We start from the raw sequence: 100,652 nt of genomic DNA on the forward strand, positions 1-100,652 counted from the left end.
CAATCTTCAAGAAAGATGGCTACGACTATCAAGTCAACAAAAGTCAATTATTGTCCAGTAAATAACCTATTAGGAGGTAGCAGTAGCTTGGTAAAAGATTCCGGTGGTGGCGCGATCGCTTCGATAGGTTCGCTAGTTTCGGGATGTTGTAGTTTCAGAACCCAAGCATGTAACGCCTGACCGGTAAGGTTAACACCAACAGGTTTTCTGCGGCTGTATACCGGGTCGCCAACCAAAGGATGCCCCACGTGGGAACAATGAACGCGGATTTGGTGGGTACGTCCGGTTTTTAAGTGAAATCGCAGCAAGGTATAGTTCCCCAACCGTTCTAACACTTCCCATTCGGTAATGGCTTCCCGACCGCCACGTTCGTAGGGAACAACCGCCATTTTTTTGCGGTGAACGGGATGGCGACCCACGGGAAACACAAAAGTACCTTGGTTTTGGCTAAAACTGCCATGGACGATGCCTAAATAGTCTCGCTGTGCGGTTTTGGCTTGAATTTGTGCTTGCAAGTTTTGTAAAGCGCGATCGCTTTTGGCAACCACCAAAGCACCGCTGGTATCCTTATCCAAACGATGGACAATTCCCGGTCTTTGTTCGCCGGCAATTCCTGCCAAAAAGTCACAATGCGCCAGCAACGCATTCACCAAGGTATCTTGTTCGTGACCGGGTGCGGGATGAACCACCAAACCGGCGGGTTTGTTAATAATAATAATGGCATCATCTTCGTAGAGAATATCCAGAGGAATGTTAGCTGGTTGCAGTTCTACCGGTTGTGAGGGAGGAACGGTCACTTGTATGCGATCGCCTGCTTGTAGGGTATTTTTTTTGCAGGTACAAACGCGACCGTTGACACTCACGTGAGATTGGGCAATTAGTTGCTGGAGGCGCGATCGCGATAAATCGGGAATTTGCTTGGCCAACCAGCGGTCCAACCGCACGCCATTGGTATCAACTTTTAATTGAAAAGATTCTACCAAGTTCCTACGCAAATAGAATACCAGTTTGGGAGGGGAAGAGACCGACCAGACCGAACAGGGGGGAAGAAAGTATTTTCTAGAATTGTGCCATGCGCCCATGCTCCCACATTCGATATGCTTCTATGGTAACTTAAAAGTTCCCCGTACCGGGCGATGGTCGCTTTTTTGTTCGTCGTCGGGGCAGTAACTCGGTTGAGGATATAATATTTTAGCAGATGGGGACCAGTTTTTCACTTCCTGGGAGATAAAGACAAAATCTAGAATACTCTGGAACTTTTGGCTGCATTGGGTGGGAAGCAATTTTTGAGGTTTCACCCAGGAAAAAACGCCGTTTTGGGTAAGATAGTCAAATCCCAAATCCCGACGCAAACCATCGCTGCGAATGTCCCAATCAAAGTTATAATCACCTACAGCGACGATGGGTAAATCTTGCTTTTGCGCCCATTGATTGAGCATGCGCGCTTGTTGGTGGCGTCGTTGGCGATCGCTGCGAAATAGGTGATTGACCACAAATAAAAATTCTTCCCCTGTAGCCTGAAAGCGAAAATGTGCTACCAGAGGTGCCCGTACGTTGCCTCCTAGGTTCATATCTTGCAGTTCAAAATGGCGGAGTTCTCGGAAGCGATCGCGGTTGTATACAATTAACAACCGATAGTCGCCACCAGTTGTTCCCAAAATCCCGCCAAAATCAGCATTTTCTCCTTTTTCGGCAGCCTGTTCCAAAATTTGCGCCCACTGTCCATCTCGTACCTCGGAAAATCCCCAAATATCGATATTTTCTAAAGGAGCAACATATTCTTGGGCAATGGTTTGTGGATCGGCATCCCTAGATTCTACATTAAAACCAACGGTTTGCCATTGCTGGTTGTTGCTACCGCAGCCGCCAATCCCCAAAGCCAGGCAGATGGTGAAAGCAATTAAATATCTCATAGCCAAATGGTACGATTGTGGTCATTTGAAATTTTTTAGATAATTTTTCTCGATCTACGATGATGGGAATTGCTTATGTCAGAAGATTCTCTTCCGCTTTATGAAAACAAGAAAGAGAAAATCAAAATAACCACCGAATGGCTGGAAATTCGCGATCGCAAATATCAGGTTCGCTATATCGAATTTTTAGAAAGAGACGACAAAGACCCGCCATTTTCCCTGGTGACTATTTTAATGTCCTTGATTCTCTGTCTTGTGTTCTGGTTCATCATACCAAATATTTTAAATTTAAACGAAAACGAAGCTCGAATCTCTACCAGCATCGGAATTATTTTCGGTGGAATAGCAGCCTGGAAATTTTTCAATCCCGGTGAAGGGAATTATAAACTTTCCATAAGGACCGTTGGTGGCAAAGAAATCGAACCAGAGTTAGACGACAAGCAGGAGATGGATAAGTTACAAGCGGCATTGGAGCAAGCGATCGCCCAAAAAAGGCGTGAGGATGATGGAGAATAGAAGGAAACAGGGGAAATGGGGAAGAAAGACGTTCTTGAATTGCTTTTCCCACACTTCCAGAGTTATTTATATCGTTTATTGGATCACAGCCGTACGAATTTGGTCCGCATCCAAGCTTTCGCCAATGAAAACCAATTGCGTTTGACGGGGTTCGTCGGGTTGCCAAGGACGGTCGTAGAAATGGGTAAATCGTTTGCCTACCCCTTGCATAACCAAGCGCATTTTCTTGTTGGGGACGGACACAAAGCCTTTCACGCGATAAATTTCCCAATTTTGGACTAAATTTTGCAAGCGTTGGACCAAATCTTTGGGGTCGAAGGCGCGGTCGAATGTCAGGTGGACGGCGTTGATATCTTCGTCGTGTTCGTGTTCTTCTTCCGTATCGTGATGGCTGGGACGAGAATCTAAATGCTCTTCAACAGCGGCGTTAAAGCCTAGCAAAACGTCGGTTGCCACTTGTCCGCTTTCGCAAGGAACGATTTTGACGTGAGAGGGAAGTTGCTGCTGCAACCAATTTTCCACGCGGTTGCGGGTGGTTTTATCCACCAAATCCACTTTGGTCAGTAAGACCATATCGGCGCAGTTTAGCTGGTCTTCAAACAGTTCTTCAATCGGCGTTTCGTGGTCCAAACTGTCATCTGCTTGACGTTGCGCCTCTAAGGCATCTAAATCGCCTACCAGTTGGTCGTGCGCGATCGCTTGGCAATCGACCACAGTCACCACACCATCTACAGTAGCACCCGTACGAATTTCCGGCCAGCGAAAAGCTTGGACCAAAGGTTTGGGAAGCGCCAATCCCGAGGTTTCGATGACAATGGCATCGAGGCTATCCCGGCGTTTCAGCAATTCTTGCATGGTTGGCAAAAATTCTTCCTGAACCGTACAACACAGACAACCATTTGCCAATTCCAAAATGTTGCCATTGCCGTTGCCATTGCTGGTTTCTTTAGTTTCTTCTTCATCGCAAACTTGGCAGGAACGCAATACTTCGCCGTCGATGCCAACTTCGCCAAATTCATTGACCAAGACGGCGACGCGACGACCTTCGCTGTTTTGCAAGAGGTGGCGAATGGTGGTGGTTTTGCCGGAACCGAGAAATCCGGTAATGACAGTAACTGGCAGTTTGTGCATTGTTTTCATAAAAAATCGATCGAAATGGGTACCTTTAGTTGGTAGACTTGATTATTTTAATACTGCTACCATATTTTCTCTTTTATGACCCAAGCTATTGCAATTGCTGGAACCCACAGCGGTGTTGGCAAAACCTCTATTTCTATCGGTTTGATGCGCGCTTTATCCCGACGGGGATTGACCGTACAATCATTTAAAGTTGGACCCGATTTTATCGACCCCAGCCACCACTGGCAAGCCACTGGCAGAATGGGTCACAATCTCGACGGTTGGATGCTATCGGCGCAAACCAATCTTTCCCTGTTTCAAAAATATACCGCCAACAGCGATATTGCTGTGGTCGAAGGCGTAATGGGATTGTACGACGGTTTTGGACCCACCACCGAAGCTGGCAGTACCGCAGAAATGGCAAAATGGCTGGGAATTCCAGTGGTTTTGGTGGTGGATGCGCGTTCGATGGTTCGCAGTGCGGCAGCCATGGTACAAGGATACGCCAATTTCGATCCAGAAGTAAACCTGGTTGGGGTGATTTGCAATTGTGTGGGAAGTGTGGGTCACGGTTCGCTTTTGCGAGAAGCGTTGGAACGTCTTCCCCATGTGGCTTTTCTCGGCGCAATTCCCCGTAGCGATTCGGTGGCGATTCCGGAACGCCATTTAGGTTTGTGGATGGCAACTGAAGACGATTTGGGAGATATGTATATTGATGCTTTGGCGGATTTGCTGGAGGAACATCTCGATCTAGACCAGCTTTTATCGCTTTCGGCAATGACTTCTATGCCACCGCCATCGCCAGACGATTGGATGTCTTCCAAGCTATCTCATTCGCAGGTACGCATTGGCGTTGCTAGGGATAATGCTTTTTGTTTTTACTATCAAGAAAATTTAGAATTGTTGGAAAATTATGGTGCCGAGTTAATAGAATTTTCGCCACTAACAGATCCTTTGCCAAAAAATCTTCAGGGATTGTATATTGGTGGCGGTTATCCAGAATTATATGCCGAACAATTAGCAGCCAATCGATCGCTCGTCAAAAGTGTCCGGGATTTTTGTTATGCTGGCTATCCTGTATATGGAGAATGTGGGGGGTTAATGTATCTTTCCCAAGGCATTGAATCCCTACAAGGCGATCGCTATTCTTTGGTGGGGATATTTCCATTTTGGACGCGCATGAGTCGCAAAGTTAAATTAGGATACGCACAGGTTCATACTGACAGTAACAATAGCCAATTTGGATTTCCCCTAGATAATTGTACGATTCGCGGCCATCGCTTTCACTATTCCGAAATTCTCGATGGTGGTGGGGAAGTTTCAACTTGCTATCAAGTTTCTGGACGCGGAAAATCATCGGTACGTGAAGGATATAAAATGAAAAATACCTTGGCAAGCTACGTGCATTTACATTTTGCCAACAATCCCGAGTTTGCGCATTCTTTTGTGGAGAGTTGTCGCCAGGTTGCCAATCAACAATAACGAACAAAAGAGAATAAGAGAATTTTTGGCGATCGCAATGCTTGAAAAATTTGGCAAAAAATGGTAACGGGCAAATTATTTTATAAAAAATTTCTTCGACCTCTGGCGGTACCTATGCTACAGTAGGTAAATTGCGAACAATCAACGTAAAAAATTGGGAAAGTCCGGTGCGATTCCGGCGCTGTGCCGCAGCTGTAATGGGTCTTCCACAAGCGAACGTGGCAACAACCCAAGCCAGAATGCCAATTTTTTACAGTACATCGATGGTAACTCCCTGCGTCGCACGGGGAAAGGATGTGGATACATGAGTCAAACAACACCTTTACTTCTTTTAGGACACGGAACCAGAGATAAAGACGGCAGACAGACATTTCTCGACTTTGCCGAAGCATTTCAAGAGCGCGATCGCTCCCGACCAGTGATTCCTTGCTTTTTGGAACTGACAGAACCTTCAATCCAAGAAGGGGTCGATCGCTGCATAGAGATGGGATACCAAGAAATTACCGCACTGCCAGTTTTGTTATTTGCGGCGCGCCATAATAAATTTGACGTGACCAACGAACTCGACAAAGCTAAATCCCGCCATCCGGGATTGACCTTCCACTACGGCAGGCATTTCGGAGTAAGTCCCAAATTATTAGACTTGTGGCGGCAGCGATTGGCACAAGTAGACGAAACTTCCCAAGTAGAGCGATCGGAAACTGTTATCTTATTTGTGGGACGTGGCGCTTCCGACCCCGATGCCAACGGTGATGTTTACAAGCTGGCACGTTTGTTGTGGGAAGGCAGCGGTTACAAAGGTATCGAGGTTTGTTTCAGCGGCATTACCCATCCCCGCATCGACCAAGGTTTTGAACGCGCCTGGACTTGGAATCCCAAGCGCATCGTGGTGATTCCTCATTTTCTATTTACGGGAGTTTTGGTCAAACGCATTCAAGATGCCGCCAAAGCGCAACAAGAGCAAAATCCAGATGTTCAAATTCAGACCATTTCCGAAATTGGTTTGGACCCAATTTTATTCGACCTGATTCGCGAACGGGAACAAGAGGCGCGCGAGGGTCAAGTAGTGATGAACTGCGAAATGTGCAAGTTCCGCCGCGCTGTTAGCGAACAGGTAGGCGCTATCGGTCACCACCACGACCACCACCACGACCACCACCACGACCACCATCACGACCATCACCACGACCACCACCATCATGGCGCGGAAGACCCCTACGCGCATCCGCAGGATTATCACGAACGCGCCTGGCAGGTTCCCTAAAAGTTAGCGTTGGCGTTCCCATGGCAAAACCCCAAATTCATGTCATCGGTATGGGATTGGATGGCGTCGCTGGATTGTCAGCAACGGCGCGATCGCAGTTAGAAGCGGCTACTTGCATTGCTGGTAGCGATCGCTATTTGCAACTGTGTAGCGAACATATCGACCTCAGCCAGGTTCAAACCATCCCCATTGCCGGGGATATGGAAGCTTGGTTGCAGAAGGTAGAAGCCTGTAGTGGCGATTCGCGAATCGCCAGCGATTCGCGAATCGCCAGCAACTCCGAATCGCTGGTGATTCTTGCCAGTGGCGACCCGTTGTTTTTTGGCATCGGTCGTCTGTTGCAGGAACGTTTTGACCCCGAGACACTGGTATTCCATCCCCATGTTAGTTCGGTACAACTGGCATTTAGCCGCTTGCGCCTCCCCTGGCAATCCGCTACCGTCATCAGCGTTCATGGCAGGATGGCGGAGAATTTGGATAAACCGCTGCAACAGGGAAAATCGCCAATTGCTATTTTAACCGATGGTACCTATACACCTAGCGCGATCGCCAAAACCATTTTAGATTTGCGTCCTCCCGTACAATATAAAATTTGGGTATGCAGCGAACTGGGGTCGCCGTCGGAACAGGTGGCGGGGATGTTTCCGGAAGCGGCAGTGGAAGCAACATTTCCCCAGCCGAATGTGGTGGTTTTGGAAGCCATTGCTACTCCCAACCAGCGTTGGGGAACCCCCCTTTTGGGAATTCCCGATGGCGACTTGCATACCTTTACCGATAGACCTAGTTTGATGACCAAACAGGAAGTTCGGGTTTTGTCGCTGGCGATGCTGCGTTTGCAACCGTCGCAAGTGGTGTGGGATATCGGTTCGGGTAGCGGTTCCATTGCGGTGGAAATTGCGCGTTTGCTGCCGGATGCGCGGGTTTATGCTATTGAAAAGACTACCGCTGGTGTGGATACCATCGCCAAAAATCGCGATCGCTTTCATATCACTAACTTAGAAATTGTACGCGGTTGCGCGCCAGAAGTTCTTGCCAATTTGCCAGTTCCCCATCGGATTATGGTGGGTGGTGGCGGTCGTCAATTACCTGCTATTTTAGAAGCTGCTACAAATGCGATCGCGCCAGGCGGGGTTTTGGTTGGTAACTTTGCCACCATCGAAGCCTACAGCAGCGCGCAAACCTACCTTACTGAGAAAAATTGGCAAGTACAATCCATTCAGGCGAATATTTCCCGTTCGGTGGCTTTAAAAGAATCGACGCGATTTGTTCCTTTAAATCCGGTGATGATTTTGCAGGGAATTTGTCCGGAATCATAATATGAAATCCGACTATAGACTTAATTTGCTTCGACCGGTATAACCCCCTGTAGTCCCCCTTGCCAAGGGGGACGGCGACAGCCGGGGGTCTGAGAACAATCAACTTCTATTCAAGAGGATTTCATATAACTTTTTGCACCACAAAAACACAAAGAACACAAAGGTTTTTGGGAAGGAGAATTCAACTTGAATTTGGGAACTTTATGGGGAATTGGCGTTGGTCCTGGGGATGGGGAATGGTTAACCTTAAAAGGATTGCGAATTATCCAGTCCGTGGATATAATTGCCGTTCCTCAAAACAATCAAGGTCAGCCAGGAATGGCTTATAAAATTGTGCGGGATTTTTTATCGGCAGAACAAACCATTTTGCCGCTATATTTGCCTTTCGTTCGAGATAAAGACCATTTGGAACAGGCTTGGCAAAAAGCTACCAGTCAATTGGTTCCCTATTTAAAAGCCGGTCGGGATGTGGCTTTTCTCTCGGAAGGGGATATTAGTTTTTACAGTACCTTTACCTATATTTTCCAAACCCTGAAATCCCAATTGCCAGATGCCAAAATTGATTCGGTTCCCGGGATTTGTTCGCCGCTGGCAGCAGCATCGGTTTTGCAGGAACCGCTGGCGATTGGTAGCGAAAAAATTGCTATTCTGCCGGCGGTTTATAGTTTACAAGAACTGGAAAATGCCTTGCAATGGGCAGAAGTTGTGGTGCTGATGAAGGTGGGTTCTGTTTTTACCGATGTTTGGTATTTTTTGCAGGAAAAAGGTTTATTGGAACGCGCCCAACTGGTAGAATGGATAGGTTGGGATAAACAGAAAATTTATGCCACTTTAAAAGAAATCGAACCCACAGCCAAACCCCATTATTTTTCTATTTTAATTTTAAGAAAGCAGGATTCGGCATGACCCTATCGATTGCTATTATTGCACCTACTCCCAATAGCGTTCGCCTGGCATCGCGGTTGCAGACGGTTTTGCCTGCAGCACAAATTTGGACCAAAATTACCGATCGTAGTTACGAAGAATTCCCAGAAAATTTCTATACCTATCGCGGGTCGCTGTCTTCGCTGTTGCCGCAACTTTGGCAAACATGCGATCGCTTAATTTTTATTTTAGCGGTGGGTGCGGTGGTACGTGCGATCGCGCCTTTTCTAAACCATAAAGAAGAGGATCCAGGAGTCGTTGCTGTTGACGAAAGCGGTCAATTCGCAGTTAGCGTCAGCGGCGGTCATATCGGTGGCGCGGATGCTTTGGCGCGTCAGATTGCGGCGGCTTTGGAAGGAACGCCAGTCATTACGTCGGCTTCGGAAGGTTACCAACTTCCGGCGGTGGATTTGCTGGGAAATGCCTACGGCTGGCAACGGGGAAGTGGGGATTGGCTGGGGGTTTCTTCGGCAATTGCTAGGAGAAATCCGGTTCTGGTGGTTCAGCAGGCGGGTTGGGATTTTTGGCGGGGTTCTCTGCCACCCAACCATCCGTTTCAGTTTGCGACGGAAATGGATAATATGGATGATGCGGAGGCGACGGCTGCCATTTGGATTGGCGATAGATTGCCGCCAGAGGCGATTCGCGAATCGCCTACGAACATGCCACTTGTTTGCTGGCATCCCCGAACTTTGTGGGTGGGGGTAGGTTGCGAACGGGGAACGGAAGTCGATTTGCTGGAAGCATCTTTGCGGCAGTTGCTGGCGGAGAATGGATTGGCGGTGGAGGCTGTTGCTGGTTTGGCTTCTATCGATATCAAAGCAGATGAACCTGGTTTGCTGGAACTTGCCAACCGTCTGAACGTTCCTTTGCAGTTTTATCCCAGGGAAACCTTGGCGAAGGTCGATGTTCCCCATCCGTCGGCGGCGGTGGAACAAGCGGTGGGTACTCCCTCTGTTTCGGAAGCGGCGGCTTTGATGGCTGCAGGTAGTTCGGAATTGGCGGAAATTGCTATTGGCAAACGAGTTTATCGCGATGCGAGGGGTGCTTGTACCCTCAGTATTGCTCGCAGTACGGTAGAATACAATCCGAATATAGGACAATTGTATTTGATTGGGTCGGGTCCGGGAAGTCTCGACCAAATTACGCCGGCTGCCAAAAGTGCGATCGCGCAGGCTGATGTTGTTATCGGTTACAAGCTATATTTGGATTTAATCGAACCCCTGCTGCATCCGTTGCAATGTCGGGAAGATAGCCAAATCACCCAGGAGGTGGAACGCGCGGAACGTGCCATTTTTCTCGCCAAACGGGGATTGACTGTGGCGGTGATTTCTTCTGGCGATTGCGGGATTTACGGCATGGCGGGTTTGGTGATGGAAGCGTTGGCAAGCCAAGATTGGGATGGGGAAAATCCACAAGTGCAGGTGTTTCCCGGCATTACGGCGTTGCAGGGGGTGGCAGCCAAGGTTGGCGCGCCGTTGATGCACGATTTTTGCGCAATTTCCCTTTCTAATTTGCTAACGCCAACGGATGTTATCGAACGGCGGGTGGAAGCGGCGGCGATGGCTGATTTTGTGGTGGCTTTGTACAATCCTCGTTCTAAAAATCGTACTGAGGTGTTGACGAAGGCTTTGCAAATTTTCCGCCGCTATCGTTCGCCAAAAACACCGGTTGCGATCGCGCGTTCGATTTATCGCCAAGATGAATGTATCTATCTTACCACGCTGGATGATATCGAAGAAGGTCAGGTGGATATGCTAACGGTGATTTTAATTGGCAATGAAAGTACGTTTCGTTATCGCGATCGCTTCATCACTCCCAGAGGCTATACCGGTAAATATGATTTCTAAAATTTAGAGGACTGTCTATGTTTGATGCTAACAATACATCTAATAATAACCATTCTAAAGGCAAAGTTGCGATCGTGGGGGCTGGTCCCGGCGCGCTGGATTTAATTACCGTTCGCGGTCAAAACTATTTAAAAACCGCCGATACCATTGTTTATACTGGGTCGCTGGTTCCCGAAAATATGCTATCGGTTGCCAAAGCCGATGCGGAAATTGTCGATACGCGATCGCAAGTTTTGGAAGACTGGTTGCCTTTGGTAGCCGAACGCGCCAAAGCCGGCAAAACCGTGGTTCGCTTGCAAGACGGCGACCCGAGTTTGTACGGTGCTTTGCACGAACTAACTGTCTATTTGCTAGAACGAGACATTCCCTTTGAAGTGGTTCCTGGGGTCAGTGCCTTTCAAGGAGCAGCCGCGCGCTTGCAAGTAGAACTCACCGTTCCGGAACTGGTGCAAACCATTATCCTCACCCGCATGCAAGGGCAAACCAACGTTCCCACCGACGAAGATTTGTCCAGCCTCGCTTCCCACCGCGCCTCTCTCTGCCTGTATTTAAGCGCACACCACTGCAAACAGGCACAAGAAAAATTGCTAGAACACTATCCCCCGGATACGCCAATGGCTCTTTTATATCGTGTCGGTTGGGATGATGAATATGTCAAATTGGCACGTTTGGATGAGATGGTATCGCTAACCCACGAACAAAAACTCAAACGTACGGTTCTTTACATCATCAGTCCTGCCCTAGCTGGCAGTCCGGAATCTCGTTCTCGTCTGTATCATGAAGAACACCAGCATATTTTTCGACCCAAGAAGTAGGGTGGGCAATGCCCAGCCTACCATTTAAACAAGAATTATGGCACTATGGCTCATCGGTGGTACAAGTGAAAGTCGAGATGTGGCTGGCGTTTTGAGCGAACTTGGTTGTCATTGGGTGGTGACGGTGACGACGCCAAGTGCTGCCAAATTGTATCAAAATCTGACTGGGGAGGTTCGCGTGGGCAAAATGACTCCTGAGAAAATTTCGCAATTAATCGCCGAATATCCCATTCAAGGGATTGTCGATGCTTCCCACCCCTTTGCCACGGAAATCTCCCAATCCGCCATCGCCACCCAACTGCCTTATTTACGCTTTGAACGACCGCAAATCCCCATGCGATCGCCACCAACCACAGTTTTTGCTAATGTGGAAGAAATCGTTCAATGGATGGACAAGCGAAATTTTCAAAATCGGCGAATCTTGCTAACTTTGGGAGTAAAAGCTTTACCCTATTTTATCCCTTGGCAACCGTACTGTCAAATTTGGGCGCGAATTTTGCCCAGCGAATCTTCTCGCGAACAAGCGATCGCTGCTGGTTTCCACCCAGAAAAACTCATTCTCCAACGCACCCCAGCCGCCAAAGAACCGGAACGCCAACTTTGGCAAAAATTAAACATCGATACAGTTATTACCAAAGCCAGCGGTCAAGCGGGTGGTTTTGATGTCAAACAAGCCGTTGCCCTGGAAATGGGCATCGATTTATGGGCAATTCAAAGACCAAACATCAACTATCCCCAGCAAACATCTAATTTATCGCAACTGCGATCGTTTTGCCAGTCATTTTGTCGTTCAACGGAATAAATTCACATCCCTATGGTTCAAACTGGCTACACCCTTCCCGTTTTTGCCGTTGCTGCCGCCAAAGCAGCCATTCTCTGCTGTCAAAATCCCGCTACGGCAGAACCTCCCGCATCTGTTTCTACCAACATCCTGCCAGATACCGCCGAAATTCCCATCGAACAGGTAGCCAAACTCGATGCCGACACCGCTTTAGCCATTACCCGCAGCGACCCAGGAGATAATTTAGATTTAACGAGAAATACTCCCATTTGGGCTTGGGTACAATTGCAACCTAGAAGCAACAAACCTATGATTTTAGAAGGTGGGGAAGGGATTGGCAAAACCAGCACTGGCAAAGCCGCTATTTATCGCTACGCCAGGGATATCTTCGATGCCAATATTCTGCCTTTGATTCCCGACGACAAAACCGCCGTTATACGAATTATTTTACCGGAAGGACGACAACTGGCAACGCGAACTTCCAACGAGGCGTTTGGTATTTTAGAAGGATTGTCGTTGTTGGGAACCAGTGGCATTTCCCAACCCCTTTCCGCAGAAGACCGTTTGCAAGATTTTCGCCAGCATTTGCAAGAAACGATTCAAAAGACTCGCCATTTGGCTTTTTGTATTGGTAGCAATGGTATGCAAGTGAGTGCTAATTTGGGGATTTCCCAGGCAGCGATGGTGCAAACTGGCAACTGGTTGGGTGCTTTGTTGGTGGAAGCGGGGTTGCGGCAGGCGGAATCTGTGCTGTTAATTGGCTATCACGGAAAGTTAGCCAAACTCGGCGGCGGTATTTTTAATACGTCTAGCCACGTGGCAGATGGGAAGTTGGAAGTTTTGGCGGCTACGGTGGTGGAAGTAGGTGGCGATTTGGATGCGGTGAAGGCGGTGTTGCAGTCGCAGACGGCAGCGGCAGCTTACAAGGAACTGGCAAAACGTCATGTAGCCGATGCTGTTATGGCACAGCTGGCGGCAAAAATTACTGCCAAGTCGCTGGCATACGTACAAAAATATGCCGATACTTCTGTTGAAGTTGGTACGATTTTGTTCGATCGCACGGGGAATATTTTAGCAAAAGATGACAATGCGGAGAAGATTTTACAAAACCACAAAGACACAAAGGACACAAAGTCCAATGAGACTAATTAAAATAGAGAAAAGATGCTCCTAATGAGTGGTTTTGGGAAAAGAGGAGCGAGGAAGTTTCCTGGCTGTTGGGATTGTTTTTTCCAGGAAATACATAATATGCAAGTGGCATGAGAAAGGCTAGTACGATGCCACCCAATACGAGAAATTCTACGACGCGCAAGGCAGGATTGGGCTGCCATTTTTTGATTTTTTGTTTGAATTGATGGATGTTCATGGGCGATATAGGAATTTTATCGTCGCAATTGCGATCGCAACCAACGCAGCCACAACGAAGGAGAATCGCTAGCACGATAGCGCCAGTTTAGCATAGAACGCAGTAGGGAAATGCCTCCTACCCGCAAACTCATGGAAATATGAGCTATTAGCGAAAACAAAAGAATGACCCATGCAATCAGATGAAGATTGTACCAAACATGATGCAGTTCCCCTGCCGGTAGCCAGGCTTCTTTCATCATTCTGCCAGAGATGACAGACAAGGTAGCAGCTAGCAAGATTAAGGTATTGGTGATTCGCTGCCAGTTAACCCACCAGACTGGTTGACCGATATTTTGGGTGATTTTTTTCGCAAAGTCGGCAGATAGAAGTTTCTTGGACCCCCAATGAAAGCTATAAATAGCCAAAAAGGGAAAGACCAGTAGAAAAAATAATCCCAAGCTACCGTGGATTCCTTGGATATCGTCGATTTTCGGGAAAGGAATGCCACCAAATCGGCGATCGTAGGTATTGTACACCAAAAAACCGGTTAGCAAAGCCCCGATCGCCAGCAAGCCACTGGCATTATGGAGGATACGCAGCAGTAGGGGTTGGTATGGTGTGCGGAAAGACATGGATATCTGTTTGTGTTTTTCTAGCAATTATAATAGCAAACTTTTCGGTTATGCTAGTGAAAAAGTAAACTAAATTCGTTCGCTGTTCCTATACATGATGGCAGAAAACCTGGTTTTTCAAAAAATGAAAGCAATTTGAATACAGTATGAAATCAAAATGAAAATAAAGTGTTAATTGCGATCGCGAAAAATGAAATAAATTTCAAAATAATATGACACAAAAATGAATGAGAAAGTACGGGAAACGACTTGATTTTCCAGTTATAAAAATTGTAATATACGAACAATATATCGAGTATTTTTGGGCAGTGCTTCTATCTAGCGATTGCGTTGCCAAAAGTTTATGTTTCCGTTCGTGAATTTAATTTGGTTGATAAGTTTTTGTATTTATCGTTATGTTAAATGGCTTGACTGCTGGATTGCTGCTCATTGCACTATCGGAACTGGGAGATAAATCATTTTTTATTAGTATGATTTTGGCTACGCGACACCCACGCCGTTGGATTTTTATCGGCGTTACTGTAGCTTTGTCTTTGATGACAGTTCTGTCGGTTCTGTTGGGTCAGGTGACAGTATTTTTCCCGCAACACTACGTTCGCTGGTTGGCGATCGCTTTATTTTTGGGGTTCGGTTTCAAAATGCTGTACGATGGGGTCAAGATGGCTCGTTCGGCAAGCTGGTTGGCAGAACAAAAGGAAGCTGCAGAAGCGGTTCAAAGCCACGAAAAAAAGGCAACTTCCTTTTCTACGATGTCTATTTTGCTAGAAGCCTTTTTGTTAACTTTCTTTGCAGAATGGGGCGATCGCACGCAAATTGCTACCATAACCCTAGCCGCTGCCAAGCATCCTTTGGGCGTTGCGTTAGGTGCTACTCTAGGACATGGTATGGCTACTGCCATTGCTGTTATTAGCGGCAACCTCATCAGCGGTCGTCTCTCGGAACGCTGGTTAACTATAGCAGGTGGCTGTTTGTTTTTGGTTTTCGGTGCTTTGGTGGCTTGGGAAATGCGGTAATCTCATCCATAAAAAAACAACCCCTAAAACTAGAGGTTGCTATTGGGGATTTTGAGCAAAAAATCGGAGCGGCGGGATTTGAACCCACGACCCCCACTACCCCAAAGTGGTGCGCTACCAAACTGCGCTACGCCCCGTTTTTTTTGTTTTTACTTCCTTGCGAAGCATTTACAATCGTAGCACACTCAATTTCTATGTCAACAGCTTGACAGATTTTTTGCGTGCATTTTCTTAAAATACAGAAAGCGATCGCGCTGCTGCCAGCAAATGGGCGATCGCTTCCGCTTCCCAATATCCCTCGCAACGCCTGCCTGTTGTCAAAATTACTTGCAAACTGTAAGCGTGGGGAAATCCTTCTACCTGCATCCACATACGATCGCTTTGGGCTTCGCAGGCAATTCTTTCCTCATCCATTAGTTCCTCAGCCATCTGTTCCATGGTAGTTGCCAGCTTCTCCAACAACTGGCAAAAATCCTCTAACTCAGCGGCTGTCAGTTCCATAGCCCAGGTATCGTTGCCTAGCAAACCGGTAAATTCCCCGGCATCGGGATCCCATCCCAACCGCCACCCGTTGCCACTTTTGAGAATTTTACGATCGCCCATCATCCCACGCAGACAATCTGAAATTAAAAGTTAAGGCTTCAACAAATCGGCATTTCCCCGTTGCGGTAGCGGTGAGGGGGAGTTGGTCGGTTCGGGGTCGCTGGCTTCGGAATTAGCAGCAGTCGCAGCTTCCCGTTCGGCTTGCTGGCGGACCAGCTCTTCGTATTGGGGATAAAATAACCTTACCAAGGTATTCACCAAGGCATGGCGCTGTTCGCGGGATAAACTGGCAATCGCCTCGCGATCGCCTTCTAAGGGATTGGTCTCAAAAGTGAGTGCTGCTACCGGGATAGTTGGTGGCAAATATGGGTTCGTTGGCTTGCAGGTAATCGGCGATGGTCAGCTTCCAATCCAAGCGATAGCGCACTGGGCGCTGCTTGACATATCGATGGTAACGAATCAAACGCCCCACCAGCGTATTGTCGGTCAGCACCTCTCCCGTTTTGCGGCTAACGTAATCGTTTTCCCGAGGCAAATCGGGCAATTGCTCGTAGACTTTTTGCCAAACTTGATTGGTGCGATCGCGACTGCCGGTAGAACGAATTTGCTGGGCAACCATCTCCGACCCGGAAACATCCAGAGAACTTGCTGGCTGCGCCTTCGCGGCAGGTGCTATCTCCAACAGCCACCCCCCCACTAGCAAGCAACCAGCGCCAAATGCATACCATATTTTGGTTAATTTGTCAAGCCCCCGGTCTGCCATTTTCCGATCTCTGCTACTTCCTCAATCACCAATAATTTCTGGTTGGGTTAATTCATCAGACATTTCAATAATCGCTCGAATCACCGGTTTCATCATCGGGTCGTCCAAGCTGTCGATGTCTTCGCTGCGGCGACGTTTGGCGCGGGTGGCTACTTGAACGGTAATGCGATAGCGGTTGGATGCGGCTTCAATTAACTCCTCGCCCCGATGCATGAGGTGCGTCGGTTCGATGGAGGTTCGTTTGGGCATCCGTCTTCTTCTAGGGAGCATAAAGAATCTTCCTAACACGCACTGAAGTGGATCAAAAAGGGAGCAGCGAGAAAATTTTTGGTTACGCTTTCCTACTGATACTATATCGTGTATCTTTGTGGAGATAAATGAAGATTTACAAAATATTGCTAAAAATGCGAAAGCACCCCTAAGTCAATCGGTCCCAGCAGATACGCACGTAACGTTTGACCTGATTCTGGAAGTTCCTTATGCAAACGCTTTCTGTCGATTCTAACAGAGACCGTCTTCCCCGTTCCCATCCCTTGCGCGTCGTGGCTTTGGGAGATAGTTTGATTTACGGCTTTGGCGATCCCGAAGGAGGCGGTTGGGTAGAAAGGCTGCGACGGCAGTGGATGCTCGATGGCAGTCCCGGTCATGTGGTGTACAATTTGGGCGTACGGGGCGATCGCGTGGAACAGGTAACCCAGCGTTTGGAAGATGAATTCCGCAACCGCGGCGAACTGCGCAATCGCGTCCCCGATATCATTATTTTATCTGTCGGTGTCAACGACTCTGCCCGATTGCAATCCCCACAAGGGCGTAATTTTACCGAATTTTCCCAGTTTCAAAAGCAAATAAGCGAGCTGCTGGTACGCGCGCAAAAACTGTGCCCAGTTTTGTTTGTGGGGATGCCCCCCACCGACGAAACGAAAATGCCTTTTCTCAACTGTTTGTACTACAACCACCAAGACCAATACCGCTACAAAGAAGCAACGCGCCAAGCCTGTGCTGCCCACAACCTTCCCTACCTCGATTTGTACGACCTGTGGCAGCAACGGGGAACAGCTTGGTGGCGACCCCTCATCGGTCGAGATGGTTTACATCCCAATCCCCAGGGGTATCGAGCCATTTTAACCGATTTACGGCATTGGGAACCTTTCCAGCAGCTACAACATCGCGATCGCAGCAGAGAAGCATAGGGCAGCATGAGTAGGATTTTAAGCGGCCGGGGTCGCCGCTAACAACACCCACAACCAAGCCAAAGAGACAATTAAAACCGCTTGTAATAGCCGCAGACAAAGATTTTTCCAAAAGGTTATTGTTTTTGGTGCCATTGGTTTCATTATAGACAAAGGGGTAGGCTAGATTCTCCTGGCACAACCCAAAAATTTCATCTGCGCCTTTAGGTATCGCAATGCAATCACGAGTTCAAGCGCTGTATCGCCTGGCAATTTGGGGCGTTCTCGGTATGGCGATCGCATTTTTGACTTCTACTTTACCAGTAGCGGCCAAAAATGCTTTTCCTACATTCAGCCAAATTCCACCCCTTGCTGGCTTGGAGGGGATCTCGCAAATCCTCTCCCCAGTAGAACAAGAAAAGCTCGATATCCGTGCAGTTTGGCTAGATGGATACAAGCTCTTTCACGTTGCTACCCCTGCCCCCAACTCCGACAGCGCCAAATCATCCCAATCAGTCTCCATATCTAGCCAAAGGCGCGTACGAGACATCCAACGCCAACTGTACAGTATCGTGCGTAGCGATTTCGACCCCGAGACACTCCACGTTACCTACAAGTTCCTCAACGACCTGCCCGTCATCTACGCCCAATATGGTGATAAGCTGCGGGAAATCGATATCATGACCGTTACCCACCTAGATGCCAAACTATCTAGGGGAGACATTACCACCAGAGCGACGGAATTAAGCAATATTATCGAGAAAGCCCTGGTACGGGCGAAAGAGCAACGCCAGCCTGAATTTCTGGCTCGACAAAGTGCCCTAGCGTTGGGCATTATCGGCGGTACGCTATTTCTAAGTTGGGGGGTTGCCAAGTGGCAGCGCTCCCTGAAAAAACGCCGCCAGCGTACCATTGAAGCCATTGAAGCAGAAATGGAAGCAGAAGCCGCCGCCGCTGCGGAACAAGCCGAGACCGACCCCACACAATCTTTAGAAGGAGAAGCCGGGGATGCGGCTGTCTTTCCCACAACCAGTCTGGATTCGGTTCGGCAGCAACTGAGCCGCCAACAGTGGTTTACGTTTAACGAGATCCAACGCCGCTTGCTACAAATTGTGCAGTTGGTGCTCTGGGGTGCCAACGTCGCTACCATTTTAAGACTTTTTCCCTATACCCGTTGGTTGCAACCGCTACTGTTTGCCCTCCCTTTGCGCATTGCCATTGCGATCTTGGCCACTTATTTAATTATTCGGTTGCTGGAAGCGATTATCGATCGCTTGTTTTCGGCGTTGGAACCGCAGGAACTGGTTGACGAGCGCACTTCCCAACGCATTGCGTTACGTATCTCCACCTTTTCCCAGGTATTCAAAAGTGTTACGGCATTAATTGGTGTCGGCGTTGCGGTTTTGGTGACCCTCTCCATTATTGGCATCAATCTGACCCCGTTGCTGGCTGGGGCTGGTATTGCCGGTTTGGCTCTTTCTTTAGGAGCGCAAAATGCCATTAAAGATACGATTAACGGATTTTTTATTCTCCTGGAAGACCAATATGCTGTGGGCGATGTGGTGATTATCCAACAAATGTGCGGTTTTGTGGAGCGCATGAATTTGCGCATCACCCAGCTGCGAGGCATGGATGGCAGCGTGATTACCATCCCCAATGGCACGATTACCATGGTGGAAAATTTATCCAAAGAGTGGTCGCGGGTGGATTTGTCGGTGGAGGTGGATTTTTATACCAATGTCGATCGTGCTTTGGCGGTGGTCAACCAAGTTTGCGAGTATCTTTACTATGACCGCAAATGGCGACCTCTGATGTTGGAAGCTCCCCAGGTTTTAGGTGTTGACCAAATCTCCCACAGCGGCATGGTGATTCGTATTTGGATTAAAACCCAGCCCATGCAGCAGTGGAGCGTTGCCCGGGAACTGCGCCGCCGCCTGAAAAACCGTTTCGACCGCGAAGGGATTCACATTGGTATTCCCCAGCAAGCGCTTTGGTTTGAAAATGGATTGGACTTGACAAGAATCAAGCCAAATGGTAAAGGAAAAAGCGATCGCTTGACACCACCTAGTTCTTCGCCGCAGGAATAGTTGCTATCGAAGTAAAGGTGGAGAGTTTGGGAGTATAGAAGAAACAAAAACTGCTCAAGCCATGTTCCTGGGTGGCTGTTGCCCAAACGCATGCTTGAGCTGAACTTGAATTAAATTTTGAAAGTCTTCCTGACCCACTTCCACACCGGAGGATAAATTTCCTGGTGTTTCAAAAAAAATCAAACTGTCAATGGTTTTTAAAGCCAGCAATTGGAACAAAATATGGGTCACCGGCATAGAAATGGCTACTGCCTGGGAAGTGGGGGAGGTGGTGAGGTTTTGGGTAGCGTCTTTGACAGAGGGAAAGGCGTAAATCACCCGTTTTTGCTTTTCTGGTTGGGCGCGGTTGCTCAAGGTGTGGACCACCCAGCGTTCGTCTAGATTTTGCAGGATATAGTAGTGTTGGTGCTGGAGTTTGCCCGCGAAATATTTTAAAGCTGGTGCGATCGCTTTAACGATCTGTGGTGTTTGCCCATCTGGCGGTGCTTCCGCCACCAATTGTTCGATTTGCTGGTCTAAACTCATGTCTGTGCGTACAAAATTCTATTGAAGATTATTTACCCCAATCTTAATACTAGAGACGGTGCCTTAGCGAATATGCTAGGGTTTGGAAAGAAATCTAAAAAGTCGGGCTTGAGAAATATCCCAAAGTGGACGCGATCGCCGAAACCATCTTCCAACAACTGCAAACCCATACGCGGGCTACAAGCAAAAACTGCCGCCAAGTAGCCGGGCGTATTGCTGATGAAGCCAGTCGCATCTGTGCGGAAAGCCAACGGATTCAACAATCGGGTGACATCCAAGCTTGGGAACTCCATCTCGCCAAACACCGCCTGCAGCAGTGCCTGCGTTACTATCGGTTGGGGTCAGAACCGGGGCGTGCCGAATTGCACAGCACCCTCAGTGCCATTGTTTATCGCTACATTGCCCCTTCTCCCAGCTATGCCAGCTACCAAACGCGGTTGATGTTAATTGAAGACTTTTTACAGGGATTTTATCTGGAATCTCTCAATGCCTTTCGTCGGGAAGCGCAACTGAGCGATCGCTATTCCCCCCGTTCCCTGCTAGAGTTGGCGGAATACATGGCCTTTACCGAACGCTACGCCAAACGCCGCATCCGTATTGCCCACAAGCGATCGCAGCAACTGATTGTTCTGCGCGCGCAAACCTTTTCCCAACAACACCCGCCAGAAACCTCCGTTGACATCGACCGTGCCTGCGACGGCGTTTCCTCCGAAAATGGCGACGCCACCGCCGATGCCTCCCTGCAGCAGCTGCGCGACGCGCTCATGAACCAAGAGCCAGAACTCTCCGACGACAGCCTGCGTCAAAAAGTGATTGCCGAACTGCTGCAATACCTGGAAGAAAAACAACAACACAGTTGCGTCGATTATTTTTGTTTGCGATTGCAAGACCTATCCGCGGCGGAAATCGAAGCAATTCTGGGACTTACCCCACGCCAGCGGGATTACCTGCAGCAACGATTTAAATATCACTTAATTCGCTTTGCCCTCATGCACCGCTGGGAATTGGTACACCAGTGGCTCGGTGCTGATTTGGACCGCAATTTGGGCTTAACCCCCTCCCAACAACAAGAATTCCACGCCCACTGCACCCCAGAAGAGGAAAAACTGTTGCAATTCAAAAAGCAAAACTACAACGACGCGGAAATCGCCAAAGAACTCGGTTGCACCACCAACCAACTGCAAAAAAAATGGTTTAAATTGTTAGAGCGAGCTTGGGATCTTCGCAATCATGAAGTCATAACCAAATAATATGCTAGGGTTTGAGGAAAAATTGCTGCCCACTTCCCCAGGCAACTCAACAAAAATAAAAACAGCGCCATCAGCTTAACACCCTCAACTCCCCCATAGGTATGGAAACAAATTTCCGGAGCAGGGGCATCTCACCATGAATAACCACATAGATCGCAATTCAAAAGAGGCTTTCCGGTATCAGTTATTAACTTGGCTGTTTCCCAATATTTCCCCATCCGAACTAGACTCGGATGCCAGCAATTCGCCTGCGGCGAGCGCCGACCCCCCCTCTGAGGTCCATAGCGAACCGTCGGTCAATGCTTCTGCCCAAGTACCAACCGAGCCGCCGCACTTCGACATCAGCGATGATGCGGTGGATGTAGATGCGGAGCTGGATTTTACCGCAGCGACACCTGCTTTGGATGGCAGGGAATTGGATATGGGGGATGAAGGGCAACCGGAAAGTTGCTCTCAAAATTTAGGAGAGGAACCCATGAAACTGGGCGATATGAGCGCCGTGAAAAATCGATTTCACCAACTCTTAAAAAGCAAATTCAAAAACGAGCTGTCCGAAAACCTGCCCCTGTTTCCTTGGGAAACGCAGGTATTAGATTATCCAGACCAATTAGAAACCGAAACAGTTCCCAATTTTTGGGCCAATTTTCACTTTCCGGTTTTGCTACCGCAATCGGTGTTTGAGGAGTTGCGACACCAGTGTACCGCTGCCATTCTTTCGGAATATCGGCGCGGTGCGAAGTTGGTGGCTACCCTAAAATCCCTATTCCCCGATTGTAGCGAAAGTTTAAACGATCTGGTGGGGCGCTTGTTGGTGTTGGAGTCGGGATTGCGCGATGGAGAAGGCAGCGAAGCGATCGCGCCTCGGCAGCTTGCCCAACAGTTGGGGGTTGAGGGCATTGTCTACGAAGAAGCCACCCAATCCCAGCAAATTTTGCTTTCCCTGCTGGCAGCTAGAGAAATGGTAGATACGCTAATGGTGCGTTTGTCTACCCAACATACCCACCAACAGAGACACTGGCAAACCCCCGCCGGTTCCATTACCATTGATGTGACCTACCAAGCGCAAATTGGTGCTGTGCGCGTACAAGCTTATCTCCCCAGTGGCGGTCGCTTGCAGCTACAAGGAGAAAGCGAACAAGTAGAAGCCAGCCGTTCCCATCCCGGAACCGTCAGCGGGGAACTCTTGGATTGTCAGCCCCACCAAATTTATTCGCTACAGGTACAATGGCCGGAGCAACAAGAAGCCAAAGAACAGCAACCTATCTTTGCAATTTTCATAAGCGATTAGTTCTCAGATGGTGGCACTGAAAACCTGGTGGGCGTCTTGGCAGCAACAGTGGCGACAGCGTGCGGCGATGGAAGTCGTAGAAGACTCGGTGGCATTGCGCGTTGCCGTACAAATGTTGGTGGTGGTGGGGATTGTAGCGACGGATGTGGCATCGCGACAGCAGGAATCCCTGCCTATGAGCGTTTGGGCGGTGCCTTTGAGTATTGTAGGGGCATCGTGGAGTTGGCGTCAGCGCCACCAGCGTAATGTTGCCATTAAATTTTTACTAGCGATCGCCATGTTGGTGTGTTTGGGGGATTTTTTCCGCGACTTGCTGCGCAGTCTCAACGACACCCGCTTGGTGTTGGCAGAACTGTTGGTACAGTTGCAGGTTTTGCACAGTTTTGACCTGCCCCGCCGCCGGGATTTGGGATACTCTATTGTTATCGGTTTGATTCTCATTGCCGTAGGTGGGACCCTCAGCCAAACGTGGGTTTACGGCGTCTTTTTGCTTTTGTTTCTGGCGGTTGCCTTTCCCACCATGGTGCTCGACTACCGTTCCCGTCTGGGCATCTACCAGGCACCGTTCCGCCAATCCGCCCATTCCCCGCCGGCTGCACGACCATCGTTAAAGATGCCGAGGGTTTGGTCGCCACGGCTGGCAGCTTTGCTGACCCCCAAACGCTTGTTCGTCATTTTCGGGGCAACAGTGGCTTTAGGATTGGCCATTTTTGCCGTCACGCCTCGGTTTCCCGGCTATCAATTCCAAACTTTACCAGTAAGCAATCCCATTGATATTCCCGCCAATTTTGATGCCAGCCGCATTGTCAATCCCGCCTACGAAGACAATCGCCGACAGCAGGAAGAGGGAAACGCTGGTGGTAGTGGTCCTGGGGGATTCGGCAGGGGAACTTTATCCGAACCTGGGCAGGTGGATGAAGAGTTTTACTACGGGTTTAACGAACGCATCAACCAAAACCTGCGGGGGAATATGGAACCGAAAGTAGTGATGCGGGTGCGATCGCAGATGGAAGGATTTTGGCGGGTTTTGGGCTTCGACCGTTACACGGGGGCTGGTTGGGAAATTTCCCGCAACGAGCAGACCGTCAAACTCAACCGCTCCTCTTTTTCCTACAAGTTTGATATTCCCCAAATGGGATCGTCGGCAAGAACCAAAGAAATTATCCAGACTTATACGATTTTGGCGCGGTTGCCCAATTTGATTCCGGCGATGGCACAGCCAGAATCGATTTATTTTCCTACTCGCAAGCTGAATGTAGGGCCGGAGGGAGGATTGCGAGCGCCGGTGAATTTGGTGGATGGCATTACCTACAGTGTGGTGTCGGAGGTTTCCTACCGCGATCGCGAACGCCTGCAAAACGCTCCCACCACCTACAACGAAGAGATTCAAAAACACTACCTACAAATTCCCGATGCTATTCGCGAACCGGTTGGCAAAAAAGCGGAAAGCCTGCTTAACCAAGCCAAAACACCCATTACCGCACCTTATGAAAAAGCTTTCTTTTTAGCGCAAGCTTTAAAACAAACCTACACGGTTAAAGAAGTTCCTTTCCTCGATCGAAACCAAGACCTGGTAGAAGCCTTTCTGTTTGATTGGGAAGGCGGTTACCCCGACCATTTTTCTACTACCCTCACGGTAATGTTGCGGTCTATCGGCATTCCAGCGCGTTTGGTGGTGGGCTTCGCTGCTGGAGAGTTCAACCCGTTCACCGGCATGTACGTGGTGCGCAATACCGATGCCTATGCGATGACAGAAGTGTATATTCCCCAATACGGCTGGTATAGCTTCGACCCCATTCCCGGTCACGAAACCATTCCCCCTTCTCTGGAAGATGAATACGCCTGGAGTACCCTACGGACGTTTTGGCAGTGGGTGGCGGGTTGGTTGCCAACGCCGGTTCGCTCGGCTTTGCAGGCGGTTTTGGTCGCGATCGCCCAAGGAATTGCTAGCAGCATCCGTTGGTTTATCAATTTGTTTTTCCAAGGCTGGCAGGGATGGTTCCAAGGGATTATCGTCGCGATCGCAGTAGCTTTTGTGGGTTGGTCGGGATGGCAAGGCTGGCGACAATGGCGCTATCGCCGGTGGTTGCGCCGACTGCCACCAACCGAACGTATCTACCGAGAAACCCTCGCCACCCTGAGCGCACAAGGCTATCCCCGCTATCCAGCCCAAACCCCCCTAGAGTACGCCCGCCAATATCGAATGGGGGCAGCTACCCCAGCCGGCAGCATCGTGGAAGAAATTTCGCAAGCCTACGTCCGCTGGCGTTACGGCAACGAGGCGGTGGATGTTGCGTATCTCAACCGCCGGTTGCAGCAACTCCAGAAAATGCTCGCCAGCCACAAGCCGTCTTGGTGGCGGTGGTTGGTACGCTGGTGGCGTTCTTAAAGGCGTTTAGAGATGGGATTGCAGGCTGGAGATTAACTGGGGGGCTTGCATAGCTCCTTCAAATCGCTGTACGGGTTTCCCTTGCTTGAACAAAACCAAGGTGGGCAAAGCTTGAATTTGATATTGGGAAGCCAATTGTGGGTAGTTGTCGGTATTGATTTTGACCACTTTGAGTTTTCCTTGCATTTGTTGGTTTACTTGGTCCAAAACCGGTCCCATCATTTGACAGGGGCCGCACCAAGGGGCGTAAAAATCAACCAGAAGTGGCGTTTCAGAAGCTTTCAGCATTTCTTCAAAGCTGGCAAATTGTTTTTTGACGCTCATAAACTCACCTGGACAGACCAACGCTCATTCTATTTTATCGATTTATTTTCCCGGGGGGCTAAAAAATGTTGCTGGCTGCTTCTGGAAAGGCTAATCCGTACAAACCCAGGCCGAGTACGATTAGCAAGACAATTCCCACCACGCCAGCGAGGGGTTGTTGGGCGATGCCAGTGACCCAGGAGGGAACTTTACCGGTATACGCGATCGCTTCGCCACTTTGCAACGCAGCGAGACCCCAAACCCAACCGGCGTGCAATCCCCAAGCCAAGCCCAAACTACCACCATCAGCGAGTCTTGCCAGTACCAACACCATGCCCAACAGCCACAATCCCGGCAGCTGCGGTAAGACCTGGCGGCGTTCCCACACCCCGTGCAACAGGGCAAAAATGGCACTGGTCGCGATCGCGGCTCCCCAAAGTCCCCAATCTTGCCGCCACCAATTCAGTAAAATCCCCCGGAAAATCAATTCTTCCGTCGCAGCCACCCACAAAGCCAACCCACCGGCAGGCAGCCACACTTGGACTGGGGGAAACTGCACCCAACGAATCCATCCCCCCATCCACTGTATGCCAAAGGAAACCAACAGGCTTGCCAGCGCCACCACCACCCCCATCCCCAAAGAAACGAAAAGAGCAACATCCCCGCGAACGCCGTAGTCGGAAAAGGGATGTTGCTCGATGTGTATGGTTCCCCAAACGATCGGTACGGCCACCAGATACAAAGAGGCAAGTAAAGGAATTTTGCGATCTGGAGGGGGCGCAGCAAGAAACGGCCAGCCTATATACTTACTTACAGGCCAGGCCACGGGTAGCCAAAAGAGAATCCAGATACCGAAAAAGATGGCGGTTTTTACCACGGAGGGTACCGCCTCTAAAAATGTCAAGACCGGGAGAAAAACAAACATGACCGCTAACCGGTAAGGGATCGTTTCCCGCTATCGGCAATGACTATTCTTCTTCCCCCGCGGAACCATTTTGCTCGGCGTCTTTGGTATCTTCATCAATTTGAATCAAATGGATATGCTTGTAGCCAAGCTTAATGATAAATTCATCTCCTGGTTTTAAACCCATTTCCTCGGTGTAGGTAGAACCAATGACAATTTGTCCGTTTCTATGGACGCTCACCCGATAGGTGGGTTCTCTGCCCCGACCATCTTTACTTTTTTCCGGACTTAAGGGAATACCGCGCGCTGCTAGAACGGCATCGTAAAACTCTGTTAGGTTGACCCGTATTTCACCATTTTTTGTAGGCGTATAGTATCCGCAGAGTTTGGCCGTTTCTCGTCGGGGCATGGAGGAAAGTTCTTTTACTTTTTGAAGCAGTGCTTTTCCTGTAAGTTTTGTACTGGGAAGGTCGCTCATCGCTAGCAAAATGTCCTTTCGGTATCTACGCCAATCAAGATTTTTCGTGCCAAAATATTGGCTCTATTAAAAATATATCCTTAGATCGCTCCTTTGTAACCAAAAAATTTCCAAAATTTTATTATTGATTTTTTTGGGTGCTTTTGCTTGGCAGTCCCCACCCGTGTCAAAAGCGGGAATACCTAGGGAAATCTTTGTATAGAAAAACGGGGCTGTCAAGGGGGAAAAGGGAAATCGACCTTTTCGGGAAGTGTCCAGATAAACTCTAAAAATTTTGGGCAATTGGCTATTAACTTGCTAGAGGGGGCAGAAGGGGAGCGATTTTCTCTGGTTGAACCGAACGCCTAATTAATGCCATCACAGCGGCAGATAGCATTGCCCGGGTCAATTTCCCAGGTGGAAATCGAGGGGGAGAAATCAGTTCAAATAACAGATTTATTCCTTTTTCGAGGATGATGGCGAGGAGACAATCGCCTCAAGCTGGCGTTTGATTTTTCGCAGGGTTTGATAAAGTTCTGGCAGGCGTTTGTAGATTGCAGAGGCTTTCAACCACAATTGGTTTTCAATGGCGGGATAGCCAGATACCACTTGATGGGGAGCAATATTTTGATGGATGCCGGTTTTGGCAGAAGCGATCGCGCCATCGCCAATTTTTACCCGATTGGCCACACCCACTTGACCGGCTAAAGTCACGTCATTTCCCACGGTCACGCCTCCTGCCAAGCCTACTTGAGAAACCAAAATACAATTGGCACCTAACTGACAGCCGTGGCCAACTTGCACCAAGTTATCGATTTTTGTATTTTGACCAACGCGCGTTTCTCCAACTGCCGGCCTGTCTATTGTACTACCGGCACCCACTTCCACACCATCTTCCAAAACCACATATCCTGACTGTTCCATTTTCCACCACCCGGACTCCGTACGCACGAAGCCAAATCCTTCCGAACCGATGACGCTGTTGCTATGAATGGTACAGTTGTTACCAATTTGGGTGCGTTCGTGAATGGTGCAATTGGCATGGAGGATGGTACCGTCGCCAATGGTCACCCCAGGATAAATCACCACGTTGGGATAAACACACACATTATCCCCAATGAGGGTATCTTCCAAAATGACTGCATTGGCCCCCACATAAACTTGCTGCCCCAGTTGAGCTTGGGAGGAAATGGTGGCGGTGGCGTGAATGCCCAATTGTGGCTGGTAGGGCTGATAAAAAATCGCGATCGCCCGGGCAAACAGCAACCGCGGTTGTGAAGTCGCCACCCACGCCAATCCCCGTTGGGTCGCCCTTTGCTGCAGGACTTCGTTTTCCGGCAAAATGGCGGCACTGGCAGTAGTTAGTTCCAAAAATTCGGCGAATGCCTCTCCTTCCACGTAACTCAGGGTTTGGGGTGGGGCACTGTCAATGGGGGCCACCCCTACAATCTCTGGATTGTCGGCGATATGGATCGGGCAGTTGCCATCGCTAATTTGCGCTACCAATTCTTGAAATTTCATAAAGCTTCCTTGCTGGTTCCCTTGCTCGCCACATGCGGACAATGATACAACCTTACTCGATAACTGCTCAGTTCCGGCCAGCGTTGTTCGTCTTCCACGCAGCCCCGTTCTTCTAGCACCACCGGCGCGTGAAAGTCAATTGCCCAGACATCCAGAGGTGGGCTCAATTGGGCGACGGTTTCTTGCAGCACCACCGCCGGGTCGTTGCCTGCTTCTAGGGGTTGGGCTTTGTGGGCGAGGAGAAATTGCGGCGATCGCTGCTGGAAAATTGGAGAAGATGAAAACGGCTGCTGGCGAAACGTCCACGCCAGTCCCATCAGCCTGCCCGTCTGACCGTGGTGCTTGTGGGTACTGGCAATCAGGATAGGGGCTTGGGAATGCTGTTGGATGGCTTGTGCTAGTAATCGGGTGCGGTGGTGTTGCAGGTAGCCCCAATCGCCTACTGTGGTTGCACTGCCTAGGCATCCTGCGATTAAGAAAGCCAGAGCGATGCTATACTTTCCCTTGTGCCACCAAGCAGCTAAACTCATGCCGATCGCAGCGATCGCAGCAGGGAAAAAGATAAAGGCAAACCGCGGTGCCAAGGTCACATCTTTTTGAAATCCATAGGTGAGGATAGCAAAGCAAATCGCCGCCGCCAGCAGGTAAGCAAGCAACCAGCGCACTGGCTGCCATTGCTGGTTGGAGGCGTGTAACAGCAACCGAATGCCCCGATACAGCTGCCAAAGTGCCCACAAGAAAAAGACCAACAGAACAATTCCGGCAACGACCACCACAGGAATTGGGAGCGTGGCTGGGTCTACAGGCAAAAGGGCGAACATGGTTACCAGCCATAGCAACAACCGCAACACTGGTTCCAAACTTAAGGAATATCCGTGGGAAACCCAACCGGTGAGGCGGCTGCCAGCAAAGGATTGCCATAGGGGCAACCAAGCCAAGGTGGTGGCAAGGCTACCGGCGGCGGCAGCATAGATGGGATACCAGACGCTTTGGGTGAGGGGAGGCAGTTCCGATGGGGAAGGGGAAGTTCGCTGCTGTTGCCAGCTACGAAGGCTGAGAAGACCCAAAGCGATCGCTTGCGCAGCCAAAACCAGGGTAAAGAAATAGTGAACGGCAACCCCAAGACCGTTGGTGGCGACCCATGCCAGTACGTAGAGCAGGGGTAGGCGTTGTCGTTGGTGGAGGTGGCGGAGGGCAACCAGAAAAATCCCCACCGAAGCGATCGCTACGAGAATCGCCAACGTATAGTGACGGGCTTCTCTAGAAAGAAAAATCCCAAAAGGCGAAACCGCCATCACCGCCGCTGCCAAATGAGCCCCCACGGTGGATCGAAACATCGAGCGTACCAAAAAAAAGATAGCCGCGATCGCGACCACCCCAAACCCAGCAGCCAGCGATCGAGCCGCCGTTACCGACACCAACTCCCCCTGGGAAGAAAACCAACCCAACCACCAGTGCGACAGCATAAAATACACCGGTGGATGGGTACTTTCTGCCAACAAATGGGCTACCACATCCCCAATTCCCGTTTTACTGGCAACCCGTACAGGCTGCAGCAGCATTTCCCCCGAAATCGCCCGATCCAGAGGTACCTCTAAAAAACTATTGCCCAGACTATAAACCAGCGTGGCAAACTCATCCGTCCATGGTGGTTCCATACCCAGGCGCAACCAGCGAAACCCACTTCCCAAAATCAACCACCCCAGCAACAACAAGGGATGAAACCAGCGAGAGCGACCGATCGATCCGTCCATGCCTGCTTTCCTTTAAAGCGTCTTTAAAATTGTGCGGCTACCGTTCTTTGGTATGAAACCACAAAATCTACCCCGGAATCTACCAACCGATGAATTCGTCCTGAAAGCTTGCATGGCAAGCCATCCAGGCAAATACCAGCCCAGCTACCTACATTGGTACGGAGAAAATAACCGCTGGCAATGGGTACTTACGTCACGCCACGTAGGTATAAATCCATGCTCGTTTTTTTGTTCGTTTTATAAAGATTGTGCAAAGCCATTTTGTGAGCGTTTACACTCCCTGTAATGTCCCGTATAATTATGGTCAGATACAGCAAAAAAACGTACATAACTTCAGTAAATTCACTGAGCAACTGTATCCTATTTGGCAAACCACCAACGACATAGGAAGACTTTTTTGTCTGTGTCAGAGGATTGGTAAAGCTGGGGGGAACCCCCCTGCAAAGATAAGGGGCATCTAAAATAAAGGCGTTCGTAGGGGAAACTGAAATATTTCTTTCTATTGTTGGTTTCCCTGAAAAAGAACACCATGGTTTATTTATCCGAACAAATAGAAAAACTAGGGGAAAACACGTACCAACTGAAATAGAGTTGGCGAGCATGGATTTGCAGTAGGGGATCGAAGCAACAAACAAAGGGGTTTACCTATTTGAGATACACCGCACATCACACATCAACCTTTGAGGAGATCCAGACCATGAACGCAACCCGCAATTTCTTCAACCCCACGAACAACATGCTTGTAGCGACCGGTATCGCCACCGCTCTAGCTGGCGGTATGTTGGTTGGCGCACAACCTGCCTCTGCAGCCACAGTGACTTTCGGTGAATCCGCAGATAAGCCCAGCGATGAAAATTCCTTGCAACAACGTCTGGACGATTTGACTGTATTCGGTGGTATCGATACCGACAACGATCAAACGGGCATTGAGAAATTCACTAATCCCGACATTGGTGACGACGATAGCGCCCTCCTCATGCTAGAAGTTGCTGGCTGGGCTGATGGCAATAAATTTGGGATTTACGACGCTAAAGACAAGAACAACCGGCAAGTCATTTTTGAAGGTAACGACCAGCCAAAAGCCATTGCCTCTGTTGATTACAGTAGTTTCAGCAAGTTCGGTTTCTTCCTTGAATCTAAGAAAGATGGCACCTTCTACACCCAATCCTCCCTCAATCCTGATAAATCGCAACAAGCTGTTGTCTATGAAGGGGATGGCGAAACCAAGTTTCAAGATGAATTTGGCGGTATTTTTGAAGAAGATGAATTCATCATCGCTTTTGAGGATGTTTTGCGCACAGGCGATCGCCCCTACAACGACAGCGACTTTAACGACATGGTGGTGAAAGTTGGTTCTGTAGCAGCAGTTCCCGAACCCTCTGCCGTAGCAGGTTTGGGCGTCGTTGGTGGTCTGATGGCTTTTGCCCGTCGTCGCCGTCAGTAAATTCACGGTTAGCCCAGCTACGCTACCAACAACAGCGACAAAATTAGCATTAAAGAAAGCCAGGAGGCGGTTTTTGTTACCGTACTTCCTGGATTTTTTTTTGGCGATGGACAAAATTGACTACTCCCCGCACTAAAGCAACGGGGATTCCCCGGAGGGATTTGGCGAACTGCCGCAAGACGGACTCTTAGGCGAAGTCAAAGACGCCTCTCTGGGTGGCCTGAAGGTTTCCCTTTACTTTTTGTCGCCGTTCGCAGCTTCCATCACCATGCCAGTTAGGTACGCTCATCACCCTCCCATTGCTGCAACTCGGCACCGCCATGCGATATCGCGCTTTCGGTTGCCGGGGTCTCTCCGTGCTAAGGCGAATCGTCACGTAGATGGATCGACTCTACTAAGTCACCTCAATTATATCACTGCGGCTAAAGCCGCCGAGTGGCTTTTGGACCCCATGCTAAAGCAGCGGGGCTACCAAGCTCCCGATCTTTTTACGTGTCGAGAAGATATAGCAGAAAACAGGCAAATCGATCGAACCAGGGTGGATCTGGAAAGGTTCTTTTTTAAAGCATCTTTAAATTTTACTAGCCGCACTTTATTAGATACGCAATCGAAACACCGATATAGGAGCAAACCCCCCTGACAATTGGGCATTTCGGTCTTGAAAAAATTTATTTTTGTATAACAATATATCATTTTACCCTGGTAGCTTTTCAAACTTCAAATTTCCCAACAGCTCTGTTTTTAATCATTTTCTATATTTATCTTCGCGAAAATCTTATGCAAGCCTATACAGATCCAGTCAAAGTAGATGCCAACCCATAGGATATAAAGATCGTACAAAGCGACCCGCTACGTGTTTACACTCCCTCTAGGTCTCCGTACAATTAACGACTAGATGCACGGAAGAGGTGCATGCTTCCAGGAAAGTTACTGAAACATAGATTGGTTGAACTTTCCACAAAGACAGCAACCTTTAAAAGTTTTTTCTGATTTTTGCCTGGCTCTTGCAGGTAAAGAACCGTCAAAGTATGGTCATATTTCATGAATCTTTTTCCCGCACACACGATCCAGGGCTTCTCTACTTTGTCCAGCCGTATAGGGAACTTAAAGAAGCATGAAACCACAGAAAAACTAGCAATTTAAAGTATAAAGTAGGGGCTCAAGGATCGAAAATCAGGAGTTTGCCGGTTGCATGCAAACTTTGAACGAACTTTATTGATTGGTAAAAACTATGACTACAATGCGCAACTCTTTCAAAATCGCGAATAAAATGCTTCTAACCATGGGGGCTACCGTTATCGCTGGCGGTATGTTGGCTGGAACTCAGCCTGCTTCTGCAGCTACTATAAAACCTGGACCTCCTGTTTCTGGGAACGAGTCTTTGCAAGAAGAGCTTGACAATTTGGCCGGCGACGGTAACATTGATGCAGTGGACGACCAAACTGGATATGAGGTATTTACTACGACCTCCACAGGTGCCTCAGCAGTTCTAGCGTTTGAAAATTCGGCTTTGGCCAATGATGAAGAGTTTGGTATTTACAAACCGGGAAGTACTGACCCAGACGATCGGGTAACCTTGATAGATAACACTTTAGGTCCTACGAGTGATATTGTTCCCGGCGATGGCTTACAGGGCTTTCACTTGGCACCTGATGGTAACGGGAATATTGATGTAGTTGATGATGATGGCAATCTGGTCAATGGCGATCCAGATGCTGAGAATTTCAACAGCACTGACTTTGGTTTCTTCCTTAATCAAACTGGTACTTACTTCGATAATACATTCTATTCAGAAGCTAGCCTCAATCCAGGTGGCAAGCAGCAGTCGCTAATCTATCAAGGAAACGAACATGGTAACACCGAGCTCGATGTGCCTGGTTTACTAAACAATAGGACTTTTGAAGATACTGATATGATTGTTTCTTTTGAGGATAGTGAATTTATTGACGACAATTTCAACGACATGGGAGTTGTGGTTAGCGACGTGGAACCAGTTCCCGAACCCTCTGCCATGGCAGCTTTAGGCTTAGTTGGTAGTGTCATAGCATTGGCTCGTCGCCGCCGTCAATAAAGGCAAAACTGCCTGCTGAACTCATATATATGGCTATTTAAGTAAAGAAGCCAGGAAGGTATAGAAAGAGTACCAATTCCTGGCTTTTTTTAGGATTTTTGGGCTAGGATGGCGATCGCGATTCGCGCTATAATACGATCGCTGTTTGACCGCATCCCATAGCGGCCACCAACCTGCAATCGATGAGCAACGCACGACAAATTGCTTTCCTCGCTTTACGGGATACTTATAAAAAAAGCTTGTACGCCGACGTGGCTTTGCATCGATGGTTGGAAAAGCAAGGGCAAAATTTATCAACCGCCGATCGCCGTTTGGCTACAGAATTGGTATACGGATGCGTGCGATCGCAACGAACCCTTGATGCCCTCATCGACGCTTTTGCCACCAAACCCGCCAGCCAACAACCCCTCAACCAACGCCTCATTTTGCACTTGGGATTGTACCAAATTCAATATCTTTCCCGCATTCCCCCCTCCGCTGCTGTTAATACCACTGTGGAACTAGCGAAAAAGAACGGTTTGGGCGGTTTAAAAGGATTTATCAATGGTTTGCTGCGGCAGTATCTCCGTCAAGCCGATACCGGTACGCTACCCGCTTTTTGCTATCTCCAAAAGGGCGAACTTGATACCGTTGCCTATCTCGGTACCGCCTATAGCTTCCCCGATTGGATCGTCAACAACTGGGTGGAACAACTGGGTGCAGCAGAAGCAGAAAAACTCTGTGCTTGGATGAACCAGTCTCCGAGCATAGATTTGCGCGTTAATCCTCAGAAAGCTACCCTCGAACAAGTACAGCAAGCCCTACAAACCAAAGAAATTCCCGCACAGCGCGTTACTATAGCTAGCGGCGATCGCCAATTTTTCCTCCCCCAAGCCTTGCGCTTGCAAGGAAGTATTGGAGCAATTCAAGCACTGCCGGGCTATTCAGAAGGTTGGTGGAGTGTACAAGACAGTAGCGCCCAGTTGGTAACGCATTTGCTAAACCCGCAACCTGGGGAAACTGTTGTGGATGCCTGTGCACCTCCTGGGGGCAAAACCGGTCATATTGCCGAGTTAATAGGCGATCGCGGTACGGTTTGGGCAATTGTAAAACCAGAAACCAAACACCGGCAACCGGGATACGGCAGCCAACGGAGCAAACGCTTGCAAGAGAACTTAGAACGCTTACAAGTGCGATCGGTAAAAATTGAATTGGGGGATAGCCGCAACTTGCCTCAGTTCCAAAACCAAGCCCATCGGGTTTTGGTGGATGCGCCTTGTTCTGGATTGGGAACCTTACACCGACGCGTAGATGCCCGTTGGCGGCAGCAACCGGGAAATATTCCCGAACTCGCACAACTACAATCAGAAATTTTAACCCATGCAGCTACTTGGGTGAAACCAGGGGGGGTTTTGGTGTACGCCACCTGTACGGTTCATCCCTTGGAAAATGAAAGTGTTCTCGAAACTTTTCTTGCCCATCATCCCCAATGGGAAATTTTGCCGCCGGATGCCAGTTCGCCATTGTTTCCTTTGTTGGTTGATGGTAAATGGATGAAGGTATTTCCCCACCGCCATCACATGGATGGATTTTTTATGGCGAGATTGCAAAAAAAAGCTTCCGGTTACAATAAATTTCGATCGGAAGCGATCGCTCATTTCGACTTTTTGGGGAATTCTAACCGTAAGCCAAAATAGGGGAATATTCATGTTGTTTGCTAGAACGCTCGTGGCAGTTGGTTTGCTACTGAGTACCCATTCCCTTGCTGCCACAGCTATACCTACTCAACCTGCCGCTAGCGAAGCCACCTCTACCGTTATAGAAGGGATCTATTTGCCCAATAACGCTGCTATTCGGGAAAATGTCTGTCGCCACATTCCGGTGGGGTATGGCATTCCCGGCTTTCAACCTGGTACTCACAGAAAACTGGTACGGAAAATGTTTGGTGTCCCCGCGATTGTTGCCCCAGGATACTGGCAAAATACAACAGCTTGGGTTTACCATCTAATGCCCGATCGTGTGAGCGTTGGATTTCTCTTCGACCGTCATTCTCACTTACTGCAGCAAACCGAAGCTTCTTTTACCACCGAACAAGTTGAGCCTCGCTTGGCTTTGGAAACCCTCAATAGCATGTTAGGTTGTCAGTTAAACGCAGAAATCACACAGGGCTTCTATCAAGTTTGGCAAGGGAAGCAACAACAGTATTCTTTTACATTAAATAGCTATCAAGGGATTATACAGTGGGAAAGTAGCGATCGCGTTTATATTGGTATTTGGCAGCAAGGATTGCATTAGGGATGGGGAGCTGGCAAAATTGGCTGTCAAACGTAAAATCCAACTGAAAACCAACCACTGCGATCGCGGTTCCCTACCTGAGGATTCTATCTAATTAAAACAAAAATTTGGCAGACGAGATCTGCACGATTGCGAGCCAAAACTTAACTTGTAGAAACCCCCTCCGTAATTTCCCTTATTAAACAGGACAGTTCAAGTTTTATTGGTGGTTCATCTATTTGGGAGTTAGTCTAGCAGCCCTGTGCCATTTTTGAGAAAGATTTTCAATCGCAACCGGGATTCGGTCATTTCGAGCCAGCTTGATAGATACCAGTTGGGGTTGGGAAATACAAAGTGAGGAGTTTGCGGCTGTTTGCTTGCCGTCGAAGGCTAGAGACAGACCAGCAGATTCTGCAAAAAGATTCCATCGAAGCGCCACCCAAGACCGCTATTGCCAAAGTAGGAATCAACTTTTCCTTTTCTTTTCTCGCTTTTCGAGGGATAGCCGTTTGGCAAAACCGACAAATCGGCTTCCTATTTCGATGGAAAATTCAATATCCTTTCATTGAAAAGGAAACAAACGTACGCATAAAAATCTTGTGAAGCGTCGCTATATTTTTATTAAAACATTACAAACTAACCTGTCTCCTTTGGAAAAGTCATATTATAATTTTATTCAAACTTTCATCGTGCCAATATACCGCTCAATCCATCGAATTCAGGGATCCACATCTAGCCATGACACAATATCAAGCGCAATCTACCACTGCTTTGCCAGAAGCGATCGCGCGCTACACGCAAGCCCTAGAAGCTCTAGAAGCAGACACTTCCAAGCCATCGCCACCCACAGTTTTAGAAGTCTTGCTTGCCCGCGACGAAGTGAAAAATGCCTTAGAAGATACGGACAAAGCAGATCCTCAAGACGTAAATACCATTATTCAACTGGACCAACGCCTGCAAAAACAAGCCAAAGTCATTTCCCGTCGCGGCGACCTACCCAACTGGCGCAACTCCCTCAAACCCGACGAATCGTCCTGGTGGTGGTTTTTCCAAACAGTCAAAAAAGTCAACCAATGGGATCGGTTGGACTGGTTGTGGAACCTCCTAACAGCGGGCAGTTTAGCCGTTACCGCCAGTTTATTCATTACCATTTTCCAAGCACTCTCCGTAGGAGGTGGGGTCACTTGGCAGCAATCCTTTGCCGGTATCGCCCAAGGTACGGGATTGTTGGTGATCGCCCAAAGCAGTTTAACCTCGAAAGGACAAGAGCGCGTCAAAGCATTTTTGCGCAACACCGGCATTCCCGACTATTTGTACAGCGAGGTATTGTTTGGTGCTTCGGCGTTGCTTTTGTTGGTTTCCTACGTAGTGTACGATCAACTGCCAGAGCGACTCCTCAAACAAGGTAAGGAATACCAGAATAACGGCAACCTCTCCCAAGCCGAAACGCGGTACTTGCAAGCTCTCAACTTAGACCCAGAAAACTCCGATATCAATTTATCTTTGGGAGAAGTATACGAATCGCTGGGTTCTTTAGATCAAGCATTAAGCCAATATCGAGTTGCCGCTTTAGAAGGCACGCCAAAAGCCCTCAACAATATGGGGCACGTTTATCTGCATCGCTACAACCCCGTCAAACGTCGCAACACGCCTATTGTCGCCGAGACTTTCTTACGTTTGGGATTGCAACGGGCATCCCTGGAAGTAGAAAACCAAGAAGACAGTCAAAAGCAAGAAAACAAAGCAGAAAAATTGCAAACCAAATATCTACTCCAGCAAAACTTGGGTTGGTCGCTGTTGATGCAAAAAGAGTACGACGAAGCCGAAAAATACCTGGAAGCGTCTAGGGATACCTACGACGAAATCTTGGATAGCGAACCAAATAGCCCAGGCAAAGAAGTTAAAGAAGAAGAAAAAATTGCCATGGCTTCCGAGTGCTTGCTAACGCAGGTCTATCAGATTCAACAACGTTCTACTGACGAAATTAACAGCATGTATCAAGCTTGCCTCGATCGCAGTTTGCCCCAATCTGTAGACCAGTATAAATGGTTGATGAGCGTGGGCGAGCGCCGTCTGGCCGATTGCATCAACACGAGCAAAGTAGTGAAGTTTCCAGGTTTGGATGAGTCCGAGCAAGGTGCTGGTGGGTTCAAGCCAGCAGAAAGCTGTAGCAGCGAATTTATTACCACACCGCCAAAAATCACCAATACAGAAGATGTGGAGAAATTACGGGTGCAGCTGTACGACAAGATCCACCGAGAGTGGACCGAACGACCCAATTTCACGCAACAACTTGACTATCAAGTAACCGTAAACTCCGACGGAACGCTGGTTGGCTACAAACCCCTGGGTGCGCTGGAACGGAAATTTTTGCTGCAAACGCCGTTGCCGAAAATAGCCAAACTAGGCAGTAACGATCGAGCCGTCACCCAATTTCAAGTGTCTTTTAAACCCAACTGGACCCACAACGTGTCTGCCATAGCAACATCAGCCCAATAATCGGGAATCGCTGCTGGACATAGATACAATGAGAAAGGATTGGTACTTTTTGGTATCGGTCCTAACTGTTCGCGATCGCTAAAATTTTGCATGAGTGTAACGCTGCATACTTCCAAAACCGCACCACAGCTGAACTTTCCCACAGTTCGCCGGCTAGACAATGGCTTGACGGTAGTTGCCGAACAGCTGCCGGTAGAAGCGGTCAACCTTAGCCTGTGGCTGCAGGTGGGATCGGCGGTAGAACCCGACTCGATCAATGGTATGGCCCATTTTCTCGAACACATGATTTTCAAGGGAACGCCGCGCCTTGCTGGGGGTGAATTCGAGCGTTTGGTGGAAGAGCGCGGTGCCATCACCAACGCCGCCACCAGCCAAGACTACACCCACTATTACATTACAACTGCCCCCGCCGACTTTCGCGATTTGGGGCCGTTGCAAACTGAAGTCATCTTAAATGCCAGCATTCCCGATGCGGCTTTTGAACCGGAACGCAATGTAGTTCTCGAAGAAATTCGCCGCTCTCAAGATAACCCGCAACGGCGTCTCTACCAGCAAATGGCACAAATGGCGTTTCCCAGCCTCCCCTACCGACGTCCTATCCTCGGACCTGCGGAAGTGGTCGCCAATTTGACCCCCCAGCAAATGCGCGATTTCCACCGACAGTGGTACCATCCCCAAGCGATAACTGCAGTGGCGGTGGGCAATTTACCAGTGGAAAAACTCATTGATACCGTTCTTGCAGGATTTTCCCAGGTGGAACCACCGACAACCGCTCCGCCAAATAATCCCGATTGCCCCTCAGAAGCACCATTTACGCAAATCGAGCGTCAAGAACTTACTGACAGCAGCTTGCAGCAGGCGCGTATGGTGATGCTTTGGCGAGTTCCAGGATTAAATCGGATTTCCCAAACCTATGCTTTGGACGTGCTGGCGTCGATTTTAGGGCAAGGAAGGACTTCCAGGCTGGTGCAAAGTTTGCGCGAACAACAAGGGTTGGTTTCGCGGGTGGTGGCAGGCAATCTCAGCCATCGCCATCAGGGGATGTTTTATATTTCTGCCCAGTTGCCTCCGGAAAACTTGGCGGCGGCGGAAGCGGAAATCGACCGGCATTTGCGGCAGTTGCAGCAAGAGTTGGTTTCCCCCTCAGAAATGGCGCGGGTGCGTACCCAGGTGGCTAACCGCTATATTTTTGGGAACGAAACGCCCAGCGATCGCGCTAATATGTACGGGTACTATCAGTCGCAGTTAGAGGATTTGTCTCTGGCTTTTGACTATCCCAGCTGCATTCAGTCTTTACAAGCGGAAGATTTGCAAAAGGCTGCCCAACAGTATCTTTCCCCGCAAGCTTATGGTATGGTAATTTTGCGTCCAGCTTAAAACGGCGGCAATGGGCGATCGCGATGGTGGCTACAACTGCAACTGGTTATGGCTGTGCGATCGTCCGTTGTTGTTATTTTTTTTGCTTTGTTGGTTGTTTTGTTTGATTGTTAGCGATTGAGCGTGCGGTACATGGTATTAGCTGAGTCCATCAAGCCGTTAAATATTTTGGTGGTTTCTGTGGCGGTTTTGTTTCTCGTTTGGATGGGAATCGATTTGATTTATTGGTTTTACCGCCGCTGGCGACGCCCCAATTCTGCCAAGCCAACCCCAGACTTGTCCCAACCACTGATTCGCGAGTCCGCACAACTTTGCGAACGATTGGCGAATTTAGACCAACAAATGTTTCAAGAATCTTTACATGTTAAAGACCCCAAATCTTGGGAACAATTTAACGCACAAAGGAGCCGCATTCGCGAAGTTTACCGCAAAGCCTACCAGCGTTTTCAACGCCGTTGCCGTCAAAGTAGCCGTTAATTTCTGTGGAGAAAAAAAGTTTTTAATGGCACCTACCTGGCAAGATCGAAAAATATGGTGGCTCGCGCGTATAAAAAATACAAAACCTTCAATATGTAGCAGATTTTCAAAAGCGATCGCTTCTGCCAGGCATTCAACCACCAAAGGCCCTGCCAGCCAGGAAACCAACGAAACCGCTGCTGTTTTCGGTGTGGCTAACCCACCCAAAATGCCCAGATATATACAGGGCATAGACGTTAAAATTGATGACTGGCTGTGATTTCCATCAAAGCAACGCTAAAGATCCTTTGGTACACTGAGGGGTGTTCCCCAACAAAGGATAAAAAGCAATCGTTAACGTTATGACTCAAATTTTAGACTCTCTTTCCGTTGCACCGGAACGAAAAATCCTTTGCGGTTATAAAAACCAAACCAATAGCGTTCAAATTGTTCGGATTGCCAACGTTCCGGAATGGTATTTTGAGCGAGTTGTGTTTCCGGGAGAATTTCTCATGTTTCATGCCCTACCGGAAGCTAGTTTAGAAGTTCACAGCAATTCTACCGCTAGTGCTGTTCTCAGCGATCGCATTCCTTGCGAAAAACTAGAAATTGCTGAGGAAGATAGCCAACAGCAGGCTTCGAACTTCAACTAAACCATTGGTAACCAGAAAACAAAACAGTTTTTCTTAGTAGGCTTGATGGAGCGACCAAGATTGTCGGTAGTATAGTAGCAGGGATTGAGTTATGTATGTCCCCGGTAAACCAAACGTAAAGTCCTAACCAGACAATTTTTACGACTTGATGGGCATACATAATTCAGCTACCGCGATCGCATTTTTCCATGAAGCCTACTTTACCTAAAAATTGCTATCTACGTCGGGCCCATGCTGGCGATCTGGCCAGCATTTTCAAATTGGTATTGTTTGCCAAACTAGACCCAACGCAAATTCGCTGGCAGCAATTTTGGGTCATCGAACATCAAAACACCGTTATCGCCTGCGGCCAGCTGCGAAACTTTACCAACGCACAGGAATTGGGAAGTGTGGTTGTGGACCCCCAATGGCGCCATTGCGGTTTGGGAACCTATCTTTGCCGGCATTTAATCCAACAAGCCACCCAACCTCTCTATTTAGAATGTTTGGGCAAACAGCTAGCTACATTTTATAAAAATTTAGGATTTCTCCCGGTTACCTGGTGGGAGTTGCCGCCATCTTTGAAACCCAAATTTGGTTTGTCCGTTTTGGGACGACAACTGCTAGGCATTCCGGTAGAAATTATGAAATATTCCCCGCCTCGTTCCTAATCGAGAAACCACGCCAACCGTTCGAGCGTCTCCTACAATAGAACTTCGAGCAAGATGGGCTTGGATATCGATAGCAGCCGATTATAGATGGTTATTGAGGGAAAATCAACTATGTGGGGTAGGTGGGTTTTAGGAATTGGTAGCATCACCGCTATTTCGGTGGTTCCTGCTTTGGTGGAACCGCCAATCGCGATCGCCGAACGTCAAACCGATTATACACCAGGAGAATTTCGGTCAGCTTTGTACGGCTTGGGATACAATATCCCGCAAGTGGGGGGAACCTTAAGCGACCCCATGACCGAACAGGCCATTCGCAGTTTTCAACGCCAGCAACAACTTCCCGTTGACGGTAAAGCCAATCCACGAACCCAAAATGCTTTAGCCGAAATTATTATCAACCTGCAAAAAGATTTAAACGCCGTTTTGCAACCAGAACAGCGGTTGCCGGAAAATCAATTTTACGGACCTTTGACCGAAGAATTGGTACGAGAATTTCAACGGCGGTACAATCTACCCGTTACGGGAATGGCCACGCCAGAAGTGCGTATTTTGTTAGAAGGGAAAGCCACCCCCAGCGGCAATCGCGATCGCGTACGTTCGATTGGGGCCAGTATTCCCGGCGACAGACAAGCCATTGCATCCCGGGGAGTTTTGTATGCCAACGTAGAGCAATTTCGCCAGGTTTTGATTGGTTTGGGATACGACATTCCCGAACGCGGATCCTTGAATGACGACGCCACCCAAATAGCGATTCGCAACTTGCAGCGAGAATACGAACTTAACGTTACCGGAACCCCCAACGCAGCTACCCAACGCAAAGCAGCAGAAGTCATCAAAAACCTGCAAAACAATTTAAACCTGGTGGTAGCACCGCAGCCGTCTTTACCCCTGAATCAATTTTATACCGATCGAGTCGCCGCGGCAGTCCGACAATTTCAGCGACAAAACAACCTGCCAACAACAGGCATTGCCACCCTGCAAGTACGCCGGCGGTTGGATCGGGTAGCTAGGAATTGTTCGCGAAATCAAACCTGTCCGGGGGGGAGATGATGGTATCCTGGGGAGGCAGGGTTGCTATCTCGCTTGTGCAAAGCATAGGCAGAAAATTTTTGCTTTAAGTATTTTTACTCTTTTTGGTAGCAAATCTCAAAAAATCGGAAAAATCAACTTAAAATCGAGGGAAGATCGTCCATCGGTGAGCAAAGAACTATGCAACAACTTCTCCATCCCTTAGTTAATAGTTATAAATACTTATGGAACTTACGGCGCATGCTACTGGCGGTGGTAACTGGTCTGGCAGCCATGCAGTTGGTGATATTTCCAGCCGCGGCTACGGGAACTTACGATTTTCCCGCACTTAGCAATGTGGCAAAAAATACTTGGATATTTGATAAAGCAGATGTTCTCAGCCGTTTAAACCAACAAAAACTGCAAAAACAGCTTTCCGAAGTGGCCGAGACCACAGGAACCGAAGTACGGTTGGTGACGTTGCGGGGATTGGATTACGACGAAACGGCAACCAGTTTTACCCAAAATCTGTTTGAGAAATGGTTTCCCAATCCCGAAGATGGACAAAATCAAGTGTTGCTGGTGTTGGATACCCTCACCAACAATACCGCCATTGAGACTGGCGAACAGGTGGAATCCGTCCTCTCTGACGAAATTGCCGAAAGCATAGCTTCCGAGACCATGATGGTGCCGATTCGCGATGGCAACAAGTACAATCAGGCGTTTTTGGATGCCACCTCGCGCTTGGCCGCGGTTTTATCGGGAGAACCCGATCCGGGAGCACCGCAGTTAGAAGAAGATATACAAGTGGCGGGAACCTTTACCTCGGCGGAAGAAACCGATATACAGGGGTCCACGTGGCTGGTAATTGGGTTGCTAATCGCGGCGACCATTATCCCCATGGCTACGTACTATCTCTACATTCGCTAGATCAAAAAACTTGCAACAAAACGCAACAAACATGGGAAGATTTTCTAATCTAGGGAGATGGGGATGTTGGCTGGTCCCCATCCCGGATGGTTTCTCGAGCGGGGGTTAGGCAAGTTTTTGGGCTTGGATCGTCTGCAAGCTACCAAAAGCGTGGAAACGGCGATCGCGCAGGTGAAATCCTATATTGGCCAGAACTTCTGGTATATTCTCCTGTAGCATTTGCCAAGCCGTTTCCGTTTCAAACAACCACATAAACAGTGCCAATCCCGGCCACAAAACCGGCGTTGCTGGAGAATGAAAATCCAGCATGGTAAAGATGCCGCCTGGTGCCAACACCCGATAAACCTCTTGGAAAATTTGGCGTCGTTGTTTGGGGGTCATTTCATGCATGGCGACGCAGGTGTGAACCACATCGAAGCGATCGCTTGTAAAGGGCAATTCTTCGGCAAACCCTTCCACATATGTAGCTTCTGGTACTTGTTTTTGGGCGCGTTGGATAGATAATGGCGAAGCATCCAACCCCACCACATCCTGGGATTTGCGCACTAGCCATCGCGTTGACTGACCGGCACCGCAGCACAGATCCAAAACCCGGGTTTGCGGAGAAATCTCCACCCCCTGCAGCGGTAAACGCCGAAAACGGCCTTCGCCGCCAACACTTACAGCAGCGAGGCGGGAGATGGTATCGTAGAGCCATTGGTGTTGGTAACTCCAATCCCTTAAAATAGTTGCCACCACTTCCTCCCAATTTACTTGGTTTCAATTCTCCATCCTACCGATAGGTGGTTAACCCATCTTATTGTTAAAATCAGTAAAGAAAATGAAAATTTAACAAAATTGGAATTGCTATGAGCCGCGTTGGAGTTTTACTACTAAATCTAGGCGGGCCAGAACGGCTTGAGGACGTTCGCCCTTTTCTATTTAACTTGTTTTCCGACCCGGAAATCATCCGCTTGCCTTTTCGCTGGATGCAAACCCCGCTGGCGGCTATGATTTCCACCATGAGGGCTAGCAAATCCCAAAACAACTACCGCGAAATTGGCGGTGGTTCTCCCTTGCGTCGCATTACCGAAGAACAGGCGATCGCTTTAGAAAAACAGTTACAAAAACAAGGATACGACGCGCGGGTGTACATTGGCATGCGCTATTGGAATCCTTATACCGAAGAAGCGATCGCCCAAATCAAACGCGATGGCATCGAACAGCTGGCTGTGTTGCCCTTGTACCCGCAATTTTCTATCAGTACCAGCGGTTCTAGCTTTCGCCTTTTAGAAAAATTGTGGCACGAAGACGCAACCCTTGACAAAATTGACTATACCCTCATTCCCTCCTGGTACCATCGGGATGGCTACTTGCAAGCCATGGCCCAATTAATCGGCCAAGAACTGGATAAATTCCCCAATCCCGACAACGTTCACGTCTTCTTTAGCGCCCACGGCGTTCCCGTCAGCTACGTAGAAGAAGCCGGCGACCCCTACCAAAAGGAAATTGAGGATTGCGCCGCGCGGATTATGCAAACCCTCAACCGTCCCAACGACTATACCCTAGCGTACCAAAGCCGGGTAGGTCCGGTGGATTGGCTGCAACCCTACACCGAAGATGCTTTGGTAGACTTGGCGAAAAAAGGCGTTCGGGATATGGTAGTGGTTCCCATTAGTTTTGTCTCCGAACACATCGAAACCCTCCAGGAAATCGATATTGAGTATCGGGAAGTAGCCGAATCCGCCGGCATTGAAAACTTCCATCGGGTACCGGCTTTGAATACCCATCCCACCTTCATTCAAGACTTGGCGGACTTGACCGTGGAATCCCTCAACTCGCCCCGGATTCACTTTGAACAAGTACGCCAGCCCCAGAAGAAGGTTAAAATGTACCCACAAGAACGCTGGGAATGGGGACTAACGCCCACGGCGGAAGTATGGAACGGACGCTTAGCCATGCTGGGTATCTTAATGTTAACCATTGAATTGCTAAGCGGCAACGGACCGCTGCATTTTGTGGGCTTACTCTGACTTCTTTATGATGGGATTTGAAGGTTTGGTTTGACGGGGAAGACAAAAGCTGTTTTCCCCGCAAACAGCCCACTTGACCCTGTGGTGGAGGAGTCCTATCCCATCAAAACCCCTTGCAACACCGTTACCGCTTGACCGCTGATATACGTTCTTTCTCCCTGCCAGCGCAATTTCACCACGCCTCCCCTGGCAGAAGCTTGATAGGCAACGAACTCCGATTTTTGCAAGCGATCGCCCCAAAAAGGTGCTAGGGTACAAAAAGCCGATCCTGTCACCGGGTCTTCGTCAATGCCCACCGCCGGCGCAAAAAAGCGACAAAGAAAATCATATTCTTGCGAACTGGCCGCACTCGTCACAATCAACCCCCGCATGGGCAACTGCCGCAACAAAGCCATTCTGGGCTTCAACTGGCGCAAAATCGCTTCCGAGTCCACCTCTACCAAATAATCCGAACGATTTTTCCAAACCGACTGCGGCACCGTTCCCAACGCATCGGAAAGACCCGAGGGGGCAGGCACCGCATCGGCATAGGTCGTGGGAAAATTTAGCTCGATCCACCCTTCTTTGCGAACAGCAGTTAGAGAACCGCTGCGGGTTTGAAACCGGGCTACTTCTTCCGGATGTAAATAATTAAAACTCCAAAGAACGTGGGCGCTGGCTAGCGTGGCGTGACCGCACAAGTCTACTTCCGAAGTCGGCGTAAACCAACGCAAGCGATATTCATTCCCATCCGTCTCCGGATACAAAAAAGCCGTTTCCGAGAGATTCATTTCCCGGGCAACCTGCTGCATCCAGTCTTCCCTAGCGCTAGATGACAATACACAGACGGCGGCTGGATTTCCCGAAAACGGCTGCTTGGTAAATGCATCCACTTGAAAAATAGGAAATTGGGCAAATTCGCTGCCTTCATTTTGGGCGAACATGGCTTTTTACTCCCAGCGGCCACTCGCTAACAGTTTACCACCCAGGGCATGGACTTTTTTCGGATCCATATAATACGCCCAAACTTTGCCCAAAGAGGTTTTATCGAGCTGAAAAACTTCAATTTCCTGACGATTGTAGGCATTTTTCGCCGGATCGCGATTGGGGTCGTAATCTTCCAACTCATCGATTTTCGGCAAAATACTGTCGTCAGGGAACGCTAAAATCACCCCACGGACCCAACCCGCCTCTGGAGTCATCGCCGGATAGCCGAGACTGGGCAAATGGTACAATTTTCCCCGAGCGATCGCGGTCGTGGTAGATTGGACGCGCCCACGACACAAACGATGGTAGTTATGCTTGCCCGGCTTAAGCGTACCGTAAACAAAAACTCTCAGCATTGATTTCTAATTGATAGATGCTATTATTTCCATCCTATCTATCCTACTGAAGCGGCGCATATATGCCAAAATATTTTTGAGGTGAATAGGAGCAACAGGAGCGACTTCCGTGGAATCGAGATACAATCCCACATCCATCGAGCAAAAATGGCAGAAAACCTGGGACGAACAGGACGCCCATCGAACCCCTGACGACCCCAGCAAGCCGAAATTCTACGCCCTCTCCATGTTTCCCTATCCCTCTGGAAACCTGCACATGGGGCACGTACGCAACTATACCATCACCGACGTAATTGCTCGTTTTCGGCGGATGCAGGGATATCGCGTCCTCCATCCCATGGGGTGGGATGCGTTTGGATTGCCAGCGGAAAACGCCGCCATCGACCGTGGCATCCATCCCGCCCAGTGGACCTATCAAAATATCGCCCAGATGAAAGAACAACTCAAAGGTCTGGGCATCTCCATCGATTGGAACCGGGAAGTAGCTACCTGTTCTCCCGACTACTACCGCTGGACCCAATGGATTTTCCTACAATTTTTCCAAGCTGGTTTAGCCTATCAAAAAGAAGCTGCGGTTAACTGGGATCCCGTTGACCAAACCGTTTTAGCCAACGAACAAGTAGACAGCGAAGGACGTTCTTGGCGTTCCGGGGCCCTGGTAGAAAGAAAGCTATTGCGCCAGTGGTTTCTCAAAATTACCGAATACGCCGACCAGTTGCTAGAAGACCTGCAAAAACTCGACGGCTGGCCGGAACGGGTACGCTTGATGCAGGAAAATTGGATCGGCCAGTCTGTAGGTGCGTATTTAGAATTTCCGGTAGCGGGCATATCGGAGAAAATTGGCGTTTTCACCACCCGACCGGATACCGTGTATGGGGTGACCTATTTGGTTTTGGCACCGGAACATCCCCTAACACCAAAAGTTACCACAAGCGATCGCCGGGAAGCTGTAGAGAAATTCATCCAAGAAGTATCCTCAGAAAGCGAAATCGAACGAACCGCCGAAGACAAACCCAAACGCGGGGTTCTTACTGGCGGCAAAGCCATCCATCCGTTTACCGAAACCGAAATTCCCATTTTAATCGCCGATTACGTCTTGTACGAATACGGAACCGGCGCTGTGATGGGGGTTCCCGCCCACGACGAACGGGATTTCCAGTTTGCCCAACAAAATCAGTTGCCCATCCAAATGGTCATCGCGCCAGAATCGCAACCGGAGACGCAAGAGTTGCAACAGGCTTACACCGAACCGGGCATTATGGTCAACTCCGGTTCCTTTAGCGGCATGGCTTCGGAAGAGGGCAAACAGGCGATTGTAGACTACGCCGAAAAACACGGTATTGGCAGCGCCCGCATTCAGTATCGCTTGCGAGATTGGTTGATTTCCCGGCAGCGGTATTGGGGGGTTCCCATTCCCACGATTCACTGCCCCGAATGCGGTACGGTTCCGGTTCCTGAAGACCAGCTACCGGTGGAACTGCCGGAAGATGTGGAATTTAGCGGTCGCGGACCGTCGCCGTTAGCTAGGCTATCTTCTTGGATCAATGTATCTTGCCCCCAATGCGGCGCTGATGCCCAACGGGAAACCGATACCATGGATACGTTTATTGATTCTTCCTGGTATTTCTTGCGCTATGCCGACCCGCAAAACGAGAACAAACCGTTTGACCCGGCAGCAGCCAACGATTGGATGCCGGTAGACCAGTACGTGGGTGGTATCGAACACGCGATTTTGCACTTGCTGTATTCGCGGTTTTTTACCAAGGTATTGCGCGATCGCGGTTTGGTCAATTGCGACGAACCGTTCCAACGCTTGCTGACTCAGGGTATGGTGCAAGCGATCGCTTATAAAAATCCTACCACCGGCAAATACATTCCCCCCAGCGAAGTGGATACGGAAAATCCCCAAGACCCGCAAACCGGCGAACAATTGCAGGTCTTGTATGAAAAAATGTCCAAATCCAAATACAACGGCGTAGACCCGCTGGAGGTATTGGAAACCTACGGTGCCGATACTGCCCGCATGTTTATTCTATTTAAAGCGCCGCCAGCCAAGGATTTGGAATGGGATGATGCGGATGTGGAAGGACAGTTCCGCTTTTTGAACCGGGTCTGGCGTTTGGTATCGGAGTTTGCCCATTCCGGTTACGATACTACAGCGAAAGTCGATCCGGCTGCTTTGGAAAAACCAGAAAAAGACCTGCGGCGGGCGGTTCACAATGCCATCAAAGCCATTACCGAAGATATTGAGGCAGATTACCAGTTTAATACGGCGATTTCCGAGTTGATGAAGCTCAACAATGCCCTCGCCGATGCCCAATGCCAGGATTCCCCAGCCTATGCAGAAGGAATTCGGACGTTGGTGTTGTTGCTAGCGCCGTTTGCCCCGCATATTAGCGAGGAACTCTGGCATCAGCTAGGGTATACTGGGTCGGTTCACCACCAAGAATGGCCGCAATACGACCCGGATGCGTTGGTGGCGGAAGAAATCACGTTGGTGATTCAAATTATGGGCAAAACCCGGGGCAAAATTCAGGTACCGGCGGATGCGGACCGCGATGCGTTGGAACGCTATGCTAGGAAATCGGATATTGCGCAAAAATATATAGGCGATCGCGAAATTAAAAAGGTGATTGTCGTACCTGGTAAATTGGTGAATTTCGTGGTTCCCAAATAGAAGCAGGGTGGGGATCCTTCCCACCCTACCACGTATTGACACTCTCATGAATAGAATTCGTGAGATTCTCGCTTCGTTGGGTAAACAGGAAACTTAACCATCCATACCCAGCAATTTACGCTTGGCTGCCTGGAATTCTTCTTCGCTAAGCAACCCCTCCTTCTTCATTTCTGCTAGTTTTTGTAATTCTTCCATATTGCCCTTGCTACTCCCTTGGGCATTGCTATCGGCTGGTGGGGGCGCTGGGGTGGCTGACCCGTTGCTGGTGGAAACCATTTCTAAATCGGGTTCCGGCACTGGCGTGGCTGCAGTTGGGCTTGGCTGACTGGAAGCTGGTTCTGCTGCTGGCGTAGATGCTTCGGGAGATTGGGTAGGTAACTTCCAATCTTGGATGGTTGTACGGATAATATCGCGTTCGCGTTTGTATTCTTTGCTGTCTTCCCCTCCCTGTTTGTCTAGTTCGCCAGCAAGTTGTTTTAAGTAGTCCATAAACTGTTGGTACAAAGCATGTTTCTGGGCTGGCGTTTCGGCTGCCTCCCGTTTTGCTTGGACTTGACTGTCAATTTCCTCGCGGTCGGGACGGCAAGCTGGTACCTCCAAAACTTGAATCGCTTCTTCCCAACTGGAAGCCAGGTCAACATTTTCCGTTCCCACTTCTGTTTGGCGCGTATAGCGAATATTGCGCTCTTGAGTGGCACGATTTTCTTCTTCTCGCAAGACACCAAGCGCCCGGGCAAGGACAATCAGTTTAAAGATATTGGGGTCTTCGGGGAAAATATCCCAAAAGGGTGCCTCTTTTTGCATGTGAACGGGAATGGGCAAATCTTTGCTTTCTCCCCGCAACTGGGCGCGTTTGGCGATGATGGTTTCCCCTTTCCAGTCTTGATAGGAACGGCGCAGTTCTTTCATGCCGTCGATACAACGTAGGGAAAACCCCCCCATTTCTTGGACAAAAACCAGGCGGTGGCGTTCGTTGTCTCCCAAGGGTTTGATGTCGTCTTCTTTGATGCCTTCCAGTTCTCCCAGCAGGGGCAGTACTTTTTGGGCGGCAGGATCGCCGGTATTGCGACCTCCCCGCAGGGCAACGTTGGTGTTGTAAGATGGGTTGAAGTTGGCGTCTTTTCCTTTGAGGACGGATTCGGAAAGGACAATCAGGGGTTTGGATTTGTTGTAAGCCACCCGCAGTTGGTTCACAACTTCTTCTTCGTCGTTGTAAGCTTTGAACAAGCGATCGCAAGCGGCTAGTTCGGTTTTCAGCTTGCTGCTTTCGGGACTGTTTTGAATCACTTTATAGGTTCGTTCGGAAACAATTTCCCGCCAGTCGCTTTCTTTGACCTCGGGAATGGAAATAATATCGAACAGGCGCATGACTTCGTCGGCGGCGCGGTTGTCTTTCCACAGGGGACTGGCTTGTTGGAGAATTTCTTCGGACATGGTGGTACAAATTTTGTCCATGCCGATTTCAAAGGTGGTTTTGCTGCCTTGGGTTTCCCCGGCTAGCTGTTCGATGACATTTTGGTACAGATCGTTGAGTTCTTGGCGATCGTACAGTTTTAAACCGTTAATGAGCAAGGCATCGGCGCTTTCGGCTTCTTTCCTAGATTGGTCGTTAAAATGGTCCCTTGCCTGAATCAGCCTTTGCTGGTATTGATTGAGTTGGCGTTCCAAGACTGTCAAGTGTTCCTGCAGGCGGTCGATAACTTCTACGCCTAATGCCCTGGCTTTGCGCTGTATAATGGCAATTAAGGTTCCTTCTAAATTTCCTAAAGCTGACTCGCAATATTCTTCCATTTTGGCTTGTTTGGAAATGCCAAATTTATCCCGAAACTCAACAATATCTTGGATACTTTGTTCGTATTGCTTTTGACAGGCTGATTCGTTGGGTTCCCAAATTTTTTCCTGTTCGCGGCGGAATTTTTCGCTGGTATCGTCAAAGATTTGCCGGGCGGTGGTAATAAATTCGGCAGCAAATTTTGGTCCTCGCTGGCGGTCTTCGATGATGCTGTATAGTTCTTCTTCTAGGGCTTGGCGACCGCGTTGGATAATTTCGTTGCGGTTGCTGTACATGCGCTTGAGGTAATCCCCATGCTGCCGTTCGTCGGTACTCAGTTCGCGAAAGTGTTCCCGGCGATATTCTTCCACTTTGGGGTTGAGATATTCATCTAGAAACCGCATGATGTTGCCGGTTTCCGACCCCATGACTTTGACGCCTTGTTGCTTGCACTCCAGCCAATTGTCGTTGGCGATTTCGTTGCGCAAGCTGTTCACCCATTCGGAAATGATGGCAATATAAGAGCGATCGCCGCCAGCGGATAAATCAGCTAGCAGTTCTGCCTGGGTGAGGCGTTTGGGTTTGAGAATGTCCCCGCGAACGACTTCTAGCATTTGCGGCGGTAAAATGGCGGATTCGTTCAGCCACCAAGCTGCTAGGTCTTTGGCTAAACGATTTGAGAGGGAAGCCCGAATTTGCGCCACGGGAATTTCAATGGTAGACAGCCCAAAACTCATAAAGTTTTTGGGATATCCCCTACCACCGGGGTCGGCTTGCGCAAAGGCCCCTTTAATGTTATCGCGAATGGAGCGTTTGTGAGGGGCAAATTCAGAAGTCAGGTCGAGAAAGATGTTTTGAGCCATCATTTCTCGGATTTGTTCCAAACTAAAATCGCTTTCCCCGTTTTTGGTTCCTACCAAATAGGTAAAGTCGAAGGGTGGTTTTTGACTGCGTACTTCGTTGCTTTGACCTTCGCTAAATTGAAATGCATATTCGGTACGATGGTCGCAAAAGTAACTTAATTCCATTAAAGCAGCGTAACCGTTGGCCAAAACGCGATCGCCAGCACTAATTCCCGAAAAAGCCGTTGGCATGGGCATAATTCCCGTCACCAGAGGCGATCCTTCTCCTTGTATCCAATGGCGGATACAGTAAGCCATATCGATTAACATGCCGCTGCCAGTACCGCCAGAAAGGGAACCCGTCACAAAAATATTAATTTGATTGGTTTTTACCTTGACGCCGTACCGATCCAGCATGGAGTTTTCTTTCCCTTTCACTCGCTTGACGGCATCCAGAAATTTTTTCCGAATGGCATCGTAGTTACAGAAAAAAGCAAACCGCCCGCAAGCGCGAATTTGACCGGCACCAGCTTCCAAACCGCCGATATTGCGTTCTAGTTCTTTGGGAAACCAGCTTTCAATCCATGGATAGTTTCCCATATTGCACACCATATCCTCGACTTGGCGGCCGCTGACTGTGGCAAAATGTTTCTCCGTATCTTTAAAAGGACTGCCACCGGCTTCGGGATTGCTAATTTTATAATCTTTATCTGTATCTACGACCAAAAAGCTTAAAACGGGGAAATTTCTCAAACTGCCGTAACTTTCTTCGGCGAGACGACGCACCCGCGAGAGGACTTCCGCACCGGTTCCGCCAATACCTACTAATATGGTAGGAACCATTGTTTTTGCTTCTACTTCCGCAGCCATGGCAAATCTCCTTTTGTTTTTTGTAACGACATGCTCAATCCCTAAAAGAGGACGTACAATCTAACATCGCGAAAGCCAAGGAATTCCTCCAGCCAAACGCCAAACAATACCCGGTGTGGCGGCACTCCAGAAAAAAGCATTTCCCAAAGCAATTTTTCCAGCTACTGGCATAGGTAGCTTCATCATCCCTTGTAAAACCCAGCGGTCTAAGGGCAAAACCAACAGCCACATCAAGGCAATCCAGATCGATCCTATCCAAAAAATAATCCAAGGTAAGTTACTGTTGAACTGACTGAATAAGTCTTCGGCGAAGAGAACATCTAAATTGTTAATTTGCCCTGATAAATAAATTCCCTGGGTGGCTAAGGCAGCTTTTCGCAATTCGGGGGCTTGCTGGCCGATAATAATGGAATGAAGCCTCACTTTTTTTAGGGCGGCTTGGGTAATGGTGGCTGGCGCTACTTCAGCTTTCCCATCGGTGACCAGCAGTAATTCCCGACAGGTGTTTTCCAAGCTTTCCAAAGAAGAAATGCCTTTTTGGATAACTTGGTCGATATCGGTTTGGTCGGGTTCGACTTTTTCGGGAAGCTGCGGGTCTTGCAGGACTTGCGTTAACTGCCGCTTTACTTTCTGACTGTTATCGCTAAAGCTTTTCGTCAAAGGAACCACTTCCCCACCAAACCCCAGAATTTGTACTTGGTTGGGTTGGCGTAGATTCTGGGGGGAATTTTCGTCGAGATAAGCCCGTACGGCATCAATTTCTTGGGACATGGTGGAACCAGGGGCGTTAAAGTCCCCGGATTCGTATGTGCTATTGCTCAAATCCAGGGCAATAGCCACGCCGACGGCTGGTCTTCCCAGTCCTAGGAAAGCAAACAGTAGCAAACCCAGACAGGCAAGTCCCAAAAAAATCAGGGGAATCTGAAATAATGGGTAACGCCAAAGGGCACGACGGGAGGATCTCACGGTTTTTTTCTTCCTTGTTGTTTTTCTACCTGAGAGACACTGCGATCGCTAGGTCTGACTAAGTCCATATGAAAAATGATTTAGGGACAGCGATCGCGACAGCCACGCTTGAAATTGACAAGATAGCGCTGGCTGCGTGAGATGGAACGGGTCGCTCCCAAAGAGCTTTCCATCCATTTGATTTGGTTTTCCCATCCCTAGCCAAGATATAACAGAGAAGGTTTCCTTAGCATTGTGCCCCAAACATAGAACCCTATCTATCCTTCCTATGCTTTGGTGTGCCAATTTCATTAACAAAGTGTATAGCAACCTTGCCAATCATTTTATGTCATTATGTTAAGTCGGCAATGGGAGACCGATTGGTGGTTCTTCCCGAAAACGCTATAACAACCAGGACATCTGAATTAGCCGATTTTCCGTTTTGGGAGCATTTGATGGCGGAATGGCCATAAAGAAACCTGAGATTGTACTGTGGGACTCATTGGATTTCATAGAAATAAATATATCTTATGGTTTTATTTTTTGCCACTGGTGGGCATACTGCTTTTAAAGAATAAGCTATTTAGTAGAAATTTGACAATGTTTAGGATTTTTAAAAGAAAAACTCTAAGTTTGCAATTACAATATTAGGAAATCCAGCCCGATTTGTCGTATGTTTTAGGAAGCAGCTAATGAGTCCTTGGACTTGTACGGGACCGCCAGGTGAAGAGCACGAACCGGTCAATAATTCGACCCCGGTGTGTACGGTGTGCGGTCGTCCTCGCGAGGAAAGTGAAAAAAACCCACCGCCTAATGGAACGTCTAAAGGTCCGAAACCACCGAAATCTACTTTGATTGCCGCCTCCACAGCTGCTTTGGTTGTTGTTGGTGGCGTATTTATTTGGCAGTTGCCCAACATCCCAGTTCTCTGCGATACCGTAGGCAACTGCGCTGTAGATAAAGAAAATCAAAAACTGTACGAAACCGCCGTTTCCGAAGCAGACAGTGCCGTCAACGCTGCCAACCAAGCCACACAAGTATCTGAGTTACAACAAGCCCGCGATCGCTTGCAAGGCGCGATCGAGCAATTGCGATCGGTATCTCCCGAATCCAAACAAGTGTATCTGCAAGCCCAAGACGCCCTTACTGACTACGAAGGGCAGCTAACGAGTATGGACGAACGGCTGCAAAAAGAGCAAGTTGCCCAGCAAAAGCTCAACCAAGCCACCAACCAAGCCAACTCTGCCCAACAGCAGAGCAGCCAAGCTAGTACGCTAGAAGAATTTGAAGCAGCTCAAGCCAAGTGGCAAGAAGCAACAAAAGCTTTAAAGGAGATTCCGGACAATACATTTGTCACGGCACAAAAAGAGCAAAAATTACCCCAATACCAGAAAAAAGTAACAGAACTTGAAGACAAAATCGAACAAAAGGTTGCTGCCCAACGCCAACGTAGAAATTCCTCTCAAAACTACCACAGAGGCGATATCGAACAAAAGGTTGATAATGCCCAACGCCAACGTAGAAATTCCTCTCGCCACTACCACAGAGGCGATCGCACGGGATCTAGAGGCACTCCACCACCACCAGATCCCAAATCGCCTGCCGATCCTTGCAATCCGGTTTGGGGAGACCCTGCGCCTGGATGTTCTAGTTCTCAGTCAGGTTCTTCCTCAGAACCAGTTTGGTAAGGAATTGTTGGGCAGTTATAAGATTTCCCATGGAGGCTATACTCATGCGAAGATTCAAACTCATTGCAGCTTTTTTGATGGGGTTGGCTTTGGTTTTAGCTACCAATCTCCCCGTTGCTAGTATTTCCAGTTCTTCTGTTGTTCGCGAATCCCCGCCCGATTCCGCGCAAGTTCCTCAAAGCGATCGCAGCTATCCCGTCGCCTTAAATATAGGGAAACTCTTTACCTTTTATCAAGGATTGCAAGAGTCGGACTCGCTGATTCAACAGGGGAATATCCAACAGGCAGCGCGGATTCAAAAACAACTCAAAGAGGATTTTCCGCGACCGGATGCGGTTCTCGCTCCTATTACCGATGTAGAAAACCTTTCTAATGAGGGCAAAAAATATTACGAGTTAGCCGAAGCTGGAATTGACAGCGGATTAAAGGATAAAGCTTTGCAACCTTTGAAATTGCTCACCAGCAATTATCCAGACTTCCTTCCCGGTCACCTCATGCTCGCTAAAACCTATGAAAAATACGAACAACCAGACAAAGCCTTAGAAACATTAGAGAGAGCTACAGATTTTTATCCCCAAAGCACAGAAATTCTGGATGCCAAAATCAAACTCCTCAAAGAAGATCATAAATACTTACAAGCATCCATTGCCGCCCGCAAATTGACAATTACCTTTCCCAACCATCCCCAAGTTGATAAATATAAAAAAGTAGCCAAGGACAACTTTTTGGCTTGGAAACAGGATATAGAAGGTTTTGTCACAGGGGCTCGTCTCGTTTCTGCCATGACAGGGGATCTTTCTTCTGCCAGAGAGCTAGCTGCGATTATTGCGCTGGGAGAAGTGAAGTATGGAGAATATCTAGCCGAACAATACAAACAAGAACTGCCTTTGGTGGAAGACGAAGAGGTAGTGAATTATGTTGATTCGATAGGTCAAAAAGTAGCCAAAAAGCTAGGTCGCCAACAAGACAGCGTTGGCAATCCGATTAAATATGAATTTTATGTCATTGATGCTCCCAATACCAATGCTTTTGCTTTGGCAGGTGGGAAAATTTTTCTCTATTCGGGATTGCTAGAAATTCTGAATTCAGAAGCAGAGCTGGCAGGGATTTTAGCCCACGAAGCTGCTCATGCTGCTTTATCTCATAGTATTGAGGAAAAAATTGAGTTTACTACAGCACAAAATATTTCTAAGCTAATTCCTTTTGGGTCATTTCTGACTGACTTACAACAAGCAAAATATAACCGTCACCAGGAACGAGATGCGGATATTTTGGGTACGCGAGCTTTAACGGAAGCCGGTTATGCAGCTGATGGTTTGCACCGGGTAATGAAAACTTTTAATAAATTGGGATCGTCAGGTCCTACTTGGTCGGCCAGTCATCCGCCTACCGACAAACGAATTAAATACTTGCAAGATTTGATTCAGCGTCGCAATTACAATCGTTACCAGTATGAAGGTGTCCAACCTTACTGGCAAGAGAAAAATATCCTGCGGGAAAATCTCAGGTTTTCTTTAGCTAGTCTCGATCCGGAAGATGTGGAAGAAGATTCCGGTGGCGGTGGACTTTTGGGTAAAATTGGCGATGCTATCAGCGATGCCGTTTCCTTTGGCGGTGACGATGACCTAGAAATTCCGACTCCTTCGGATGGTCTCATCCAGCTAGCCAACTTACAGCAAGCTGCCACCTTAACCCAACAAGAAGCGGATGCCAGCGAAGAAAGCGAAGCGCAAGCCGACAGTCAAACGGAGGATACCGAATCCCAGCAGGCTACTGCGGATAGTAGCAATACCAGTTCCGAGTCGGAAACTGCCGATGCTACAGCAGGAACAAATTCTACTGTAGAAGGCGATGCATTGGTTTCCGAGTCGCAAGAAGGCAATGCCACAAACGAAAGCAGCGATGGTGCAGAAGAAGCGCCAACACCACAAGAAAACACCGCCGACAATGACCAGCAAACTGCCCAAGGAACTTCCCAAGGAACCCAAAAAATTCCTTTTGAGAATTTTTGGCAGGAAAAACAGGGTGTGGTTTTGCAACTGTTGCATGCCAATGTAAAGCCCTGGGGTCGCTATACCTTAGATATTAAGGTGGAAAATCATAGCGAAGAAAAATTTGGCATTGGTCCTTTTGCAGTTGATATTTTGACCTACGAACGGGAAGAAATTCCTTCTGATTTTAAAGTGAAAGAAGGAAATGCTATCGTCGAACCAGGGGATACTCTAATTGCAACGGTGAAAGTAATTGGCCAGAAATGGCAAACCAATGAAGGAAAACAAGAAGAAACTGAGAACCAGCAAGGATTGGTACTAAGCATTCGGGAGTCCACGCCAGCTGGTCGTGTTTTCCGTATAGGTTTCTAACTGTATGTAGTGAAAAGTTGGCTTGGGGGAAATCAAAATTTTTCTGCTCTTTCCCCCTAAACATTTTTGATTTCGAGGAAAGAGTTCTAGGTACCGATGATGTGGCGTCGATTTTTTTACCGATTGGGAACCACCGCGATCGCTACCATCGCGATCGCTGGTTCTGTGTTACCAGCATCTGCCAAACCTTGGCAGGAAATTCAGGAAATGGCACGAAAATTTACCGTGCAAATTCGCCCGTCGGGCGATTATGGTTCTGGTGTTCTTATTGGGCGCGAAGGAAATACTTACTACGCCCTTACTGCCTGGCACGTGGTCAGTTCTATTAACCCCGATGAAAGCGGTAGAATTGTTCCTTACGACCAAATCACCCAAACAGGCATTCAATTTCACTGCCGGGATATCGTGGTCAAACCCGTGGCAGAATGTGGTTCCAATGAAGAAGCTGCCATCGACTTGGCTGTGGTTAAATTTACCAGCGACAAAGATTATCCCGTAGCCACCCTTTCCCAATACCAATACAACATGTATCGAAATGTTACCTATTCAGAAAACGGTTCCATGCAAACAGACCGCAGCAATGGGGAACTGCCTTCTGTTTACATTGGTGGTTATCCGCTAGAAGGCGGGATGCCAGAATTTCGGTTCAATCCCGGGCGATTGTTTGACAATACAGGAACGGCGCTTTCCCATCCCCGGGTAGGAATCCAAGGATATCGACTGGTTTATACCAACTTATCCCATAGGGGAATTAGTGGCGGTCCAGTTTTGGATGCAGAAGGTCGCTTAATCGGAATTCACGGTAGGGGAGACGGGAAAGAAATTCGCAGAGAAACCGATGACGAAGGCAATATAGTTCATAAAACTGTAGAAGACTTCATTGAAGAAGTTAGCAATAAATTTCCGGTCAAATTAGGTCTGAGCGCTGGCATTCCTATGCCTACTGTTCTCCAGTGGATACAACAGCATTCGTCGGACCAATCCCTTCTTTCTCTGCTTGACATTGAAAATTCTGCCCCCTCCGAGGCCACGTCAAATGCTTCTTTAAGAAATAGTTGGCAGCCGCCACAAATTACTCAGAATCCAGGAAATCCTTTTCGATTTATTGCTTTAGGTAATAACAAGTGGCGGTTAAATAATATCGAAGAAGCATTATCTGATTTTGAAAAAGCGATCGCTCTACAACCAGAATATTTCTTGGGATATTTGGCAAAAGGAATTGCTCTCAGTTACGCCCAACGCCACGAAGAATCTTTGCAAGCTTGTGCCACAGCCAGACGGAAAATTGAGGCTACTTTAGGCGAACGACGAGAAAACAGCCGATATCGCTACGATCCTTTACGATGCGAGGCGGAAGCCTATGCCAAATTAGGAAAAACAGCAACAGCCTTGGAAAGGTTAAATGAAGCCATCAATTTGGATTTTGAAGAGGGGAGAAACCCTTCAGATTTGGCTTTAAAAGCTGAGTGGCTATACGCCCAGCAACAATATCGCGGTTCCGAACAAGCATTTACAGAAGCTATTGAATTGCGCGAGGAAAGTGAATTGCCGCGATCGCCTTTGCTGTTCAACAATCGAGCCACGGTCAGGATGCAACTATCCAAAAAACAAGCAGCGTTCCAAGATATTGAAACGGCTTTGGATATCAATCCCAATTTTGCACCAGCTTGGAGCAATAAAGGATGGTGGCTGCGCTTGCAAGGTCAATTAGCAAAATCTTTAGAAGCTTACAATCGTGCGGTCAAACTTGCCCCCAACGATGCCAATGCCTGGAACAATCGCGGTATGACTCTCTATCAGATGGGGCGAGAAAGCGAGGCTTTAGAATCTTTTGAAGAAGCCTTAGAAATCGACCCCAATTATACCCCAGCTCAGGAAAATCGCGATGCGCTGGTATCGCAACAGTGATGCATTCCCGCTATCTTTTAGGGAGAATCGCAAATCATACCAAATCCGATATACATAAACCCACAAAAATTTTGTAGGGCCGATTCGCGAATCGACCCTACACCAGGAAATTTCCATGGATAAAATAGCGAGTCTGTTTGAGGTGGATTTGGTATCAAACCTACAGGGAATTTCAATTTTTACGTTTCGTTTGAAATTGCTATATTAGGAAAAGCTTCCCTCCCGAAAAATGGAGAGAAGCCTGGTGAATTGCTCTGACTCATGGCAGAAATCTTGGTTTCTTTACCAAACTGAGCCACTGCTACTGTTGTTGCTGGTTTCTTCGGTGTTTTCCGCTTCCGGTTCGCTGGTAGGGGTGGGTTCCGTTCCAGCTTCCACAGGGGCATTTTGCAAATAGTCTTCCATATCGAGGTAAATGCGATCGCCGGTTTCGTTAAGCGTTCCTGCTTGACCGCTACGGAAAGCCAACAAAGCTTGCAACCTGGAACTTGGACTTTGCCAAGGTTTGAGCGTGTACAAGACATACTCGGAAGTACAACTAGCGCCCTCACTGGGAACAGCACAGATGACCGGCAAACCGTTGACACGCCCGGTGGTCAAGTACTTCAAGTTGCCGTTGTTGTAAAATTTGTCAAAACGTGCAGACACTTGTTGGCAGCGTTCCTGGGGAGTATAGCCAGAGGAATCAAAATGGTCGGAAACCCAGCGAATGACTGGCAAATCCCCCCTAGAGGTTTCCGCCATGGTCGCTGGGGCACCTTTGCTCTCGCCACAGAAGAAAGAGCTAGCCATGCCCGCACGTACGTTGCTTTGATTGCTAACCACACCAGCAGCTACAGCCAAGGCTGAGGCTACTAGGGCGGATGTGATGTATTTTCCTCGCATAAGCAACTCCTATGAGCGAGTCGTCGCTTTTGATTTCGAGTTGTTCGTTTCCTATTGTAGCTCGTAATTAGAAAATGACGACCGAGAGATTGCGGAGATGATATCTTTCTTGACAATTTTCCAAACGTTTTTGCCTATAAGGGGCTTATAATGCTTACATGTCGGGGAAAGATGTTCGTTTAACTTCCTGTAAAGAAGGAAAAGGGGTTGGCATTTTTTGACACGGAAAGACCCGTACCTAACAACCGAGTATTTTCTGGTAGCTATTCAGGAAAAAAGTGAGGAAAACGCGCCGTTACTTGCTTTTGGGAAGTCTGAGAGGTAAATTGAGGAGCTCGCTGGCGAAAGGTTTGTACGGGAATTCCCCAATTAGAACGGACCATTATTTCTTTTAGTTTGGGTCTGGGACGAGTGCCGTCTTGGTATACATAAGGATCGCCCCATACGGGATGAGCGCCTTTGCCGTGAATGGCAACCACTTCACCGGCTAAGTTCAGCACTGGACCCCCACTCATTCCTTTGGCTAGGGAATTGGTATACCCAATTTTATATCCTTGTTGCAAAACTTTTTCTAAAATTCCTGAAACTTGACCAATTGTAAAAAGAAAACCGTTGGCGGTGGGGGGTGGTTCGTGGAAAGGAAAACCAGCAACGGCAACTAAATCTCCTTTGTTCAAGGAATGGGAATTTCCCAATTTAGCAACTTGATAGGAAGCGTTGGGGCTGCGAAACTGGACTAAGGCGAGGTCTTGGTTGGGAAATAAGGTTTTGCCTACCTGGGAGGCTTGATACGTTTGACCGTCTGGGGTTTGTACGTGATAGATATCGCCGAATGAAAGCACATGATGGTTGGTGACCACCGTATAAGTATCTTGGGAACGATGGACCATAATGCCCGAACCCCAATTTTGGCTATCTGGCAACCGACTTTCGGTGACCAATAATTTAACTGTAATTGCACGAGCGCGATCGCGCAATTTTGCTTCCCTTTTAGGGGGAAGAACAGCTACAATAGGTTCCTGCAAGGAGATATTGGGTTTCAGGTGTTCGGAACTGGGAAAATAAGGTTGGGGCGATGGTAATGGAGGAATAGATGGAGACTGGGAACTTCCGGAGAATACCGAGTTTTGGTTAAAAGTCAGAGGCACCGCAAAACCAAAACCGATGCCTGCTACAATTGTGAGAAATGCTAGCGATCGCCCCTTCATCGTTAATTCCTAAACCTACTACCAACAAATCCCTTTGCGAGTTGGTGTTACAAAAAACTTTAGCAAAACAATAACAAGAGCGAACGTGGATTCGCTCCTGTTACCCACAAAGTGCCTGCCTACAATAGGGTAGCACCGATACAAGTCACGATGGAGAAACCGCCATTTAATCCTGAACGTATTCCGTTCCTGTTTTCAAAGCCTGTTCGGCGCGCATAAACTCCCGACCCAAATAGGCAGCGTGGTCGAACATGGTCACCGGGCAAGATTCTTTATCTTCCTCAAACAGTTTCACGCAAAGTTCTTTCGCGGTTCTGCCAGTATAAATTTTGGTTTCGGTACGTTCGACCTTGCCCTTGGCGGGAATGGGTTTGCCTGTTTCTGGGTCGGCTGCCAAACCCCGTTCGTCAATGACGTTGGTAAAATGTTTGGCACAAATTAAATCGGCTTCTCGGTCTAAGTAAATAAGAAAATAGCCGCCCGGATCCAAGTCGATGTGACGCTTGGATAGTTCTTCGTCAACGGCAGTCATGGTTTCTAAGTTGGCCATAAGCGATCGCGAATCTTAAAATCTCAAATTTTTTCTGTATTCTCCTTTCTACGATCCCATGCTTGTGGCTTCTTGGCAAGGTTAGGTCCCCCTAGGCTGTCAAATTGGCTACGAATTGACGGTTTGCAGCAACGCTTCCACCCGTTGGCGGATTTCATCGCGTACTTGACGAAAGGTTTCAATAGGCTGCCCATCTGGATCCTCTAGCTGCCAGTCTTGGAAAATCTCCCGTACCACCCATTCCTGGGGCAAATTCACACCGCAACCGCACAGAGACACCACCGCATCGTAGTTTTGCGGCTGAAAATTCTCCAGCGAATCGGAAGTTTGCTGGCTGATGTCGATGCCAACTTCTTGCATTACTCGAACGGCGGTGGGATGCACTTGACTGGCTGCCAATCCGGCACTGGTTACGCCAACGTTACCATTTCCCAAGTGGCGGGCAAATCCTTCTGCCATTTGCGAACGGCAGGAATTTTTTTTGCAAACAAACATAATCTGTTTCATGAAACTTTCTCCTAGCGTAGGGAAGAAATGCAACGGGGGTCCAGTAGCGTTGCTTTTTCTGGGTCGCGGGGAAACCAAGCTGCCGTTCGCTTGCAGACTTCCACCAGCATCAGCATCAACGGAACTTCAATGAGAACGCCAACAACTGTGGCTAAAGCTGCCCCCGAGTTGAGACCAAATAGCATCACGGCAGTTGCGATCGCAACTTCAAAATGATTGCTTGCCCCAATCAACGCTGCTGGTGCCGCATCTTCGTAGGTCAAATTGAGTTTCAAACTAGCTACGTAAGCAATCAGAAAGATAAAATTGGTTTGCAAAAATAGGGGAACGGCAATTAGCAGAATGTGCAAGGGATTGTTGACAATCAAATCTCCCTTAAAAGCAAACAGCAACACCAGCGTTGCCAGCAAAGCTACCGTGGCAACCGGCGATAAATAGCTTAAAAACTTACGTTCGAACCACTCTCGCCCTTTGTATTTAAAAATCCAATGTCGCGTATAAGCACCCGCTGCCAAGGGCAATCCCACATAAATCAGCACCGATAGCAAAATGGTTTCCCATGGAACGAAGACGTTGTTGGCTTCTAGCAACAACCTGCCCAACGGGGCGTATACTAACAGCATCACCAGGGAATTCATCGCTACCATCACCAACGTATGCCCTTGGTTGCTGTAGGAAAGATATCCCCACATCAACACCATCGCCGTACAGGGGGCAATTCCCAATAAAATCGCACCGGCAATGTACGAATCTGCTAGGGCAATTTCGGTTCCGCCTTTGAGAATTTCAGTGCCTTCTATCAGCGGTCGAAACAGCCACCCCAGGAAAAATTGGGCAAAAACCACCATGGTAAACGGTTTCACCAGCCAGTTGACAATCAAAGTCAACAAAACCGGTTTGGGGGCGCGCATTGCCCGGGATGCCTGGGAAAAATCAATTTTGACCATGATGGGATACATCATGAAAAACAGACAGACGGCGATGGGGATGGATACCTGATAGACACTCATGGCATCCAGGGTATCGGCAATGTTGGGAAAGGTTCTGCCCAAGGCAATACCGGCAAGAATGCACAGAACTACCCAGACGGTGAGGTATTTTTCAAAGAAACTGAGGGTTCCCCCGGCTTGAACGGCTTTGGGGTTGTTTCTGGCGCGATCGCTACTCATCAATCTTCCTTTGATTAAAATTTTTTGATGGGTTAGACAAAAACATTCTGGCTAACCAACATTTTGGGTGATACCACATCCATTATTTCAATTAAATTTGATTTGTCAAGCGTACCCAGTCACCGCGATCGCCCCATCCATCCATTCAAGTTGCCTGCTTCAGTCGCATTTGGGCGCTGGTGCCAAACTGCTAAAGCGGCGATAATCGGCGAGGTATTTTTCCAAAGCCACAAATTGGGGGAGATTGAGGCTGTAGTAAATCCAACGTCCTTCCTGGCGAGAACGCACCAAATTGGCTTCTTTCAGGGTTTTCAGGTGAAACGAGAGTTTGGACTGGCTGACGCTGAGGCGATCGCACAAATCGCACACGCACAATTCATGCGATCGCAGCATTTCCAGCACTTGCAACCGCAACGGGTCGGATAGGGAGCGAAATCCAGCCACCAAAAATTCCCGCGTATCTTCAGCTGCTGCATGCATCAAATTTTCTTGAACCATTTTTTTTTATCCTTCAGCAACATACGAACCGGCTGTCGATGGAAACTTTTTTCATTGTATTGACAAATTTACGTCTGTTGGTATATTGAAAAGTTTTGCCAACAGCTAGGTATGCTTATCTTTGAGAAAAAGTCGCGTTAAAAGCCAGGTCATACCCAATCCGATGTAGTAAATCAATTTAGAGACTGAGGAGGGGGAGGAGGGGGAGGAGTGGGAGGAGTGGGAGGAGGGGGAGTACTGAAGAAGACTGCAGGTGGTGAGGTGGGAAATTTTTCGGGTCTTTGCAGTATTCGATGTGTATAGACCACAAAAACTTCGGAGGGGTGATGCGCGAATCACCCCTACAGAGGAAATTTCAATTTGTAAAGTAGCGAATTTGTTGGAAGTAGATTTGGTATCAAACACCATCCGGCAAATCAATTATTCCTGACGCTTTTGACTTTCTGGATTTTCCCGACCTACAGCATTTTCCATCGCTGCCAAACAAGCTGACGAAGCCGCCAAAATATCCCGTTCCTCGCCACCTAAATACAAACGTCCGTAGCTGCCCACTGCTTGAATCTGTAAAATATTAATTTCAGCAGCTTTTTCTGCTTCGTTGGCTGCCAAAGCGGCGTAGGCGGCTGGTGTCATTTCCATAACGTAGAGGGTTTGCCCTGCCAGCAACATTTGCCCGCGACGGTTGCGGTTGATTAACTGCGCTTGATGGGCATCGATATTGCGGATAATTTGGCTGGATACCACCTGCGGTTTCAGGCAATCCCTTCGTTCCACGCCCAAAGCATCCAAAATCGCCTTCCCGGCGGTCAACGTTTCTCCTTGGCGATTGGCATGGATTTCCAACAAGCCATACAATCGTTCTACCATTTGTACGCCCGGGCGTACGGAAGTGGCCTTGAGGGCAACATCGGTAACGCGGTTAATTTCAATGCCGGGGGAAATTTCAATCCACAACGAGGCATCCCCTGGTAGCGGCAAAAAGCCAATGGAGACAGTGCCAATATAGGCAGCGTGTTGGGGTTGTAAGTTATCGAGAAAGACGTAGCTACGAAGTTCTACACCCAAAGTTGGTTCTCCCGTCGAGATTTTGATACAAGCAGGGGTTGGTAGGTGCCATTAGTCAAAACCATAGGCACGCCATGCTTTCTTTTATCACAGATTGCGTCTAACTCAGTGGCTGGCAATGGATTTTACCGCAGCCAGCAGGCTATCTAAATGCTGCTGTTGGTGGGTAGCCATCACTGTAAAACGCAGGCGACTGGTGGGAACGGTGGGTGGTCGGACGGCGGCGGCGAAAATGCCCCGTTCTTGCAAGGTTTTGCCGGCAGCTACGACCGATTGGGCATCGGGCATTTGCAAACAGAGAATGGGGGAGTCGGAGGGGAGGAGTTTGAGGCGGGCGTTGACAGGAGAAATAATTTCGGTTATCTTTTTTGTAATCTGGCGAATATTGTGCCAAAGGGCTTCCCGGCGTTGGGGTTCGTTACGGGCGATCGCGATCGCTTCTAAAGCAGCAGCGGTATCGGCAGGCGAGAGACCAGTGGTATAAATCCAACTGGGGGCGCGATTGCGCAAGAAGTCGATTAAATTGGCAGAACCCGCTACATAACCGCCCAAACTGGCCAAGGCTTTGCTGAGGGTTCCCATTTGAATGGGAGGATGGTCGCTGAGGGCGAAATGTTCCACGGTTCCGGAACCAGAATTGCCAAAAATACCGGTAGCGTGGGCTTCGTCTACCATGACCATGGCAGAATATTTGTGGGCGAGGTCCATAATTTCTGGTAAAGGACACAAATCGCCATCCATGCTAAAGACGCTATCGGTGAGAATCAAACAGCGGCGGTATTGGCAACGGTATTGCTGTAATTTTTCCTGCAAATCGGCCGCATCGGCGTGGCTGTAGGTATAGACGGCAGCGCCGCTAACTTTGGCACCGTTGAGCAAGCTAGAATGGTTGTATTCGTCGCCTAGGATAACATCGCGGGGATTGGTTAATGCTGCGATCGCGCCTAAATTGGCTAAATATCCGCTACTAAATACGATCGCATCTTCGGTTTGTTTCCACTGGGCAATGGCTGTTTCTAACTGGCGGTGGAGATGGCGGTGACCGGTTAGCAATCGCGACCCCGTACTGCCAGTTCCGTATTGTTGGGTAGCGGCAACGGCGGCGGCGATGGTTCGTTCGTCACCTGCCAATCCCAAATAATCGTTGCTGGCAAAATTAATTTGCGATCGCCCTTCCAATTCTACCACGGGTCCAGCTTTAGAAGCGATCGCGCGGACCTGGCGGTGCCAGTTGGCTTTATGGATGGTGGTTAAGGCTTTATCGATCCAAGCATAGGGATTTTCCGGCATAGCCATTTCTAGAAATTATTGTTGTCGCCAGGGGCAATTCGCAAATCCCCCTTACAAGAATTACTATTTTTCTATATATATAGCAATTTATCGTCGATTTGAAAGTAAAATACGAGCGATCGGATTGTGTAGAGAGCGCCAAGCGTACAAAATAGAAGGGATAGTGGTAAAGCCATTAAGAAACGGGGATACTATGCCAGATTCCATCATGTACGAATCCGATGCCTATGTGGTATTGGAACCCAACCAAGAAGAACAATTCCTCTCAGCGACCGAACTGCTAGAAAAACTCAAACAGGCGATTCAAAACTGCCAAAACGACCAACTGCCACCAGAGTTGCAGCAAATGGGGTCGCTTGAGGAACAGGCGCAACATATGATGGAAACCTACTGCGAGTTTACCGTCGAACCGGGGAAATTTTTGCAGTGGTACGAAGTTCGGTTGGAAAAATAGACAGCAGGTACTGAGCTAAATTTTAAATTTCCCCATCGCGAACCAAAGCCACTTCTACATAATCGGAGGACAGTTGTTGCAATTCTATCCGAACACCGGGACCAAAGAACTTGGTCATTTTTTCTTGTTGGTTTTGCCAAGTTTCCCACGGAATTTGGGGAGAATGGAACTGCAAAACGAGGGTATAACTACCATGGCGGTCTTCTTCGCGAATGCCTTGTAAGTTGGGACGTTCTTCGTCGGTGGGACTCAATCCTATATATTCTAGCGAAGTGTCTAAATGGGCTTGCTGTCCGTAGCGAAAGCGGGTTACGTCTTTGCGGATTTGATTTTGGGTGGGGGTGGCTTGCTGGTTGCGTAAGGTGATGGTGGATTGGGAAGTGGGTTCTAAATAGGGGATGGGTTTGAGTTCGGCAGCTTTTAATGCCAATCCCCCTAAAACGATCGGAATGCCGTAGAAAAAGCCAGCGAGATTTAAGGTGGCGTTGCCTTGGGCGTAGGCAACAAATCCGACGAGGGTGAGAGGGATACCAATAACCAGGGCAACGTTTGCTAGAGAGATTTTGCGAAACATTTGTCAATTGGGTGATACAAGGGGTTCTCTGTAGACTCTATCAGAGAATTGGACCGTTTTGGTTGGGGAGGATGGGGGTATGGGAGCGTGGGTGCCTAATATGGAAATAGGTTTTGGTGTTTTGGTGAATCATAGAGTGATATTTAGGATTTGCATCAGGAGTTGCAATGATTGGAGAGTTGAGGGGGAGTGGGAGAAGCGATCGCCAAATTTTTAGATTTCTTGGGGAAAGCTCGTATGCTGAAAATTTGATTTGGCGGGGGTTTTCCAGGGATGGTATTGGTTTTGCAAATTGCAGGGCAGCGGGGGCGATCGCAATTATTGAAAATCAAAGCTTATATAGAGAATTAAAAAACATTCTTGTTGTTTATCATATTCTTTGCTACGCTTAACAATGACGACAACCCAAACACTCACATCCAAAAACCAAAGGTTGCGTACCAAGTCACCTAAAACCGCGATCGCCCTATTTCTTTATTGTGGAAATCAACAATTTCCAGAGAAATAGAGATGATTGGGGCGTTCGAGAAACCTTTTTGCCTTTTAAAACCTTAAAAAAATAGAAAAAAAGGGAGGCAACCCCGTGAATGGCTTTTCTCGATATTTCTGTCATAAGTTTTTCATAACCACTGTGGCTTCTGCCGTCGGTTGTTTATCATTCCCAAATTTCGGTAGCGGCAATAAAAACCAAACCGATATCACCGCAGCGTCAGAAGCTGCCCCCAAAACCACCCGTATGATATGGGGATACATGCCCATAGTGGAAGCGGGGCTTTAGTAATTCTGGAAACCCTGTCTACAAGTTCTAGGGGTAAAGTGCTTTCCCCTTACTTTTTAACTCATTGATAACAGCGATCGCCGTTTTTTAGAAGAAGCGAAAGGAGGTTTTCGTGGAGTTCTTGTCCGAATTTTTTGCACGCTTCGTGGATAAATTGCAGTCCCCGACACTCGGCTTTCTAATCGGTGGTATGGTCGTTGCTGCCCTCAATAGCCGACTGCAAATTCCAGATGCGATTTATAAGTTCATTGTCTTTATGCTGCTCATTAAAGTCGGTTTGAGCGGCGGTATTGCGATCCGCAATGCCAATCTGGCAGAGATGCTGTTGCCTGCGGTGTTTGCTGCGGCCATCGGAATCCTGATCGTACTCATCGCACGCAACACATTAGCCAGGCTGCCGAAAGTCAAAACCGTAGATGCCATTGCGACCGGAGGCTTATTCGGTGCCGTGAGTGGCTCTACCCTTGCCGCCGGTCTCACAATGCTGGAATCGGAAGGCATGCAATACGAGGCCTGGGCTGCCGCCCTCTATCCCTTTATGGACATCCCAGCACTCGTGACTGCAATTGTCTTAGCCAGCATTTATATGGGCAAGCAAAAGACCAAGCAAGAAGCCCTCAGCAAACAGGAAGCCCTCAGCAAACAGGAAGTCCTCAGCAAGCAGGCAGTTGGTGCAGGAGGTGGGTATCCCAGCGAGTCGGAGTATCCCAGCAGCCGGCAGGAATATCGCGAGCAGCAAGGCAAGCGAGTCGAAATATGGCCTATCGTGAAAGACAGCCTCCAAGGTTCTGCCCTATCGGCACTGCTGCTCGGTCTGGCTTTAGGCATCCTAACCCGTCCGGAAAGTGTCTATGAGAGCTTCTTCAATCCCCTCTTCCGTGGTCTGCTTTCGATCCTGATGCTGGTCATGGGTATGGAAGCCTGGGCAAGAATCGACGAGCTGCGCAAGGTAGCTCAGTGGTACGCCGTATATGCTGTGGTGGCACCGCTACTGCATGGGCTCATTGGCTTTGGTCTCGGCATGGTTGCTCACTACACAACGGGATTCAGCCCTGGCGGTGTCGTAATTCTCTCCGTCATCGCCGCCTCTAGTTCGGACATCTCAGGACCACCCACTTTACGGGCTGGCATTCCCAAAGCCAATCCCTCTGCCTACATTGGCTCATCCACAGCTGTTGGCACGCCGATTGCGCTTGCTTTAGGTATACCGCTCTATATCGGGCTCGCCCAAACGCTGATGGGAAGCTAATCTTACTTGCCGTTAATTTCTGCGTAATTGAAAAAGTACACGTGTTCAGAGGTGGCCCACATGAGCCAGCAAGCCAGCAAACTTGTCATCATCACGGAAAAGTTATTGTTGAAAAAGATCGCCAAGATCATCGACGAAGCCGGAGCTACCGGTTATACGGTGGTAGACGCTGGTGGTAAAGGCAGTCGCAACGTGCGCTCGTCGGGACAACCCAGCGTTTCCGACACCAATTCAAATATAAAGTTCGAGGTGCTAACCCCCAATCGAGATATGGCCCTGAAAATTTCAGATGAGGTCGCAGCGCAATTTTTTGAGGATTATTCGGGCATCACCTATCTCTGTGACGTGGAGGTACTGTACGCACACAAGTTCTGACGCAAAATCTTGTAGCGAAATTTAAATATTTTTCGCTGTCAAAAAAGCTGAAACTCCCTGTAAGCAAGACAATTATCCCATTTCTGAAAAACAACGATTGTCTGGAATTTCTCAATTACCCTGGTAGGGGTGCTTCGCGAAGCGCCCCTAATCACGCGTTGCGCCCCTACAAAAATGCCTCTATTATCTCTTGCATATTATTAAGGAAATGGTATTAGGTCGTTCCCTCAAGGAAAGTTCCTCTATCGACCTAATTGTCCCATGAGGTAAGGCTTTGACACTAATTGAAAAGGCGTTTTTGCCAAATTCCCGTTAGCTAGCTATTCCCTCAAACTAGTAGCGCATCTAATTTAACCTTATGGGTCAAGCGATGGTCCGAAGCATAAGTATCTTTGGCACCATCGCTATAGTTTCTAAATTTAAAATCAATTTATACCATTTTGAAAAACAATGATTGTCTGGGATTTACAATTTTTTGGTAGGGGGCGCTTTGCGAAGGTCTCTTACAAAAAACTTTCCCGAAGCTCTCTTGCAAAAATTTCAAGAAATAGGATTAGCCTAGATGCGCTACTAATACTAATATCTTATTGATGGGGCGATCGCGTTGGGCAGTAGTGGTGCGATTCAAAAAATTTTGGCGGTATTTCCTCAAAGAGTTACAGGACGAACGGTTTCTGTATCGAGTCGAACAGTTGCAGGGTCAGCTTTCTAAATTTTTGACCCTAGTAATGGTCGTTGTTTTGCTCGTGGCTGCGGTAGATTTAGTGGTAGCGATCGCCCAGCAGTTGTTATCCCGCTCGTTAGGTTCGCTAACAGATACCTTATTTTCGATTTTTGGATTATTTTTAAATATCCTCATTGCTTTGGAAATTATGGCAAATATTACAGCCTATTTGCGGCAGCATTACATCCAATTAGAGTTGGCTATTGGTACAGCTCTCATTGCCATATCGCGAAAAATTGTTTTGTTTGACTTTAAAAAAAGTTCTGGCTTGGATTTAATTGGTTTAGCGATCGCTGTTTTTACGCTAACCATAAGTTATTGGATTATTCGCTCTGGTATTAATAGTAAAAAATAAGGTAGAGATTCTGGAACCGATATTACGATTTCCCGTTGTAAAAATCATCAGTGGCAGGCATATATATTTTTTGTACAATCGTTTGGCTCAATCGAAAATCCTTTACACTCGGCGAATAGGCATTTTTGTAGGGTGGGCAATGCCCACCATACGAGATTCTGGGACCGATCTTGCGATTTCCCGTTGTAAAAATCATTGAAAGCGGACTAGAAACAAAACTCTAGTTGGTCTGTATGTTACGAATAATCCTGACAAAATTGCAGCAAATGGTTGTGAAATTCATCGGTGGCACGCATGTAGCAAGCATGACCGGCTTTTTCTAAAATAACCTTGCGTACGTTGGGCATGGTTTGTTTTAAAACATCGGCTTGCTTGGCTGGTACAATGCGATCGCTGCTTCCCCAAATTGCCAGAACCGGTAAATTCACATTTGCCAATTGCTGTTTGAACTTGTTAATCCCTACCGGCGCAACTGCTACCCATCCGCGACATTGCTGGGGATATTGCACAATAAACGGCAGGCTGTATTTGCCACTCATGGAAGGGGAAACGATAACTGGCTGGGAAAGACCGGTTGCCTCCAAAAAAGCCAGCAAAAACTCCGCCGGCTGGGCTGCTGTCTTTTGCGATTTCCCATATCCGGGCAAATCCATGGAAACAGCATGATATCCCTGTTGGGCAAACCAAACCAAAGACCCCAGTTCTTCCCAGGTTTTGGCAGAAAAGCTGGCACCGTGGAGAAACAAGATACTGGGAGATTCGGCATTGCCGGCTTCTAGGTAGTGGATGTTGGCGTTTTGGATTTGGACGTTGCGATCGCCTATTTGATGGGATGCTTGGGAGGTCATAATTGCATCTCCTTTCGTTACTGGTTCTATTGTGCCATTTCTATTTCTTCCTTATTGGTAAACAGGATATTGGCTATTTTCGCTAATCCTATTTTTGATAAGATCGGCGATCGCGTCTATGCCAGTACAGACAATTCAGGGATTTTTGATTCCAGTAATTTTAAGTTATCGGGGTAAGGAGTTAATGTTTAGGCTGGTTAATATTTTTTGCGTTTAAACTTTGAAAATTCTAATCAAAATGGCGAATTTGGGGATTTTTTTGTCAAGGGGTTAATTGAGAATCGTGTCAATTATTTTACGAACTTGCGTCTTCTCAGCCAATTTGGTAGAATTGGGATAATTTCATAATCAAGGGGTCGTCTGTCTTTTCAACAGAAAATCGCTACAAAAACGCCCGCACCCCCCAGAACTTCGTCAGACAAAACGCGATCGCTCCCCTTTTCGCTTCCATCTCGGAGCGAACCAATCGGTGCAGTTTGACGATTTTGCTCACTTGTGGTATGCATTGATGCCCCCGAACGATTGCCCTGGCTAATCCTCTTCCCCTCGAACGTTTTGAGATTTTGATAGAAAAGGCGAATTTGGGGATTTTTTTGTCAAGGGGTTAATTGAGAATCGTGTCAATTATTTCACGAACTTGCGTCTTCTCAGCCAATTTGGTAGAATTTGGATAATTTCACAATCAAGGGGTCGTCTGTCTTTTAAACAGAAAATCGCTACAAAAACGCCCGCACCCCCCAGAACTTCGTCAGACAAAACGCGATCGCTCCCCTTTTCGCTTCCATCTCAAATTTTAGGGTTGTCAGGCGGAAAAATTTGATGATATGGCTAATTTGTGGTATGATGGGGGTTTTGGTAAAACGAAGCATAGAGCGATGGGAAGCGATCGCTTCTATCTTGATTCTAAAAAATCGCTACCTAAAGATTCAAAAACTACTAACATTGCCAATATCCTTCCTGTTCCATTGGTTGCGGACACCAATTTCCTGTATTAACAACAAAAGCAGATTCGCGAATATTAGAACGAACGGCGATATTCGCGTTGTCAGCTTCAGTTTTAGAAGGAAACGGTCCAATTGTCGTAGCAAACAATTCTCCTTTTTGATAAATCACTGGTGAATATCCCAACTTCCTGGCAGTATTGGCCTCATATTGGGCACCATTTTGACCCAAAGAACGATTTCCCAATATTTTTATCCAAAATTTCAGCTTGCTGGGTCGCTTGTTCCAGACTATCCTATCCTTTGCTGTGGTAGTTTCCGCTAGAAATATGCAATTGTTACTGTGGAAGTTCCTATACAAAGCGAGTTTGCATTTATCGGACTTTCATCACAATAAAATATATCTTTATAAAAAATACAAAGTCAGTTTAATTGACAGTAAATTTCAAAATGAATTATACAATTGATAAAATTAAAAGTCCTTTGCGCTATCCCGGCGGTAAATCCAAAGCTCTCAAGACAATTATTCCCCACCTACCGCCGAACATCAAAGAATATAGAGAACCGTTTGTGGGGGGTGGTTCGGTTTTTCTGGCGGTGAAACAGTTGTTTGACAGACAAATCCAGTCGTATTGGATTAACGATTTGAACTACGATCTGTTTTGTTTTTGGAAATACGCTCAAAGCGACATCGAACATTTGGTTTCTCAAGTTCGAGATATCAAGCAGAAATACGATAATGGTCGGGAATTATTTCATAATTTAACTCATAGCGATTTAAAACCGAGCGAATTTGAACGAGCGGTACGTTTTTTTGTTTTGAACCGCATTACTTTTTCTGGAACAGTCGATTCGGGAGGATATTCCCAACAGGCTTTTGAACGTCGCTTTACCGATTCATCTATAGAGCGATTGCAGAAATTATGTTCTGTCCTATCTTCAGTTCGGATTACAAATCAGGACTACGAAGAGTTATTATTTCAAAATGGAGAGAACGTGTTTATTTTTCTAGACCCTCCCTACTTTCGTTCTACCAAATCCTGTCTCTACGGCGTTAAAGGGAATCTCCATACTTCTTTCGACCACGAACGATTTGCCAACAATATGCGTCGCTGTTCCCATCAATGGCTGATAACCTACGACGATTCTCCGGAAATTCGAGAACTATTTGATTTTGCGAAAATTACGCCCTGGAATTTGCAATACGGTATGAACAATTACAAACAAACTTCGGCAGCGGCGGGGCAAGAAATTATGATTCAAAACTACTGATAGGGGTTGTATGTGCTTGGCTGCGATCGCTTGGCTGGTTTCAGAGACCATCGGTTATCTCAATTTAATGAAAAACTACCAAGCATCGGATACAATGGCAATATGATAAGCTAGTGTTGCGTCAATTTGGTTTTTGGAACCAACAGGAGACAACCGAACGCGCTCTTGTCTAAAAATGGCTTTGCTGGCACCATACGAGAAAACATTGCGTTCGCAGCTATATTCTTAGGTGATTCGTTATGAGTTCTAATAATTTCTTCAATGCGACAACTTGCCAAATTGGTAATGAAGTCAAAAGCGGAAAGGTCTTAGCGATCGCGGCTTATACCAGCGATCGTCGGGTGTGTTTTCGAGTAGAAGGGGAAAAAGAAGGAACCTGGGTGCCAGAAACAGCGATTTTGATCGCGGAAGATAAAATTGCTGCCGAACAAGGTTCAAAAGACCCCCGCCAAGAAGGGGAAGAGGTTGCCACCCAAGAAGTAAACGCCTTACAGAAACTGGCAGGGGAGTTAAAAGGCGGTCTGGAAAACCAAGCCAGCGAATACGTACATACCATTACCCGCATCGCCAAACATACGCGGGAGTTAGCAACAGAAACTGCCAAAGAAATTGCCGAAACCTTTGAAGCGGGAGTCAACGCTGGCGACGATTTGCTCGGTCAAATTCGTCAGTGGTTGGATCGCTTTGTGGCATCGCTACGGCAAACCATTGAAAGCTACGATGAAATTTGGCAAAAACGCATTTGGTCGGCTATTAAAAATATTGACACGCCAAAAGCCCAAGAAGAAGTTGCCAATTTGAAAAACCAGTATCCCCAAGAAACGCCCCAACAAATTGCCAATCGCCTAATTCAAGAAAAAGCTTTATTTTCTACTCTAACCAGTCTGGTACCGAATTCAGAAAATCAGGATGAGTTGCTGGTCAATTGGATGGCAACTGCCCCCATGCTATCGGAATTAATTTATCAGGTGGGCGTTTGCTATGGGTTTGAAAAAATTAACGAACACGAACTGCTAGCCACATTTGCCGTCGTTCACAGTCAGGAACGCACGCAAACCCTTGGAGTTACTTTTCTACAAGAACAAAATGCCACTGGAAGCGATATTCCAGTCAACGCCAGCAACAACACCATTGCTTTCCATGCCATTGGTTATGCGGCTTCCCAGTATTTTGAAAGTAAGGTGAAGAAGTTAGCTGACCCCCTAACCACGGAGGAAGCTTACCAACAATTAAACGAAAAACTGCAAGCTCTGTTCGAGGGGGAATTTGCCCAAAAAGAGGAAATCGCCAAAACCCTCAAAGAGGCTTTGCAACTCAAAGAAAAACTGCCCTTAGAATAGACGCAGTGCTTTTGCTTGAAAAATAACAGAACGGATGGAAATTGATTTCTATCTGTTCTGTTCCTCGATCCGAACAACCTGCCTAATGCTATTGAGATGAAACCATGCGATCGCACACCTGGCTTACCATTTTACTCGTTTTTATCTTAACTGGATTTTTGAACTGGGGAATATCTGCACCACCAACACTAGCTGCCAACCCATCTGCTACCGCTTTTCAACCAGCTTGCGATATCGATTTCCAGCGTCATCAAAAAGTCAATTCGCCAACCAATTTAGAAATTACGATGACTTCCCGATGTTTGGAAGAGATTTTCAACGCCAGCCAGCTATTAAACGATGTGAAAAACCGCATCGAAGACGAAACCAACAATCGCTTGCAGATTAGCAACCTGCAATATCGATTTGAAGATACTGGTGTCGTTTTTACGGGGGATGTTGTCTTTAAGGCACCTTTGGCTGGTGCCATTGACTTGAATTTTGCGCAAGACTTAATGGTTGGTGCCAGCAACGGCAAACTATCTTTAGAAGTGGGCGAAACCGACATTACTTCTTCGCGCAACCTTCCCGAGAATTTGGTTGCCACTTTTATCAAAAGACAAGTAGAAAATCAAGTCCAACGTTGGAATGGCAAACCAATCGACGAGCTATTTATAGAAAACGGCGGGCAACAGCTAACCAGAAAAATAGGCATCAACCAAGAAGATTTGGCATTAATTTTCGAGCTGCTTCAAGATAACGTCGCCCTGAATATCGATCGAGGCAATATTACCGTCACCGTTCGTTTGCCAGAAACAACGACATTGCCATCGGAAAGACTGACAACAAACTAGCGATCGCGAGTTACTTCTGAGTTCGCCGCTATCCCATTAACATCACCGTATCGATAACGTGGATAACACCATTGTCGGCTTCAATATCGGGTTGCACGACCGTGGCATTTTTGACTTCAAAGTTTTCCCCCGCGCGAATGGGAATCGGCGACCCTTCTAAAGAAGTCAGCGATTCGATATTGGCTAAATCGGATTTGGTGTATTTTCCGGGAACCACGTGAAAGCTTAAAATTCTACCCAACTGCGGCGGTGCTTTCACAAGAGAGTCTACCGTTCCTGGTGGCAATTTGGCAAAAGCATCGTCGGTGGGGGCAAATACCGTCAGGGATTCGGCATCTTTTAAGGCATCAACCAAACCAGCCACTTGCACGGCGGTTACCAAAGTTTTGAAGGAATCCGATTGCACGGCAATGTCAACAATATTCGCCACGATTTTTTCTCCTAATTCGCAACCATCCTAATCCATACTTTAGCATGAGGGAAGAAGGTTCCGTTTTTTCGTACTAAATAGAGATAATTTATGGGAAAAATAATAAAATACTTTTCGTTGTGGTAAGATAGAGATTTGCTGGCTCCCATTTGGTAGGTAGAACGTAAAGGATCCAAAACCTTGAATATTCTCATTGTTGGTAATGGTGGTCGGGAACACGCGCTGGCGTGGACCTTGCTGCGATCGCCCCAAGTGCAGCAAGTTTGCGTTGCCCCGGGAAATGGGGGCACCGAATTGATGGAAGGCTGCGAAAATATCCCCGTGGGCGTGACAGATTTTGCCAAAATGAAAGAGGCGGTGCGCGATCGCCATATTGATTTGGTCGTAGTAGGTCCAGAAGACCCCCTAGCCGCTGGTATCGCCGATTTTTTCCAAGCCGAAGGCATTGCCGTTTTTGGTCCTACCCAAGCCGCCGCCCAAATTGAATCCAGCAAATCCTGGGCAAAACAACTCTGCAACGAAGCCGGCATTCCCACCGCTGCCGCCGCTACCTTTTCTCGCGAACATTTAGACGCTGCCTTAGACTATATCGCCAACCAAACCCCACCTATCGTTGTCAAAGCCGACGGGTTGGCGGCTGGCAAAGGCGTAGCGATCGCATCTACCGTAGCAGAAGCACAAAATACCGTCCGAGATTTCTTTGGTGGTAAATTGGGGACTGCCGGCAACCAAGTGGTCATCGAAGAATACCTGCAAGGTCAGGAAGTATCGGTTCTCGCCATCACCGACGGCAAAACCATTCGCCCCCTGCTACCGGCGCAAGACCACAAACCCATTGGCGAAGGAGATACCGGCGATAACACCGGCGGCATGGGTGCTTACGTTCCCACGCCATTTTTTTCCTCCCCGGCGTTGGATACCGTCAAAACAGAAATTTTAGAAAAAGCGATCGCGGCCATGCAAAAACGTGGCATTGATTATCGCGGCGTCTTGTATGCCGGTTTAATTGTTTCCCCCCAAGGGGATATAAAAGTTTTGGAATTCAACTGCCGTTTCGGCGACCCAGAAACCCAAGCCATCTTACCCATCCTGGAAACCCCCCTAGACTCCTTAATGCTAGCGGTTACCCAGCAAAAACTAGACCAACATCCCCCCATTCGTTGGAAAAGCAGTTCGGCAGCTTGTGTCGTTGTCGCCTCCGGTGGCTATCCCGGCAGCTACGCCAAAGGCTATCCCATCACCGGCATTGCCGAAGCCGAAGAAACCGGTGCCCTTGTCTTCCATGCCGGCACTCAGATTAAAGACCAACAATTGGTAACCAGCGGCGGTCGGGTTTTGGGAGTAACCGGTCTGGGTGACCATTTAGCGATCGCATTGGAAAATAGCTACCAAGCCCTCTCAAAAATTAACTTTACAAACTGTTACTACCGTCGAGATATTGGCTATCAAGTTCTAGAAACCCAAAATTCCCAAAACCCGTAACAACCTGTAGCCGATCTATAACGCCTTTTCCATAGACCCAAAACAAACGTGTCAAAATATAAGAAGTTAATCCCTATTGAGGAGAAATCCCTCCCCCAGGGATAAGACAAATCCCAGCAGGCTCAAGCAAACCATTGATTTACCTTGCTAACTCAGATTAAGCAAATGATGCAGCGGATTGCCCGTTGGTGGTCGGAATTTACCCTACAAACCAAGCTCATGGCGGTTGCCACCTTGGTGGTTTCTCTAGTCATGAGCGGTCTAACCTTTTGGGCGGTCAACACCATTCAACAAGACGCACGCATGAACGACACCCGCTTCGGTCGGGATTTGGGATTGCTGCTAGCCGCCAACGTTGCCCCCCTCGTCGCCGAAGACAACCGCGCCGAACTAGCTCGTTTTTCCCAAAGATTTTATCGAAGTACCTCCAGCGTACGCTATTTGCTCTACGCCGACAGCAACGGTTCCATATTTTTCGGCATCCCTTTTTGGGAATCGGAAGTGCATAACTCCCTAAGCATTCGCCGCCGCATGCAGCTTCCCGATGACTTTGGCAAAGACACCGAACTCCCCCTGGTCAGACAGCATGAAACCCCAGAAGGGCAGGTGACCGATGTATTTGTTCCCCTGCGCCACGAAGGGGAATATCTGGGGGTTTTGGCAGTAGGCACCAATCCCAATCCCACCGTTGTAGCGTCATCTTACCTCACCCGCGATGTCGCGATCGCAGTTTTTGTTTCCATCTGGGCAATGGTAATTCTAGGTGCCGTATTCAACGCCCTCACCATCACCAAACCCATCAAAGAACTCCTCGTCGGCGTCAAAAACATCGCCGCCGGCAACTTCAAACAACGCATTAACCTCCCCTTCGGCGGCGAACTGGGAGAACTCATCAACAGCTTCAACGAAATGGCCGAGAAGCTGGAACGCTACGAAGAGCAAAACATCGAAGAACTCACCGCCAGCAAAGCCAAACTAGAAACCCTCGTCTCCACCATCGCCGACGGTGCCGTCTTGCTCGATACCAACCTGCAAATTATCCTCGTCAACCCCAACGCCAGCCAAATCTTCGGCTGGGAAAGCAAAAGCGTCACCGGTCAAAACATTCTGGAACTTCTTCCAGACCCCATCAAAATGGAATTAAGCCGCCCTTTGCAGGAAATGGCTACCGGTCAAACCAGCGACGGCAACGAAGGCGTCACCCCCGTAGACCGACGTTCCGAATTTCGCGTTACCCTGGAAAAACCCCACCGACGCACCGTACGCATTTTGCTCACCAACGTTCTTGACCGACTGCGGGATTGCCCCAAAGGCATTGCCATCACCCTACAAGATATCACCCGCGAAGCCGAACTCAACGAAGCCAAAAGTCAATTTATCAGCAACGTTTCCCACGAACTGCGCACGCCCTTATTTAATATAAAATCCTTTATCGAAACCCTAAACGAATACGGTGAAGAACTCAACCCGCAAGAACGGCGAGAATTTCTCGAAACAGCCAACCGGGAAACCGACCGCCTCACCCGCTTGGTTAACGATGTTTTGGATTTAAGCCGTCTCGAATCCAAACACAACTACAACTTATCCGCCGTTGACATTGCCCAACCCATCGAACAAACCCTGCGCACCCACCAACTCAACGCCAAAGACCGCCAAATCGAAATTTCCCAGGAAATCGAACCCAACTTACCCCCAGTTCTCGGTCATTACGACCTGCTGCTGCAAGTCTTTTCCAATCTGGTCGGCAACTCCCTCAAATTCACCGAAGCCGACGGCAAAATTGTCATCCGCGCCTATCTCGTCAGCGGAGAAGACGCCGGCATTGCCGATACTTCCCACCTACCCCCCGATAAATTACCGAAATTCGTGCGCGTAGAAGTATCCGACACCGGCATCGGCATAGACAAAGAAGACCAAGACAGCATCTTTTCCCGCTTTTTCCGGGTAGAAAACCGCATTCACACCCTAGAAGGCACTGGCTTAGGTCTGTCTATCGTCCGCAATATTATCGACAAACACCACAGCAAAGTTCACCTCATCAGCGAAGTCGGCGTAGGCAGCACGTTTTGGTTCGACCTACCCGTCTACGAAGAAAAAAGCAACGAGGAATCTCACTTGCAAAGCGGCAATTCCCAGCAGCAGGAAGTGGGGGTAGGGGAAGCCGAGATATCTTGAAGATGAGATGATGGGAAGCGTGGGTGCACCGGGTGCGTGGGAGATATAATTGGTGGTTTTCTCCGATACCCCGATGCCCGGAAGCTCCCATGCCCCCCTATTCTTACATCAGACGCGGCATTTTACCGTACTTGTTCCATTTATAATACCGTTCCCAGGCTAGTTTTGCCCAGTGCGCCCACATGCCTCTGGGGGCATATCCTTTATCTTCGTCGCGATAGACAAATACGCCATCATCGCCTAAATCCATCACGCACAGTAAGTTAATTTCTTCGCGGAAACTGGCAGTTGGCTCTTTTCCAGCTTCCTGCAAAGCAATATTTTCGGCAGCGGTTCTAGCCATCACCTCAGCCAAATGCCCTTGTTTGGCACGCCAAGTTGGTCCTTCAAAGAAGGAACTATCGCCAATGGCGTAGCAATTGTCAAATCCTTGCGCCAAGCCGCCATTGTTCACCGGCACAAATCCGGCATCTGTGAGCGGCAAATCGGAATTCGCCAGTACGGGATTGCCGCTTAAACCAGGAATATAAGCGATTAAATCGGCTTCCACGTAGGAATCGTCTTCAAAAATAATGGAATTTTCGGTGAATTCTTTGAATTTCTTGCCCGTGCGAGTTTCGATATTGCGCTCTTTGAACAATCCGCCCAGTTTGGTCAAGCCTTTCTCTCCCAGTCGTTTCCCTGGGGTGGGGGAAGGGCTGAAGAAAATTAGTTTAAAGTTGTCGCGCAATCCTTTTTCCCGCAAGTAATGGTCCATGTTGAAGGCTACTTCAAACATAGGACCGCCGCGCACGGCGGTGGAATCTTTGGGATTGCCGCTGAAACCGCAGGCAATGGTACCGTGACCTCGTTCTACCAGTTCTAGGAATTTCTCTTGAATGCGCATCCCTTCTTCGGGACCGCTGCATACGGAATATGTATTTTCTACTCCTTTTGGCTTGACTTTGGTAGCGCCTAAGGCTACGATGAGGTAGTCGTACTGATGCTCTTGTTGGTCGGTGACGACGCGCTGTTGTTGTGCCCGAATGTCCTTCACTTCTTCATGAAGGAAGTTAAATCCGTGAATCTCAGCCAGTTGCGGCAAGGGAATGGACAAGTCTTCCACAGTGCGTTTGCCGATGGCTAGCCAAATGGAAGCCGGGTAAATATACAAAAAATCCCGATTGGAGATTAAATCGACTTGGTAGTCGTTTTTGAATTTTTTCTTCAAGTCGATGGCTGCTTCCACGCCACCGAGTCCACCGCCTAAAACTAATATTTTCTTGGTCATAGGTTTCCCCTAAAAATCTTCTGCTTAGCCAATTAGCGAAAACAGCACCAGCGAAGGCGAAGCGTCATGATTTCGGCGCTAGTATACTCGATGTCAACCGCCGATGCTTTTTATATCTTATTAATTATATAACATTATAGTTGATTAAACGTCAATCTGGGGGGAATTTTGTTGGTAGGGAATCGGGAAACCTGGGGGGGGAGGCAGATTCGGCTTTTGGCGGTTTTGGCTGGGAGAAGCTTTGGTGGCGCTAGGTGGGATGGTTGCTACCAAAGAAAATATCGCTATGAAATAATGAAGCATTGAACAATAAAGTATGCATATCGAACATAAATGGAATTTGCTTTTGAGCTTGAAAAATTCTGTAGGGGCGCAACGCGTGAGCCCCCCTACAAAATCGCATTGTATACAAACCAAATAAAAATGCTATAGCGATCGCACGGTTTATCTATTCTGTACAATAGCCTTAATTTTGGCCTTAGCTTGTTCCAGTTCTTCTGAGCTGGGTGTGGTTTGCTGCCAACTGTCTCGTTCTTGCAAGCGATCGCACCACTGTTGTATTGTGGGATAATCATCCAGAGGCATCCCCAATACAGGTAAATTGGGAATTGCCGTTCCCGCCACAATATCCGCCAGGGTCAGTTGTTGTCCCATTAAATAGGGACCATTCTTTATCAACAAATCGCTCAAAAAGCGCAATACCGTATCAATTTGCTTTTTCGATTTATCCAACTGTTGCGGTTCCACCGGAATATCGATGCTCTGACGTAACAGAGCAATGGTAGCTGGTTGGAACTCGTTAATCATTATCAACTCCACCATGCGTACCGTCGCCATATTTTGCGCATCCGTTGGCAACAAAGGCAGATCGGGGTATTTCGCCTCCAGATAATCTAAAATAGCTAAAGATTCAAAAACCCGAAATCCATTATCAACAATCACCGGAATATGGTGAAACGGATTGAGTTTCAAAAAATCTTCTTGGAACTGGTCGCCATCCAGATTCATTAAAACCGATTCAAATTCCAACTGCTTTTCCAGCAGAGCAACCCAAACCCGGCGGGCATTGTTGGAAACGCGCGTATAGTAAAACTGCAACATAAGCCAACCTAGAAAAAGCGATCGCTATTTAGCTGCTACCAGTGTAAACTTTCAGGGCAAATCTTCTCGAACATTTTTGGGAAGACAGAGAAGATGGGGAAAATCTATAGTAATTGATTCTCCCATGCTCGGTATACTACCCATCATCCGCCAAAAATCGCTTGCTGAAACGTCGCTGTAACGTAGAAGCCAGAATATAGAAAACAGGCACAACATACAAACTACCAAAAGTAGAAACAAACATACCGCCAATCACCGCCATACCAATAGAAATACGGCTAGCAGCACCAGCACCAGTAGCCAACGCTAGAGGCAACAAACCAAAAATCGTCGAAAAAGCCGTCATCATAATGGGTCGAAAGCGAATCCTGCCCGCTTCCATCGCCGCTTCCGGAATAGATAGCCCGTGATGGCGGCGTAACTGATTGGCAAACTCCACCATCAAAATAGAATTTTTCGTAGACAAACCAATCAACATCACCAAACCAATCTGACTGTATACATTCAACGGCAATCCGCGCAACAACAAAGCACCTATAGCACCCAACAAAGATAAAGGCACTGCCAGCAAAACCACCAACGGATCCAGATAGCTTTCAAACTGCGCCGCCAACACCAGGAAAATAAACGCCAACGCCAGGGCAAAAATAAACAGAATCGCTTCCCCTGCCTCCTTAAACTCCAAAGACTCGCCAGCCAAAGACGTACGCATATCGTCGGGAATCACTTCTTGGGCTGCCGCCTCCAAAGAACCCAATGCCTCGCCCAAACTGCTGTTGGGAGCCGGACTACCACTAATAGTTGCGGAACGAAAGCGGTTAAAATGATTAATCTGCGGTGGTGTGGTCGTAGTTTTCATATCCACCACATTGCCCATAGGCACCAATCCCCCATTTTGGGAGCGAATATAAAGCTCTTCAATAATATTGGGATCTTTGCGCAAAGAATCCTCCGCTTGTACCACCACTTCATACAAACGATTGCCCCGGCTGAAATTGGTAATTTCCTGACTGCCCAGCAAAATTTGCATAGTGCGGGAAATATCCTGTACGGAAATCCCCAAATCGGCAGCACGTTTGCGGTCAATTTGAATGGTAATTTCCGGTTTGTTCAGTTTTAAATCCGTATCCACGTTAACCAATGTCTGCGACTGTCGAGCGCGATTGGCTAGTTCTCCCGACACATCAGCTAAATTCTGCAAATCCGTTCCTTGCAAAACATACTGCACCGGTTGGCTAAAACCAGACCCTGGCAGGGAAGGCGGAGAAAATGGAAACACCAACGCATCGGTAATTTGCGCAAATTTCCCGTACAGTTGACCGATGAGGGCTTCTTGCGACTGACCGGGTTCGGTACGTTCCGACCAAGGTTTCAATTTGGCAAAGGCAAACCCTTCGTTAACCTGACCCGGGGCACCACGACCCAGGGCACCAACGCTGAAGTAGCTTTCCACTTCCGGAACTTCGCTGTATACCTGCTCCACCTGTTCCATCACCTGGGAAGTATAGTCAATGGTCACCCCTTCCGGTGCGGTAATAGCGGTAAAAATAGCCCCACGGTCTTCTTGGGGGAGAAATTCGCCGGGAATGCGGGTAAACAGAAAGGCAGTGGCGGCTAGGGAAACGAAGAATCCACCAATAATCAAACCTTTGACGGGCATAAATTTGCGCAAGCTGCTTTGGTAGAAGTTTTGCAGTTGGTTCAACATGGCTTCTACCCAGTCAAACAAACGCCCGTGCAGTTGCGACCCGTGTTTGAGAACCCTGGCGGATAAACTGGGGGCTAAGGTGAGAGCCACAAAGGAGGAAATCACCACCGAACCGGCTAGGGTGAGGGCAAATTGGGTAAACAAGCGCCCGGTGTTACCGGTGGCAAAGCTAACGGGTACGAAAACGGCAATTAAGACGATGGTGGTGGCAATGACGGCAAAGACCACTTCGGCAATGCCTGCCATAGCTGCTTGATAGGGTTTTAAATCTTTTTCCTCGACGTAGCGGACAATATTTTCCAAAACCACAATGGTATCGTCTACCACCAACCCGGTTGCTAGCGTCAGAGCAAATAGAGTGAGGGTGTTGATGGAGTAGTCGAGGAAAAACATGATGCCAAAGGCACCGATGAGGGAGACGGGGATGGTGACGGCGGGAATGATGGTGGCGCGCCAGTCGCGCAGGAAGAAGAAAATAACGAGAACCACCAAGAACACGGCTAAGTAAATAGCTCCCCAAACTTCGTCGATAGCCATTTCTACGAATTCGGAGCGGTTGAAGGCGACTTGAAAGTTCATGCCTTCGGGAAAGTCTTGGGCTAGCTCTGCCATCCGTTCTTGCGCGGCTTTGGCTACGGCGATGGTGTTGGCATCGGAGAGTTTGACAATGCCCAATCCCAGGGCGGTTTCCCCGTTAAACCGAACGAAGGAACGATAGTCTTCCGCGCCAACTTCGGCTCGACCTACGTCTTTGAGGCGAATTTGGGTGCCGTCGTCTCGTTTTTTGATAACTAAGTTTTCATATTCGCTGGGTTCTGACATGCGCCCGAGAACCCGCACGGAGTATTCGGTTTGGTCGGCTTCGATGCGCCCGCCGGGAATTTCTACGTTGTCCTGTCGTAGGGCGTTTTCGATGTCAAGGACGGTGAGATCGCGCGATGCTAATTTGGGGGGGTCGATCCACAGACGCATGGCGTAGCGCCTTTCCCCGCCAACAAAGACGGTGCTGACGCCGGGAACGTTTTCTAGGGCGTCGATGACGAATTTATCGGCGTAGTTGCTTAGTTCTAAGGCGCTAAATCGATCTCCGTAAAGGGCAAACCAAAGAATGGGTGAGGCGTCGGCGGAACGTTTTTCGACAACGGGGGATTCAGCTTGGTCGGGGAGTTCGCCGAGAACTTGGGAAACCCGCGTGCGCACGTCTTGGGCGGCTTGGTCTAGGTCGCGGTTGAGTTGGAATTCAACGGTGATGCTGCTGACGCTTTGGCGGCTGGTGGAGGAGAGGGTTTTGAGTCCTTCTACGCCGTTGATTTCGTCTTCTAGGATTTCGGTGACTTCGGTTTCGACGACGTTGGAGTTGGCACCGGGATAGATGGTGTTAACGTTGACGACGGGGGGGTCGATGCTGGGAAATTCTTGAACGGGCAAGCGGGTGTAGCCGACAAAGCCAACAAGAATGATGAGGAGGGAGCAGACGGAAGCAAAGACCGGTCGCTTGATGAAGAAGTGAGCAAACATAGTGGCATTCAGGATGTTTTATAGTTGCACGAATCAAGAAATCGGTGGTTACTGAGAGGATGGTTGTTGGTCTTTTGGTTTTGCTCCTAGGGGCATTAGGGGCGCGCCGTCGCCGATTTTTTGGGTACCGGAGACGACGATGCGATCGCCGCTTTGCAGACCTTGGACTACTTCCGCGCGATCGCCTAAAGTTAGCCCTAACTGGACGGGTTGTTTTTTCGCTGTGAGGGTTTCTCCTTCTTGAGCCACATAAATAAAGGTTTTGTCGCCGCTAAATATCACAGCATTGGTGGGAACTACAAATGTATTTTCCCGTTTCTCCCATATGACTTCCCCGCGCACAAACTGACCATCTCGCAGGTTGCCTTTGGTGTTTTCAAAGGCTGCTTTCACCAGAATGGTTTGGGAGTCGGTGTTCACTTGCGGAGAAATAAAGCGAATTTTGCCAGTTTTTAATAGCTGGTTGTCGCTATCGTACAACCGTACGGGCAATCCCAACTGCAATTGGTCGGAACGTTCGGCGGGAATGGACATGCGCAAAAACAGGAGTTGGTTTTGAATGAGGTTGGTAAATTCATCCCCTTGTTGCAAATAATCGCCTACATCCACGGGAATATCGCCCACTTCTCCCGCAAAAGAGGCTTTGATAATTGTATCTTGTAGCTGTACTTCCCGCGCTTGCACCTGTGCCCGGGCGTCGGCAACCTCTGCTTCCAATCGGGCGATTTCTTCGGCGCGGGTGCCGTTTTCCAGCTCCCGCAGTTCTTCCCGTTGTTCCGCCACTTGGGCAGCCAGTTCGTCTACGTCGGCGTTTTGACCTTTCTGAATTTCTTGCAAGTTACGCCTGGCTTCTTCTAAGTTGGCTTGCGCTTGTCGGAATTCCCGAACAAACTCATCCAAGGTATCTTTTGATACCGCTCCTTCGGATTCTAACTGCCGATACCGCTCGACCCGGGCTTTCGCTAATTCGGCTTGGGCTTGGGCGGATTCAACCCGGGCTTGGGCTTGGGCGATTTCTTCCGGTTGGGCACCGGCTTTGGCGTTTTCCAAACGAGCTTCTGCCTGTTCTAAGCGCGCTCGGGCTTGGGCAATTTCTTCGACCCGGGGTCCGGCTTGGGCTTCGGCAAGTTGTGCTTTCGTGCGCAATAAATTTGCTTTGGCTTGGCGCAAGTCGGCTTGGACTTCTCGGCTATCCAACCGGGCGAGGGACTGACCTGACCTCACGCGATCGCCTTCTTCTACATAAATTTCCACGATGCGCCCATTGGTTTCCGCACGCACGGCAACGGATTGCTGGGCTTCCAAGGTGCCCACAAACTCGGAGGTTTCTTCCAAGCTGGAAGGTTCTACGGTTTCCAGTTTGACGGGGGTTCCTCGGGGCTTGCCACCCGATTGTTCGCTGGCGGCAGTTGCTGGTGTTTGTTGGCGCGCTTGCCATGTATAAATACCCAAACCCGCTCCCGTGACCAAGATGGCAGCCCCAGCTACAAAAATCCATTTGGGAACCCGTTTGCCAAAGGTTGATGGTTTGGAGGTTTCGGCTGTAGTGCCGGTATTTGCGGCCTCTGTAGACGTGTTTGCTGGGGAAACCTCCGCTTCTAGATTGTTATCTGTTTGGTTGTTGGTGTTGGAAAAGTTCATGGTAGGATATCTTTCCCCGATAAGGTTAGGAGAGCAAGCTGAATAAAGGGCAATCGAGTGTGGGCGTTTGGGTTTTAAATATATAATTTAACTGTTGGGTTGCTTTTCGGCATATTCTCGGGTTAGCTGCTGGCTCAACCACTCAATTTCATGGTTGAGGGTTTCTAAATGTCGCTGTACGATCGCTTGCTTGTAAGGGTCGTTGGGCACTTGTGGTATGTATTCTTTTTCGACCTCTTGTTGGCGCAGCTTACAAACCATCAAACGATGTTCCATCAGGTCGATACGCGCTTGCGGTTCTAGGTCGCTAAAAAAAAAGAATTTAATGGCAAAACGCGATCGCGCATTTACCCAACTTTCTTGCGGGTGTTCCATCATTTTTTCCCGCCAGCGCACTCTTCCCTGTTCGGTGATTTGGTAGACTTTTTTGCCGCCTCTACCTTCACCATCATTCGATTCCACGGCCACAATCGACCCCTGCTGCTGCAACCGTCGCAATAACGGATAAATGGCTCCGTAGTTGACGCTAATGCTGCAGTCCATAAACATTTCCAGTTTTTGTTTGAGCTTGTAGCCGTGCAGGGGTTCCCGTTGCAGCAACCCGAGTGCCGATAGTTCCAACATATATCAGTTTGATATATCCGTGTTTATTGTAACCCATATTTACACGATAGACAACTTTTTAAATTTTTGTAAAGTTTTTCCGAAATCCTTTGACTCTCCATGGTGCTGGAAAGTTTACGATCGAACTTCTACGCAAACAGCCCATGGATATCTGTTTTGAGATACCAAACTCTTTTTCCAGCGATCGCGGCTCTCAGTATAATTGCCCAACCAGCAGCCGCCCACGCACCGGAATTTCACCAACCAAACCAGCAGAATCAAACCTCCAGTTCCCCATCCCCTAAAAATACCTGTACGCCAACTCAGGGCAACCCCGCTTGTGGTAGCGATCCAAAAACCCCAGATACCCCCCAAAATCAATCGCCAGAGCCATCAACGAACGCTCAACCCACATCCAACCAACAGATAGCGAAATCACCAACAGCCGGTTGGGGAGAAGTCATTCTCGCCGCCATTGTCGGCACGCCCGGGTTGCTTTACTGGGTTAAATATTTTCTATATTAACTTATTTATATTTAATTACTATTAAAAAAAACAAACATTGTCATAATATACTATAAAAATCAGTCAAAACCAGCGAAAAAGCCATGAATCGTCGTCAATTTCTAGCCCTTAGCACCTCAGCCACCGCCGCTGTATTTCTCGGTCGCTGTGCCTTACCCAAATCAGACGCTATTTCCCAACAACAGCAAAACCATCCCAGTCAAGATGGACTGTTAGACCTAGACCTTACCGCCAGCTACAACAAAGTCTCTTTAGGCAACCAACCTGCCTATTTGTTGAACTACAACCAACAAGTTCCCGGTCCTCTCCTAGAAGCCAAACCAGGAGATACGGTTCGGATTCGCTTTACCAATCGCCTTTCGGAATCCACCAATTTGCACTACCACGGCTTGCACGTTTCGCCGACAGGCAACGCCGATAATATATTTATAGACGTTCCCTCTCAAGAAACATTTACCTACGAATTTCAAATTCCATCCAACCATCCCGCCGGTTTGTTTTGGTACCACCCCCACTACCACGGTTTGGTAGCTTCTCAGGTCGCTGGTGGTTTGGCAGGATTGTTGGTCGTACGGGGAGAATTGGATGAACTTCCAGTTGTCAAAGCTGCCCGCGAAGAATTTTTGGTTTTGCAGGATTTTTCTCTGGGAAATAATAACCGTTTGGTTGCCCCCAATCATATGTCACAGATGTTGGGCAGGGAAGGCAATGTTATAACTGGCAACGGTCGTACCAACCCACAACTGATGATTCCTCAAGGGGGATGGTTGCGCCTGCGATTGCTCAATGCTTCGCCATCACGTTTTTATCGCCTGGCGTTGCCAGAACATCCTTTCTACGTCATTGCCACCGATGGCGGGGCGGTGACAGAACCTATAGAAATGTCAGAACTGCTGCTGTCGCCGGGAGAACGAATTGATGTTTTAATTTCCGGGAATCGCCAACCTGGAGAATATCGCCTGCTCAATCTACCCTATGACCGAGGAACCATGGGCATGATGGGTGGTAGAGGCATGATGGGGCGCGGGCACCACCAAAGAAGGAAACAGGAATCCGCCCAATCGATTGCTACCGTTACCTACAGCCGCGAATCGTACCAGAACCAATCGCCGCCAAAGCTACCCGAGAAATTAATACCGGTAGAATCTTTGCCAGAAGCGAGCAACGTACGTCGTTTTACCCTCAACCACGGCATGGAACCAGGGATGGGCATGGCGTTTTTAATTAACGGTCGGGCTTTCAGCGGATCGCGCATTGATACCCAAGTAGCGTTAAATTCGGTGGAAGATTGGGAAATTCGCAATATTGGGGGGATGGACCATCCTTTTCACCTGCATACCAATCCTTTTCAAATTATTTCTCGCCGGGGGGCATCTGGAGATTTAGGAATTTTGCCCGTACAAAGCGATCGCTACTGGAAAGATGTGGTATTGGTCAGAAGTGGGGAAACCGTGCGTATTCGCACCCGTTTTCAAGATTTTGCCGGCAAAACCGTCTATCACTGCCATATTTTAGACCATGAAGATTTGGGCATGATGGGAACTATCCGCATGCAGGCGTAAATAACTATTTATTCATAAAAAACCCATTTTCCTCTTTAATTGCTTCAACCTATCAAGGTACTATGCTCTCTTGGTGCCATCACCGAATCTGTAGAAATCCTACGCTCAATGTCTCCATATTTAGGCATCATCTAGGAACTGTCTCTATTCACACTACAGCGATCGAAAAACCACTATGCTAAATTCACGCGAATTCATGGCTGTGGGCATTAGTGCCTTGATGCTACTCAATCTGGGCTCCTCTCGTGCCGCCGCTACTCCCAAAGACCTCTCTGCCCCTGACACCAATACCGAAACCTCCAACCCCAACCTGGCGCAAGCTACCGGCGAAGACAATAGCGAAAACCAAAACAATACCATGCCCGCAAGCAGCGGCGAACCAATGCCAGTGCCCGGTCCGGAACCACCGGAACCCACCATAGAAGCGCCGTCACCTGCACCAGAAACCCCTAGTAACCTGGAGTCGCTCTATCCCAATGCCAATCCCCTGCAATTTCCCACCCAACCCGAGGAAGTGGAGGTACAGGAAGTCCGGGAACTCACCCTCCAACAAGCACGCCGGTTAGCCCTGCGCAACAATCGCGACTTGCAGCAGGCTAGATTGCAGCTAGAACAAAGCAAGTTTCGTTTGCGAGAAGCCCTAGCAGCTTGGTTGCCCAACCTCGACCTCAATACCAGCATCAGCCGCCAGGACTCAGCAGCTACGGAACTGCAAAACGAAGTCACCTCTGGTGCCTTTCAGCAGCAAGACATCACAACCAGCACCTGGAATGCCGCCATTCAGCTTTCCTACGATGTTTATACTGGGGGGCGGCGTACCGGGCAAATTCGTGCCAGTCGCAAGCAGTTGCGCCGGCAAGAGCTGGAAGTAGAACGACAAGTAGAAGATATCCTGCTGGAGGTCACCAACGCTTACTACGATGTCCAGCAAGCCGAAGAAAACGTACGGATTGCCGAACAAGCCGTCAAAAACGCCAGACAGAGTTTGCGCGATGCCGAAGCTTTGGAAGAGGCTGGATTGGGAACTCGGTTTGAAGTGCTGCAAAGTGAGGTCAATTTATCCAACGAAGTACAAAACTTAACCCAAGCCAGAAGTGACCTGCGCAGTTCCCAGCGAGAACTTTCCCGATTGCTCAGCGTGCCGCAGTCGGTGACGGTTACGGCTGTGGATGATGTAGATATTGCTGGTTTGTGGAATTATTCTCTAGAAAAAAGCATTGTTTTGGCGTTGAAAAACCGAGCCGAATTGGAACAGCAGTTGTTGCAGCGGGAAATTAGCGAAGCACAAAGACAGGTAGCTCTTTCCAACGTTCGCCCGCAGGTCAGCATTTCTGCCGATTACAACCTTTTGGATGAATTTGACGACGGTACGGGGATTGCTGATGGGAATACCGTACAAGCCACCATCCAATGGCGTCTCTACGATGGCGGAGCGGCGGTTGCTAGAGCCAGACAGGAGGAAAAGAACCGCGAAATCGCCGAAAATCGGTTTGCGAACCTGCGCCAGCAAATTCGCACTCAGGTAGAGCAAGCCTTTTTCGATTTGCAAGCCAACCTGCAAAATATTGAAACGGCGAGAAAAGGGGTAGAACAAGCGCGAGAAGCCCTACGCCTAGCACGGTTGCGCTTTCAAGCTGGTGTAGGAACCAATACGGATGTTCTCGATGCCGAAACCGAGCTGACGCGCTCGGAGGGGAATTTGGTGCGAGCCATTTTGGGGTACAATCGAGCTTTGGCTCAATTGCAGCGATCGCTATCCAATTTAGACCAACAAGCTATTAGCGTTCCCGACGCTGAGGAATAATTTGCTAGCCTAGAACTAGTATGAAAATCCGTTAAATATTGTCGGGTTTTGGGCAGATTTCCGCTTCCACTACGGAAATGCTAGCCAACCCGACCTCCTCCACGGTCAGCGCTTTTGGGAGAGCTGCCGGATTTTTCACTTGTCAAAGAAAAATAAGGACCAAAGGAAGCAACCATGCCGAACATCAACTTTAGCAAAGAAAATAAAGAAGTTGTGGCCTCCGAAGGTGCCAATTTGCGTATAAAAGCCATGGAAAATGGTATCGATATCTACAAAGTTTGGGGCAAAATGATGAACTGCGGTGGTTACGGCCAGTGCGGGACCTGTATTGTGGAAGTTGAAGAAGGCATGGAAAATCTTTCCGAGCGCACGGAAGCCGAAAAACGGAAGTTAAAAAACAAGCCCGATAGCTATCGCCTCTCTTGCCAAACTTTGGTATACGGTCCTGTTAAGATTAAAACCAAACCGTAGCATGAAGGTTCAAAGTGGCTGGAGGGCAAGGCGCTTCATGGGTATAGCGGTCTGCTAAGAAAGGACTGCTGTATTTTTTTGAGAATTTATTCCTACGCCAGATGGAAGGCGATCGCTACCAAACCATGATATTCTATAGATGACCTGATTTTGTGCAGTTAAGAGGCTGGGTGTCATGGAAGTTAACGATCTCGGTTTTGTAGCCAGCGTTCTCTTTGTACTCGTGCCAACCGTGTTTTTGTTAATCCTATACATTCAAACTGCTAGTCGTGGCGAAGGCTAAAACAATATCAAAATTGTTTCTCTGCCCGGCTATGTTTGAATAATTGGTTTAGCATTTACTGGCTGGTTTTTTGATAGAAAAAACTTAAAAAGGCGCTGGGAGGTTCTCTACAGCGCCTTTTATATTTGTATGTTCGATTTGGGCAGGAACTACTGCCCTGGGGTTCTGGTTAGCAACACTGGACATTCAGCCTTGACTCGGACGTAATCCGATACGGAATTACCCAGCAATCGGTCCAAATCGGGCAATCCTTTCGCAACAGAAGGTCGGCGGTCAGGAGACCCTAGCAGCAATAAATCGGCGTTGGCATTGGAGGCGGCTTTACAAATTTCTTCACCCGCATTGCCACTCGTTAGTTGGCAATGGTACTTAATTCCATATTTTTTCGCCTCAGCAGCGGCTGCCGCAAGCGCCGATTCCTGTTCGGGATGGCTAACGTTTTCAGGAGAATTCACCCGGATGAAATCCAACTGACATCCTTGCAGGTCTCGGGCAAGGAAAATCGCCATTTCTAGGGCATCTTTTGAGGCGGCAGAACTGTCCACAGCCACTACCAACCGCTTCAGGCGTTTGACGTATACGTCGTCTTTCACCAGCAACATGGGCAGCGACGATAACTGGAACACATATTGGCTGACGGAATTTTCCAAAATGGCTTGCAGCCTGCCCAACGCCCGAGAACCCATAATAATTAAATCGGCGTTTTCTTCTTCCGCTACTTCCAAAACCACGGTTTTGGGGTCGCCTTGTTTGAGGCGGGGATTGACGCGGTTGGGGTCAATTTTTAATGACTGTACGGCTTGGGCTAGATATTTTCCCCCTTGTTCGAGCTTTTCTGCCATGTCATCGGCACTCGTTTCGTTGGGAACTACGTGCAAAACAGTTACGGAAACATTTTGTAGGGAGGGGACTTCCATCAACATGTTAAACATTTCTTCGCAGAGTCCCCGTCCGGCAACGGCTACTAAAATTTTTTCTATCATAAAACCACCAGTACAAAAAGATTACGAGAAATAAGTGGGTTGGCTTTGCCTGTAAATAGATTTGGGAGTTTTTCGATCGTGCCACCATTTAGGATACTGTGAAGGTTAAAAACTTCAAAGGAATATTACGATATACGATCGCACGGGCAGGTGGTCGCGGCCAGTGGTGGCTGGTGGAGTTTTCTGGCAAACCCAACCAGCAAAAGCGCGATCGCGTTTCCCCAGTCAGGAAAATTCGTAGTAAAATTTTGTAAATAGATGTCCTTTTTTTAGGGAAATTGGCTATGAGCGAAGACAAACTAGCTCATTTTCCACCGGTGCAACAACGCGAACCCAAACACAACGAGCGCAATTCTCCTAGCTGGTTTGAATACCCAGTCAAAGCCCATCCCCACCATACGGACTATGCCGGGGTAGTTTGGCATGGTGCTTATATTGCTTGGATGGAAGAAGCGAGGGTGGAATATCTCAGTGCCATTGGCATTGAATATACCGATTTGGTGAATTCGGGATGCAATTTGCCGGTGGTGGATTTATCGGTACGTTACCACAAACCCATGTACATGGGCATGACAGCGGTGGTCAAAAGCCGCATGCAATCGATGGAAGGGGTGAAGCTGGTTTGGGAATACGAAATTGCCGATCCTCAAAGTCACGAAGTATTTGTTACTGGTCAGGTGACGTTGGTGCCAGTAGATGCGGAGAAAGGCAAGATTCTGCGTCGTTTGCCGCCGGTGTTGAAAAATGCGATCGCGAAATTATAGGGAAACCAAGATAGCATATGAGCAAGGTAGCGATCGCGGGTGCTGGTTGGGCAGGATTGGGGGCTGCCTACCACCTCGCCAAACAAGGTTATGATGTGACCCTTTTAGAAGCCGGTGCCTATCCCGGCGGTCTGGTGGCTGGTTGGAAAACCGCCCAAGGAAAACCCGTAGAAGCAGGAATTCACGGATTTTGGTATCCCTACGCCAATATTTTTTCTCTGGTACGAGAGTTGGGGTTGCAGCCGTTTACCCCTTGGACCAGGTCGGCACAATATTCTCCCGCCGGTCTGGAGGTGGAATCCCCCATTTTCCAGGATTTGCCTTGGCTGCCCACGCCGTTGGGAACTTTTGTTTACACCCAATTTCGTCGCCTGCCGTTAAGCGATCGCCTTTCTGCTTTACCGTTATTGCAGGCTATCTTAGATTTTGACAATTCCCACGAAGCTTGGCAACGCTACGATTTGGTAAGCGCCCGGGAACTGTTTAAACAGTACGGCGTCACCCATCGCCTGTACAAAGAAGCCTTTGAACCCATGTTGCTGGTGGGATTGTTTGCCCCGGGAGAACAGTGTTCTGCTGCCGCTACCCTGGGCATGCTGTATTATTTTATCCTGGCGCACCAACCCAATTTTGATGTGGTTTGGTGTCGCGGCACGGTGGGAGAACAAATTTTTCGCCCCTGGCTGCAGCAAATGGAAGCTTTGGGCGTCACCGTACGCACCAACTGCCCGGTTCGCGATGTACAAATGAACGAATACGGTCAAGCCACCGGTGTGATTTGCGGCGATGGTGAGGTAATTTCTGCCAATGCAGTTATTTTTTCTGTAGGCGTTACTGGGATGCAAAAAATTGTGGCTGGCAGCGAGAATTTGCGGAAATATGGCGATTTTTGCCAGTTGCGCAATTTATCCGCTCTTGATGTTCTGGCTACGCGGTTGTGGTTCGACCGCAAAATTTCCATTCCCAGAGCTTCCAACGCTGCTTTTGGCTTTGACAACACCACTGGTTGGACGTTTTTCGATCTAAATGCTTTGCACGATGAGTTCCGCGAGGCACCAGGTACGGTAGTGGAAGCGGATTTTTATCACGCCAATCAGTTTTTGCCCATGACCGATGAAGATATTATTCAGCGCGTGCAGCAATATTTAGCGACCTGCATACCCGAGTTTACCGAAGCTGAGATTGTAGATAGCAGCGTCATTCGCCTGCCCAATGCAGTGACCCACTTTTTTCCCGGAAGCTATCAGTTCATGATGCCGGCAACGACAAGCATTCCCAATGTTTTTCTGAGTGGGGATTGGATTGTCAGCCGCCACGGTTCTTGGTCCCAGGAAAAGGCTTACGTTACAGGATTGGAAGCCGCTAATTGGGTGATAGACCGCTTGCAGAAGGGAGAAAAAGCCAAAATTCTTCCTGTAGAAGCCGACGAACCCCATGTTTGGTTGGGGCGATCGCTTACTCGAATGGCACAAAGTTGGGGCAATTGGTTGGGAGAAAATTCTTGGTTTTCTTAGAAAAGATTATACTAAATCCGAGGTGTATAAATCACATTTGAGATAGAGGAGTGGGAGGAGGGGGAGGAGTGGGAGGAGGGGGAGGAGGGGAAGGAGGGAAAAACCACAAGAAGTTTTAGCCTTAGCCTGGAGGATTTATCGGGTCTTTGCCGTACAGATTTTATATAAATTTAAAAACTCAAAAAAACTGACACAAACAAAAATACGATCTTCGATATTTTCTCCCATGCTCCCATGCTCCCACGCTCCCATGCTTTTCACTCATACTGACTCAACGGCGCACAAAACTCTTCAATGCCGGTTTTATAAATATAAAGCAAGACAGGAATAATTAATTTCTCCGGACAAAGGCGTTTTTCGTATAAAGTAGCGATCGCATTGGTAAAATTTTCTGCCAATAAATCTTCCTTCACCCCTTCCAAACAAATTGCCGGGCGAAATCGCTTGGCATAACTAGGCAACCAGCCGCCGGAAATATCCGGTTCTTGCCCTTCCTGCAAAGCAATGCTGATGGCAGCGTCTTCCAAATCCCCCTCGCAATCTTCAATAGTTTGCAAAGCATCCAGATTCGCAGGAGATTCTGCCAACTGCTGGCGTAGCTGTTCGATTTCTTCCAGGGAAATTACAACCGTAGAAACCATAATTTTTGCTTTTTAAGGACTTGTCTTGCTTTTCTAGGGCAACGTTAAACCCGTAGCTTCCAAAAGCTCCCTGGCATAGCAGCTACGAGTTTAACATTTACCATCTTTCTTTGCTGCCCGGCTACGTTAAAAGAACCAGCCGTAGGAATGGAGTCCTTTCCCTAACAAATTGACACCAAGATAGCAAATCCATACCACAACCAAGCCAGCAGAAGCAAGAATCGCAGGTTTTCTACCTTGCCATCCCCGAGTAATGCGAGCGTGTAAGTAAGCAGCAAACACCAGCCAAACAATCAACGCCCAAGTTTCTTTGGGGTCCCAACTCCAGTAAGTTCCCCAAGCTTCATTTGCCCAAACCGCACCAGCAATAATGCCAATGGTGAGCAAAGGAAAGCCCAATCCAATAATGCGATAGCTGAGGTTATCTAAGGTTTCCGCTAGGTTCAAGCGATGGGGAGACAAAGAGAGGGTGTTACCTTCCGTGGTAACGGTGGTAGCGGTGGTGCGTTCTAAAACCGCCGTACTGCCAGTTGGGTTGTTGCTGGAGCTGCCGTTGTTGGTATAGCTGTTGCCGTTGCTAGCAAAAGCATTGGCAGACATAGAGGGCATTTGGTTGGCGGATGTATCTTTGCGGTAGTTACGGAAAGAGCCGTTGCCCACGGAACTGCCGTGCAGTTCCACATTTTTGCCGCGGGTAACGATCAAAAATGCGATCGCGAGCAAAGAACCTACCATCAAGGTAGCGTAACTCAGCATCATGACGCTCACATGCATCATCAGCCAGTTGGATTTGAGGGCGGGAACCAAGGGAGCAGAAGTTTGCATGCGTTGCGGCAGTTGTAGGGCGGCAAAAGCGGTAATTCCCATAGCTACCGGTGACGTAAAAACGCCCACCAAACGGCTGCGACTCATGGATTCTGCCAGCAAATGGACCCCTGTCAGTCCCCAACAAAGGAAAAACAGAGATTCGTATAAATTGCTTATGGGAAAATAACCGGCTTCTATCCAGCGAGAGACCAACAAAGCTGTCACGGTGAGGTTGGCAATGGCCATGCCAGTGGTACCCATGGTTTGAAGGTAGGGAAGGCGGGAAAAAGATGCTCCCACCCAGTAAACCAACATAGTAACAAACAAAACCGCAAACGAAATATTATCCAGCCAGTTCTGGAGTGCAACCAGATCCATTGAGCGTTCTCCTCTGATGTGCAACGGATATTTTGATATCGAGTGCTAATTATCTTAGCCTTTTCGATCCTATCGATTCTTGGACCTTGCTGCTAAGAAAATTGGGATTGGAAGCACGAACGTACATCTTCCAATCCCAAGGTCATGGCTTGTCAAAAGCCGTTAGTTAGAATGAACATCGATCGCAGCTTACGAAATGCCGGCACAGAATTCCACCAATCGGTCCATTTGAGCTGGTGTATTCAGTTCGGTGGTACAAATTAACAGGTCGTTGTCCATGCCGTCGTACCAGTTTGAGAGGGCAACACCGGGATAAATTCCCATTTGTGTGGCTCGCTGTACCATTTCTTGGGCTGGAACTGGACAGCGCAGCACAAATTCGTGGAAAAACGGCCCGGTGTAGGGGAGTTTGTATCCCGGCAGTTGCGACAGGCGAGAAGCCAGCTGGTGAGCGTGGTTCAAGCTGGTGTTAGCCATTTGCCGCATACCGTGGGGACCAACCAATCCCATATAAATTGCCGCCGCTGTTGCCATCAGCGATTGGTTGGTACAGATGTTGCTGGTGGCTTTAGCGCGGCGAATGTGTTGTTCGCGGGTTTGCAGGGTGAGGGTATACACCGTTTGCCCGCGGTTGTCGGTGGTCAAACTGACCAAACGCCCTGGGATTTGGCGTACGTGCTCTTGGCGAGCTGCTAAAATACCCAAATGCGGACCACCAAAGGCGGGTGGGGTTCCCAAGCATTGGGCTTCGCCAGCGACGATGTCGGCACCTTGTTCGCCGGGGGTTTTGAGAACGGTCATGGTGGTGGGATCGGTAACCACCACAATCAGCAATGCGCCGGCGTCGTGGACGGTTTTGGCGATCGCTTCTACTTCTTCGACATTTCCCCAGAAATTCGGCGATTGAATTACGACCGCTGCACAGTCGTCGCCAATTTGTTCTTGCAGGGAATCTTGGTCGATTTGACCGGATAAATCAGCGTTGAGGGTACCGAGGTTAATATCCAAACCTGCCAGATAGGTATCCAGAAGTTCTTTGTATTCTGGATGCAAGGTTCCAGCTACCAGCAGCTGCGATCGCTTTTTCTGCAAGCGCAAAGCCATTAAAACGGCCTCTGCTGCCGCACTGGCACCGTCGTACAAAGACGCATTGGCAACCGGCATCCCGGTTAACCTGGCAATACCAGTTTGGAATTCAAAAACTGTTTGCAAGGTTCCTTGGGAAACCTCGGGTTGGTAAGGTGTGTAACTGGTAGTGAATTCACCGCGACCTGCGATCGCCCACACAGCCGCCGGTACGTAATGGCGGTAGCAACCAGCACCTAAAAATGCTGACGCTTGGTCTAGGTGGCGATTTTGGTCCGCCAGTTCTTGGATGCGCTGGCGAACTTCGAGTTCGGTTTTCCCTCGATCGAGTTTGTACTCAACGTTACGCAGGGACTTGGGAATGGTACGCAGCAACTGCTCGATATTCTCCAAGCCCAGTTCTGCCAGCATTTCCTGGCGCGTTGAGTCGGTATGTGGACTGTATCTTCCCACAGATAATTTCTCCAGTAGCAACCACTATCTATTTTGCAAGATTTTTCTCCCACAGTCAGGGAGACGCCCGCAGATGCCCATCACAACGATGATTTGTCGTTGCCATGATGGGCATAAATTTTTGCTTGGGTCTACCGTTACCGGTTATTGTCCTTCCACTTTTTGACGGTAATCATCCGCGGAAAGAGCATCGTCTAGTTCGCTAGAATCGTTGACCCGTACTTTGAGCAACCATCCTTCGCCATAAGGGTCTTCAGCAACTTTTTCTGGTGCGTCAACCACGGCGTCGTTGCGTTCGAGCACTTCCCCAGAAAGGGGAGCGTACATATCTTCGACGGCTTTCACCGATTCTACCGAACCGAAACTAGACCCTTTCTCTACTTTATCGCCTACTTCCGGAAGTTCCAAAAATACAATATCTCCTAGCTGATCCACGGCGAACGCACTAATGCCGATGGTGGCGGTGTCGCCTTCCAAGCGAGCGTATTCGTGGGAATCTAGGTATTTCAGATCGTTGGGATATTCTAGAGCCATTTTGCGTATTTCCTATACGACAAAAAACAACATGCAGCAGCCAGCTATGGTACTTTGACCAGGTTTGACCGGTAGAAAGACCACAGGGCAGACGCAGTCTATTTTAGGGGTTTGGGTTATCGCGAGACAAAATTTCTCGGCCAAGGGGAAGGATTTGGGAGTTGAGCGTCGGGCATTGAGGGTCGCCACAGGAGGGAGAAGAGGGAAAATTATGAGGGTTTTTTTCGGCAAAAGCGATCGCGAAGGGAAAAATCTTTTTTTACGGCGTGAATCGGGAGCTTGAAAGCCCTGACCTTTTAAAGCAGGGATGAAAAGCGACCCGTGCGGCTTTAGCCGCCGT

General features: G+C 48.4%; 89 protein-coding genes, 1 tRNA gene and 1 riboswitch. Of the genes, 48 read left to right on the forward strand and 42 right to left on the reverse strand.

Translation table 11 applies throughout. From position 1 onward, the window contains the following. Nucleotides 1-47: 47 nt before the first annotated feature. Nucleotides 48-983 carry an RluA family pseudouridine synthase gene (locus AS151_RS14110; protein WP_071517702.1) on the reverse strand — a complete coding sequence of 312 codons (936 nt, stop codon included), beginning with the start codon at nucleotides 981-983 and terminating at the stop codon, nucleotides 48-50. 120 nt (nucleotides 984-1,103) lie between these two features. Continuing rightward, nucleotides 1,104-1,913 carry an endonuclease/exonuclease/phosphatase family protein gene (locus AS151_RS14115; protein ID WP_071517703.1) on the reverse strand — a complete coding sequence of 270 codons (810 nt, stop codon included), beginning with the start codon at nucleotides 1,911-1,913 and terminating at the stop codon, nucleotides 1,104-1,106. A 75-nt stretch (nucleotides 1,914-1,988) separates the two neighbouring features. Here AS151_RS14115 and AS151_RS14120 point away from each other — a divergent pair, with 75 nt between their 5' ends. Beyond that, entirely contained in the window at nucleotides 1,989-2,429 is a 441-nt protein-coding gene (locus tag AS151_RS14120) for a DUF6232 family protein (RefSeq protein ID WP_071517704.1), read from the forward strand. A 75-nt stretch (nucleotides 2,430-2,504) separates the two neighbouring features. Here AS151_RS14120 and cobW read toward each other — a convergent pair whose 3' ends face one another. After that, nucleotides 2,505-3,560, reverse strand: coding sequence for a cobalamin biosynthesis protein CobW (cobW, locus tag AS151_RS14125; RefSeq protein ID WP_071517705.1), 1,056 nt, complete (start codon nucleotides 3,558-3,560; stop codon nucleotides 2,505-2,507). Nucleotides 3,561-3,644: 84 nt separating this feature from the next. Here cobW and AS151_RS14130 point away from each other — a divergent pair, with 84 nt between their 5' ends. The 8 genes from AS151_RS14130 to cbiD all read left to right on the forward strand — a co-directional run bounded on the left by AS151_RS14130 (nucleotide 3,645) and on the right by cbiD (nucleotide 13,132). After that, nucleotides 3,645-5,030 carry a cobyrinate a,c-diamide synthase gene (locus AS151_RS14130; protein WP_071517706.1) on the forward strand — a complete coding sequence of 462 codons (1,386 nt, stop codon included), beginning with the start codon at nucleotides 3,645-3,647 and terminating at the stop codon, nucleotides 5,028-5,030. 111 nt (nucleotides 5,031-5,141) lie between these two features. Next, nucleotides 5,142-5,296, forward strand: a riboswitch (cobalamin riboswitch). 38 nt (nucleotides 5,297-5,334) lie between these two features. Beyond that, nucleotides 5,335-6,294, forward strand: coding sequence for a sirohydrochlorin chelatase (locus AS151_RS14135; RefSeq protein ID WP_071517707.1), 960 nt, complete (start codon nucleotides 5,335-5,337; stop codon nucleotides 6,292-6,294). A 20-nt stretch (nucleotides 6,295-6,314) separates the two neighbouring features. Further along, nucleotides 6,315-7,610, forward strand: a complete 1,296-nt coding sequence (locus AS151_RS14140) for a bifunctional cobalt-precorrin-7 (C(5))-methyltransferase/cobalt-precorrin-6B (C(15))-methyltransferase (protein WP_071517708.1) — start codon at nucleotides 6,315-6,317, stop codon at nucleotides 7,608-7,610. Between the two features lie 186 nt (nucleotides 7,611-7,796). After that, complete coding sequence (locus AS151_RS14145; protein WP_071517709.1) at nucleotides 7,797-8,516, forward strand: precorrin-2 C(20)-methyltransferase; 720 nt, start codon at nucleotides 7,797-7,799, stop codon at nucleotides 8,514-8,516. Next, nucleotides 8,513-10,384: a precorrin-3B C(17)-methyltransferase gene (cobJ, locus tag AS151_RS14150; RefSeq protein ID WP_084639606.1), complete on the forward strand. Its 1,872-nt coding sequence runs from the start codon at nucleotides 8,513-8,515 to the stop codon at nucleotides 10,382-10,384. Before AS151_RS14145 ends, cobJ begins: the two co-directional genes overlap by 4 nt. A 17-nt stretch (nucleotides 10,385-10,401) precedes the next feature. Next, on the forward strand, nucleotides 10,402-11,199 hold the full coding sequence (cobM, locus tag AS151_RS14155) for a precorrin-4 C(11)-methyltransferase (protein ID WP_071517710.1): 798 nt from the start codon (nucleotides 10,402-10,404) through the stop codon (nucleotides 11,197-11,199). A gap of 37 nt (nucleotides 11,200-11,236) precedes the next feature. Beyond that, nucleotides 11,237-12,001 (forward strand): cobalt-precorrin-6A reductase, encoded by a 765-nt coding sequence (locus AS151_RS14160; protein WP_071517711.1) that lies wholly within the window; start codon nucleotides 11,237-11,239, stop codon nucleotides 11,999-12,001. 12 nt (nucleotides 12,002-12,013) lie between these two features. Continuing rightward, nucleotides 12,014-13,132, forward strand: a complete 1,119-nt coding sequence (gene cbiD / locus AS151_RS14165; RefSeq protein WP_071517712.1) for a cobalt-precorrin-5B (C(1))-methyltransferase CbiD — start codon at nucleotides 12,014-12,016, stop codon at nucleotides 13,130-13,132. Between the two features lie 230 nt (nucleotides 13,133-13,362). On the opposite strand, the gene AS151_RS14175 is transcribed toward cbiD, so the two are convergent. Next, a complete protein-coding gene (locus AS151_RS14175) occupies nucleotides 13,363-13,959 on the reverse strand; it encodes a cytochrome b/b6 domain-containing protein (protein ID WP_071517714.1) in 597 nt (198 codons plus the stop codon). A gap of 395 nt (nucleotides 13,960-14,354) precedes the next feature. On the opposite strand from AS151_RS14175, the gene AS151_RS14180 reads away from it, so the two are divergent. Then, entirely contained in the window at nucleotides 14,355-14,972 is a 618-nt protein-coding gene (locus AS151_RS14180) for a TMEM165/GDT1 family protein (protein ID WP_071517715.1), read from the forward strand. 63 nt (nucleotides 14,973-15,035) lie between these two features. Here AS151_RS14180 and AS151_RS14185 read toward each other — a convergent pair. The 5 genes from AS151_RS14185 to AS151_RS14205 all read right to left on the reverse strand — a co-directional run bounded on the left by AS151_RS14185 (nucleotide 15,036) and on the right by AS151_RS14205 (nucleotide 16,527). Further along, a tRNA-Pro gene (locus AS151_RS14185) sits at nucleotides 15,036-15,109 on the reverse strand. A gap of 94 nt (nucleotides 15,110-15,203) precedes the next feature. Beyond that, nucleotides 15,204-15,575 (reverse strand): DUF1818 family protein, encoded by a 372-nt coding sequence (locus AS151_RS14190; protein WP_071517789.1) that lies wholly within the window; start codon nucleotides 15,573-15,575, stop codon nucleotides 15,204-15,206. A 30-nt stretch (nucleotides 15,576-15,605) separates the two neighbouring features. Continuing rightward, nucleotides 15,606-15,878 (reverse strand): hypothetical protein, encoded by a 273-nt coding sequence (locus tag AS151_RS21630; RefSeq protein WP_071517716.1) that lies wholly within the window; start codon nucleotides 15,876-15,878, stop codon nucleotides 15,606-15,608. Continuing rightward, nucleotides 15,841-16,278: a hypothetical protein gene (locus AS151_RS21635; protein WP_071517717.1), complete on the reverse strand. Its 438-nt coding sequence runs from the start codon at nucleotides 16,276-16,278 to the stop codon at nucleotides 15,841-15,843. The genes AS151_RS21630 and AS151_RS21635 overlap by 38 nt, the downstream gene beginning before the upstream one ends. A gap of 21 nt (nucleotides 16,279-16,299) precedes the next feature. Continuing rightward, on the reverse strand, nucleotides 16,300-16,527 hold the full coding sequence (locus tag AS151_RS14205) for a DNA-directed RNA polymerase subunit omega (protein ID WP_071517718.1): 228 nt from the start codon (nucleotides 16,525-16,527) through the stop codon (nucleotides 16,300-16,302). Between the two features lie 230 nt (nucleotides 16,528-16,757). On the opposite strand from AS151_RS14205, the gene AS151_RS14210 reads away from it, so the two are divergent. After that, the gene (locus AS151_RS14210) at nucleotides 16,758-17,468 is read left to right on the forward strand and encodes a GDSL-type esterase/lipase family protein (protein ID WP_071517719.1); all 711 of its coding nucleotides are present in this window, start codon (nucleotides 16,758-16,760) and stop codon (nucleotides 17,466-17,468) included. Nucleotides 17,469-17,683: 215 nt separating this feature from the next. Then, the gene (locus AS151_RS14215) at nucleotides 17,684-19,534 is read left to right on the forward strand and encodes a mechanosensitive ion channel family protein (RefSeq protein WP_084639607.1); all 1,851 of its coding nucleotides are present in this window, start codon (nucleotides 17,684-17,686) and stop codon (nucleotides 19,532-19,534) included. A 54-nt stretch (nucleotides 19,535-19,588) separates the two neighbouring features. Here AS151_RS14215 and AS151_RS14220 read toward each other — a convergent pair whose 3' ends face one another. Further along, nucleotides 19,589-20,059, reverse strand: coding sequence for a hypothetical protein (locus AS151_RS14220; protein WP_071517721.1), 471 nt, complete (start codon nucleotides 20,057-20,059; stop codon nucleotides 19,589-19,591). A gap of 125 nt (nucleotides 20,060-20,184) precedes the next feature. Here AS151_RS14220 and hetZ point away from each other — a divergent pair, with 125 nt between their 5' ends. The 3 genes from hetZ to AS151_RS14235 all read left to right on the forward strand — a co-directional run bounded on the left by hetZ (nucleotide 20,185) and on the right by AS151_RS14235 (nucleotide 24,986). Then, a complete protein-coding gene (gene hetZ / locus AS151_RS14225; RefSeq protein ID WP_071517722.1) occupies nucleotides 20,185-21,309 on the forward strand; it encodes a heterocyst differentiation protein HetZ in 1,125 nt (374 codons plus the stop codon). Between the two features lie 136 nt (nucleotides 21,310-21,445). Continuing rightward, on the forward strand, nucleotides 21,446-22,597 hold the full coding sequence (locus AS151_RS14230) for a hypothetical protein (RefSeq protein WP_071517723.1): 1,152 nt from the start codon (nucleotides 21,446-21,448) through the stop codon (nucleotides 22,595-22,597). A gap of 7 nt (nucleotides 22,598-22,604) precedes the next feature. Beyond that, complete coding sequence (locus tag AS151_RS14235; protein WP_071517724.1) at nucleotides 22,605-24,986, forward strand: DUF3488 and DUF4129 domain-containing transglutaminase family protein; 2,382 nt, start codon at nucleotides 22,605-22,607, stop codon at nucleotides 24,984-24,986. 6 nt (nucleotides 24,987-24,992) lie between these two features. On the opposite strand, the gene trxA is transcribed toward AS151_RS14235, so the two are convergent. The 5 genes from trxA to AS151_RS14265 form a co-directional block, all read right to left on the reverse strand. Continuing rightward, a complete protein-coding gene (trxA, locus tag AS151_RS14240) occupies nucleotides 24,993-25,310 on the reverse strand; it encodes a thioredoxin (RefSeq protein WP_071517725.1) in 318 nt (105 codons plus the stop codon). 58 nt (nucleotides 25,311-25,368) lie between these two features. Next, on the reverse strand, nucleotides 25,369-26,214 hold the full coding sequence (locus tag AS151_RS14245) for a CPBP family intramembrane glutamic endopeptidase (protein ID WP_071517726.1): 846 nt from the start codon (nucleotides 26,212-26,214) through the stop codon (nucleotides 25,369-25,371). 43 nt (nucleotides 26,215-26,257) lie between these two features. Then, nucleotides 26,258-26,671, reverse strand: a complete 414-nt coding sequence (locus AS151_RS14250; RefSeq protein ID WP_071517727.1) for an AbrB family transcriptional regulator — start codon at nucleotides 26,669-26,671, stop codon at nucleotides 26,258-26,260. A 435-nt stretch (nucleotides 26,672-27,106) separates the two neighbouring features. Continuing rightward, a complete protein-coding gene (gene lpxD / locus AS151_RS14260) occupies nucleotides 27,107-28,171 on the reverse strand; it encodes a UDP-3-O-(3-hydroxymyristoyl)glucosamine N-acyltransferase (RefSeq protein WP_071517729.1) in 1,065 nt (354 codons plus the stop codon). Beyond that, on the reverse strand, nucleotides 28,168-29,925 hold the full coding sequence (locus AS151_RS14265; protein ID WP_071517730.1) for a hypothetical protein: 1,758 nt from the start codon (nucleotides 29,923-29,925) through the stop codon (nucleotides 28,168-28,170). The genes lpxD and AS151_RS14265 overlap by 4 nt, the downstream gene beginning before the upstream one ends. A 697-nt stretch (nucleotides 29,926-30,622) precedes the next feature. Here AS151_RS14265 and AS151_RS14270 point away from each other — a divergent pair. The 11 genes from AS151_RS14270 (at nucleotide 30,623) to AS151_RS14330 (ending at nucleotide 43,266) form a co-directional block, all read left to right on the forward strand. Continuing rightward, the gene (locus AS151_RS14270; RefSeq protein ID WP_071517731.1) at nucleotides 30,623-31,369 is read left to right on the forward strand and encodes a DUF4114 domain-containing protein; all 747 of its coding nucleotides are present in this window, start codon (nucleotides 30,623-30,625) and stop codon (nucleotides 31,367-31,369) included. A gap of 1,231 nt (nucleotides 31,370-32,600) precedes the next feature. Beyond that, entirely contained in the window at nucleotides 32,601-33,440 is an 840-nt protein-coding gene (locus AS151_RS14275; protein WP_071517732.1) for a PEP-CTERM sorting domain-containing protein, read from the forward strand. Nucleotides 33,441-33,622: 182 nt separating this feature from the next. Then, the gene (locus AS151_RS14280) at nucleotides 33,623-35,116 is read left to right on the forward strand and encodes a 16S rRNA (cytosine(967)-C(5))-methyltransferase (protein WP_071517733.1); all 1,494 of its coding nucleotides are present in this window, start codon (nucleotides 33,623-33,625) and stop codon (nucleotides 35,114-35,116) included. Nucleotides 35,117-35,147: 31 nt separating this feature from the next. Beyond that, nucleotides 35,148-35,714, forward strand: a complete 567-nt coding sequence (locus AS151_RS14285) for a hypothetical protein (RefSeq protein ID WP_244533024.1) — start codon at nucleotides 35,148-35,150, stop codon at nucleotides 35,712-35,714. Between the two features lie 717 nt (nucleotides 35,715-36,431). Next, a complete protein-coding gene (locus tag AS151_RS14295) occupies nucleotides 36,432-38,192 on the forward strand; it encodes a tetratricopeptide repeat protein (RefSeq protein WP_071517735.1) in 1,761 nt (586 codons plus the stop codon). Nucleotides 38,193-38,282: 90 nt separating this feature from the next. Next, nucleotides 38,283-39,569 carry a pitrilysin family protein gene (locus tag AS151_RS14300; RefSeq protein ID WP_071517736.1) on the forward strand — a complete coding sequence of 429 codons (1,287 nt, stop codon included), beginning with the start codon at nucleotides 38,283-38,285 and terminating at the stop codon, nucleotides 39,567-39,569. 132 nt (nucleotides 39,570-39,701) lie between these two features. After that, nucleotides 39,702-40,046 (forward strand): hypothetical protein, encoded by a 345-nt coding sequence (locus AS151_RS14305; protein WP_071517737.1) that lies wholly within the window; start codon nucleotides 39,702-39,704, stop codon nucleotides 40,044-40,046. Nucleotides 40,047-40,387: 341 nt separating this feature from the next. Then, a complete protein-coding gene (locus tag AS151_RS14315; RefSeq protein WP_071517739.1) occupies nucleotides 40,388-40,678 on the forward strand; it encodes a DUF1830 domain-containing protein in 291 nt (96 codons plus the stop codon). Between the two features lie 188 nt (nucleotides 40,679-40,866). After that, entirely contained in the window at nucleotides 40,867-41,328 is a 462-nt protein-coding gene (locus tag AS151_RS14320) for a GNAT family N-acetyltransferase (protein ID WP_071517740.1), read from the forward strand. Nucleotides 41,329-41,439: 111 nt separating this feature from the next. Then, a complete protein-coding gene (locus AS151_RS14325; protein ID WP_071517741.1) occupies nucleotides 41,440-42,378 on the forward strand; it encodes a peptidoglycan-binding protein in 939 nt (312 codons plus the stop codon). A 159-nt stretch (nucleotides 42,379-42,537) separates the two neighbouring features. Next, nucleotides 42,538-43,266 (forward strand): TPM domain-containing protein, encoded by a 729-nt coding sequence (locus AS151_RS14330; RefSeq protein ID WP_071517742.1) that lies wholly within the window; start codon nucleotides 42,538-42,540, stop codon nucleotides 43,264-43,266. A 105-nt stretch (nucleotides 43,267-43,371) separates the two neighbouring features. On the opposite strand, the gene AS151_RS14335 is transcribed toward AS151_RS14330, so the two are convergent. Continuing rightward, a complete protein-coding gene (locus AS151_RS14335; RefSeq protein ID WP_071517743.1) occupies nucleotides 43,372-44,001 on the reverse strand; it encodes a methyltransferase domain-containing protein in 630 nt (209 codons plus the stop codon). Between the two features lie 113 nt (nucleotides 44,002-44,114). Here AS151_RS14335 and hemH point away from each other — a divergent pair, with 113 nt between their 5' ends. Further along, nucleotides 44,115-45,278 carry a ferrochelatase gene (hemH, locus tag AS151_RS14340; protein ID WP_071517744.1) on the forward strand — a complete coding sequence of 388 codons (1,164 nt, stop codon included), beginning with the start codon at nucleotides 44,115-44,117 and terminating at the stop codon, nucleotides 45,276-45,278. A gap of 95 nt (nucleotides 45,279-45,373) precedes the next feature. On the opposite strand, the gene AS151_RS14345 is transcribed toward hemH, so the two are convergent. Both AS151_RS14345 and AS151_RS14350 read right to left on the reverse strand, forming a co-directional pair. Continuing rightward, nucleotides 45,374-46,201, reverse strand: coding sequence for a PhzF family phenazine biosynthesis protein (locus AS151_RS14345; RefSeq protein ID WP_071517745.1), 828 nt, complete (start codon nucleotides 46,199-46,201; stop codon nucleotides 45,374-45,376). 6 nt (nucleotides 46,202-46,207) lie between these two features. Continuing rightward, nucleotides 46,208-46,600 carry a gamma-glutamylcyclotransferase family protein gene (locus AS151_RS14350; protein WP_244533025.1) on the reverse strand — a complete coding sequence of 131 codons (393 nt, stop codon included), beginning with the start codon at nucleotides 46,598-46,600 and terminating at the stop codon, nucleotides 46,208-46,210. 109 nt (nucleotides 46,601-46,709) lie between these two features. Between AS151_RS14350 and leuS the strand changes: the two genes are divergently transcribed. Then, nucleotides 46,710-49,277, forward strand: coding sequence for a leucine--tRNA ligase (gene leuS, locus AS151_RS14355; RefSeq protein WP_071517746.1), 2,568 nt, complete (start codon nucleotides 46,710-46,712; stop codon nucleotides 49,275-49,277). A 93-nt stretch (nucleotides 49,278-49,370) separates the two neighbouring features. On the opposite strand, the gene AS151_RS14360 is transcribed toward leuS, so the two are convergent. Both AS151_RS14360 and AS151_RS14365 read right to left on the reverse strand, forming a co-directional pair. Then, nucleotides 49,371-52,760: a tubulin-like doman-containing protein gene (locus AS151_RS14360; protein ID WP_071517747.1), complete on the reverse strand. Its 3,390-nt coding sequence runs from the start codon at nucleotides 52,758-52,760 to the stop codon at nucleotides 49,371-49,373. A gap of 60 nt (nucleotides 52,761-52,820) precedes the next feature. Next, a complete protein-coding gene (locus AS151_RS14365) occupies nucleotides 52,821-53,726 on the reverse strand; it encodes a vWA domain-containing protein (protein WP_071517748.1) in 906 nt (301 codons plus the stop codon). A gap of 671 nt (nucleotides 53,727-54,397) precedes the next feature. Here AS151_RS14365 and AS151_RS14370 point away from each other — a divergent pair. The 3 genes from AS151_RS14370 (at nucleotide 54,398) to AS151_RS14380 (ending at nucleotide 59,664) form a co-directional block, all read left to right on the forward strand. Beyond that, nucleotides 54,398-55,393: a hypothetical protein gene (locus AS151_RS14370; protein ID WP_071517749.1), complete on the forward strand. Its 996-nt coding sequence runs from the start codon at nucleotides 54,398-54,400 to the stop codon at nucleotides 55,391-55,393. Between the two features lie 44 nt (nucleotides 55,394-55,437). Next, nucleotides 55,438-57,756: a M48 family metalloprotease gene (locus AS151_RS14375; RefSeq protein WP_170861408.1), complete on the forward strand. Its 2,319-nt coding sequence runs from the start codon at nucleotides 55,438-55,440 to the stop codon at nucleotides 57,754-57,756. Nucleotides 57,757-57,852: 96 nt separating this feature from the next. Beyond that, complete coding sequence (locus AS151_RS14380; protein ID WP_084639609.1) at nucleotides 57,853-59,664, forward strand: tetratricopeptide repeat-containing serine protease family protein; 1,812 nt, start codon at nucleotides 57,853-57,855, stop codon at nucleotides 59,662-59,664. 282 nt (nucleotides 59,665-59,946) lie between these two features. Here the strand turns inward: AS151_RS14380 and AS151_RS14385 are convergent, their stop codons facing one another. The 8 genes from AS151_RS14385 to bioF all read right to left on the reverse strand — a co-directional run bounded on the left by AS151_RS14385 (nucleotide 59,947) and on the right by bioF (nucleotide 66,836). Further along, nucleotides 59,947-60,549, reverse strand: coding sequence for a COP23 domain-containing protein (locus tag AS151_RS14385; RefSeq protein ID WP_071517752.1), 603 nt, complete (start codon nucleotides 60,547-60,549; stop codon nucleotides 59,947-59,949). A 263-nt stretch (nucleotides 60,550-60,812) separates the two neighbouring features. Continuing rightward, entirely contained in the window at nucleotides 60,813-61,757 is a 945-nt protein-coding gene (locus AS151_RS14390; RefSeq protein WP_071517753.1) for a serine protease, read from the reverse strand. A gap of 166 nt (nucleotides 61,758-61,923) precedes the next feature. Continuing rightward, nucleotides 61,924-62,307 carry a DUF4346 domain-containing protein gene (locus tag AS151_RS14395; RefSeq protein ID WP_071517754.1) on the reverse strand — a complete coding sequence of 128 codons (384 nt, stop codon included), beginning with the start codon at nucleotides 62,305-62,307 and terminating at the stop codon, nucleotides 61,924-61,926. Nucleotides 62,308-62,415: 108 nt separating this feature from the next. After that, entirely contained in the window at nucleotides 62,416-62,814 is a 399-nt protein-coding gene (gene arsC / locus AS151_RS14400) for an arsenate reductase, glutathione/glutaredoxin type (protein WP_071517755.1), read from the reverse strand. A gap of 11 nt (nucleotides 62,815-62,825) precedes the next feature. Further along, nucleotides 62,826-63,983 carry an ACR3 family arsenite efflux transporter gene (gene arsB / locus AS151_RS14405; protein ID WP_071517756.1) on the reverse strand — a complete coding sequence of 386 codons (1,158 nt, stop codon included), beginning with the start codon at nucleotides 63,981-63,983 and terminating at the stop codon, nucleotides 62,826-62,828. Between the two features lie 159 nt (nucleotides 63,984-64,142). Then, a complete protein-coding gene (locus AS151_RS14410) occupies nucleotides 64,143-64,481 on the reverse strand; it encodes a metalloregulator ArsR/SmtB family transcription factor (RefSeq protein ID WP_071517757.1) in 339 nt (112 codons plus the stop codon). Between the two features lie 420 nt (nucleotides 64,482-64,901). Further along, a complete protein-coding gene (locus AS151_RS14415; protein WP_071517758.1) occupies nucleotides 64,902-65,546 on the reverse strand; it encodes a hypothetical protein in 645 nt (214 codons plus the stop codon). A gap of 105 nt (nucleotides 65,547-65,651) precedes the next feature. Then, nucleotides 65,652-66,836: an 8-amino-7-oxononanoate synthase gene (gene bioF / locus AS151_RS14420; protein ID WP_071517759.1), complete on the reverse strand. Its 1,185-nt coding sequence runs from the start codon at nucleotides 66,834-66,836 to the stop codon at nucleotides 65,652-65,654. A gap of 193 nt (nucleotides 66,837-67,029) precedes the next feature. Between bioF and AS151_RS14425 the strand changes: the two genes are divergently transcribed. Continuing rightward, complete coding sequence (locus AS151_RS14425; protein ID WP_071517760.1) at nucleotides 67,030-67,290, forward strand: chlororespiratory reduction protein 7; 261 nt, start codon at nucleotides 67,030-67,032, stop codon at nucleotides 67,288-67,290. Nucleotides 67,291-67,312: 22 nt separating this feature from the next. Here the strand turns inward: AS151_RS14425 and AS151_RS14430 are convergent, their stop codons facing one another. Beyond that, complete coding sequence (locus AS151_RS14430) at nucleotides 67,313-67,864, reverse strand: DUF2854 domain-containing protein (protein ID WP_071517761.1); 552 nt, start codon at nucleotides 67,862-67,864, stop codon at nucleotides 67,313-67,315. Nucleotides 67,865-68,754: 890 nt separating this feature from the next. On the opposite strand from AS151_RS14430, the gene AS151_RS14440 reads away from it, so the two are divergent. The 3 genes from AS151_RS14440 to AS151_RS14450 all read left to right on the forward strand — a co-directional run bounded on the left by AS151_RS14440 (nucleotide 68,755) and on the right by AS151_RS14450 (nucleotide 71,345). After that, a complete protein-coding gene (locus AS151_RS14440) occupies nucleotides 68,755-69,891 on the forward strand; it encodes a sodium-dependent bicarbonate transport family permease (protein ID WP_071517763.1) in 1,137 nt (378 codons plus the stop codon). Between the two features lie 60 nt (nucleotides 69,892-69,951). Beyond that, on the forward strand, nucleotides 69,952-70,266 hold the full coding sequence (locus AS151_RS14445; protein ID WP_071517764.1) for a hypothetical protein: 315 nt from the start codon (nucleotides 69,952-69,954) through the stop codon (nucleotides 70,264-70,266). A 614-nt stretch (nucleotides 70,267-70,880) separates the two neighbouring features. Beyond that, entirely contained in the window at nucleotides 70,881-71,345 is a 465-nt protein-coding gene (locus AS151_RS14450; protein ID WP_244533026.1) for a phosphate-starvation-inducible PsiE family protein, read from the forward strand. A 236-nt stretch (nucleotides 71,346-71,581) separates the two neighbouring features. Here AS151_RS14450 and AS151_RS14455 read toward each other — a convergent pair whose 3' ends face one another. Both AS151_RS14455 and AS151_RS14460 read right to left on the reverse strand, forming a co-directional pair. Then, the gene (locus AS151_RS14455) at nucleotides 71,582-72,193 is read right to left on the reverse strand and encodes an alpha/beta hydrolase (RefSeq protein ID WP_071517766.1); all 612 of its coding nucleotides are present in this window, start codon (nucleotides 72,191-72,193) and stop codon (nucleotides 71,582-71,584) included. A 936-nt stretch (nucleotides 72,194-73,129) separates the two neighbouring features. Beyond that, nucleotides 73,130-73,381 (reverse strand): hypothetical protein, encoded by a 252-nt coding sequence (locus AS151_RS14460; RefSeq protein WP_071517767.1) that lies wholly within the window; start codon nucleotides 73,379-73,381, stop codon nucleotides 73,130-73,132. 215 nt (nucleotides 73,382-73,596) lie between these two features. On the opposite strand from AS151_RS14460, the gene AS151_RS14465 reads away from it, so the two are divergent. The 3 genes from AS151_RS14465 to AS151_RS14475 all read left to right on the forward strand — a co-directional run bounded on the left by AS151_RS14465 (nucleotide 73,597) and on the right by AS151_RS14475 (nucleotide 76,579). Next, entirely contained in the window at nucleotides 73,597-74,406 is an 810-nt protein-coding gene (locus AS151_RS14465; RefSeq protein WP_071517792.1) for a DNA adenine methylase, read from the forward strand. 239 nt (nucleotides 74,407-74,645) lie between these two features. Further along, entirely contained in the window at nucleotides 74,646-75,746 is a 1,101-nt protein-coding gene (locus tag AS151_RS14470) for a hypothetical protein (protein ID WP_071517768.1), read from the forward strand. Between the two features lie 104 nt (nucleotides 75,747-75,850). Next, a complete protein-coding gene (locus AS151_RS14475; RefSeq protein ID WP_071517769.1) occupies nucleotides 75,851-76,579 on the forward strand; it encodes a hypothetical protein in 729 nt (242 codons plus the stop codon). Nucleotides 76,580-76,607: 28 nt separating this feature from the next. On the opposite strand, the gene AS151_RS14480 is transcribed toward AS151_RS14475, so the two are convergent. After that, nucleotides 76,608-77,009, reverse strand: a complete 402-nt coding sequence (locus tag AS151_RS14480) for a fasciclin domain-containing protein (RefSeq protein ID WP_071517770.1) — start codon at nucleotides 77,007-77,009, stop codon at nucleotides 76,608-76,610. 180 nt (nucleotides 77,010-77,189) lie between these two features. On the opposite strand from AS151_RS14480, the gene purD reads away from it, so the two are divergent. Together purD and AS151_RS14490 are read left to right on the forward strand one after the other, a co-directional pair. Beyond that, the gene (purD, locus tag AS151_RS14485) at nucleotides 77,190-78,491 is read left to right on the forward strand and encodes a phosphoribosylamine--glycine ligase (protein ID WP_071517771.1); all 1,302 of its coding nucleotides are present in this window, start codon (nucleotides 77,190-77,192) and stop codon (nucleotides 78,489-78,491) included. Nucleotides 78,492-78,656: 165 nt separating this feature from the next. Further along, nucleotides 78,657-80,666: an ATP-binding protein gene (locus AS151_RS14490; protein ID WP_343327434.1), complete on the forward strand. Its 2,010-nt coding sequence runs from the start codon at nucleotides 78,657-78,659 to the stop codon at nucleotides 80,664-80,666. Between the two features lie 103 nt (nucleotides 80,667-80,769). Here the strand turns inward: AS151_RS14490 and AS151_RS14495 are convergent, their stop codons facing one another. From AS151_RS14495 to AS151_RS14515, 5 genes are all read right to left on the reverse strand, one after another. Beyond that, complete coding sequence (locus AS151_RS14495; protein ID WP_071517773.1) at nucleotides 80,770-81,936, reverse strand: FAD-dependent oxidoreductase; 1,167 nt, start codon at nucleotides 81,934-81,936, stop codon at nucleotides 80,770-80,772. A gap of 444 nt (nucleotides 81,937-82,380) precedes the next feature. Further along, nucleotides 82,381-83,037 (reverse strand): glutathione S-transferase family protein, encoded by a 657-nt coding sequence (locus AS151_RS14500; protein WP_071517774.1) that lies wholly within the window; start codon nucleotides 83,035-83,037, stop codon nucleotides 82,381-82,383. A gap of 136 nt (nucleotides 83,038-83,173) precedes the next feature. Next, on the reverse strand, nucleotides 83,174-86,263 hold the full coding sequence (locus AS151_RS14505) for an efflux RND transporter permease subunit (RefSeq protein ID WP_071517775.1): 3,090 nt from the start codon (nucleotides 86,261-86,263) through the stop codon (nucleotides 83,174-83,176). A gap of 48 nt (nucleotides 86,264-86,311) precedes the next feature. Continuing rightward, nucleotides 86,312-87,904, reverse strand: coding sequence for an efflux RND transporter periplasmic adaptor subunit (locus AS151_RS14510; RefSeq protein WP_084639611.1), 1,593 nt, complete (start codon nucleotides 87,902-87,904; stop codon nucleotides 86,312-86,314). Between the two features lie 87 nt (nucleotides 87,905-87,991). Further along, nucleotides 87,992-88,528, reverse strand: a complete 537-nt coding sequence (locus AS151_RS14515) for a PadR family transcriptional regulator (protein WP_071517776.1) — start codon at nucleotides 88,526-88,528, stop codon at nucleotides 87,992-87,994. 156 nt (nucleotides 88,529-88,684) lie between these two features. Between AS151_RS14515 and AS151_RS14520 the strand changes: the two genes are divergently transcribed. The 5 genes from AS151_RS14520 to psbM all read left to right on the forward strand — a co-directional run bounded on the left by AS151_RS14520 (nucleotide 88,685) and on the right by psbM (nucleotide 93,152). Next, the gene (locus tag AS151_RS14520; protein ID WP_071517777.1) at nucleotides 88,685-89,032 is read left to right on the forward strand and encodes a hypothetical protein; all 348 of its coding nucleotides are present in this window, start codon (nucleotides 88,685-88,687) and stop codon (nucleotides 89,030-89,032) included. An 83-nt stretch (nucleotides 89,033-89,115) separates the two neighbouring features. Further along, nucleotides 89,116-90,594, forward strand: a complete 1,479-nt coding sequence (locus tag AS151_RS14525; protein ID WP_071517778.1) for a multicopper oxidase family protein — start codon at nucleotides 89,116-89,118, stop codon at nucleotides 90,592-90,594. Between the two features lie 175 nt (nucleotides 90,595-90,769). Further along, entirely contained in the window at nucleotides 90,770-92,398 is a 1,629-nt protein-coding gene (locus AS151_RS14530; RefSeq protein WP_071517779.1) for a TolC family protein, read from the forward strand. A 174-nt stretch (nucleotides 92,399-92,572) separates the two neighbouring features. Continuing rightward, nucleotides 92,573-92,869, forward strand: coding sequence for a 2Fe-2S iron-sulfur cluster-binding protein (locus tag AS151_RS14535; protein ID WP_071517780.1), 297 nt, complete (start codon nucleotides 92,573-92,575; stop codon nucleotides 92,867-92,869). A 175-nt stretch (nucleotides 92,870-93,044) separates the two neighbouring features. Continuing rightward, nucleotides 93,045-93,152 (forward strand): photosystem II reaction center protein PsbM, encoded by a 108-nt coding sequence (gene psbM, locus AS151_RS20885; RefSeq protein WP_084639612.1) that lies wholly within the window; start codon nucleotides 93,045-93,047, stop codon nucleotides 93,150-93,152. A 149-nt stretch (nucleotides 93,153-93,301) separates the two neighbouring features. On the opposite strand, the gene AS151_RS14540 is transcribed toward psbM, so the two are convergent. Then, nucleotides 93,302-94,135: a universal stress protein gene (locus AS151_RS14540; RefSeq protein ID WP_071517781.1), complete on the reverse strand. Its 834-nt coding sequence runs from the start codon at nucleotides 94,133-94,135 to the stop codon at nucleotides 93,302-93,304. Between the two features lie 98 nt (nucleotides 94,136-94,233). Between AS151_RS14540 and AS151_RS22205 the strand changes: the two genes are divergently transcribed. Genes AS151_RS22205 through AS151_RS14550 form a run of 3 tightly spaced genes read left to right on the forward strand, consistent with a single transcriptional unit; the run spans nucleotide 94,234 to nucleotide 96,413 of the window. After that, entirely contained in the window at nucleotides 94,234-94,389 is a 156-nt protein-coding gene (locus AS151_RS22205) for a hypothetical protein (protein WP_170861409.1), read from the forward strand. A gap of 30 nt (nucleotides 94,390-94,419) precedes the next feature. Then, complete coding sequence (locus tag AS151_RS14545) at nucleotides 94,420-94,899, forward strand: thioesterase family protein (RefSeq protein ID WP_071517782.1); 480 nt, start codon at nucleotides 94,420-94,422, stop codon at nucleotides 94,897-94,899. Between the two features lie 17 nt (nucleotides 94,900-94,916). Then, the gene (locus AS151_RS14550; RefSeq protein ID WP_071517783.1) at nucleotides 94,917-96,413 is read left to right on the forward strand and encodes an FAD-dependent oxidoreductase; all 1,497 of its coding nucleotides are present in this window, start codon (nucleotides 94,917-94,919) and stop codon (nucleotides 96,411-96,413) included. A 257-nt stretch (nucleotides 96,414-96,670) separates the two neighbouring features. Here AS151_RS14550 and AS151_RS14555 read toward each other — a convergent pair whose 3' ends face one another. The 4 genes from AS151_RS14555 to gcvH form a co-directional block, all read right to left on the reverse strand. After that, nucleotides 96,671-97,054: a hypothetical protein gene (locus AS151_RS14555; RefSeq protein ID WP_071517784.1), complete on the reverse strand. Its 384-nt coding sequence runs from the start codon at nucleotides 97,052-97,054 to the stop codon at nucleotides 96,671-96,673. A 126-nt stretch (nucleotides 97,055-97,180) separates the two neighbouring features. Continuing rightward, complete coding sequence (ccsB, locus tag AS151_RS14560) at nucleotides 97,181-98,239, reverse strand: c-type cytochrome biogenesis protein CcsB (RefSeq protein WP_071517785.1); 1,059 nt, start codon at nucleotides 98,237-98,239, stop codon at nucleotides 97,181-97,183. A gap of 189 nt (nucleotides 98,240-98,428) precedes the next feature. Next, nucleotides 98,429-99,778, reverse strand: coding sequence for an aminomethyl-transferring glycine dehydrogenase subunit GcvPA (gcvPA, locus tag AS151_RS14565; RefSeq protein WP_139240670.1), 1,350 nt, complete (start codon nucleotides 99,776-99,778; stop codon nucleotides 98,429-98,431). A 144-nt stretch (nucleotides 99,779-99,922) separates the two neighbouring features. Beyond that, nucleotides 99,923-100,312: a glycine cleavage system protein GcvH gene (gene gcvH, locus AS151_RS14570; protein ID WP_071517787.1), complete on the reverse strand. Its 390-nt coding sequence runs from the start codon at nucleotides 100,310-100,312 to the stop codon at nucleotides 99,923-99,925. Nucleotides 100,313-100,652: the final 340 nt, after the last annotated feature.

It is taken from the genome of Geitlerinema sp. PCC 9228, from assembly GCF_001870905.1.
Taxonomy (GTDB): domain Bacteria; phylum Cyanobacteriota; class Cyanobacteriia; order Cyanobacteriales; family PCC-9228; genus PCC-9228.

Bases quoted from the DNA above. Each gene is read 5' to 3' on its own strand.
- AS151_RS14115 (WP_071517703.1), bottom strand. From the start codon at position 1,913: ATGAGATATTTAATTGCTTTCACCATCTGCCTGGCTTTGGGGATTGGC.
- AS151_RS14120 (WP_071517704.1), top strand. From the start codon at position 1,989: ATGTCAGAAGATTCTCTTCCGCTTTATGAAAACAAGAAAGAGAAAATC.
- cobW (WP_071517705.1), bottom strand. From the start codon at position 3,560: ATGCACAAACTGCCAGTTACTGTCATTACCGGATTTCTCGGTTCCGGC.
- AS151_RS14130 (WP_071517706.1), top strand. From the start codon at position 3,645: ATGACCCAAGCTATTGCAATTGCTGGAACCCACAGCGGTGTTGGCAAA.
- AS151_RS14135 (WP_071517707.1), top strand. From the start codon at position 5,335: ATGAGTCAAACAACACCTTTACTTCTTTTAGGACACGGAACCAGAGAT.
- AS151_RS14140 (WP_071517708.1), top strand. From the start codon at position 6,315: ATGGCAAAACCCCAAATTCATGTCATCGGTATGGGATTGGATGGCGTC.
- cobJ (WP_084639606.1), top strand. From the start codon at position 8,513: ATGACCCTATCGATTGCTATTATTGCACCTACTCCCAATAGCGTTCGC.
- cobM (WP_071517710.1), top strand. From the start codon at position 10,402: ATGTTTGATGCTAACAATACATCTAATAATAACCATTCTAAAGGCAAA.
- AS151_RS14160 (WP_071517711.1), top strand. From the start codon at position 11,237: ATGGCACTATGGCTCATCGGTGGTACAAGTGAAAGTCGAGATGTGGCT.
- cbiD (WP_071517712.1), top strand. From the start codon at position 12,014: ATGGTTCAAACTGGCTACACCCTTCCCGTTTTTGCCGTTGCTGCCGCC.
- AS151_RS14175 (WP_071517714.1), bottom strand. From the start codon at position 13,959: ATGTCTTTCCGCACACCATACCAACCCCTACTGCTGCGTATCCTCCAT.
- AS151_RS14180 (WP_071517715.1), top strand. From the start codon at position 14,355: ATGTTAAATGGCTTGACTGCTGGATTGCTGCTCATTGCACTATCGGAA.
- AS151_RS14190 (WP_071517789.1), bottom strand. From the start codon at position 15,575: ATGGGCGATCGTAAAATTCTCAAAAGTGGCAACGGGTGGCGGTTGGGA.
- AS151_RS21635 (WP_071517717.1), bottom strand. From the start codon at position 16,278: ATGGCAGACCGGGGGCTTGACAAATTAACCAAAATATGGTATGCATTT.
- AS151_RS14205 (WP_071517718.1), bottom strand. From the start codon at position 16,527: ATGCCCAAACGAACCTCCATCGAACCGACGCACCTCATGCATCGGGGC.
- AS151_RS14210 (WP_071517719.1), top strand. From the start codon at position 16,758: ATGCAAACGCTTTCTGTCGATTCTAACAGAGACCGTCTTCCCCGTTCC.
- AS151_RS14215 (WP_084639607.1), top strand. From the start codon at position 17,684: ATGCAATCACGAGTTCAAGCGCTGTATCGCCTGGCAATTTGGGGCGTT.
- AS151_RS14220 (WP_071517721.1), bottom strand. From the start codon at position 20,059: ATGAGTTTAGACCAGCAAATCGAACAATTGGTGGCGGAAGCACCGCCA.
- AS151_RS14230 (WP_071517723.1), top strand. From the start codon at position 21,446: ATGAATAACCACATAGATCGCAATTCAAAAGAGGCTTTCCGGTATCAG.
- AS151_RS14235 (WP_071517724.1), top strand. From the start codon at position 22,605: ATGGTGGCACTGAAAACCTGGTGGGCGTCTTGGCAGCAACAGTGGCGA.
- trxA (WP_071517725.1), bottom strand. From the start codon at position 25,310: ATGAGCGTCAAAAAACAATTTGCCAGCTTTGAAGAAATGCTGAAAGCT.
- AS151_RS14245 (WP_071517726.1), bottom strand. From the start codon at position 26,214: ATGTTTGTTTTTCTCCCGGTCTTGACATTTTTAGAGGCGGTACCCTCC.
- AS151_RS14250 (WP_071517727.1), bottom strand. From the start codon at position 26,671: ATGAGCGACCTTCCCAGTACAAAACTTACAGGAAAAGCACTGCTTCAA.
- lpxD (WP_071517729.1), bottom strand. From the start codon at position 28,171: ATGAAATTTCAAGAATTGGTAGCGCAAATTAGCGATGGCAACTGCCCG.
- AS151_RS14265 (WP_071517730.1), bottom strand. From the start codon at position 29,925: ATGGACGGATCGATCGGTCGCTCTCGCTGGTTTCATCCCTTGTTGTTG.
- AS151_RS14270 (WP_071517731.1), top strand. From the start codon at position 30,623: ATGAACGCAACCCGCAATTTCTTCAACCCCACGAACAACATGCTTGTA.
- AS151_RS14275 (WP_071517732.1), top strand. From the start codon at position 32,601: ATGACTACAATGCGCAACTCTTTCAAAATCGCGAATAAAATGCTTCTA.
- AS151_RS14280 (WP_071517733.1), top strand. From the start codon at position 33,623: ATGAGCAACGCACGACAAATTGCTTTCCTCGCTTTACGGGATACTTAT.
- AS151_RS14295 (WP_071517735.1), top strand. From the start codon at position 36,432: ATGACACAATATCAAGCGCAATCTACCACTGCTTTGCCAGAAGCGATC.
- AS151_RS14300 (WP_071517736.1), top strand. From the start codon at position 38,283: ATGAGTGTAACGCTGCATACTTCCAAAACCGCACCACAGCTGAACTTT.
- AS151_RS14305 (WP_071517737.1), top strand. From the start codon at position 39,702: ATGGTATTAGCTGAGTCCATCAAGCCGTTAAATATTTTGGTGGTTTCT.
- AS151_RS14315 (WP_071517739.1), top strand. From the start codon at position 40,388: ATGACTCAAATTTTAGACTCTCTTTCCGTTGCACCGGAACGAAAAATC.
- AS151_RS14320 (WP_071517740.1), top strand. From the start codon at position 40,867: ATGAAGCCTACTTTACCTAAAAATTGCTATCTACGTCGGGCCCATGCT.
- AS151_RS14325 (WP_071517741.1), top strand. From the start codon at position 41,440: ATGTGGGGTAGGTGGGTTTTAGGAATTGGTAGCATCACCGCTATTTCG.
- AS151_RS14330 (WP_071517742.1), top strand. From the start codon at position 42,538: ATGCAACAACTTCTCCATCCCTTAGTTAATAGTTATAAATACTTATGG.
- hemH (WP_071517744.1), top strand. From the start codon at position 44,115: ATGAGCCGCGTTGGAGTTTTACTACTAAATCTAGGCGGGCCAGAACGG.
- AS151_RS14345 (WP_071517745.1), bottom strand. From the start codon at position 46,201: ATGTTCGCCCAAAATGAAGGCAGCGAATTTGCCCAATTTCCTATTTTT.
- AS151_RS14350 (WP_244533025.1), bottom strand. From the start codon at position 46,600: ATGCTGAGAGTTTTTGTTTACGGTACGCTTAAGCCGGGCAAGCATAAC.
- AS151_RS14360 (WP_071517747.1), bottom strand. From the start codon at position 52,760: ATGGCTGCGGAAGTAGAAGCAAAAACAATGGTTCCTACCATATTAGTA.
- AS151_RS14370 (WP_071517749.1), top strand. From the start codon at position 54,398: ATGAGTCCTTGGACTTGTACGGGACCGCCAGGTGAAGAGCACGAACCG.
- AS151_RS14375 (WP_170861408.1), top strand. From the start codon at position 55,438: ATGCGAAGATTCAAACTCATTGCAGCTTTTTTGATGGGGTTGGCTTTG.
- AS151_RS14380 (WP_084639609.1), top strand. From the start codon at position 57,853: ATGATGTGGCGTCGATTTTTTTACCGATTGGGAACCACCGCGATCGCT.
- AS151_RS14385 (WP_071517752.1), bottom strand. From the start codon at position 60,549: ATGCGAGGAAAATACATCACATCCGCCCTAGTAGCCTCAGCCTTGGCT.
- AS151_RS14390 (WP_071517753.1), bottom strand. From the start codon at position 61,757: ATGAAGGGGCGATCGCTAGCATTTCTCACAATTGTAGCAGGCATCGGT.
- AS151_RS14395 (WP_071517754.1), bottom strand. From the start codon at position 62,307: ATGGCCAACTTAGAAACCATGACTGCCGTTGACGAAGAACTATCCAAG.
- arsC (WP_071517755.1), bottom strand. From the start codon at position 62,814: ATGAAACAGATTATGTTTGTTTGCAAAAAAAATTCCTGCCGTTCGCAA.
- arsB (WP_071517756.1), bottom strand. From the start codon at position 63,983: ATGAGTAGCGATCGCGCCAGAAACAACCCCAAAGCCGTTCAAGCCGGG.
- AS151_RS14410 (WP_071517757.1), bottom strand. From the start codon at position 64,481: ATGGTTCAAGAAAATTTGATGCATGCAGCAGCTGAAGATACGCGGGAA.
- bioF (WP_071517759.1), bottom strand. From the start codon at position 66,836: ATGCCGGAAAATCCCTATGCTTGGATCGATAAAGCCTTAACCACCATC.
- AS151_RS14425 (WP_071517760.1), top strand. From the start codon at position 67,030: ATGCCAGATTCCATCATGTACGAATCCGATGCCTATGTGGTATTGGAA.
- AS151_RS14430 (WP_071517761.1), bottom strand. From the start codon at position 67,864: ATGTTTCGCAAAATCTCTCTAGCAAACGTTGCCCTGGTTATTGGTATC.
- AS151_RS14445 (WP_071517764.1), top strand. From the start codon at position 69,952: ATGAGCCAGCAAGCCAGCAAACTTGTCATCATCACGGAAAAGTTATTG.
- AS151_RS14455 (WP_071517766.1), bottom strand. From the start codon at position 72,193: ATGACCTCCCAAGCATCCCATCAAATAGGCGATCGCAACGTCCAAATC.
- AS151_RS14470 (WP_071517768.1), top strand. From the start codon at position 74,646: ATGAGTTCTAATAATTTCTTCAATGCGACAACTTGCCAAATTGGTAAT.
- AS151_RS14475 (WP_071517769.1), top strand. From the start codon at position 75,851: ATGCGATCGCACACCTGGCTTACCATTTTACTCGTTTTTATCTTAACT.
- AS151_RS14490 (WP_343327434.1), top strand. From the start codon at position 78,657: ATGATGCAGCGGATTGCCCGTTGGTGGTCGGAATTTACCCTACAAACC.
- AS151_RS14495 (WP_071517773.1), bottom strand. From the start codon at position 81,936: ATGACCAAGAAAATATTAGTTTTAGGCGGTGGACTCGGTGGCGTGGAA.
- AS151_RS14500 (WP_071517774.1), bottom strand. From the start codon at position 83,037: ATGTTGCAGTTTTACTATACGCGCGTTTCCAACAATGCCCGCCGGGTT.
- AS151_RS14505 (WP_071517775.1), bottom strand. From the start codon at position 86,263: ATGTTTGCTCACTTCTTCATCAAGCGACCGGTCTTTGCTTCCGTCTGC.
- AS151_RS14510 (WP_084639611.1), bottom strand. From the start codon at position 87,904: ATGAACTTTTCCAACACCAACAACCAAACAGATAACAATCTAGAAGCG.
- AS151_RS14515 (WP_071517776.1), bottom strand. From the start codon at position 88,528: ATGTTGGAACTATCGGCACTCGGGTTGCTGCAACGGGAACCCCTGCAC.
- AS151_RS14525 (WP_071517778.1), top strand. From the start codon at position 89,116: ATGAATCGTCGTCAATTTCTAGCCCTTAGCACCTCAGCCACCGCCGCT.
- AS151_RS14530 (WP_071517779.1), top strand. From the start codon at position 90,770: ATGCTAAATTCACGCGAATTCATGGCTGTGGGCATTAGTGCCTTGATG.
- AS151_RS14535 (WP_071517780.1), top strand. From the start codon at position 92,573: ATGCCGAACATCAACTTTAGCAAAGAAAATAAAGAAGTTGTGGCCTCC.
- psbM (WP_084639612.1), top strand. From the start codon at position 93,045: ATGGAAGTTAACGATCTCGGTTTTGTAGCCAGCGTTCTCTTTGTACTC.
- AS151_RS14540 (WP_071517781.1), bottom strand. From the start codon at position 94,135: ATGATAGAAAAAATTTTAGTAGCCGTTGCCGGACGGGGACTCTGCGAA.
- AS151_RS14545 (WP_071517782.1), top strand. From the start codon at position 94,420: ATGAGCGAAGACAAACTAGCTCATTTTCCACCGGTGCAACAACGCGAA.
- AS151_RS14550 (WP_071517783.1), top strand. From the start codon at position 94,917: ATGAGCAAGGTAGCGATCGCGGGTGCTGGTTGGGCAGGATTGGGGGCT.
- AS151_RS14555 (WP_071517784.1), bottom strand. From the start codon at position 97,054: ATGGTTTCTACGGTTGTAATTTCCCTGGAAGAAATCGAACAGCTACGC.
- ccsB (WP_071517785.1), bottom strand. From the start codon at position 98,239: ATGGATCTGGTTGCACTCCAGAACTGGCTGGATAATATTTCGTTTGCG.
- gcvH (WP_071517787.1), bottom strand. From the start codon at position 100,312: ATGGCTCTAGAATATCCCAACGATCTGAAATACCTAGATTCCCACGAA.